The organism is Bradyrhizobium lablabi (assembly GCF_900141755.1).
Taxonomy (GTDB): Bacteria; Pseudomonadota; Alphaproteobacteria; order Rhizobiales; family Xanthobacteraceae; genus Bradyrhizobium; species Bradyrhizobium lablabi_A.
Map to the genome: position 1 here is coordinate 6,034,734 of NZ_LT670844.1, position 115,343 is coordinate 6,150,076.

At 62.4% G+C, this 115,343-nt stretch carries 78 protein-coding genes and 1 pseudogene (1 of these 79 only partly in view); 48 read left to right on the forward strand and 31 right to left on the reverse strand.

Annotated elements, in window-relative coordinates; genetic code table 11:
- A protein-coding gene (locus B5526_RS28060; RefSeq protein ID WP_154071500.1) for a hypothetical protein crosses the window boundary here: on the forward strand, positions 1 to 8,684 show its 3' portion. 5,842 nt of this gene lie to the left of the window's left edge; only the last 8,684 of its 14,526 coding nucleotides appear in the window; the start codon falls outside the window, past its left edge; its stop codon occupies positions 8,682 to 8,684.
- Between the two features lie 119 nt (positions 8,685 to 8,803).
- On the opposite strand, the gene B5526_RS28065 is transcribed toward B5526_RS28060, so the two are convergent.
- From B5526_RS28065 to B5526_RS28090, 6 genes are all read right to left on the reverse strand, one after another.
- On the reverse strand, positions 8,804 to 9,589 hold the full coding sequence (locus B5526_RS28065) for an ABC transporter permease (RefSeq protein ID WP_079543031.1): 786 nt from the start codon (positions 9,587 to 9,589) through the stop codon (positions 8,804 to 8,806).
- A complete protein-coding gene (locus B5526_RS28070; RefSeq protein ID WP_079545505.1) occupies positions 9,586 to 10,398 on the reverse strand; it encodes an ABC transporter permease in 813 nt (270 codons plus the stop codon). The genes B5526_RS28065 and B5526_RS28070 overlap by 4 nt, the downstream gene beginning before the upstream one ends.
- A 94-nt stretch (positions 10,399 to 10,492) precedes the next feature.
- Positions 10,493 to 11,560 (reverse strand): ABC transporter substrate-binding protein, encoded by a 1,068-nt coding sequence (locus tag B5526_RS28075; RefSeq protein WP_079543032.1) that lies wholly within the window; start codon positions 11,558 to 11,560, stop codon positions 10,493 to 10,495.
- A 38-nt stretch (positions 11,561 to 11,598) separates the two neighbouring features.
- Positions 11,599 to 12,906, reverse strand: coding sequence for an NAD(P)/FAD-dependent oxidoreductase (locus B5526_RS28080; protein WP_079543033.1), 1,308 nt, complete (start codon positions 12,904 to 12,906; stop codon positions 11,599 to 11,601).
- 16 nt (positions 12,907 to 12,922) lie between these two features.
- A complete protein-coding gene (locus B5526_RS28085) occupies positions 12,923 to 13,621 on the reverse strand; it encodes an HAD family hydrolase (RefSeq protein WP_079543034.1) in 699 nt (232 codons plus the stop codon).
- Positions 13,622 to 13,665: 44 nt separating this feature from the next.
- A complete protein-coding gene (locus B5526_RS28090; protein ID WP_079543035.1) occupies positions 13,666 to 14,745 on the reverse strand; it encodes an ABC transporter ATP-binding protein in 1,080 nt (359 codons plus the stop codon).
- Positions 14,746 to 15,003: 258 nt separating this feature from the next.
- Between B5526_RS28090 and B5526_RS28095 the strand changes: the two genes are divergently transcribed.
- From B5526_RS28095 to mmsB, 8 genes are all read left to right on the forward strand, one after another.
- On the forward strand, positions 15,004 to 15,951 hold the full coding sequence (locus B5526_RS28095) for a LysR family transcriptional regulator (RefSeq protein ID WP_079543036.1): 948 nt from the start codon (positions 15,004 to 15,006) through the stop codon (positions 15,949 to 15,951).
- 359 nt (positions 15,952 to 16,310) lie between these two features.
- Entirely contained in the window at positions 16,311 to 17,033 is a 723-nt protein-coding gene (locus B5526_RS28100) for a FadR/GntR family transcriptional regulator (protein ID WP_079543037.1), read from the forward strand.
- A gap of 53 nt (positions 17,034 to 17,086) precedes the next feature.
- Positions 17,087 to 18,019, forward strand: coding sequence for a dihydrodipicolinate synthase family protein (locus B5526_RS28105; RefSeq protein ID WP_079545508.1), 933 nt, complete (start codon positions 17,087 to 17,089; stop codon positions 18,017 to 18,019).
- 3 nt (positions 18,020 to 18,022) lie between these two features.
- Entirely contained in the window at positions 18,023 to 18,955 is a 933-nt protein-coding gene (locus B5526_RS28110) for a Gfo/Idh/MocA family protein (RefSeq protein WP_079543038.1), read from the forward strand.
- Positions 18,956 to 18,966: 11 nt separating this feature from the next.
- The gene (locus B5526_RS28115) at positions 18,967 to 20,205 is read left to right on the forward strand and encodes an aldose epimerase family protein (protein ID WP_079545510.1); all 1,239 of its coding nucleotides are present in this window, start codon (positions 18,967 to 18,969) and stop codon (positions 20,203 to 20,205) included.
- Positions 20,206 to 20,208: 3 nt separating this feature from the next.
- Positions 20,209 to 21,273: a multiple monosaccharide ABC transporter substrate-binding protein gene (gene chvE, locus B5526_RS28120; RefSeq protein WP_079543039.1), complete on the forward strand. Its 1,065-nt coding sequence runs from the start codon at positions 20,209 to 20,211 to the stop codon at positions 21,271 to 21,273.
- A gap of 85 nt (positions 21,274 to 21,358) precedes the next feature.
- Positions 21,359 to 22,948, forward strand: a complete 1,590-nt coding sequence (gene mmsA, locus B5526_RS28125; protein ID WP_079543040.1) for a multiple monosaccharide ABC transporter ATP-binding protein — start codon at positions 21,359 to 21,361, stop codon at positions 22,946 to 22,948.
- Entirely contained in the window at positions 22,945 to 24,135 is a 1,191-nt protein-coding gene (gene mmsB, locus B5526_RS28130) for a multiple monosaccharide ABC transporter permease (RefSeq protein WP_079543041.1), read from the forward strand. Before mmsA ends, mmsB begins: the two co-directional genes overlap by 4 nt.
- Before the next feature lie 84 nt (positions 24,136 to 24,219).
- Here the strand turns inward: mmsB and B5526_RS28135 are convergent, their stop codons facing one another.
- Complete coding sequence (locus tag B5526_RS28135; protein ID WP_079543042.1) at positions 24,220 to 25,392, reverse strand: fumarylacetoacetate hydrolase family protein; 1,173 nt, start codon at positions 25,390 to 25,392, stop codon at positions 24,220 to 24,222.
- A gap of 778 nt (positions 25,393 to 26,170) precedes the next feature.
- Here B5526_RS28135 and B5526_RS28145 point away from each other — a divergent pair.
- The 10 genes from B5526_RS28145 (at position 26,171) to B5526_RS28190 (ending at position 36,078) form a co-directional block, all read left to right on the forward strand.
- A complete protein-coding gene (locus B5526_RS28145; RefSeq protein ID WP_079543044.1) occupies positions 26,171 to 27,346 on the forward strand; it encodes an ABC transporter substrate-binding protein in 1,176 nt (391 codons plus the stop codon).
- A gap of 71 nt (positions 27,347 to 27,417) precedes the next feature.
- Complete coding sequence (locus B5526_RS28150) at positions 27,418 to 28,287, forward strand: branched-chain amino acid ABC transporter permease (protein ID WP_079543045.1); 870 nt, start codon at positions 27,418 to 27,420, stop codon at positions 28,285 to 28,287.
- Entirely contained in the window at positions 28,284 to 29,132 is an 849-nt protein-coding gene (locus B5526_RS28155; protein ID WP_079543046.1) for a branched-chain amino acid ABC transporter permease, read from the forward strand. The genes B5526_RS28150 and B5526_RS28155 overlap by 4 nt, the downstream gene beginning before the upstream one ends.
- Positions 29,129 to 29,896 carry an ABC transporter ATP-binding protein gene (locus B5526_RS28160; RefSeq protein WP_079543047.1) on the forward strand — a complete coding sequence of 256 codons (768 nt, stop codon included), beginning with the start codon at positions 29,129 to 29,131 and terminating at the stop codon, positions 29,894 to 29,896. The genes B5526_RS28155 and B5526_RS28160 overlap by 4 nt, the downstream gene beginning before the upstream one ends.
- The gene (locus B5526_RS28165) at positions 29,883 to 30,596 is read left to right on the forward strand and encodes an ABC transporter ATP-binding protein (protein WP_079543048.1); all 714 of its coding nucleotides are present in this window, start codon (positions 29,883 to 29,885) and stop codon (positions 30,594 to 30,596) included. Before B5526_RS28160 ends, B5526_RS28165 begins: the two co-directional genes overlap by 14 nt.
- A gap of 42 nt (positions 30,597 to 30,638) precedes the next feature.
- The gene (locus tag B5526_RS28170; RefSeq protein WP_079543049.1) at positions 30,639 to 31,706 is read left to right on the forward strand and encodes an S-methyl thiohydantoin desulfurase domain-containing protein; all 1,068 of its coding nucleotides are present in this window, start codon (positions 30,639 to 30,641) and stop codon (positions 31,704 to 31,706) included.
- Between the two features lie 19 nt (positions 31,707 to 31,725).
- Positions 31,726 to 32,331, forward strand: coding sequence for a glutathione S-transferase family protein (locus B5526_RS28175; RefSeq protein ID WP_079543050.1), 606 nt, complete (start codon positions 31,726 to 31,728; stop codon positions 32,329 to 32,331).
- A 3-nt stretch (positions 32,332 to 32,334) separates the two neighbouring features.
- Positions 32,335 to 33,993 (forward strand): urocanate hydratase, encoded by a 1,659-nt coding sequence (locus B5526_RS28180; RefSeq protein ID WP_079543051.1) that lies wholly within the window; start codon positions 32,335 to 32,337, stop codon positions 33,991 to 33,993.
- 258 nt (positions 33,994 to 34,251) lie between these two features.
- Positions 34,252 to 35,253, forward strand: coding sequence for an ornithine cyclodeaminase family protein (locus B5526_RS28185; protein ID WP_079543052.1), 1,002 nt, complete (start codon positions 34,252 to 34,254; stop codon positions 35,251 to 35,253).
- Between the two features lie 9 nt (positions 35,254 to 35,262).
- Complete coding sequence (locus B5526_RS28190) at positions 35,263 to 36,078, forward strand: phosphate/phosphite/phosphonate ABC transporter substrate-binding protein (RefSeq protein ID WP_079543053.1); 816 nt, start codon at positions 35,263 to 35,265, stop codon at positions 36,076 to 36,078.
- A 12-nt stretch (positions 36,079 to 36,090) separates the two neighbouring features.
- Here B5526_RS28190 and B5526_RS28195 read toward each other — a convergent pair whose 3' ends face one another.
- From B5526_RS28195 to hutI, 3 genes are read right to left on the reverse strand one after another with little or no spacing between them, the layout of a single operon-like run.
- Positions 36,091 to 36,675, reverse strand: a complete 585-nt coding sequence (locus B5526_RS28195; protein WP_079543054.1) for a HutD/Ves family protein — start codon at positions 36,673 to 36,675, stop codon at positions 36,091 to 36,093.
- 8 nt (positions 36,676 to 36,683) lie between these two features.
- Positions 36,684 to 38,348 (reverse strand): urocanate hydratase, encoded by a 1,665-nt coding sequence (gene hutU, locus B5526_RS28200; protein ID WP_079543055.1) that lies wholly within the window; start codon positions 38,346 to 38,348, stop codon positions 36,684 to 36,686.
- 39 nt (positions 38,349 to 38,387) lie between these two features.
- The gene (hutI, locus tag B5526_RS28205) at positions 38,388 to 39,623 is read right to left on the reverse strand and encodes an imidazolonepropionase (RefSeq protein WP_079543056.1); all 1,236 of its coding nucleotides are present in this window, start codon (positions 39,621 to 39,623) and stop codon (positions 38,388 to 38,390) included.
- Positions 39,624 to 39,751: 128 nt separating this feature from the next.
- Between hutI and B5526_RS28210 the strand changes: the two genes are divergently transcribed.
- Together B5526_RS28210 and hutC are read left to right on the forward strand one after the other, a co-directional pair.
- Complete coding sequence (locus B5526_RS28210) at positions 39,752 to 41,110, forward strand: formimidoylglutamate deiminase (protein ID WP_079543057.1); 1,359 nt, start codon at positions 39,752 to 39,754, stop codon at positions 41,108 to 41,110.
- Positions 41,107 to 41,841, forward strand: coding sequence for a histidine utilization repressor (gene hutC, locus B5526_RS28215; protein WP_079543058.1), 735 nt, complete (start codon positions 41,107 to 41,109; stop codon positions 41,839 to 41,841). Before B5526_RS28210 ends, hutC begins: the two co-directional genes overlap by 4 nt.
- A gap of 29 nt (positions 41,842 to 41,870) precedes the next feature.
- On the opposite strand, the gene B5526_RS28220 is transcribed toward hutC, so the two are convergent.
- From B5526_RS28220 to B5526_RS28230, 3 genes are read right to left on the reverse strand one after another with little or no spacing between them, the layout of a single operon-like run.
- On the reverse strand, positions 41,871 to 42,911 hold the full coding sequence (locus B5526_RS28220; RefSeq protein WP_079543059.1) for an ABC transporter substrate-binding protein: 1,041 nt from the start codon (positions 42,909 to 42,911) through the stop codon (positions 41,871 to 41,873).
- Between the two features lie 31 nt (positions 42,912 to 42,942).
- Positions 42,943 to 43,791: an ABC transporter permease gene (locus tag B5526_RS28225; protein WP_172842124.1), complete on the reverse strand. Its 849-nt coding sequence runs from the start codon at positions 43,789 to 43,791 to the stop codon at positions 42,943 to 42,945.
- A 16-nt stretch (positions 43,792 to 43,807) separates the two neighbouring features.
- Positions 43,808 to 44,602, reverse strand: a complete 795-nt coding sequence (locus tag B5526_RS28230) for an ABC transporter ATP-binding protein (RefSeq protein WP_079543061.1) — start codon at positions 44,600 to 44,602, stop codon at positions 43,808 to 43,810.
- Between the two features lie 254 nt (positions 44,603 to 44,856).
- On the opposite strand from B5526_RS28230, the gene B5526_RS28235 reads away from it, so the two are divergent.
- Entirely contained in the window at positions 44,857 to 46,566 is a 1,710-nt protein-coding gene (locus B5526_RS28235) for a tetratricopeptide repeat protein (RefSeq protein ID WP_079543062.1), read from the forward strand.
- A gap of 90 nt (positions 46,567 to 46,656) precedes the next feature.
- The gene (locus B5526_RS28240; RefSeq protein ID WP_079543063.1) at positions 46,657 to 47,826 is read left to right on the forward strand and encodes an amidohydrolase/deacetylase family metallohydrolase; all 1,170 of its coding nucleotides are present in this window, start codon (positions 46,657 to 46,659) and stop codon (positions 47,824 to 47,826) included.
- A gap of 33 nt (positions 47,827 to 47,859) precedes the next feature.
- Here B5526_RS28240 and hutH read toward each other — a convergent pair whose 3' ends face one another.
- From hutH to B5526_RS28255, 3 genes are all read right to left on the reverse strand, one after another.
- Complete coding sequence (gene hutH, locus B5526_RS28245) at positions 47,860 to 49,437, reverse strand: histidine ammonia-lyase (protein WP_079543064.1); 1,578 nt, start codon at positions 49,435 to 49,437, stop codon at positions 47,860 to 47,862.
- A gap of 233 nt (positions 49,438 to 49,670) precedes the next feature.
- On the reverse strand, positions 49,671 to 49,928 hold the full coding sequence (locus B5526_RS28250; RefSeq protein ID WP_154071501.1) for a hypothetical protein: 258 nt from the start codon (positions 49,926 to 49,928) through the stop codon (positions 49,671 to 49,673).
- A gap of 677 nt (positions 49,929 to 50,605) precedes the next feature.
- A complete protein-coding gene (locus B5526_RS28255; RefSeq protein WP_172842125.1) occupies positions 50,606 to 51,586 on the reverse strand; it encodes an AraC family transcriptional regulator in 981 nt (326 codons plus the stop codon).
- Between the two features lie 485 nt (positions 51,587 to 52,071).
- Between B5526_RS28255 and B5526_RS38005 the strand changes: the two genes are divergently transcribed.
- A complete protein-coding gene (locus tag B5526_RS38005) occupies positions 52,072 to 52,641 on the forward strand; it encodes a hypothetical protein (RefSeq protein WP_154071502.1) in 570 nt (189 codons plus the stop codon).
- A gap of 138 nt (positions 52,642 to 52,779) precedes the next feature.
- Here B5526_RS38005 and B5526_RS28260 read toward each other — a convergent pair whose 3' ends face one another.
- Positions 52,780 to 53,298, reverse strand: coding sequence for a hypothetical protein (locus B5526_RS28260; protein WP_079543067.1), 519 nt, complete (start codon positions 53,296 to 53,298; stop codon positions 52,780 to 52,782).
- A gap of 59 nt (positions 53,299 to 53,357) precedes the next feature.
- Between B5526_RS28260 and B5526_RS28265 the strand changes: the two genes are divergently transcribed.
- From B5526_RS28265 to B5526_RS28275, 3 genes are all read left to right on the forward strand, one after another.
- A complete protein-coding gene (locus B5526_RS28265; protein ID WP_079543068.1) occupies positions 53,358 to 56,669 on the forward strand; it encodes an autotransporter outer membrane beta-barrel domain-containing protein in 3,312 nt (1,103 codons plus the stop codon).
- Positions 56,670 to 56,791: 122 nt separating this feature from the next.
- Positions 56,792 to 57,214: a hypothetical protein gene (locus B5526_RS28270; protein WP_079543069.1), complete on the forward strand. Its 423-nt coding sequence runs from the start codon at positions 56,792 to 56,794 to the stop codon at positions 57,212 to 57,214.
- An 83-nt stretch (positions 57,215 to 57,297) separates the two neighbouring features.
- The gene (locus B5526_RS28275; RefSeq protein WP_079545513.1) at positions 57,298 to 58,155 is read left to right on the forward strand and encodes an HD domain-containing protein; all 858 of its coding nucleotides are present in this window, start codon (positions 57,298 to 57,300) and stop codon (positions 58,153 to 58,155) included.
- A 150-nt stretch (positions 58,156 to 58,305) separates the two neighbouring features.
- Here the strand turns inward: B5526_RS28275 and B5526_RS28280 are convergent, their stop codons facing one another.
- Positions 58,306 to 58,524, reverse strand: a complete 219-nt coding sequence (locus B5526_RS28280; RefSeq protein WP_079545515.1) for a helix-turn-helix domain-containing protein — start codon at positions 58,522 to 58,524, stop codon at positions 58,306 to 58,308.
- 67 nt (positions 58,525 to 58,591) lie between these two features.
- Between B5526_RS28280 and B5526_RS39495 the strand changes: the two genes are divergently transcribed.
- The 9 genes and pseudogenes from B5526_RS39495 to B5526_RS39160 all read left to right on the forward strand — a co-directional run.
- Positions 58,592 to 58,723, forward strand: a complete 132-nt coding sequence (locus tag B5526_RS39495) for a hypothetical protein (protein WP_283807571.1) — start codon at positions 58,592 to 58,594, stop codon at positions 58,721 to 58,723.
- A gap of 338 nt (positions 58,724 to 59,061) precedes the next feature.
- A complete protein-coding gene (locus tag B5526_RS28285) occupies positions 59,062 to 78,408 on the forward strand; it encodes an Ig-like domain-containing protein (protein ID WP_079543070.1) in 19,347 nt (6,448 codons plus the stop codon).
- Entirely contained in the window at positions 78,405 to 82,175 is a 3,771-nt protein-coding gene (locus B5526_RS28290; RefSeq protein ID WP_079543071.1) for a beta strand repeat-containing protein, read from the forward strand. Before B5526_RS28285 ends, B5526_RS28290 begins: the two co-directional genes overlap by 4 nt.
- A 35-nt stretch (positions 82,176 to 82,210) precedes the next feature.
- The gene (locus B5526_RS28295; RefSeq protein WP_079543072.1) at positions 82,211 to 83,134 is read left to right on the forward strand and encodes an efflux RND transporter periplasmic adaptor subunit; all 924 of its coding nucleotides are present in this window, start codon (positions 82,211 to 82,213) and stop codon (positions 83,132 to 83,134) included.
- The gene (locus tag B5526_RS28300; RefSeq protein WP_079543073.1) at positions 83,131 to 83,469 is read left to right on the forward strand and encodes a DUF3467 domain-containing protein; all 339 of its coding nucleotides are present in this window, start codon (positions 83,131 to 83,133) and stop codon (positions 83,467 to 83,469) included. Before B5526_RS28295 ends, B5526_RS28300 begins: the two co-directional genes overlap by 4 nt.
- A 37-nt stretch (positions 83,470 to 83,506) precedes the next feature.
- Entirely contained in the window at positions 83,507 to 85,438 is a 1,932-nt protein-coding gene (locus B5526_RS28305) for an HlyD family efflux transporter periplasmic adaptor subunit (RefSeq protein WP_079543074.1), read from the forward strand.
- A 9-nt stretch (positions 85,439 to 85,447) separates the two neighbouring features.
- Complete coding sequence (locus tag B5526_RS28310; RefSeq protein ID WP_079543075.1) at positions 85,448 to 87,598, forward strand: PqqD family peptide modification chaperone; 2,151 nt, start codon at positions 85,448 to 85,450, stop codon at positions 87,596 to 87,598.
- Between the two features lie 163 nt (positions 87,599 to 87,761).
- Positions 87,762 to 89,630, forward strand: a complete 1,869-nt coding sequence (locus B5526_RS39155) for a preprotein translocase subunit SecA (RefSeq protein ID WP_244562075.1) — start codon at positions 87,762 to 87,764, stop codon at positions 89,628 to 89,630.
- Positions 89,624 to 89,838, forward strand: a pseudogene (locus tag B5526_RS39160) (acyl-CoA dehydrogenase family protein); the annotation flags it as partial. The gene B5526_RS39155 and the pseudogene B5526_RS39160, both read left to right, overlap by 7 nt.
- A 14-nt stretch (positions 89,839 to 89,852) precedes the next feature.
- On the opposite strand, the gene B5526_RS28325 reads toward B5526_RS39160, so the two are convergent.
- Positions 89,853 to 90,710 (reverse strand): VOC family protein, encoded by an 858-nt coding sequence (locus B5526_RS28325; RefSeq protein ID WP_079543077.1) that lies wholly within the window; start codon positions 90,708 to 90,710, stop codon positions 89,853 to 89,855.
- A gap of 124 nt (positions 90,711 to 90,834) precedes the next feature.
- Between B5526_RS28325 and B5526_RS28330 the strand changes: the two genes are divergently transcribed.
- Entirely contained in the window at positions 90,835 to 92,139 is a 1,305-nt protein-coding gene (locus B5526_RS28330) for an NAD(P)/FAD-dependent oxidoreductase (protein WP_154071503.1), read from the forward strand.
- Positions 92,140 to 92,164: 25 nt separating this feature from the next.
- On the opposite strand, the gene B5526_RS28335 is transcribed toward B5526_RS28330, so the two are convergent.
- The 6 genes from B5526_RS28335 to B5526_RS28360 form a co-directional block, all read right to left on the reverse strand.
- Positions 92,165 to 93,802 carry an ABC transporter ATP-binding protein gene (locus B5526_RS28335; protein ID WP_079543079.1) on the reverse strand — a complete coding sequence of 546 codons (1,638 nt, stop codon included), beginning with the start codon at positions 93,800 to 93,802 and terminating at the stop codon, positions 92,165 to 92,167.
- Positions 93,799 to 94,629: an ABC transporter permease gene (locus B5526_RS28340; RefSeq protein WP_079543080.1), complete on the reverse strand. Its 831-nt coding sequence runs from the start codon at positions 94,627 to 94,629 to the stop codon at positions 93,799 to 93,801. Before B5526_RS28340 ends, B5526_RS28335 begins: the two co-directional genes overlap by 4 nt.
- A gap of 3 nt (positions 94,630 to 94,632) precedes the next feature.
- Entirely contained in the window at positions 94,633 to 95,610 is a 978-nt protein-coding gene (locus tag B5526_RS28345) for an ABC transporter permease (RefSeq protein ID WP_079543081.1), read from the reverse strand.
- Between the two features lie 24 nt (positions 95,611 to 95,634).
- On the reverse strand, positions 95,635 to 97,251 hold the full coding sequence (locus B5526_RS28350) for an ABC transporter substrate-binding protein (protein ID WP_079543082.1): 1,617 nt from the start codon (positions 97,249 to 97,251) through the stop codon (positions 95,635 to 95,637).
- Between the two features lie 410 nt (positions 97,252 to 97,661).
- Complete coding sequence (locus tag B5526_RS28355; protein ID WP_079543083.1) at positions 97,662 to 98,690, reverse strand: class I fructose-bisphosphate aldolase; 1,029 nt, start codon at positions 98,688 to 98,690, stop codon at positions 97,662 to 97,664.
- Between the two features lie 22 nt (positions 98,691 to 98,712).
- Entirely contained in the window at positions 98,713 to 98,910 is a 198-nt protein-coding gene (locus B5526_RS28360) for a hypothetical protein (RefSeq protein WP_079543084.1), read from the reverse strand.
- Between the two features lie 148 nt (positions 98,911 to 99,058).
- Between B5526_RS28360 and B5526_RS38010 the strand changes: the two genes are divergently transcribed.
- Together B5526_RS38010 and B5526_RS28370 are read left to right on the forward strand one after the other, a co-directional pair.
- Positions 99,059 to 99,286, forward strand: coding sequence for a hypothetical protein (locus tag B5526_RS38010; protein WP_154071504.1), 228 nt, complete (start codon positions 99,059 to 99,061; stop codon positions 99,284 to 99,286).
- 284 nt (positions 99,287 to 99,570) lie between these two features.
- Entirely contained in the window at positions 99,571 to 99,756 is a 186-nt protein-coding gene (locus B5526_RS28370) for a hypothetical protein (protein WP_079543086.1), read from the forward strand.
- A gap of 27 nt (positions 99,757 to 99,783) precedes the next feature.
- Here B5526_RS28370 and B5526_RS28375 read toward each other — a convergent pair whose 3' ends face one another.
- From B5526_RS28375 to B5526_RS28390, 4 genes are all read right to left on the reverse strand, one after another.
- Positions 99,784 to 101,121: an amidase gene (locus B5526_RS28375; RefSeq protein ID WP_079543087.1), complete on the reverse strand. Its 1,338-nt coding sequence runs from the start codon at positions 101,119 to 101,121 to the stop codon at positions 99,784 to 99,786.
- Between the two features lie 76 nt (positions 101,122 to 101,197).
- On the reverse strand, positions 101,198 to 102,166 hold the full coding sequence (locus B5526_RS28380; RefSeq protein WP_079543088.1) for an ABC transporter substrate-binding protein: 969 nt from the start codon (positions 102,164 to 102,166) through the stop codon (positions 101,198 to 101,200).
- 44 nt (positions 102,167 to 102,210) lie between these two features.
- Entirely contained in the window at positions 102,211 to 103,008 is a 798-nt protein-coding gene (locus B5526_RS28385) for an ABC transporter permease (protein WP_244562076.1), read from the reverse strand.
- A gap of 56 nt (positions 103,009 to 103,064) precedes the next feature.
- Positions 103,065 to 103,847 carry an ABC transporter ATP-binding protein gene (locus tag B5526_RS28390; protein ID WP_079543089.1) on the reverse strand — a complete coding sequence of 261 codons (783 nt, stop codon included), beginning with the start codon at positions 103,845 to 103,847 and terminating at the stop codon, positions 103,065 to 103,067.
- Positions 103,848 to 104,037: 190 nt separating this feature from the next.
- On the opposite strand from B5526_RS28390, the gene B5526_RS28395 reads away from it, so the two are divergent.
- The 8 genes from B5526_RS28395 to cnbZ all read left to right on the forward strand — a co-directional run bounded on the left by B5526_RS28395 (position 104,038) and on the right by cnbZ (position 111,628).
- Positions 104,038 to 105,297, forward strand: coding sequence for a Zn-dependent hydrolase (locus B5526_RS28395; RefSeq protein WP_079545520.1), 1,260 nt, complete (start codon positions 104,038 to 104,040; stop codon positions 105,295 to 105,297).
- Between the two features lie 45 nt (positions 105,298 to 105,342).
- Positions 105,343 to 106,173, forward strand: coding sequence for an aspartate dehydrogenase (locus B5526_RS28400; protein WP_079543090.1), 831 nt, complete (start codon positions 105,343 to 105,345; stop codon positions 106,171 to 106,173).
- A 133-nt stretch (positions 106,174 to 106,306) separates the two neighbouring features.
- Positions 106,307 to 107,527, forward strand: coding sequence for an amino acid ABC transporter substrate-binding protein (locus B5526_RS28405; RefSeq protein ID WP_079543091.1), 1,221 nt, complete (start codon positions 106,307 to 106,309; stop codon positions 107,525 to 107,527).
- Positions 107,528 to 107,562: 35 nt separating this feature from the next.
- Entirely contained in the window at positions 107,563 to 108,429 is an 867-nt protein-coding gene (locus B5526_RS28410) for a branched-chain amino acid ABC transporter permease (RefSeq protein WP_079543092.1), read from the forward strand.
- 121 nt (positions 108,430 to 108,550) lie between these two features.
- On the forward strand, positions 108,551 to 109,360 hold the full coding sequence (locus tag B5526_RS28415) for a branched-chain amino acid ABC transporter permease (RefSeq protein WP_244562078.1): 810 nt from the start codon (positions 108,551 to 108,553) through the stop codon (positions 109,358 to 109,360).
- The gene (locus B5526_RS28420; RefSeq protein WP_079543093.1) at positions 109,353 to 110,102 is read left to right on the forward strand and encodes an ABC transporter ATP-binding protein; all 750 of its coding nucleotides are present in this window, start codon (positions 109,353 to 109,355) and stop codon (positions 110,100 to 110,102) included. Before B5526_RS28415 ends, B5526_RS28420 begins: the two co-directional genes overlap by 8 nt.
- On the forward strand, positions 110,095 to 110,823 hold the full coding sequence (locus B5526_RS28425) for an ABC transporter ATP-binding protein (RefSeq protein ID WP_079543094.1): 729 nt from the start codon (positions 110,095 to 110,097) through the stop codon (positions 110,821 to 110,823). Before B5526_RS28420 ends, B5526_RS28425 begins: the two co-directional genes overlap by 8 nt.
- Before the next feature lie 49 nt (positions 110,824 to 110,872).
- Positions 110,873 to 111,628: a 2-amino-5-chloromuconate deaminase CnbZ gene (cnbZ, locus tag B5526_RS28430; RefSeq protein ID WP_079543095.1), complete on the forward strand. Its 756-nt coding sequence runs from the start codon at positions 110,873 to 110,875 to the stop codon at positions 111,626 to 111,628.
- A gap of 26 nt (positions 111,629 to 111,654) precedes the next feature.
- On the opposite strand, the gene B5526_RS28435 is transcribed toward cnbZ, so the two are convergent.
- The gene (locus tag B5526_RS28435; RefSeq protein WP_079543096.1) at positions 111,655 to 113,265 is read right to left on the reverse strand and encodes a DHA2 family efflux MFS transporter permease subunit; all 1,611 of its coding nucleotides are present in this window, start codon (positions 113,263 to 113,265) and stop codon (positions 111,655 to 111,657) included.
- Positions 113,266 to 113,269: 4 nt separating this feature from the next.
- Positions 113,270 to 114,493: an HlyD family secretion protein gene (locus B5526_RS28440; protein WP_079543097.1), complete on the reverse strand. Its 1,224-nt coding sequence runs from the start codon at positions 114,491 to 114,493 to the stop codon at positions 113,270 to 113,272.
- A gap of 113 nt (positions 114,494 to 114,606) precedes the next feature.
- On the opposite strand from B5526_RS28440, the gene B5526_RS28445 reads away from it, so the two are divergent.
- Entirely contained in the window at positions 114,607 to 115,284 is a 678-nt protein-coding gene (locus B5526_RS28445) for a TetR/AcrR family transcriptional regulator (RefSeq protein WP_079543098.1), read from the forward strand.
- Positions 115,285 to 115,343 lie beyond the last annotated feature (59 nt).

Here is a 115,343-nt window from a genome sequence, read left to right on the forward strand (position 1 = left end):
CCGACGGCAGCAAGAGCGAGACCGTCACCGACCTCAACGCCGACGGTTCGCTGCGAGCCAAGGTCACCACGACCACCAGCGCCGACCGGAACACCGTCACGGTGCAGCGCATTCTCAATGGCGCCACCAGCACCCTGGTGACGCAGACCAACGCCGACGGCAGCGTCGTCGCCACGGTGTCGGACTTCAACGCGGACGGCTCGCTGCGCGACCGTTCGGTGACCACCACCAGCGCCAATGGCCTGTCGGTCACGACGCAACGTGACACCAAGGGCGCCGGTACGTTCGATACGACGCGGACCGACGTCACGGTGCTCAACGCCGACGGCAGCCATACCGAGACGGTGACCGACTTTGCGTCCGGCGCCAAGTTGGATCAGATCGTCAGCACCACCAGCGCCAACGGGCTCGGCACGGCCACGCAATACGATCTCACCGGCGCCGGTACCTTCAGCGAGACCAAGACCGACGTGACCGTCCTCAACGCCGACGGCAGCAAGACCGAGACCGTAACCTACACGGGCGCGAGCGGTGCGCTAATTTCGCGCTATGTCGCGACCACCAACGCCAACGGCCTGTCGATCACCAAGCAATGGGACACTACCGGCAGCGGCAGCTTTGACCAAACCACCACCGACGTCACCGCGATCAATGCGGACGGCAGCAGAACTGAAACCGTGACGGCGCTGAGCGCCAGCGGAGGGTTAATCTCCAAATCGATCATCACCACCAGCGCCGACGGCCTGTCACAGACCAAGCAGTTCTCGACATCAGGCAATCAGCAGCTCAACCAGACCCAGACCGACGTCAAGCAGCACAACGCCGATGGCAGCACCACGGAGACGCTCTCGGATCTGAACGCCGATGGCAGCCTCAGGGATCGCGCGGTCACCGCCACCAGCGGCGACGCAATGACGGTCACGACGAGCCGCGACAGCAATGGCGACGGCGTCGTCGACCAGACCGATGTGATCCAGCGCCACGTCGACGGCAGCAGCGTCGAGACGGTGACGGATTTCGCCGCCGGCACGATCACGGGCCGCACCGTCCTGACCACCAGCGCCGACGGCCTGACCAAAACCACGCAGCAATATCTTGCCGCGACCGGTGCGATCACACGGACACGCAGCGACGTGACGGTCGTCAATCTCGACGGCAGCCGCACCGAAACCATCGTCGACACCAACGCCGATGGCAGCCTTCACCAGAAGGGCGTCATGACGACCAGCGCCGACGGGCGCACCAAGACCCTGCAGGAGGACACCACCGGGGCCGGGTTCTTCGACCATACCGAGCTCACCACCGTCGCAGCCGACGGCAGTTCGACCACGGTGGCGAAGGATTTCAATGCCGCCGGCACCATGGTCGACCAGACCGTTGCGTCGGTCAGCGCCGACGGCCGCTCGAAAACCGTGCAGACCGATTCCAAGGGGACAGGAGTCTTCGACCGCACCGAGATCACCCGAACCAATATCGACGGCACCACGGTCGCCACCGCGACCGATCACAACGCCGACGGCTCGGCCAAGGATCGTCAGCTCATCACCACCAGCGCCGACGGCCGGGTCAAGGTGATCCAGACCGATACCACCAATTCCGGGACCTTCGACCTGGTGCAGACCAGCACCACGAAAATCGACGGCAGCCGCAACGTGGTTGCCGCCAACGCCAACGGGACCTCCGACGAACGCGATTACGACGCCGTCGGCAATCTCGTGAGCGAGACGCTCAAATCCAGCGATGGCAGCACCCTCAAGACGACCTACGCGTTCGGCATCACGACGAGCACGGTGTTCACGGATGCGCGGGGCAGCACCGGCACGGTGGGTTCCGCCGGGATCGGCTCGTCCTATGGATCGTTCCTCGGCGGCAATTCGCTGGCCGCCAATCTCACCAAGTCGACGCTGATCGGCATGCTCGGCCAGGCCATCGCGCAATCGAGCGCCGTCCGCGACTTGAGCCAAGCACTCACGGACGCCACGGGAGGCACCGGCTCGGCGCTCGACGGCAGCCTCGGCAATGCCACCCAGGCCGCTGGGGGGCCGCCGGTCGCCACCGCAAACGCGATGATCGCGTCGCTGTTGATGACCGAGGCCGCCCAGGCTCTGGGACTGAAGGGTTTCGCCGGCACCGTGTTCACCATCACCGGAGCGGCAATCACCAAGCAGCTGATCACCAATATTGAGAATATCGTGGCCAGCGGCCAGGATCTGGCCACCGCGTCGGTGGATCAGCTATTTGCCGGCTTCAACGCCGGGTTCTTTGTCAATATCGGAGCGGCCGTCGGGGGAGCCTTCGGCAGCTCGCTCGGCTCGGAGCTCGTTCCCGCGACCAACCCGGAAGGCGCCATCGGAGGTCAGATCGGCAGCACGGTTGGCGGAGACATCGGAGCTACTCTCGGATTCGCGGCAGGAGGCCCCATCGGTATGATCGTCGGAGACTTCGTCGGCTCGTTCCTGGGCGACGTTCTCGGCACATTGTTCGGGGATCTGTTCGGTAACGACGGACCGCCGTCGGCATCGGTGACACTCGGGGTCAGCGGCGGCGCGATCAACATCGTGGGCTCGTATTCCGACCAAGGCGGCAGTCCGAGCGTGTTCATCCCGATCGCGACCGCGGTCGACAACACCCTCAATTCGCTCATCGGCATGACCGGTGCCACGATCACTTCGCTGGTTGGTCCAGCTGTGAGCGGCGCGGCGTCGTCGTTCCTGGGAAACCAGACCGGCGTGACGTTCTCGTTCCAGGGCAACCAGGCCGGCGTGTACATTCCCGGTGCGGGCTACGAGGCGCTGCCGACCAGCGGCGATACCAGCGCTGCCTGGACCAAGGCGGCCCAGGACAGCGTCATGGCGCTGCTCCAGGAGGCGCAGCTTGCGGGCGGCGACCCCATCGTGATGACCGCGCTCGTCGCGGCGATGCAACGGGACGCCAACATTGGAGCGATCAGTTCCGACCTGCAGGTCGCCAAGGATTATGAGACCTATCTGACCAACACCACGGCCATCAATCAGCTGATCGAGCTCAATCCGGACAGCGCCTTCGCGGCCGGCTGGGAGCTGACGCTGCTGCGCGCCGAAGAGCTCGGCATCACCCAAGTTCCGGACGAGCCCGGCTGGAAGGCAAATCTGGTCAACGGCACGGGTGCCACCGGGGACACGTCCCTGGCCCACGAGAGCGTCTACGAAAACAACGGCATCCTGGTCGAAGAGATTACCTTCAACAAGAACGGCAGCCGGACCTACAACCAATATTACAAGAACCTGACCGTCTCGCTCAGCAACGTCATCCTAGAAGTTCCCAATGCGTCGACTTGGACCATCACCGGCAACGGCGACACGGTCGACGCCGGCCGCGGATCGACCGTGAATCTTACGGGCAACAATAACAACGTCATCGTCAGCGGACCCAAGAGCTTGGTCCAACTGTCGGGCACCGGCAACTCCGTATCGATCAGTGCCGGTTCGGTTGTGGCCGCTGCCGGAAGCAGCCTATCGGTCCATGGCGACAGCGACGTCATCTCGGGCGGATCGAACGTTGCGCTCAGCGTCGCAGGGTCCGCAGACGCGGTCACGCTGAGCAACGGCACCATCGCGCTCGCCGCCAATTTCAATGGCGCAATCACCGGAGATAGCAACCAGATCAGCACCGGGACTTCGGTGGCGCTAACGCTCAAAGGCAATAGCGACGCGATCGCCGCCGGCAATGGATCGACGCTGACGATCGCCGGCACCGGGGACACGACCTCCGCCGGGAACGCCGCGACCGTGACGATCGACGGCTCCAGCGACATCGCGGCGGCGCTCGACCAGTCGACAATTGTCGTCAATGGCAATCAAGATACCACCACCGCCGGAAACGCGGCTAACGTCACGATCACCGGCACCGGCGACACCACCACCGCGCTCGACCATTCGACCATAACGATCCATGGCGATGGCGATAGCACCACTGGCGGAATTGCCGCCAATATCCAGGTTGTCGGCGCAAAGGATGCCGTGTCGGCGGGCTCCGGCTCGTCAGTGTCGGTCAACGGAGACGACGGACAGATCACCGCAGGCGATAATTCCATCGTCACCGCGACCGGCGCGCGGGAGACAGTCTCGGCGGGCAATGGCGTTCAGGTCACGCTGACCGGCTCGGGCGGCTCGGTTACCGCTGCCGCCAACGTCTCGCTCAACCTCAAGGGCGATACGACAGCCATCAAGGCGGGCAGCGGCGCTGCGATCGTGATCGCTGGCGCTTCCGACAAGGTTTCGGCAGGCGACGCGGCGAACCTCACCATCACCGGGAATAATGATACCGGCACGCTCGCCGACTACGCCACCGTGACGGTGAACGGCACTGGCGCCAGCATCATTACCGGAAGCAAAGCACATGTCGCGATCAGCGGCACCGGCAATGCGGTTGTCGCGGGCAGCGGCGCGGTCATCACCGTCAAGGGCGACCAGAACAGCGCCAGCGGCGGCGACGGCTCGTCGCTGACTGCGCAAGGATCGAGCGAAACGCTCGCGATCGGCAACAGCGCGACCGCGACGCTGACGGGCTCCGGCGGTTCGATCGCGGGCGGCAAGAGTGTCTCCGTCACCATCGCCGGCGACCATGACAGTGCCACACTCGGCAACAACGCGATCGCCACGGCGACCGGTACCGGTGAGACCGTTACCGGTGGCCTGCAATCCAATCTTGTGGTCAATGGCGACGGAGCCGCGATCGGCGCCGGCGACTACTCGACCGTGACGCTCACCGGATCGAGCGGCACGGTTACGGCAGGCGCGTTCGCGGCCGTCACCGTCACCGGCGCTTCCGATGCGGTCACGGTCGGATCGAGCGGCAAAGTCGTGCTGAATGGTGCGTCGGATTCGGTCACCTCGACAGGTTCTGGCGTGTCGCTCGATGTCGACGGCTCGAGTGCCAGTGCAACGCTGAGCGGAAGCACGCTGACCTTGGAGAATAATGCTTCCGCCGCCGTTACCGGCATCGGCGATATTTTCGCCCAAAAATCCAATACCGGTCTCGCCGTGACCGGTGCGGGCAGCGCCGTCGATGTCATCGGCGCCGGCAATTCTACCGCGATCAGCGCCGGCACCATCACCGTTGAATCGGGCGCCGGCACTACCGCGACCGGCGACAGCGACGCGGTGACGCTGCGCTCCAACGCCTCGGTGACGATGACGGGTGCCCATGACTCGGTCGACATCACCGGCACCGGCACCAGTGCCACAACCAGCAATGCCAATGTGCGGTTCGAGAACAACACCGGCGGCACACTAACCGGCTCGGCTGATACCGTGAACGTCGGCAGCAATGTGGCGATCAACCTGGTCGGCAACCAGTCCAGCCTGTCGGTCACCGGCAGCGGAACGTCGATCAACGTCACCACCGGCAGCGTCAATGACTCGATCGTCATGACCCAGGGGTCGCTGGCGCTTGGCGCCAACAGCACGGCTGCGATTGCCGGCGATGGCAACGCCATCAGCGAAAGCTCCGGCGATACCGTCGTTGCGTCCGGCAAGCAGGACGCCGTGACTATTAGCGGCACTGGCAATGTCATCGCCATCTCAAATGCCACCATCACGCTGGCAGACGGCGCCGGCGCGATCATCGTCGGATCGAATGATACCGTCATTTCAGGCGCCAACGCCAATATCACCCTGATCGGCAACAACAATGCCGCGACCGCCAACGGCTCCGGCACCACGCTCGACATCGCCGGCAACAATGATAGCGTGGCGATCAGCAACGGTTCGGTGATCCTGGAGCCCGGCAGCAATGACTCGATCACCGGCTCGAGCAACAATGTCAAGCAGGGCACGGGTCTTACCCAGGCAGACAATGCTGTTCTGACGGCTGCCGGCAATAACGGCATCCTGGTCGCCGGCAATAATGCGCTCGCCAACGTGACCGGCGACCATAATCTGGTCGCCGTCGGCAACAGCTCGGTGGTCAACGTCAGCGGCGCTTCCAACACGATCTCGGCAGGAGATCTTTCGACGGTCAACGCGACTGGCAACACCAATCTGGTGCAGGTAGGCGATTCATCGACCCTGCTGATTTCCGGCCAAACCAACACGGTGGTGGCCGGCGCGCAGGCGACGATCACCGAAGGCGGCTCCGGCAACATCGTCACCGCGACGACGGGGGCCAAGGGCGTGCTGAGCGGGACCAAGGACCATCTGACGCTTGGCGCGACCGCGACCGTGGACGTCACCGGTACCAACGATGTCCTGACGACGGGGGCTTCGGGCACCATCACCGTCGATGGTGGTTCGAACCAGGTCAGCGCCGGCACCGGTTCGAGCGTGACGGTCAACAGCAGCAGCAATACGGTCTCGGCCGGCGATAGCGCCGTGATCACGGCGAAGGGCTCGTCCAACACCCTCACGAGCGGCCTGGCATCGACATTGACATTGACCGGCGACTGGAATAGCGCCACCGCCGGGGCCAATTCGAACGTTGCGCTCAACGGCGCGCACGAGACGCTAGGCTCCAGCACATCCGCATCCGCGTGGCTTACCGTGATGGCGGCCGGAGCGTACGACGTGGCGACGGTCGGCGACAATGCGACCCTTACCACGACCGGCAGCAATGCGACGATCACCGCAGGTGCAAACGCAGGCGCGACCGTCGGCGGTAGCGCCAACAGCGTTACCACAGGCGACACTGCTCACGTTGGTTTGGCCGGCAGCGGCAACACCGTTGTCACCGGCAAATCCGCCAACGCGACCGTGACCGGATCGACCGACAGCATCACGGTCGGCACTGGCTCGACCCTGATCGTCTCCAGCAATACCAACACGGCCAAGGCCGGCGACGGCTCCAATGTCACCGTGAGCGGCGGCTCCAACACCGTCACCACCGGTGCGACCTCGACGCTGTCGGTGACCGGCTCCGGCAACCAGAGCACGGCCGGTTCCACATCGACCGTCTCGATCACCGGCAATACCGACACAACCGTGGCCGGACCTGGTTCCACCGTGACGATCGGCGGTACCTCGAATACCACGACAGCCGGCGATGGCTCGACCGTCACCGTGAACGGCTCGGGCGATGGCGTGACCACCGGCGCCAACTCGCAACTGACCGTGAACGGCAATTCCGACACCAGCACCGCAGGGTTTAAATCCACGGTGTGGGTGAACGGCGCGACCGACAAGACGACGACCGACTACTCGTCATGGCTGCAAGTGGCCGGGACGTCCGATACCAGCACGGTCGGAACAAACTCGACCGTGATTGTCAAAGGCGCTGGCAACTACACGACCGCTCTGGCGAACTCGACACTGACGGTTTCCGGTGACACCAATACGATCAACGCCGCGACCGGATCGTCTGTCACCATCGCCGGCAAGTCGGCCACTACGACACTCGGCGACAACGGGACTCTCGTCCTCAACGGCTCCAATGCCAATTCCACTGCGGGCGCCAATGTCACGCTTTCGGTCGGCGGAACCGGTAACACCACCAACACCGGCAACGGAGCGCATGCGACCATCACCGGACCCAGCAATTCCACGACCGTCGGGTCGTCTTCGTCGATGACGGTCTCGGGTGATACGAACACCGTCGTCGCCGGTGCCAGCTCGACGGTGACCGCGAGTGGCGCGTCCGACAACACGACGGTCGGAGATCATTCGAGCCTTACGATTTCGGGTGCGGCTGATACTTCCACGGCAACGAATTATGTAACACTGTGGGTCAATGGCACCAGCGACACTACAACGGCCGGCGTGGGCAGCAACATCACCGTGAACGGCAGCAAAGATTCGACCACGTCCGGAGCGTCCACAACGATGCTTGTGGCGGGCAATTCCAACACCGGCAATATCGGGGCGAGTTCGAACCTGACGGTGAACGGCGGCAGCAATAACGATTATCTCGGAGATAGCTCGGTCGCCCATATCAACGGATCTTCCAACCTGACCTCATATCTCTCCACCGGGAACTACGAGACACTGGTGATCGCCGGTAATTCGAACACCAGCTATGGAGGATATGGTTCAAGCGCCACCGTCAGCGGCGCGAGCAATTATACGGTACTCGGGAACGCGTCGTCTCTCACTGTGACAGGCAGTTCCAATACGAGCCAATCTGGAAACGGCACGTCGTTCAACATCAATGCGTCGTACAACAACACCACCCTCGGCAGTTCTTCGGGCGGCTATGTTTACGGGTCCGGCAACACTACCTCAACCGGCGCTTCCAGCACGATGTACATCATGGGAAGTTCGGAAGGCAGCACTATCGGTAACAGCTCCAACGTCTACGTGTACGGCTCAAGCAATTCGACCACGCTAGCGGCCTATGACGCCTTGTATCTGTATGGCAACTCCAACAACACCAGCGCTGGATCCGGGTTGTCAGCCACGGTCAACGGCAGCAGCAATTATACCAACGCAGGCGACTACGCGAGAATTACGATGAATGGCAATTCAAATACCTCAATTGCCCAAAATGCTTCCGATATGTGGTTCTATGGCTCGAACAATTCGGGCTATGCCCAGCTCAGCGCGTGGATGGATATGTATGGCTCGGGCAATTATGCAGCGGACAGCAACGGCTCGACGACGCGCTATGTCATGTACAGCAATGATCACGGCTGGGTCGGCCCTTCAGGATTGTTGATACCCACCTACGGTTCCTCAGGATATGAAATCTCTACGGGAAATGGCGTTTCGTTCTGACGTCGTGCTGGGGGCAGGGGACGCAGGCGCACTCAGTTTTGTTCGCCTTTCGAGCCTCAGACCGCCGCTTCAGCGAGCTGAATGTCGCGGCCAAGGTAGTGAGCATCTGGCACGCGGCATCAGGCGTTTTTCTTTTGCCGCGTGCTCGCGAGCAGTACCAGCAGGAACGAGGCGGCCGTCATCAGCGAACTGATCGCCGCGATCGTTGGATCGATCTCGTCGCGCAGCGCGGTGAACATCCGCTTTGTCAGTGGCTGATATTGACCGCCGGAAATGAACAGCGCCACGACAGTCTCGTCCATCGCCGAGATAAAGGCGAAGATGCCTCCCGTCAGCACGCTTGCCTTGATCTGCGGCAGCGTCACGACGAAGAAGCTGCGCAGGCGGTTCATGCCGAGACTGCGTGCCACCATCTCCTGTGCTCCATCAAAGCTCTGCAATCCCGCTACAACGGACGTGATCACATAGGGCAGGCCAAGCATGACATTGGCCAGCACGAGTCCCGACATCGTCGCCACCAGTCCGATCCTGGCATAGACGAAGAAGACGCCGACGGCGGTAATGATGATCGGTACCACCAGCGGCAGCATCAGCGTCATGTGGATTATTCGCATGACGCGCAGCTTCGAGTTGCTGATCGCGTAGGCGGCGGCGACGCCGAGCGGGGTCGCAATCAATACCGTGAGCACCGCAACCGTGAACGTTACGCGGGTAGCCTGCATCCAGGCCGCATTGTCGATATATTCCCGATACCAGCGCAGCGACAGCGACGGCGGCGGGAATGTCAGGAAGCGCGCGCTTGAGAACGACATCGGCACGATGATCAGCACCGGCAACATCAAATAGAGCAGTACCAGCGTGCAGAACAGAACGAAGGCGATGCGACCGGCTGACAAGGTCTTCATCTTTGCCCCAATATGCGGTCGAGCGGAATGAACCGGCTCACGATCAGGAAGATTGCGAAAACACTGATCAGGAGCACGACGCCCACGGCGCTTGCCGCGCCCCATTGGTTGTAAAGCTCGACATTGCGGCTCACCAACATCGATACCATCACAGTTCGGCCACCGCCGAGCAGTTCAGGTGTGATGTAGAAGCCAAGGCACAGCACGAACACCAACGTCGCGCCGGCCAATACGCCGGGCAGCGACAGCGGCAGGAAAATCCGCCAGAAGGTGTGCGAAGGACTGCCGCCGAGGCTCGCGCCGGCCTGCATCAGATCGCCTGGGATTTTCTGCATGGTGGCGTAGAGCGGCAGCACCATGAACGGCAGCAGAATGTGGACGGTCGCAACCACCGTGCCGAAGGTGTTGTGAACGAGGGCCAACGGCTGCTGGATGACGCCGAGATATTCCAGGAATTGGTTGATCACGCCGGTCCTTTGCAGCAGCGCCAGCCAGGCGTAGGCCCGTACCAATACGCTGGTCCAGAACGGCAGGATCACAAGAGCTAGAATGAAAACGCTCCATCCTTTGGGAACCGCGCTGGCGGCATAGGCAATGGGATATCCGAGCAGCAGCGCCAGCAGTGTCACCAGCAAGCTGATCTCGAAGGTCAGCAAGAAGCTGCGCCAGTAGATGTCTTCGTTGAGAATGCGCCGGTAGTTCTCGAGCGTAAAGCCGTCATGGTAGATCGATTGCCAGGCGAGCCAACCCACCGGAAGCACGATGAGCAGCAGGATCACCAGCAGCGCCGGCGATGCCAATGCCAACATCAGGCCCTGTTCGCGGCGCTGATGTCGCAAGGAGAGATCCTGGATTGAACCGCTCAATGCTGTTTTCCTGTGGTCCGTAGGGCTTGCATTCGGCCTATTTCTGCATGAAGGCGACCCAGCGTTTCTCGGCGGCTTCTCCTTCCGGCGACGACCACCAGGCATATGACATCAATGCCTGCTTGCTGGCGTTCTCCGGTGCGCTGGGCAGCTGAGCGGTCCGATCAGGCTTGACCACGCCCGTTTCGAACGCCTTCGGGTTCGCCGGGCCGTAGTCGATATGCAGCGGCAGGTTGGCCTGATTGACGGGATCGACGGCTTCGTTGAGGAAGCTGACTGCGGTTGCGAGATTGGGCGCATTCTTCAGGATGCAAAGCGAGGTGCTCTGCAGGATGCCCTGGTTATAGGTAAAGCCAACCTTGGCGCCTTCGCTGGCCAACGCGCTGACACGGCCGTTCCAGGCCATCACCATGTCGACCTCGCCATCGTTGAGAAGCTGGGCGGATTGCGCACCCGATGTCCACCAGACCGTGATATTGGGCTTGATCTCCTCGAGCTTCCTGAAGGCCCGATCGATGTCGAGCGGATAAAGTTTGTCCGGCGCGACGCCGTCGGCCATCAGCGCTGCCTCGAGCGTCGCGATCGGATGGTTGCGCAGCGCGCGCCGGCCCGGGAATTTCTTCACATCCCAGAAATCAGCCCAGCTATTTGGCGCAGCGCCTTCCGGATATTTCTTCTGGCTATAGGCAAGAACGCTCGAATAGAACTCGTAAGCGACCGAATATGCGTTTCGGTATGCCTCCGGCATGGCAGCAGCATTCGGGATCTTCGAGAAATCGAGCTTTTCGATCAGTCCCTGATCGCCGCCGCGCAGGCAATAGCCGGTCGGCACGTCCACCACATCCCAGATCGGCTTGCCGCTCGCGACCTGCGATTTGATCACTGGCCAGGCGTCGGGAATGCTGTCCTGATTGACGGTGATGCCAAGCTTCTTGGCGGCGGGATCGAGGATCGCGATGGTTTGGGCTTTCTGATAGGCGCCGCCCTGTGACACGAAGGTGATCTGATCGGCTACTGCCGCTGAAATATTTGTCAGCCCGAAAAGCCCAAGCGAGAGGCCGAACAATGCGCGCGGGGAAAACCTTGAATTCGATGCAACTGCCATGTCCTGTTTCCCTGTTGTTAAAACCAAGCTTTCGATCTCTATTGCCCAATCGCGTCGAGGAACTGGTACCAGCCGGCCACCATCCGGACGGCCGGTTCGCGCAGCGGATAAAACGGGATGATTTTGAGGCGGCTGGCGTCGAGCAGGCCGACATCGGGATTTTCGCCGCGCACGAAGGCCGCCAGATAGCGCCCCATCAGGCTGGACATCGCGACGCCGGCGCCGTTGTAGCCCATCGAGAACAGTGTCTGATCGTTGAGGCGGCCGATATGCGGCACTGAATCCAGCGTCATGCCGACAAGGCCCGACCATTTGAAGGAAAGCGGAACGTCGGTCAGTTCGGGAAAGATGCCGGTCATCGCCTTGCGCAGCGCGGCGAAAGCTGATTCCGAATCCTGCCTGCCGAAGGCACCGCGCCCGCCGAAAATGACGCGATCATCCACCATGCGGAACCAACGCATCATGCGCTTGGTCTCGGTATAGGTTCGACCAGTCGGCATCAGACGACCGGCAAGGTTGCGTGGCAATTTGTCGGTCGCGATGATGGCGCTGCGGAACGGCACCAGCGTGTGCTGCAGATGACGGGTCGCGTCGGTCAGATCGGAATAGCTGTTGGTGGCGAAGATCGCCTGCCGCGCCCGCACCGCGCCGTGCGGCGTTTCGGCGACGATCAGCCCGTTCTCGTGCCTCAACCGGAGGACGGGGCTCTCCTGGAAAATGGCGATGCCGCGTTTGGCAAGGCCTGCGGCGAGCCCGTGAAGATAGTTCAGTGGATGGATGCCACCCGAACCCGGATTGAGAACGCCGCCGACGAAGGCTTGCGAACCGGTTTCCTCGCGCACCTGATCGGCGTCGAGTATCCGGACATCCGCATCGCCCATCTCGCGCTTCATCCAATCGGCTTCGTCGATGGCGGCTTGAAGCGTCGCCTGATTGTGCGCCGCCTTGACCTGTCCATTTCGCGTCAAGTTTGCGCCGGCGATGTCGAGATCGGAAACCAGCTCCTCGACGATATCAACCGATTCATGCGCGATCTCGTACATGCGCCGGGCCATTGCACGGCCGTGGGTCGCGTCGATGCTGCGGAAGGAGAGCCGGAACTTTGCTGTGATGACGCCGCCGTTGCGGCCGCTTGCCCCCCACCCGGGACGATTGGCTTCGAGCACGACCGGCATCAAGCCGCTCTTCGCGATGTGATGTGCGGCGGAGAGCCCGGTATAGCCCGCGCCGATGATGACAACATCGGCCTGAACTTCGCGCGACAGGGACGGAAAGGCAGGTAAAGGCCTGGCCGTGCTCGCCCAGAGCGAGGCGGCCGGTGCCATTGGGGTCCAGACCTCCGTCATGGCCGCTTTACCCGGTTCAGTGACCAACTGCCGCGTCGGCGAAGGCCTTCATGGTCGCGAAATGAAAATCGGGTTTTGTCAGTGCCGCCACGTCAGGCGTTCCGCCGAATCCCGTCATCCCTTGGCGGCGCTCGATCCAGCACACCTTGTAGCCGAGCTTTCGAGCGATCCCGATGTCGTGATACTGGCTCTGGGCCACATGCAGGATGTCGGATTGCTTGTAGCCGAAGGCCGCCTGCCGGCCCTTGTTGTACGCGAAGAATTCGGGGTTCGGCTTGGCAACGCCGGTATCGTCGGCGCAGACGGTATCGTCGAACGGATCGCCGAGCGCATGGGCGTAGCACGACAGCGCGACGCGATCCGCGTTGGTCATCGCGACCAGGCGAAATTTCGTGCGCAAGCGCTTCAGCGCCTCGACGGAGTCGACGAACGGTTGCCAGCGCAGCACCGCGAGCTGGAAGGCGTCGCAGGCCTGGTCATCAGCCGGGAGGCCGAGGTCCTTAGCCAGGAAGCGGTATACGTGAAACATCACTTCGCTCGACCGCTCCGGATGAGCATCGCGGCCGCGCTTGTAGGAAGCGAAGATCCGGTCGTCGCTCAGTTCCGCCGTGCTTCGGCCGGAAATCTTGCGGACGGCGTTCAGAACGCCGGTTTCGAAGTCGATCAAGGTGCCGACGACGTCAAAGGTGAGAACCTTGAAATTGCTGAGTGACATGGGCGCTTCTTCTCTGGTGCTGGGACGGTGTTGGTGAGGTATGTTCATTCCGGTACTTTCGGCACGATGATCGTGTCCTCGGGGTGGAGCGTCACCGTGAGGCCGCTGCCAATTGGCGGAATGCGGCGATAGGCTTCGTGATGGCTCGGCTGGCGCAGGCTCAATGTCGTGCCATCCGGCAACACGAGAAAAATGCGCAGGCTTTCGCCCTGGTAGACGACATCCGTGACGGTACCGGTCAGGCGGTTGCGTGCCGTGTCACCGCTGTTGTCGATCAGAAGCTTTTCGCTGTGCACCGCCAGGATCAGGGCGTCGCCGTTCGGTATGGCCCGCGCGCTGCGCAGGACGACCGGGCCCAGTGCAACGCGGTTTCCGTCGATGCGGCGGACGGGCAGCAAGCTTGCCTCGCCGATGAAGCTCGCGACAAAGGAATCCGCGGGATGATCGTGCAGGCGTTCCGGCCGGTCGATCTGGATCAGGCGCCCATCTTTCAGAATGGCGACCCGGTCGCTCATCGTCAGCGCTTCGCGCTGGTCATGCGTCACATAAACGATCGTGGCGCCGATGCGCTTATGGAGTTCGCGCAATTCGATCTGCATCGATTCCCGCAACTGCTTGTCGAGCGCCGAAAGCGGCTCATCCATCAGAATAAGCCGCGGCTCGAAAATCATCGCCCGCGCGAGCGCGACGCGTTGGCGCTGGCCGCCGGACAGCTGGGCGACGCCGCGCGCCTCGTAGCCGGCGAGACCGACCATCGCGAGCGCCGCGCGGACCTTCTCCGGCCAACTCGCCTTGGGAAGCCGTCGCGCGCGCAGCGGGAAGGCGACGTTCTCGCCGACGCTCATATGCGGAAACAGCGCGTAGTTCTGAAACACGACTCCGATGTCGCGCTTGTGCGGGGGCAGGAAGGTGACGTCGCGGTCGCCGAAATGGATCGAGCCCGAAGAAGGCTGGATGAAGCCACCGAGCAAGCCGAGAAGCGTCGTCTTCCCCGATCCGGATGGCCCCAGCAGCGAGACGAATTCACGCGGTGCGACCTTGAGGGTGACCTTGTCGAGCGCGCGGACAGCGCCGTAGCTCTTGCTGGCAGACCTGATCTCGACGCTTTCGCCGCCGGTGTCCAATGATCGACCTTCCCTGTTGCTCCCAGCCGGCGACCCCACACGAAATTGGGTCCCCGACGCCTTGCCCGCAGGCAAAGGAGCGTTGAACTGGCATGATCTCACTTTATAGTCGGGCGCATCCCAAGCGACCGAGAGTGTCCCGTATCGCCGGTCGATCAGGGCGCTCCGCTACCCGGCAGGCAATCCCTTGATCCATGCAATCAAAATTCATGTTGCCGGGCAATTGCCAAATTATCACTCGCATCATAATCTGATGTTATGCCTGAACTCCGCCGGATGCTGCCTTCCAGCAATGCGCTGTTCGTCTTCGATGCGGCCGCGCGCAACGGCAGCTTCACTGCGGCTGCGGCAGAGCTGAACGTGACCCAGCCAGCGGTGAGCCGCATGTTGGGACGTTTCGAAGATTATCTCGGCGTACGCCTTTTTGACCGCACAGCCGGTGGTGCGATCCTGACCGAGGAGGGCGAGTTGCTCTATCGGCGGGTACTTGACGGATTTCGCAGCATTGAAAGCGGCCTGATCGAGATCGAGCGGCGCCGCAGGGGTACCGAAACAGTCACGCTCTCGCTCTCCTCGGCTTTCACCACCCACTGGCTGATGCCGCGCATGGACAAGCTGCAGCGAAGCTTTCCGAATGTTGATCTCAGGTTCCAGCTGATATCCGGGTCGCTGCGAGGCCCGGTCGAGAACGTGGATTTGGGCATGCGGTTTCGCGATCAGGACGACCCTCATTCCAACGGCGCGCTGGTGATGAAGGAAGTCATGCTTCCGATCTGCAGTCCCGCCTATCGCGATGCGGATGCTGTAACGAAAGCGGGCGAAGAAAGCACGATCATCAAACTGGCCGACACGCCCGAAGACTGGGTGGCGCAATATCCAGGCGTTCTCACGAGCCCGTCCGCTCCCGCCAAGGCGTTGAGCTTCTCGGATTATGCCGTTGTGGTGCAGGCGGCCTTGCTCGGCCAGGGGATCACCCTCGGCTGGCTCACCGTCGTATCGCATTGGCTTTTGACCGGCACACTGGTTCCCGCTTCCGAACAACTCGTCCGCACGAGACGGATCTGCGAACTCGTCCACCCGCGCAGCCGGCCGCTGCGGCCTGTCGCCATCGAGATCAGGGACTGGATCATCGAACAGATGCGCAACGATGTTTTCGCGATCGACCGGCTCTATCCGCGTCTCGGACTCACATCGGCTTGCTATTGACCGCAACTCGAGCGCCGGCAGTGGCCGAAACTGTAGTAAGTCATACTAATACGACAATCTACTATACAAGAACTCCGGGATATGGCATGGAAGTTTTGCCAGCCATGGATCCTGCCCGAAGAGGCGGGACGGCGGCCCACAACGATTAGGGAGCGAACCAGCCATGAGTCTCGAGAATCTTCTTCCCGCTGCGCTCATCGCGCTCACCTGATCCAGACCGCTTCACCTTCGACGGCAATCTTGTCGAGCTGGTGGACCGAGATCGTGACGGGCTTTTTGCTGTTCGCCTTCATCGCCTTCCAGCAAAGTCTGGTCCGCTTCGCGAAGCGGCCCGCCGCCTTGACCGCGGGAGGAGTGCCATGAGGTCCGATCTCGTCGTAATTCCGCCCGGCCGCGGCCATTCCAGCCAGGCCGAGGTAACGCGCACCATCGGCATCGACATCATCGTGGGCCGCTATCCCGAAGGCAGCGGTCTGCCGCGCGACGCAGAATTGACCGCCATGTTCGATGTGTCGCGGACCGTGCTCCGCGAAAGCGTCAAGACGTTGTCGGCCAAGGGACTGCTCAACTCGAAGGCGGGTGTCGGCACCCGGGTCAGGGAACGTTCGGCCTGGAACATGTTCGATCCCGATGTGCTCGGCTGGCACCTCGAGGCGGGAATCGACAAGCGGTTTCTTCGCGATCTCGCCGATATTCGCCTCGCCGTGGAGCCGCGTGCCGCGGCGCTCGCCGCCGAGCGGCGGGCGGACGACGCGATCGCGGTGCTGCGCGACAGCATCGTCAAGATGCGGAGCTTCGCCTCTGATTCCATCGAATTCGCCGATGCCGATCTTCGGCTGCATCTTGATGTCGCGACGTTCTCGGCTAATCCGTTCATGCGGTCGATTGGCGCCGTGATCGAGGCGGCCTTGCGCGCGTCGTTCCGGCTGAGCGCCCCCACAGAGGAGGCCGAACGCGAGATCACTATCGCCGCGCATGAGCGCATCGTCGACGCGATCGCCGAGCGCGATGCGGACGCAGCCGCCGCGGCGATGGCGAACGTTATCTTCAACGGCCTGCGCCGGCACGGCGCGGCCGGGTGAAGCGCCTGCGGCAGTTGCTCGGCTGAGAGTTGAACGAAAAAGAGAGGATGGTCATGGCAAACTCCAGCGTGCAGCCGCCCTACAAGGGCGTATTTCCGGTGGTGCCGACGGTGTTCGACGGGGACGGCCGGCTTGATCTCGATGGCCAAAAGCGCGCCGTCGACTGCATGATCGATGCAGGTTCGCACGGGCTCTGTATCCTCGCCAACTTCTCCGAACAGTTCGTGCTGACCGATGCCGAGCGCGACCTCGTACTCGATACCGTCTTGAACCATGTCGCCGGCCGCGTCCCGGTGATTGTCACCACGACGCATTTTGCCTCGCATGTCTGCGCCGAACGCTCGCGGCGGGCGCAGCAGGCGGGTGCTGCCATGGTGATGGTGATGCCGCCTTATCATGGCGCAACCATCCGGGTTGGCGAAAACGCCATCTACCAGTTCTACCGAACCGTCTCGGACGCGGTCTCGATTCCCATCATGGTCCAGGATGCGCCGGTCGCCGGCACGCCGCTGTCGGCCGGTTTTTTGGCGCGCATGGCGCGCGAACTCGAAAACATCGCCTACTTCAAGATCGAGACGCCGCAGGCCGCCGCCAAGCTGCGCGAGTTGATTGCGCTAGGGGGTGAGGCGATCGAAGGCCCGTGGGACGGCGAGGAGGCCATCACGTTGATAGCCGACCTCGATGCCGGTGCAACCGGCGCAATGACCGGCGGCGGTTATCCCGATGGTATTCGCCAGATCACCGATCCGTATTTCGCCGGCCGCCGCGACGAAGCAATCGCTGCCTATCAACGGTGGCTGCCGCTGATCAATTATGAAAATCGCCAATGCGGCCTGATCGCCTGCAAGGCGCTGATGAAGGAGGGCGGCGTCATCAAGCATGAAACCGTCCGCCATCCGCTGCAGCCGTTACATCCGGCTGTTCGAACGGGGTTGATCGAGATCGCGAACCATCTCGCCCCGCTCGTGCTGCGATGGGGCAGGTAAGCCGTGGCGACCGCCATCCGCCTCGCCATCGTCGGCCTCGGCAAGATCGCGAGGGACCAGCACATCCCCGCGATCGCCGGCACCGAGGGTATTGAGCTCGCGGCGATTGCGAGCCGCAATGCATCGATCGACGGCATCGCGCATTTCGCAACCCTCGACGAACTGCTCGCTGCCGCGCCCGGTATCGATGCTGTTGCGCTCTGTACACCGCCCCAGGTGCGCCATGCCCAGGCGGCGGCCGCGTTGAAGGCCGGCAAGCACGTGCTGCTCGAAAAACCTCCGGGCGCGACCGTGAGTGAACTGCCGCCGCTGATCGCCGCGGCACGGCAAACCGGGCGAACGCTGTTTGCGACCTGGCATTCCCGTTTTGCATCGGCCGTCGAGCCGGCGAGGACCTTCCTCGCCAGTCGCGAAATCAAATCGGTGGCCGTCGAGTGGAAAGAAGACGTGAGAGTTTGGCATCCCGGCCAAGCCTGGATATGGGAGCCCGGCGGGTTAGGGGTGTTCGATCCCGGTATCAACGCACTCTCGATCCTGACCCGCATTTTGCCGCGGCCATTTTTCCTCACGCAGGCCGAGCTATCCTTCCCGCGCAATCGCGCCGCGCCCATCGCGGCCGATCTCGCCTTCTCCGACGATACCGGTTTGCCGATCCGGGCCGAATTTGATTGGCGCCAGACCGGTCCGCAGACCTGGGACATCCGCGTCGAGACTGATACCGGGCGGTTGACGCTGTCTTCCGGCGGCAGCCGCCTCGAACATGATGACCGGAACCTGATCGACGAGAAGCAGGCCGAGTATCGCGGCATCTATCGGCGTTTCGTCGAATTGATCGCCAACGGCGTGTCCGATGTCGATCTGTCGCCGCTGGTCCATGTCGCGGATGCCTTCATGCTCGGCCGGCGCCGCGACGTCGAACCATTCATCGAGGATTGAACGTGGCGCCGTTGGACAGAACACAAACGCCCAAAGTCACGCGCACCATCTTCGGTCACTTGCCGGATGGTACCGCGATTGAAATGGTCCGGCTATGCGGCGACGGCGGCTTCGAGGTGCGCATCATCACCTACGGCGCGGTGATCCAGTCCATCTTCGCGCCGGATCGCGCTGGCCGCCTTGCCGATGTCGTGCTGGGCCGCGATGACCTTGCGGGCTATGCTGCGATCAGGCGCTTCCTCGGTGCGACGGTTGGGCGCTATGCCAATCGGATCGCGAACGGCACGTTCGAACTCGATGGCGATCGTTATCAACTACCCGCAAACGATGGCGCCAACGCGCTGCATGGCGGCCTCGCCGGCTTCGACCGCAAAGCCTGGTCTGTCACTGACATTGGTGAAAGCCCTGTGCCTTTCGTCACGCTCTCTTATGTCAGCCCGGACGGCGAAGAGGGCTATCCCGGCAGGCTGGCGACGCAGCTCAGCTACAGCATTTCAGGTGGGATCGGGCTTTCGGTCGCATTCTCCGCGGTGACCGACAAACCGACCATCGTCAATTTGACCAACCACAGCTTTTTCAATCTTTCAGGCGTCGAGGGCAGTGGCGATATTCTCGATCACCATCTCACCATCGCGGCGGATACTTATCTGCCGGTCAGCGCAGCCGGTATTCCCCTGGAGGCACCGAGCAAGGTCGACGCGACGCCGTTCGATTTCCGCAGTCCCCATCCCGTCGGCGCGCGCCTTCGCGACGCCAATGAACAGATCCAAATTCGCAAAGGATATGACCACAATTTCTGCCTTCGCGGCAGCGTGACGAACGCCCCGCGCCTTGCCGCCCGATTGGAAGACCCAAGCTCGGGCCGTGTCCTCGAACTCCTGACCGATCAGCCGGGCGTCCAGTTCTATTCGGGAAATTTCCTCGACGGCACCGTGACCGGCAAATATGGCCGCGTTCATCGCCAATATGATGCGCTCTGCCTGGAGCCGCAGCGATATCCCGACACACCAAATCGTCCGGCGTTTCCGTCCGCGCGGCTCGATCCCGGCCAGGCCTATCACCACACTTCGCTCTATCGATTTTCCGCGAGCCGACGGCATGGCAGAATTCAAGGGAAATCGCGTGGAACGTATGACATCATTCGTTCTCTTCTCGTCGGCCACGACCGTGTCCGACGGCGCGCCGAACAACAACGGCGCCAAAAGCAAACCGCGACAACGCGGCGATTGGGGTTAACACTGTGGGAGTGAAACATGAACTTGCTCAAATCTATCTTGTCGGTCATCGCGCTCGGTTCCATCGCACTTGCGGGGCCCGCGTTCGCGCAGGACAAGCCGACAGTCGGCATCGCCATGCCGACCAAATCCTCGGCGCGCTGGATCGATGATGGCAACAACATCGTCAAGGTGTTGAAGGAACGCGGTTACAACACCGATTTGCAATACGCCGAAGACGATATTCCGAACCAGCTCTCCCAGATCGAGAACATGGTGACCAAGGGCGCCAAGGTGCTGGTGATCGCCGCGATTGACGGCACCACACTCTCCAACGTGCTCAAGCAGGCCAAGGACAAGGGTATCACCGTGATCGCCTACGACCGGCTGATCCGCGACACGCCCAATGTCGATTACTATGCGACCTTCGACAATTTCCAGGTCGGCGTGCTGCAAGCGCAGTCGATCGAGCAGGGACTGAAGCTGAAGGAAGGCAAGGGCCCGTTCAACATCGAGCTGTTCGGCGGCTCACCCGACGACAACAACGCCTACTTCTTCTACAACGGCTCGATGTCCGTGCTGCAGCCCTATATTGATAACGGCAAGCTCGTGGTCGTCAGCCACCAGACCGGCATGGACAAGGTCTCGACGCTCCGCTGGGACGGCGCCACGGCGCAGGCCCGCATGGATAATCTGTTGAGCGCGTTCTACACCGCCAAGCGCGTTGATGCCGTGCTTTCGCCCTATGATGGGCTTTCGATCGGCATCCTGTCGTCGCTCAAGGGTGTCGGCTATGGCAGCGGCGACATGCCGATGCCGATCGTCAGCGGCCAGGATGCGGAAGTACCTTCGATCAAATCGATGCTTCGCGGCGAGCAGTACTCAACGATCTTCAAGGACACCCGTGACCTCGCCAAGGTCACCGCCGATATGGTGGACGCGGCGCTGAGCGGCAAGACCGTGACGGTCAACGACACCAAGACCTACAACAATGGGGTGAAGGTAGTGCCATCCTATCTGCTCAAGCCGGTGGTGGTCGACAAGAGCAATTGGGAGAAGGTCCTGGTCGATAGCGGCTACTACAAGAAGGCGCAGATCAACTGAGGCGCGCGGTGACTGAGCGCTATTCTCTCGCGATGGCGACGGTGGCTAATCTTAGCCATCGTCGCCATGTCTCCAGGGAGCCTGAATGACTACACTGCTTGAAATGCGCGGTATCGGCAAAGCCTTCGCCGGCGTGAAGGCGCTGAACGACGTCAGTTTCACCGTCACGCAGGGCGAAATCCACGCTTTGGTAGGCGAGAACGGCGCCGGCAAGTCCACCCTGATGAAGGTGCTGAGCGGCGTCTATCCCCACGGCAGCTACGATGGCAGCATCGTCTATGACGGCGAGGAGCGGCAGTTCCGCGACATCAATGATTCCGAGGCGCTCGGCATCATCACCATTCATCAGGAGCTCGCGCTGATCCCGCTGCTCTCGATCGCGGAGAATATTTTTATATCCAGCCCGCCGTCGCGGTTCGGCGTGATCGATCGCGACGCGGTTTTCGCGCGGTCGCGGCAGCTCCTGGCGAAAGTCGGGCTCAATGAGGCGCCGGACACGCTCGTCACCAATCTCGGGGTCGGCAAGCAGCAGCTGGTGGAGATCGCCAAGGCGCTGTCCAAGAAGGTGCGCTTGTTGATTCTCGACGAGCCGACCGCGAGCCTCAACGAAAGCGACAGCGCGGCGCTGCTCGATCTGTTGCTCGAGTTCCGCTCCCAGGGCATGTCCGCGATCCTGATCTCGCACAAGCTCAACGAGGTGGCGCGTGTCGCCGACCGCATCACCGTGCTGCGCGACGGTCGCACCGTCGATACGCTGGATTGCGAGGCCGGCGCGGTCGAGGAGGATCGCATCATCCGCAAGATGGTGGATCGTGACCTCGAGCATCGTTTTCCGAAGCGCGAGCCGAACATCGGCGAACCCGTGTTCAAGGTCGAGAACTGGTCGGTCTATCATCCCCTGCATGCGGACCGGCAAGTCATCCGGAATGTCGATTTTCAGGTCCGCCGCGGCGAGATCGTCGGCATTGCCGGCCTGATGGGCGCCGGGCGCACCGAATTCGCCATGAGCCTGTTCGGCCGCTCATGGGGCCGCAGGATTACCGGCCGCGCCACCCTGCATGGGCGCGAGATCGACCTCTCGACCGTCAGCCGCGCCATCGACGCCGGCCTCGCCTACGTCACCGAGGACCGCAAGCAGCTCGGCCTGCTGCTTACCGACGACGTGCGCAAGAACATCACGCTTGCCAATCTCGAAGGCGTCGCGTCCGGCAGCGTCATCGACGACATCCGGGAATTGCGGGTGGCGAGCGATTATCGCAACCGCATGCGCATCCGCTGTTCCGATGTCTATCAGACGTCCGGTCACCTGTCCGGAGGCAACCAGCAGAAGGTGGTGCTGTCGAAATGGCTGTTCACCGATCCGGAAATCCTGATCCTGGATGAGCCGACCCGCGGCATCGACATCGGCGCCAAATACGAGATCTATTGCATCATCAACGAACTGGCCGACGCCGGCAAGGCCGTCATCGTGATCTCGTCGGAAATGCCGGAGCTGCTCGGGATTTGCGACCGCATCTGCGTCATGAACGAAGGCGCGTTTGTCGGCGAGTTCGACCGCAGCGAGGCGACGCAGGAGAAAATCATGCGGGTCATCATGCGCAAGGGCGAACGGCTGGTTGTTAGAGACCTGGAGAGAGAATTGCAAGATAAGCAGTTGGGAGAGGCGCATCCATGAGCGACAAGACCGTCGCGCTACCCGAGGCGCATAAACATGCGGGCTTTCTCAAAGCCAATTTGCGTGAATACGGCATGCTGTTGTCGCTCTTCGCGATCATGCTGTTCTTCGAGTTCGTCACCGACGGCACCTTGCTGCGCCCGCTCAACCTCACCAATCTGGTGCTGCAGAACAGCTATATCGTGATCATGGCGCTCGGCATGCTGCTGGTTATCGTCACCGGGCATATCGATCTTTCGGTCGGCTCGGTCGCAGGTTTCATCGGCGCGATCGCCGCGGTGCTGATGGTGCGCTACGGCGTGCATTTCATTCCGGCCACCATCGCCTGCCTCGCGCTCGGTGCGTTGATCGGCGCGGCCCAGGGCTATTGGGTCGCCTATTTCAAGATTCCGTCGTTCATCGTCACGCTGGCCGGAATGCTGGTGTTCAAAGGGCTGGCGCTTGCGGTATTGCAAGGGCAGTCGGTCGGCCCGTTCTCGTCGACCTTCCAGAAACTCTCCTCCGGTTTCATTCCGGAACTGTTTCCGAGCGCCGGGGCGCTCTATCCCACCTCGCTCCTGATCGGCGCTGCGCTCGCGCTTGGGCTGGTCTATGTCAGCGTCAAGACCCGCGCCCGGCGCGCAAGCCACGGCGTCGAGGTCGAGCCGGCCGGCTTCTTTGCCCTCAAGAGCGCGATCCTGTTCGGCGTGGTGATCTATTTCACCTATCTGATCGCCTCGCATCGCGGCCTCCCCAACGTGCTGGTGATCATGATCGCGCTGATCGCGCTCTATGGCTTCGTCACCGCGCGCACCACCATTGGCCGGCAGATCTATGCGGTCGGCGGCAACGAGAAGGCGGCAAAACTCTCCGGCATCAAGACCGAGCGCCTGACCTTCCTCACCTTCATCAACATGGGCGTGCTGGCAGCGCTCGCCGGCCTCGTGTTCGCCGCACGGCTCAACACCGCGACACCGAAAGCCGGGGCCGGATTCGAACTCGACGTTATCGCCGCCTGCTTCATCGGCGGCGCCTCGGCTTATGGCGGCGTCGGACGGGTAGCCGGGGCCGTGATCGGCGCGCTGATCATGGGCGTGATGAATAACGGCATGTCGATCCTCGGCATCGGCATCGACTACCAGCAGGTGATCAAGGGGCTCGTGCTGCTCGGCGCGGTGTGTCTTGATGTCTACAACCAACGACGCTAAGGCGATCTCATTGGGGGAGAGCCGTAGCGCCGATACGGCAATCCCCTGCAAAAAAGCCTTCGAGAAACCCGGCGCCAAAACCTCTCAGAGATATTTTCTGCCGGAGAGATTCTTCATCATCGCGCCGAGACCGAACTGCCAATGTGCGCACTCGTCGCTCGGGAGCATGCGATTGGTCAGTTTGCCAAGCTTCGGCGTGCCGATCGTAACGATATCGCCGCGCTTGTGAGTGAATCCTTCTCCTGCCACGTCCCGATCCTTGATCGGGGCAAACATGGTGCCGAGAAAAAGCACAAACCCATCGGGATACTGGTGCGTCGGTCCAATCGTTTGCGAGACGAGGTCTTCCGGATCCCGGCTGATCTTGCTGATGGAGGAATGACCTTCAAGAACAAAGCCATCCTCGCCGACGACTGTCATCGCCACATCCATCCCGCGCACGTCATCGAGACCAAAGCTCCGGTCGAACAGACGCAGAAACGGCCCGATGGCGCAGGAAGCGTTGTTGTCTTTCGCCTTCGAAAGCAAAAGCGCGGATCGTCCTTCGAAATCGCGAAGGTTGACATCGTTTCCGAGCGTCGCGCCGACGATCCGGCCGCGGCTCGATACCACGAGCACGACTTCGGGTTCGGGGTTGTTCCAGCTTGATTTTGGATGAAGACCGGCATCCATCCCGGTCCCCACTGACGACAGAACCGGCGCCTTGGTGAAGACCTCCGCGTCCGGGCCAATCCCGACTTCGAGATACTGGCTCCATGCCAGCTGCGAAATCAGCACGTCCTTCAGCCGCTTCGCCTCGGCGGACCCCGGCTTCAGCTTCGATAGATCGTCACCGACAAGCCGCACCACTTCCGCCCGGATCGCGGCCGCCGATGCCGGATTGCCGCGGGCTCTTTCCTCGATAACTCTCTCAAGCATGGATATCGCGAAGGTGACTCCGGCGGCCTTGATCACCTGAAGGTCGATCGGCGCCAACAGCCAAGGCTTTCCGGAATCGCGGCGGTCCGGCGGCGTATTGGCGGCGATGCGATCGAGATCGCCGAGCAGGGTACCCTCGACGTTCCGCAGTGCACCGGCCGGATCGGTCTCGTCTGCAAGTATGCTCACCGTCGGAAAATGCGACGTCACATCGTAAAGGCCGCTGTCCCGGACCGCCACAACCGAGGGACCCGATGCGGAAGGGAGCCAAACGCGGCCAACTAGCGTGCCTGTGGTGCCGTCGTCTGGCAGTACGGTTGCTGCGTTCAAGGATATCATGGTGGCTCCTCCCGTCTTGTTATTATCGGTCTTCTGAACACTTGCAAATCGGGAGTCGAGGGAATCGTTTTCTGTGATCGGCGTGGGTCGACTGGAACAAGCCATGGTCGACTGGGATAGCGTTCGGCATGGGCTTAATTCCGCAATGACGACCAGGCCGAGCTTTTTCGCACTGCTCGAACAGGTCGGCGAGGCTTGCAATGGATCTTGGTGGAGTGCCAGTCGCCGACGCGCCACCTGGAAGCTCGTTGCCTGAATGACCCAATCCGCGCGGCTTACCGTTGGCGGCGCGATTACCATTGATGGTCGTAGCGAGAAGCGCAACGCTGGGTAGGGCCCTCCGGGGAGGTTGGCGTTCCAACCCTGCGGGGTATGCGCCGCATCGATTTACAAATAGCTCGTAAAGTATTGATCTTCTTGCGTCTCAAAGCTCCAAAGCTTACTTCTAAGCCTTTGATTTATTGTCAAAAATCACTGACTCTTGATAATCGGGTCCGAGGTTCGGGCCCTGGTGCGCCCACCAGTCAAGTCAAGAATCTGGCAGTTTAGCCGACGCGAACACCAGCCGCGTCTTCATTCCAATCGCAGGCAATCTGCCCGATTCGCTGCCACGTTTTGCCGTGGGGCTGGGCACCATGCTCGAAGACATCCAGACATTGCTTGTTGTTGCAATCGAGAAGCCCCGGCGCGTGGGCGTGGAGTATTGCGCGAAAATCAGCTTGCATAGACACTGCGAGACGACAGACGAGACAATCGCCCCTTTCCAACGGAGAAAGCCATGTTGAACAAGATCCACAAGCTGGCGTCGAATACGCAGCTAGGGTTCGCCGCTATGCTGATGTTCGGCATTGCCACGATGATGCCGGCGCACGCCGACATCAAAATCGGGTTTCAGGCGCCGTTGACGGGTCCCTCGGCGACCGACGGCAAGTCCGCGCAAATCGCAGCGACGATGGCGGTTGAGGATATCAACGCCGCCGGCGGCGTACTCGGGCAGAAAATCGAACTCGTCACCTATGACGACCAGGCCAAGTCCGATCAGGCAATCTTCACCGCCAACAAGTTGATCGGCGAAGACGGCGTCAAGCTGGTGGTGAACGGTAGTTATTCAGCGTCGGGCCGTGCCGCAGCGCCTGTGTTCCAGAAGGCGGGTGTCGTCATGATCTCGGCCTACGGAGTGCATCCCGACATCACCCGCGCCGGCGATTACATGTTCCGCCTGGTCCATCTCGGACCGCCCCAGGGCGCGGCCACTGCGCTCTATATCGGCAAGACGCTCGGAATCAAAAAAGTCTCCACCATCACCATGGACAATGATTACGGACAGGCGACGATGGACGGCTTCCTCGAAGCGTCCGGCAAATACGGCATCGAAGTTCTCAACAAATACAGCTATTCGCTGAAAGACCGCCAGTTCGGTTCGATCGTCGCCAGCGTCAAGCGCGACAACCCCGACGCGGTCTATGCCACCGGCTATTTCTTTACCGCTGGCCCTTTGGTCGCACAGCTTCGCGCCGCCGGCATCACCGTGCCGATCATCGGTTCGCAGGCGTTTGATTCGGAGAAGTTTGTCGAGATTGCCGGACCGGCTGCCGAAGGCACCTACATCATGGACAGTTTTGATCGCGACCGGAAGGACGAAACCCTTCAAAAATTCTTTGCCGAATTCAAGAACCGCGCCGGATATTCGCCGGAAGGCGTCGCCGCCGTCACCTATTCGGCGGTGAAGCTCTTGGTGGACGGCATCAAGCGCGCCAACAGCGCCGATCCGGAAAAGGTCAGGGATGCGCTTGCGGCCACCAAGGACTTTCCCATGCTCGAAGGCAATCTCAACGGCTTCAACAGCCTGCATGAGATCGAGATGCCGATCAGCGTGAACGTGATCAAGGACGGCAAATTCGCATCGGCCGGCGTGATCAACGATCTCGCCGCCTTCGCCCCGCCCGAGAAATAACCGGGGATGTGAGCGTGAGCGGAAGGCCGGGCACGGCTTCCGCTTCCTAACGCGAGGCAAAGGATTATCGGGTGTACTACATCGATCTGGCCGTAACCGGCATCAGCTTCGGCTGCATGTATGCGATGATGTCGGTCGGCCTGACGCTGGTCTATGGTCTCCTGCGCATCCTGCATGTGGCGCATGCCGCGGTGTTCGCATTGGGCGCCTATGTCACAGTCCTCGTCGCCAACGCGACCGGCAGCATCGCGCTCGGCTTTCTTGCCTCCATCATTGTCACGCCACTGTTTGGAATGGCGATCTATCGCTCGCTGTACGAGCCGCTGCTGAAATACCGGCCCGACGTGCCGATGATCGCCTCGGTTGGGTTATTGGTTCTGATGCAGGACGCCTTCCGCATCCTGTTCGGCGAGCAGGGTGTTACATTTCGCAGGAACGCCTTCGCGTTCACGACCTTCAATTTCGCCGGCGTTACCGTGAGCGCGGTCCAGATCGCAATCGTGATCACGGCCGCGGTGGTGTTTCTGGGCCTGCACCTCTTCACCACCCGGACCCGGATCGGCATCGGCTGGCGCGCCACCGTATCCAGGCCGCAAATCGCAGCGAGTTTCGGCATTGATCCGATCAAGGTGCGCTATCTCAATTTTGCAATAGGCTCGGCCCTTGCCGCGGTGGCCGGTGGATTGGTCGCGCTGATGAACAATCTGGTCGATCCCGGGATCGGTTTTGTCGTCAGTTACAAGGCGCTCGCCATCATCGTCCTCGGCGGGCTTGGCAGCGTGCGCGGCACGTTGATCGCAAGCCTTGTATTGGGACTGGTCGAAGCCTACGGCACGATTTTCATCGGGGCCTGGCTCGATCGCGACGCGATCGCCTTCCTGGCCCTCATTGTGCTGCTGATGCTACGCCCGCAAGGGTTCACCGGAGCGCGCACGGCATGAGCGCGTATGAGATCAGCATCGTTTCGATCATCGGCATCAACGTCATTCTGGCCGTCAGCCTGAATATGATCAGCGGTTTCTGCGGGCAGATCAGTCTTGGCCACGGCGCTTTCTTCGGCGCCGGCGCCTATGCGGCGGCATCCGTAATGGTCGGCACCGGCAGCGTCCCGCTCGCCATCCTCGTGGCCCTGATCACGGGCAGCCTGCTCGGCGTCGTCGTCGGCTTTGCCTCATTGCGCGTGCGGGCGGATTTTCTCGCCGTCACCACCATCGGTGTCAATTTCCTGTTCGTCGGTTTTGTCCGAAAGCAGGCGTGGCTCGGCGGCGAGATGGGAATCAGCGGCATCCCCGCGACAGGCCTCGGCGCCTACGGCAACATGATCATGATTCTGCTGTTCGCCGGCGCAACGATCGCCCTGAGCTTCTATGTCAGCCGCTCCTGGATGGGTTTTGCGTTCCGGGCCGTTGGCGAGGATGAAGGAGCCGCCGCCACCCTCGGCATCAACGCCAGCGCCTACAAGCTGGCGGCGTTCGGCATCGGGACCGCGCTTGCCGGCCTTGCCGGTGGTCTCTACACATTCTTTACCCAGTTCATTACCGCCGATGCGTTCGACTTCATCTTCTCGGTGATGTTGATGGCGATGGTCGTGATCGGGGGCATCGGGTCCACCTGGGGCGTCGTGATCGCCGCCGTCGGGCTGACGCTGTTGCCCGAGGCCATTCGCTTCGTGAACGATTATCGCTTGCTGGTATTCGGCGGGCTACTCGTGCTCGTGATCCGTCTGGCGCCGGGTGGCCTCGCGGCCATGATGCAAAATCTCTTCCTGCGGAAGAGGCAATCATGAGCGCGGCGCTGCAACTCGACGATGTGGCGATCCGCTTCGGTGGCGTGCAGGCCGTCGATGGGGTGTCGTTTGCCATTGAGCAGGGCGATTTCGTCGGGCTGATCGGGCCGAACGGCGCCGGCAAGACGACGCTGATAAAAATTATCGCGGGCATCCTGCGTCCCGATCGGGGACGGGTCCGGCTTTCGGGCATCGATGTCACCGCGTACGCGACCGCGGCACGGGTGCGCCGTGGCCTCGCACTGACGCACCAGATCGTGCGGCCGTTTCGCGAGATGACGGTTCTGGATAATGTTGTGTTGGGCGCGGGTTATCGCCGCACCTCCAATCCATTCGGCGCCATGCTCTCCACCGACAGGCGCCACGAAATCGAGCGTGCCGCGCACATTCTCGCGCAGGTCGGATTGGCCGGGACGGAAAACAAGCCTGCCGGCTCGTTGCCGCTCGGTCAGATGAAACGGCTCGAAGTCGCGCGCGCGCTCGCTGTCGATCCACAAGTGATCCTGCTTGACGAGCCGTTGGCCGGACTGAACCATGCCGAGGCGGCGAGGCAGGTCGAGACCATTGCCGAGGTTCAGGGACGGGGCATCACCGTGGTGCTGGTCGAGCACAATCTGGAAGAAGTGATGCGGATCTGCCGCCGCCTGATCGTGTTGAACAACGGCAAAGTCATTGGCGACGGCAAGCCGCGCGAGGTCATGGCCGATCCGGTCGTGCATGACGCCTATGTCGGAGGTGGGATGGTGGCGCATGCTGAAGGCTGACAATTTGAGTTGCGGTTATGGTTCGGTGGAAGCCGTGCACAACGTCTCCTTCGACGTCCCGGCTGGTTCGGTGTTCGCATTGCTCGGCCCCAATGGAGCGGGCAAGACCTCGACCATCATGGCGATCATGGGGCATGTCGACATTCACGGCGGCAGCATTGTCCTTGATGGCGATGACATCACCCGCCGTCGCGCCATCGACCGCGTCGGTCTCGGGATTTCGCTGGTGCCCGAAGGGCGTCAGCTATTTTCCGATCTCACGGTGGATGAGAATCTGACCGCAGGCGGTTACGCGCGTCCGATCAGCCGCGACGCCGCCAAGCGCGACCGCGTATTCGGCTATTTTCCGCGGCTCTATGAGCGACGTACCCAGCTGGCGGGCTCGCTGTCCGGTGGCGAGCAGCAGATGCTGGCGATCGGCCGCGCGCTGATGGCCGAGCCGCGCCTGTTGCTGGTCGATGAACTGTCGCTTGGTCTGATGCCGAAGATGGTCGATCTTTGCCTGGACGCGCTGCTTCAGCTGAAGCGCGAAGGCCTGACCATCGTGCTGGTCGAGCAAAACACCGCGCGTGCGCTCGATGTGGCGGATCAGGTCTGCGTGCTGTCGTCAGGTGTGCAGGTATACCGGGGCACGGCGGCGGAGGCCAAAGCCGCCGGCTCGATGTTCGCAACCTTCCTTGGCATGGACGAGCCGGTCTAGTCATTATTTGAATGTGCCGCGTGGCGGTCGAAAGGAAAAACAATGGCGCGAATGCTGACGGCGGAAGATGTGGAAGCAGGGCTTGTCGGCGGATTGTTCCTGTCGGCGGGGGGCAGCGGCAAGAATGCGGTCGAAAAGAACCGTGGCCTGGGGCGCATGGCGCTGGACTATGGTGGTGTCCGTCTGGTCGGGCTTGACGAGCTTGATCCCGACGCGACGATCATCACCGCGACCGCGGTGGGTGCACCGGGCTTCGCCAATTGGGCGATCAAGCCGCGAGACTCCATCAACGCGGCACAACGGCTCGTCGAAAAGCTCGACAAGCCGCCGGTCGGCGTTATCTGCGGCCATGTGCCGGGCTTCAATGCGTGGCTGGTCGCTGCCGCACTCGGGCTCGACTATGTCGACGCCGCATCGAACGGCCGCGGACATCCGACGGTGAAGATGGGCGGCATGGGGCTGGCGTCACGGCTCGATCTTTCGATTACCCAGATCGCGAGCAGCGGCAGCAAGGCCGAAAATTCGGAGTTCGCGATCTCAGCGGAAGGCGACATTGTCCGCACCTCGAACGTGATGCGGCAGGCGGCGGTGATCAATGGCGGGCTGATCTATGCCGCGCGCGGTCCGCTGACGGCAGGCTTTATCAGGGAGAACGGCGCCGCGGGCGCGATCACCTTCCAGCTCGATCTCGGCCGCGCCATGCTCGCGGCCAGCGGTGCCGATCACATCCGTGCGACAGTCGAATTCCTTGGCGGCGAGTTGCTGGTCGACGGCGAGGTCACGCAGAACACCGTGGCCTATGGCGGCGGCTTCGATCTCGGCCAGATGACCGTTCGGGGCAAAAACGGCGAGGCCGTGCTCGGCGTCTACAACGAGTTCATGACCGCGGATTTCGCAGGCAAGCGCGTGGCGACCTTCCCGGATATGATCGGAACGCTCGATCCGCAAACAGGAGAGGTGGTCTCGATTTCGGAGTCCAAGCCCGGCAGCCGCGTCGCCGTCATCATCGCCCATCGCTCGAAATTCCCGGTCGGCAAGGGCGCGCTCGATCCGGCGGTCTTTCCCGAGGTGGAAAAGGCCATGGGTGTCGATATGCAGTCGTATCTCTGACAAAAGGCAGGAAACAATCATGCTGCGTCTCTACGATAGCCGGTTGTCCGGCAATGCCTGGAAAGTGCGCATCCTGCTCACGCAACTCGGCATTCCCTTCGAACGGATCACGCTCGATCTGGCCAAGGGCGCGGCCGCTGAGCCTGCGTTTCGCGCCAAGAGCCGTTTCGCACGCGTTCCCGTGCTTGAGCTGGAGGATGGCCGCACCATCGTGGAGTCAGCGGCGATCATGCTTTATCTGGCGGAAGGCTCGCCGCTGCTGCCGGACGATCGCTATCTCCGTGCCGAAGTCACGAGCTGGCTGACGTTCGAGCAGGCGGACCTGCTGCGTGCGTTGGCGCTTCCGCGGTTCTACAACATGCGCGGCATCGCCGATCAGATGAAGGGTCGGATCGCCGATTTCCAGGAAGGTGCCTATGCAGCACTGGCCAAGCTCGACGACTGGCTTGCGACGCATGACTGGCTTGTCGATAACAGTTACACCATCGCCGACATCGGCATGTTTGGCTATGTATCGATGGCGCCGCAGGGCGGCTACGAGATGGAAAGATTTCCCGCGATCGGCGCGTGGCTTGCGCGGGTCAAGGCACAGCCCGGCTGGGTCCCTTTGGTCGAGGAGGCGTGAGCGATGGATATTCCCGTGCGTCGTGGCAAGGAAGTCAAGGCGGGGCGCGGCAATGTCCTGCGCTGCAAGGGCTGGCGGCAGGAGGCCATCCTGCGTCTACTGGAGAATAACCTCGAGAACGGTGAGGATCCCGACAATCTCGTGATCTACATGTCGATCGCGCGCGCGGCGCGCGACTGGAAGAGCTTTGATCGTATCGTCGCGACGCTATCGACGATGCGGGAAGATCAGACGCTGGTGATGCAGTCGGGCAAGCCGATCGGGGTGTTTCCCGGGCAGGCCACGACGCCGCTGGTCATCATGGCCAATGGCAATATCGTGGGCGAATGGAGCCAGGAAGAGAGCCGGCGCAAGCTCGACGACATGGGGCTCACCATCATGCCCGGCATGACGGCCGCGGCCTGGCAATATATCGGCAGCCAGGGAATCCTGCAGGGCACCTACGAGACCTTCATGGCGATCGCGCGCCAGCATTTCGGCGGCACGCTTGCCGGCCGGCTGCTGCTCACATCCGGTTGCGGCGGCATGAGCGGCGCGCAGCCGCTCGCCGGAAAACTCGCCGGCGCATCGACGCTGGTGATCGAGGTCGATCAGGCGCGCATCGATCGCCGCATCGCCAGCGGCTATTGCGACGCCACAACCGACAATCTCGATGACGCGATAGCGCAATGGCAATCCGCGCGTGACGAGCGGCGTCCGCTGGCGCTGGCATTGTGCGCAAATTCGGCCGTCGTACTGCCGGAACTGATAAAACGCGGCATTCTGCCCGATATCGTCACGGACCAGACCTTTCCCGATCCCTTGAAGGGCTACGTTCCGGCGGAGCTGTCACTCGACCAGGCGCGCGCGATGCGGACCAGCGATCCAAATGGGCTGATCGCGCTGGCGCGGAAATCCGTTGCCATCCACGTTCGCGCGATGCTGGGATTCATGGATCGCGGCGCGATCGTGTTTGAATACGGCAATAGTCTGCGGGCCGAGGCAAAGGCCGCCGGCGTCGAAGACGCGTTTCGGATGCGCAGCTTTGTCGACCTCTACATCCGTCCGCTATTCTGCGAAGGAATAGGGCCGTTCCGCTGGATCGCGGTCTCCGGCAATCCGCAGGACATCTATACCATCGATGACATGATCCTGGAGACATTTTCGTCCAACCATCCGATTTCATCTTGGATCGGAAAGGCTCGCGAGCATGTTCAGTTCACCGGCCTGCCGGCGCGGATCGGTTGGCTCGGCTATGGCGAGCGCAGCCGTTTGGCGCTGATGGTCAACGAAGCCGTGGCAAGCGGCAAGATTTCCGCGCCTGTTGCGTTTACCCGCGACCATCTCGATTCAGGTTCGGCGGCGCTGCCGCATCGCGAAACCGAAAACATGAAGGACGGCTCCGACGCCATCGCCGACTGGCCGATCCTCAACGCGCTGTTGAATTGCTCGTCCGGCGCCGATCTCGTCGCCATTCACGGCCTTGGCGGACGTGGCGTCAGTGCCGGCGTAACCATCGTCGCGGACGGCAAGCCTGAGACCGCCGAGCGGCTCAAGCGTGTGCTGGATGGCGATCCCGGCATCGGCGTGCTGCGTCACGCCGACGCCGGATACGACATCGCGATCGAGCAGGCCGAACGCACCGGCCTGTCCGCAACGGTGCCGCTGGGGTTGCCTTCTTAAGCCGCTTTCTAACCACGTCATGGCCGGGCTCGTCCCGGCCATCCACGTCTTTCTTGCTTTTCCGCCGGTAACACGTGGATGCCCGGGACGAGCCCGGGCATGACGAGTTTCACTAAACCACAGAATCCATTGGCCGCATTTTCAGTCACACTCGAAGGGCGCTGCCGGTTTGTTGACTTCCCCGGGCAGCGCAATAATGTATAGACATAATGCGCTTGCTAGCCGCGGGCCCGCGGGGCCTGGCGAGGAGGTCCACTGTTGCCGCCGATTTACATCGCCTATCTGAACCGCCTCGACATCGAGGAACTTAGGATCACCGACGACGAAATATTGTCGGCGATCGAGGCGAGCCTTGCCAGCCAGGGGCGGGGTGAGACGGTGATCGAACCTCGGATGCATCTCGAACCCGGGGTCGCCAACGGTCATTTCAACGTGCTGCGCGGCGCCATCCGGGAGCCGATCGATAGCGCGGGCGTCAAAGTGGTCGGCGACTTTGTCGATAATTACAAACTCGGCTTTCCCTCTGAACTGGCGATCCTGGCCCTGTTCGATCCGCGCACCGGCGCGCCCAAGGCGATTCTCGATGCCAGCGGTATCACCGACATGCGCACCGGCGCCGTCACTGCGATCGGCGCCAAGCATCTGGCGCGGAAGAACTCAAAGGTCCTCGGACATATCGGCGCGCGCGGCACCGCCTATTGGAACGTGCGCCTGCTCAATCATCTCTTTGATTTCGACGAGATCCGCGTTCACTCCCGACGCGAGGAAAGCCGCAACGCGTTCGCCGATGGGCTGAGCCGGGATCTCGGCAAGAAGGTAGTGGCGACCGCCGACTGGCGGAGCTGCGTCGAAGGCGCCGACATCGTGGTCGAGGCCTCGCGGCTTTCGGAGCCCACGCCACTCTTGAAGACCTCCTGGATCAAACCCGGCGCGTTTGTGGTTCCTTACGGCACCATGAGCGCCATCGAATTGTCGCTGACCGACATCATGGCAAAACTCGTCGTCGACGATTGGGGGCAGTGCAAGGGCGGCAAGTTCGGCAGCCTGCGGGCCCATGTCGAGGCCGGCAAGCTGTCGGAGGCGACCTTGCACGCCGAGCTCGGGCAGATCGTGGCCGGCCTGAAGCCGGGACGGCAAAATGATGCCGAGACCAACCTGCTCTGGCACCGCGGTCTCTCTTTGTCGGATATCGCCTTGGGCCACGCCATGCTGGAGAAATCGAAGCGGCTCGGCATCGGGCAGCAGCTTCGTTTCGCGTGAGCTGACGCCATGCCGTGTGTCGCCAATGCGCGGATGTATTCGGTCAATCCGCCGGCGGCAGCGGCCTGGAAGGAATTGTTCGAATGGGTCGCGCGCGAAAGTGGCGTCGATCTGCGCGCGATCGACCACGCGTTTCCCGCGCCGCTGGCCGAACTGTGGTCTCGCCCCGATCTCGGCTGCGCCTTCATGTGCGGCTTTCCTTATAAGCTCGCGAAATATCCGCCACGGCCGGTCGTAGCGCCCATCCCGCTCGGTGGGCCGGTGCCCGGAAGGGCGGTCTATGCGACGCGTCTCGTTGTGAAGGCAGATTCTCAATTTTGGTCGCTGCAAGACACCTTTGGTGGCCGGCTCGGCTATACCGCCGAGGACTCGCATTCCGGCTACAACGCGTTGCGGCATCATCTGTTGCCGTATTGGCAGCAAAACGGCGGCAAGCTCCTCTATCGCGAGAGCATCGGTCCGCTCACCACGCCGCGGCGTGTGATCGAAGCTATTCTCGCCGGCAGTATCGATATCGGACCGCTCGACTCTTATGCGCTGGACCTGATGCAGCGTCACGATCCTGATCTCGCCGCGCAGATCAGGGTGGTCGCGACGACGGATAGCGCGCCGATTCCATTTTTGGTCGCGAGCCGTGAATGTCCCGAAGAGGTGGTGGAATCGCTGCGGACGGCGCTGCTGAAGTTTGGCGAGGTTGCGGCTTGCGGCGGTCTCAGGGAACGGCTCCGCCTGCAAGGTTTTGCGCCGGTCGCCATTGCGGATTACGATTTGATGCTGCGTTGGGACGCCGACGCGCGCGCCGCGGGGTACGCGCATCCCGGCTGACGGCGGCGCCTTCTATTTTGATGCGCGCTGTTCCCTCAGCCAAACCAGATAGCAGTGCTTTGTTGCCGGCAAGATCCGAAAGCCAGTCGTCGTTCGGCTGAGAACGGCCGCATCGCCATGATCCAGCGTTGTGCTGTCCTGTCCAAAATTTATCGTCGTCGCACCGTCGAGCGACAGCACAACGGCGATGTCATTGTCGCCGAACTCACACGGCGTTGATTTATCGATGCGTACTAGCCGGTGGCGGAAGCGGCCGCGTCTCGTCATCACATTGAGGTCGGTGATCTCGCCCGCCGTCAGTCGCGCGGACGTCGGCGTGTCGCCGGGAAAACTGACCGGGTCCGATCCGCTCGAGAGCATCACAGGCGCATCTTTGCCTGTTATCAGCACCAAACCGTTTCCCTTGACGACGGCGAGGGTGCGATCGATGCCGATAAAATCGGAAAATGGTCCGTCAGAGGCGACCCGCGCCATGCTGACACGCCAGTCGAAAGCTTCCAGCGAGGCGCCGGTCGGGCCGATCGCGATCTCCGTGGTCGAGCCGCCGCCGTTCTTCCACGGTGTCGTCTTGCAGTCGCCGGCGCGAATGATCCGCATCGCGGTGGTCAGGCGAGAGCAGGCAGGTCGAGACCAAATTGCCGCGCGCAGTCGATCGCGATGTCGTAGCCGGCATCGGCATGACGCATCACGCCGCTCGCGGGGTCGTTCCACAAGACGCGAGCGATCCGCGCGCTGGCCTCCGGCGTGCCGTCACAGACGATCACCATGCCGGCGTGCTGGGAAAAGCCCATGCCGACGCCGCCGCCATGATGCAGCGACACCCAGGTGGCGCCGCTGGCGCAATTGAGCAGCGCGTTGAGCAGCGGCCAGTCGGAGACGGCGTCGGAGCCATCGCGCATCGATTCGGTCTCGCGGTTGGGCGAGGCGACCGAGCCGGAATCGAGATGGTCACGGCCGATGACGACGGGCGCCTTCAACTCGCCTTTGGCCACCATTTCGTTGAAGGCGAGGCCGAGGCGATGGCGATCGCCGAGCCCGACCCAGCAGATGCGCGCCGGCAGGCCCTGGAATGCGATACGTTCGCGCGCCATGTCGAGCCAGTGATGCAGCGCCGCGTTGTCCGGCAGCAATTCCTTGACCTTGGCGTCGGTGCGATAAATATCCTCGGGATCGCCCGACAGCGCCGCCCAGCGGAACGGGCCGACGCCACGGCAAAACAGCGGCCTGATATAGGCCGGCACGAAACCCGGAAAATCAAAGGCGTCCTTGACGCCTTCCTCGAACGCCATCTGGCGAATGTTGTTGCCGTAATCCACCACCGGAATGCCCATGCGATGAAAATCCAGCATGGCGCGGACGTGTTCCGCCATCGAGGCCCGCGCGGCACGGGCGACGCCCTTCGGATCGGTCTCGCGGCGCGCTTCCCATTCGCCTGACGTCCAGCCCTTCGGAAGATAGCCGTTGACGGGATCGTGCGCCGAGGTCTGGTCGGTCACAGCATCAGGGCGCACGCCACGCCGCACCAGCTCGGGAAAAATGTCGGCGGCGTTGCCAAGGAGGCCGACCGAAACCGGCTTGCGGTCGCGGCCCGCTTGCTCCATGAGCGCGAGAGCTTCATCGAGGCTTGCGGCTTGCCGGTCCAGATACCGCGTTCGCAGCCGCATCTCGATCCGCGACGGCTGGCATTCGACGGCAAGACATGACGCGCCAGCCATGACGGCGGCGAGCGGCTGGGCACCACCCATGCCGCCAAGCCCGGCGGTGAGAATCCATTTTCCGCTGAGATCGCCGCCATAATGCTGGCGGCCCAGTTCGACGAAGGTCTCGTAGGTGCCCTGAATGATTCCCTGGCTGCCGATGTAGATCCAGGAGCCGGCGGTCATCTGGCCGTACATCATGAGACCTTTGCGGTCGAGCTCACTGAAGTGTTCCCAGTTGGCCCAATGCGGCACCAGGTTGGAATTGGCGATCAGGACCCGCGGCGCATCGGCATGGGTGCGAAATACGCCGACCGGTTTGCCCGACTGCACCAGCAGCGTCTGATCGCCTTCCAGCCGCTTCAGCGTCGCGACAATGCGATCGAAGCTTTCCCAATCGCGTGCCGCCCGCCCGATGCCGCCATAAACCACAAGCTCGCTCGGCTTTTCCGCAACGTCGGGATCGAGATTGTTCATCAGCATCCGCATCGGCGCTTCGGTGAGCCACGACTTGGCCGATAGGTTGCTGCCGTGCGCGGCGCGGATAACGCGGGCATTGTCGATGCGGGTCATGGCTGAATTCCTTATTGAATTCTTTGGGCGGCAATCATGTCAGGTGCGGGACGAAGCAGGGTGGGACGTGCCCCGCCACACCCGGGCGTGAAGCGGATTGAATCCCATTCGGTAGACGAGCTCGGCCGGCCGCTCGATATCCCAGATCGCAAGATCGCAGGACTTGCCGGCGTCCAGGCTTCCGGTTTGTTCGAACAGCCCGAGCGCCCGCGCCGCCTCACGCGTTACCGCGGCAATACATTCGTCGACGGTGAGGCGGAACAAGGTCGCGCCCATGTTCATCGTCAGCAGCAGCGAGGTGAGTGGCGACGTGCCCGGGTTGCTATCGGTCGCCAGCGCGATCGGCACGCCATGGCGGCGCATCGCCTCGATCGGCGGTATCTGATGCTCGCGGATGAAATAGAACGCACCTGGGAGGACGACGGCGACGGTGCCGGCCCGCGCCATCGCCGCCACGCCATCTTCATCGGCATATTCGAGATGATCCGCCGAAAGCGCGCCGAACCGCGCGGCGAGCGCCGCGCCGTGCAGGTTCGATAATTGATCGGCATGCAGCCGAAGGGGAAGGCCGAGCGCTTTCGCTTTGGAAAATACCTGCGCGGTCTGTTCCACCGAGAAGGCAATGCCCTCACAGAACGCATCGACCGCGTCCGCAAGACCTTCGGCGGCTATCGGCGGTAGCATCTCATTGCAGACCTTATCGATATAGCCTTGCTTGTTTCCCGCCATCTCGGAGGGAACGGTGTGCGCGCCAAGAAATGTCGTTCGTACCGATATCGGGCGTTCACCGGCAAGACGACGCGCGGCTTGCAGCTGGCGGCGCTCGGTAGCGAGTTCGAGGCCGTAACCCGACTTGATCTCGATGGCGGTCACGCCTTCCGCGATCAGGGCGTCGAGCCGCGGCAATGCCGTTGCCACGAGTTCGTCGGTGCTTGCCTGCCGCGTTGCCTTCACCGTCGAGACGATGCCGCCGCCGGCGCGCGCGATCTCTTCGTAACTCGCTCCCGCCAGACGTTCCTCGAACTCGTGGGCGCGATTGCCGCCGTAGACTAAGTGAGTATGGCAGTCGATCAGGCCGGGCGAGATCCAGCGGCCGTCGCAATCGGTCCGCTGTTTTGCGTCAAGCGCGGATGGCGCGTCCGCCGCAGTGCCCGCATACACGATGCGGCCATCCCTGGCGGCGATCAGGCCATCATCGATCAGCCCGAGGCCCTGGCGCGAAGGCGACAGCGTCGCAAGACGGCAGCGCTGCCAGATGTGATCGACGAGGGTCATGAGAGCTGGCGGCCCATTTCCTGTGGCGAGGCTCGTACAGTGGCTTGGCAAGCCCGTTTATTTGTCTATACATATTATAGCGATCCAAAACTGTCCAGAGTTTCGCAGCTGATGATCGGGAGAAGGGTGTGAGCGGACTGTTCTTTGAGCAAGCGCTGCTGCCGCAAGGCTGGGCCCGCGCGGTCCGGATTGTGCTCGATCAGGGCCGGCTCTTAAGCGTCGAGGCGAATTCTTCAGCACGACCCGGCGACGAGCGCCACCGGATCGGACTTCCCGGCATGCCCAATCTGCACAGCCATGCGTTTCAGCGCGGCATGGCAGGCCTGACTGAAATCAGAGGCGCGACGGCTGACAGTTTCTGGACCTGGCGCGAACTGATGTACCGCTTCGTCGGCCGCATGACCGCCGACGACATCGAGGCGGTGGCGGCGCAGGCCTATGTCGAGATGCTGGAAGCGGGCTTCACCCGGGTCGGGGAATTTCACTACATCCATCATGACGTGTCGGGCGCGCCCTATGGCAATATCGCCGAACTGGCCGAGCGCATCGCGGCTTCGGCGCAGTCGAGCGGCATCGGCCTGACCCTGCTGCCGGTATTTTATGCCCACGCAGGTTTCGGCGGTCGTGCTCCCGACCCGGGCCAGATGCGTTTCATCAACAGCATCGATGGATTTTCGCGGCTGCTGGATGCCAGCCGTCGTGCCGTGGCCGGACAGCAGGGCGCGGTAGTCGGGCTCGCGCCGCACTCGTTGCGCGCGGTGACGCCGGAGGAGCTCAATACAATTCTGAAGCTCAACGGGAATTGTCCCGTTCACATGCACATTGCCGAACAAATCCGCGAAGTCGACGAATGCGTCGCATGGAGCGGCCAGCGGCCGCTGCAATGGCTGTTCGATCATGTCGCGGTCGATTCCCGCTGGTGCCTGATCCATGCGACGCATGCGACCGCCGACGAGATCGGCCGGCTGGCGAAAAGCGGCGCGGTGGCCGGATTGTGCCCGATCACCGAGGCCAACCTCGGCGATGGCACCTTCAACGCCCCGGAGTTTCGCGATCGCGGCGGCAGATTCGGCATAGGTTCGGATTCCAACGTGCTGATTGGCGTCACCGACGAACTACGGCAGCTCGAATATTCGCAGCGCCTGGCGCATCAGGCTCGCAATGTCGTGGCGGGGACTTTGGCGTCTACCGGCCGCACGCTGTTCGAAAGTGCGCTCAACGGCGGCTCTCAGGCTCTCGGTGTGGCGACCTCTGGCCTGACCGCGGGCGGCTTCGCCGACATCGTCAGCCTTGACGCGCACGACGTCGCATTGGCTGGCCGATCCGGCGACGCCATTCTCGACAGCTGGATTTTTGGCGCCGGCCGCTCGCTGGTCGATTGCGTCTGGGCGCGCGGCCGCAAGATCGTAAAGGACGGTCGGCATCATGCCCGGGAGACGATCGCGCTTCGTTTTCGTCAGACGCTGGAAGGACTGCTGGCCGCATGAGATTGGAACCGAAGCCGGGCGTGCAGGGTGCGGCGCTCTATCAGCGCATCCGCAACGACCTGGAGGGCAGGATCATGTCCGGCGCCTGGCCGCCCGGGCATCGCGTGCCGTTCGAGCACGAATTGATGGCAACCTATTCGTGCTCCCGCATGACGGTCAACAAGGTGCTGTCGGCACTCGCCGACGCCGGCCTGTTGGTGCGCCGGCGCAGGGCAGGGAGCTTCGTGTCGCGCCCGCGCGTGCAATCCGCTATCCTGCAAATTCCCGATTTGAAGGCGGAAGTCGAGAAACGCGGCGAACGCTACGGCTATCGCCTGCTCGAACTGCGCAAGCGGCCGGCCTCCGTGCACGACAAAGCGCGCCTCGGCGTCGGCGGTCGCGCGACAATATTGGCGCTGCGCTGCCGCCATGAAGCCGAAGGCCAGCCTTTCGCGATCGAGGATCGGCTGATCAACGCGCAGGCGGTGCCGGAGGCGCTCAAGCAGGATTTTTCGATCACGCCGCCGAACACCTGGCTTGTCGGCCACGTGCCCTGGACCGAGGCCGAGCATCGCATCACCGCGTGCAACGCCGACAAGGCCGTCGCGGCGGATCTCGGGATCGAGCAGGGCGCCGCTTGCCTTGTGCTTGAGCGCCGGACCTGGCGCAATGGCGAGCCGATCACCGCGGTGCGGATTACCCATCCTGGACAGCTCTACGATTTGATCGCCCGGTTCACGCCGACCGGCTGAACCGCGGGGGATCGTTCTTTTCGGCCGAGCTATTTTTTTCCGGCGCGCTCGACGAAATCGTTGGTCCACAGATCGTTCTGCGACGCGGCGGAATCGAAATCCTTGCCGAAATTGGTGCCGACCTCTCTGGAAAACACCAGCTGGTTCTGGAATGCTTGCACATCGAGCTTGCCGCCGCCTGCAACGCCGCTGTCGAGCGCCTTGATAGCGGCGACGATCGCCGCCGGATCGGCTTTGGCGAAGAATTGCTTTTGGATCGCCAAGGCGGCCGGCTCCGGATCGGCCACCAGCGCGGCGCTCGCCGCCTGCATCGCCCGCACGGTCTTGACGATCAGCTCGGAGGCCTTGTCGTCGATCGGCTTTTTGGCGACCAACACCAGATAGGGTTGATTGGCAAGCAGCGGAAACTCGTCGCCAAGCGAAATCAGGATCGTCCCGGCGCCCGACTTGTTGGCCAGATAACCTTCGGGCGGCGACAGCACGAAGGCGTCGATGCGCTTGTTCTCGAGCGCCGCCTGGAGCGCGGGCGGGCTGCCGACCTGCGCGATCTTGATGTCACCCTTCGGATCGAGGCCGCCTTTGGCCGCCAACCAGCGCGCCGCGGTTTCTTGGGTGCCGCCGACCGCGGCGACGCCGATGGTCGCGCCCTTCAGTGCCGCGATGCGCTGTTGCAGTGGATCGCCCGGCTTGACGCCGGATTTCTCCAGGAAGGATGGCGCGACCACGACTTCGAGCGTCACTTTCGACATCAGGCTGTAGACGATTTCAAACGGCTGGCCCTTGGCCACGGCGCGCAGCGCCGATTCCGTGCCGACGGCGGCGAGGTCGACGTCACCGGCGTCGAGGGCGGCGAGCGCGGCCGGGTCGCCGCCGGGCGACACGATCGCGGTAGCGCTCAGGCCTTCAGCGGCGAACGTATTCAGGGCGCGTGCGGCCCAGACCGGTAGGAAGCTCAACGACGCAAAACCCTGGGCGATGCGCACGCTCTGCTCGGCGGATGCCAGCGCCGGAAGCAACGACAATAGCGCCGCAAGCGCCGCCGCGCGGGTCAGCCTGTGGATTGAACGCATGCTGTGCTCCTGCTTTAAGGATCGTTCGATTCTAGATGTCGCTGGGTGCGAAAGCCGTTGGAGTTTTCCAGCGAAGCAATCGTCGTTCCAGCCGGCCGGCAAGGAAATTGGCAGCGACTACAAAAGCCAGCAGGATGACTATTCCGGCGAACACGCCCGCCGGATCGTAGGTCGAGGATGCTTCATGGATGAAAAGGCCAAGTCCCTGAACCGACGAGGTGAATTCGCCGACGATCACGCCGATCACGCTATAGGGCACTGCCATGCGCATGCCGAGCAGGACATAAGGCGCCGCCGCGGGAAAATACACATGATAAGTAAGCTGACGCTGGTTGGCGCCCATCACCAGCGTGAGATTGACCAATTCGCGGTCGACGCTGCGGACCCCGGTATAGACGTTATAGAACACGAGGAAGAACACCATGATCGAGGCCAGCGCCACCTTCGATCCGATGCCGATGCCGAACCAGATGATGAAAAGCGGCGCCAGCGCGATCTTCGGGATGCCGTAAAACGCCATGACGTAGGGTTCGAAGATATTGGCGAGACGCGGCGAGCGGCCGAGCGCATAACCGCCGAGGATTCCGCCGGCGACGCCGATCACATAACCCAGCACCAGTTCCTCACCCGTGGTCCACAGATGCGGATAGATCTCGCCGGATGCGAACAGTTCGTAGAGCCGTACCGCCACCGCGGTCGGCTTGCTGACGTAAATCTCCTTGATCAGGCGGCCCGATGCAAACTGCCAGAACGCCAGTATCGCAAGGCCCGGCAGCAGCCTCGCCAGAGCCCGCCCCGCTTTGCCTGCCAGCGATCGCCGCCTCGTGGCTGACGTTCCGGCGCCGCTTGGCTGGTCGGCCGTGGTGGCGAGGTCGTTCATGGGCCGATCCCTCGTCTCAATGCGTGCGTTGCCGGATGCCGATCTGCGAGCGGAATACGCTCCAGACCGCGTCATAGGCAGCATCGAAGCCCAAGTTCTTGAACGGCTCGAAGACATTGCGCGGTCGCGGCAAATCGATCGCGATATTGGCCAACAGCGTCGATGGCCGCTGGCTCATGATCGCGACATTGTCGGCGAGCAGCACCGCTTCGGTAATATCGTGGGTGACGAATAGGATGGTCGCGCCGGCGTCGCGTGACTGCCGCTGCAAATCGTCCTGCATCACCATCCTGGTCTGCGCGTCCAGCGCCCCGAACGGCTCGTCCATCAGGATCACGTCGGGCCGGTACACCAGGGTGCGGGCGATCGATCCGCGCTTCTGCATGCCGCCGGAGAGCTGGTTGGGAAAATATTGTTCGAACCCGGCAAGCCCGACGGCATCGAGCGCCGAGGCGACCCGCTCACGACGCTCGGCCGCGGCGATGCCGCGCAGCAGCAGCGGAAGCTCGACGTTTTCCGCCAGCGTCTTCCAGGGAAACAATTGCGCCTGCTGCGGCACGAAGCCGACTTCGCGGTTGACCGCATCGATGACAGTGCCGCGATGGCGCACGATGCCGCGCGTCGGCGCCAGCAATCCGGCCGCCATTTGCAACAGCGTACTCTTGCCGCAGCCGCTCGGCCCGATCACCGCGACGAATTTTCCGCCTCCGACGTCAAGGTCGATGCCGTCGATCACCCGGACGCGAGGGCCTCCGCTAGGTGCGGGAAACTCCTGCCGGATGTCGTTGAACGAGAGCACTGCATCAGTCATGTCGAGCCCGCCTCACGGGAGCATCATGTCTAGACATAAACCATTTGTCTAGACATAATGAAAAGGGGACGCCGCTTCGCAAGTGGAGATGATAGGCATCGGTTGTCTAATTGCGAGGCATATGCGAGCCCGCCCTTGATTCAGGGTACAAGATCAGATTCCACGAGCCCGACCTGTCAAAAGCTAACCGGAGCGATGGATGTCTTGCACGCTTACGCGGCGGTGTTACCGGTATGGAAGCCGGAGTTAGCAGGATGGATCGTTTCAACCTTGGCAGCCATACCAGGATTATTTCTACAGGCTCGCCGGAAGCGCAGCGCTGGTTCAACCTGGGTTTGAACTGGTGCTTTGCCTTCAACAAGTCGGAGGGGGTCAAGTGCTTTCAAAAGGCGCTTGAATTCGATCCCGAATGCGTCATGGCCTATTGGGGAATCGCCTACGGTTCCGGACCTTTTTACAACATGACGTGGCGCGACTACAGTGAGGAAGAGGCCAATAACGCGACCAGAACAGCCTACCAGCATATCCAGATCGCGCGCGGCCTGACGCACCGGGCGACGGAGCTGGAAAATTGGCTGGTCGAGACGCTGGCCCGCCGCGTTCAGAAGCCGCATTTTGTTGCGCCGGTAGAGTTTGATCGCTGGGACGATGACTACGCCGCGGAACTGCGCAGGGTCTATCATCAACATCGCGACGATCACGATGTGGTGGCGCTGTTTGTCGAGGCTTTGATCATTCGAACGCCACGACGCTTGTGGGATGTCAAAACCGGATTGCCCGCGAAGAATTCAGACGTGATCGAAGCGCTCGAAGTGTGCGAACGCGCGATCGAGGCGACCGACCGAAACGGGCTAAACAAGCATCCGGCGCTGGTGCATTTGCATATCCATATTCTTGAAACGTCAAATGAACCGGAACGCGCGGCGAGCTCGGCGGTCGCCCTCGCCACGATGTGCCCGGACGCGGGGCATATGAACCATATGCCAGGGCATGTCTACGTGCTGTGCGGCGAATACCAGAAGGCAAAAATCGCCAGCACGAGGGCGATAGCGGGAAACGACATCTATCTCGCTTACGCCGGAGCGCTTACGCCCTACACCACGGCATGCGCGCACGACCTTCTGTTGATGATGCATGCCTGCATGTTCATGGGCAGATATGAGGACTCGATCGCGGCGGCGAATAAATTGCGCGGCATGCTCACGAAAGAGGTTCTCAGCGTCAAAGGCCGCCCCAAATTTTCCACGAGCCTCGAAGGTTATTATTCGATGACCGTGCACGTGATGGTGCGTTTCGGACGCTGGCAGGAGATTATCGACGCGCCACTGCCTGACGATCCGGAGCTGTATCTGGTTTCCACCACGATGCACCACTACGCGAAGGGCGTCGCGCACGCGGCGCTGAAGCGGTTCGACGACGCCGACCGGGAGCGCCAACTCTTTCACGACAGCGTCAGGCGCATCCCACCGGAACGAAAAGTCTTCAATAATACCGCCCGCAGCATATTGGCGGTCGGCGAGAAGATGCTGGACGGCGAGCTCGAATACCACAAAGGCAATCATGAACTGGCCTACGCCCATTTGCGGGAAGCCGTCGATAGAGACGACAATCTCGAATACATCGAGCCGTGGGCCTGGATGCATCCGCCGCGGCATGCGCTTGCGGCTCTATTGGCTGAGCAGGGCCATTACAGCGAGGCTGAAGAGGTCTGCCGCGACGATTTGGGCCTGAGCGGCCGAATTCAACGGTGCGCACAGCATCCGGATAATGTTTGGGCGCTCCGCGGTCTGGCGGAATGTCTGCAGCAGCGTGGCGAGGTCGAAGAATTGGCGGTCGTGCAACGAAGGTTGGCGTCCGCGATGGCCCTTTCGGATGTGCCGATCATGTCTTCCTGCATGTGCCGGACGACGGTTCGGACCGAAAAGCCGGACGGCTGTTGCGCGCAAGCGGATGGACGCAATTGACTGCCGGTGGCTTGAAACTTGCTAACGTTTGACTTTTGACGTTTGACGTCTTCGTGCTCGCGCGAGTGTCGTTCATATCAGGAGATAGAAATGCCTTTCGATTTGGTGCTGCGCGGCGGCCGGGTGATTGATCCCTCTCAGAAGCTCGATGCCGTGACCGATGTCGCCTTCGCCGCCGGCAAGGTGGTTGCGGTCGGAAACGAGCTCAAGGCCGATCCCGGAACCGATGTGCGCGACGTGTCCGGTTACATCGTCACCCCCGGCCTTATCGATCTGCACACCCACGTCTATTGGGGCGGCACTTCGCTCGGCATCGACGCCGAGGAGTTCTGCCGCACTTCGGGCGTCACCACGGCGGTCGACACCGGCAGCGCCGGCCCGGGTAATTTCGCGGGTTTTCGGAAGCACGTGATCGAGCCGAGCCAGGTTCGCATTCTCGCCTATCTGCACGTCTCGCACGCCGGTATCTTCGGCTTCTCGCATCGGGTCATGGTCGGCGAGAGCGAGGAGCTTCGGCTGATGAATCCGGTCGATGCCGTCAAGGTGGCGGACAACAACCGCGACCTCATCGTCGGCATCAAGGTGCGGGTAGGCCTTCACGCCTCGGGCACTTCCGGGATCGTGCCACTCGAAATCGCGCTTGAGGTCGCAGACGAAGTCGGTATGCCGCTGATGGCGCATATCGACCATCCGCCGCCGAGCTACGAGGACGTGGTCGCCCGGCTCCGTCCAGGCGATGTTCTCACCCACGCATTCCGGCCGTTTCCCAATTCGCCTGCCACCGCCCAGGGCACTGTGAAGAAGGTGGTGCGAGAGGCGCGCGAACGCGGCGTGTTGTTCGACATCGGCCACGGCAAGGGCTCGTTCGCCTTCAAGACCGCGCGGGCGATGCTCGCCAACGGCTTCTCACCGGACACCATCTCTTCCGACGTCCACCTCCTATGCATCGACGGCCCGGCCTTCGATCAGGTGACGACCATGTCCAAGTTTTTGTGCATGGGCATGCCGCTCGGCGATGTGGTCGCGGCTTCGACGGTCAATGCGGCGATGGCGCTGCGGCGTCCCGAACTCGGCAGCCTCAAGCCGGGCAGCGTCGGCGACGCCACCGTCGTCTCGATCAAGCAAGGCCAGTTCGACTACGTCGACGTCGTCGGCGAGCACCTGACCGGTGACCGCAAGATCGTGTCCGAAGGCGTCGTCATTGGCGGCCGTTGGTGGCACCCGAAGGAATCGTCGAAATTCAGGGAGCTCGCAGGTTAGGCTGGGGCTCCAAGCGATTGTTAGCGATTGCGATCATGAGAATGTCCCGAGTTGACTAGGCAGTATGGCGGTGAGCAACGCTGGAGACGTACGACCGTCCGCGTGCAAGGCCCAAAGCCTCATGGCCTCGATATCAGGCGCGAGGTAGCGGTCGCGTTCGAGGAAGGCAACTCTTGAGCGGATGGCATCGAACTCCGCCTCGAGGAGCGGTGAACTCTTCAGGGGGCGCTTTAACTCGATGCCCTGTGCGGCAGCCATCGCTTCGATCCCGACCACGACGGCTGTGTTGTTCACCATGTCGCCGAGCCGGCGCGCCGCGTAAGTTGCCATCGATACGTGATCCTCTTGATTGGCCGAAGTCGGGAGACTGTCGACACTCGCGGGATGGGCAAGCGACTTGTTTTCGGATGCGAGTGCGGCGGCCGTAACCTGCGCGATCATGAATCCGGAATTGAGACCTCCATCACGAACCAGGAATGGCGGCAGGCCCGATAATGTGCTGTCGACGAGCAGCGCGATCCGCCGCTCCGCCATCGCGCCAATCTCGGATATCGCGACCGCAAGAATATCCGCGGCAAAGGCAACGGGCTCAGCGTGAAAATTGCCGCCGGAGATCACCTCAAAGGTCTCGGCAAAGACCAGCGGATTGTCTGACGCTGCATTGGCCTCGATCGCCAGCACGCGCGCCGCGTGCGTCAGGCTGTCGAGACATGCGCCCATCACCTGCGGGATGCAGCGAACCGAGTATGGATCCTGCACCCGTCCGCAGTTGGCGTGAGACGGCACGATCTCGCTGCCTTCGAGAAGCGCAAGCATCGCGGCCGCAACGGCTATCTGCCCAGCCTGGCCGCGCGCCTGATGGATTCGCGGGTCGAAAGGTTTGATGGAACCCTGGATGGCTTCGAGCGAAAGCGCCCCCGAAATCAACGCCGACGCCAAGACATCTTCCGCGCCGAACAGGCCGGCGAGGGCGAGAGCCGTCGATACCTGCGTGCCATTGAGCAGAGCCAGGCCCTCCTTGGCGCCCAGCACAAAGGGCTCCAGCCCGACCAGTGCCATGGCGTCGGTCCCGCTCACGCGTTTTCCGTCGGCGGTGAGGGCTTCGCCTTCACCGATGAGCACACACGCCAGATGCGCAAGGGGGGCCAAGTCCCCGGATGCTCCGACCGATCCCTTTGCCGGGATGCGAGGCGTGATGCCCGCGTTGAGAAGCGCGAGCAGCGCATCGACCAGTGCCGGCCGTACGCCAGAGTGCCCGCGCGCCAAACTCACGACCTTGGTCGCGAGCACCAATCGGACGACGGCAGGCGGGAGCGGCTCCCCCGTGCCGACGCTGTGCGAAAGCACAAGATTGCGTTGCAGTTGCGCCAAATGGTCGTTGCTGATGCGCGTGCTCGCCAGCTTGCCGAAGCCGGTGTTGATCCCATAGACGACCTTGTCTTTGTCGACGATGTCCTGGACGGTTGCCTCCGCGGCCTGCATGGCCGGGGCGACCGAAGGGTCCAGCGAGAGCGCAACGCCACCGGCATGGATGCGTCTGAGAAGCGGTAGGTCAACAGCACCTGGCTTCAGTACGGCGGTGTTCCGGAAGGCGGGGTTGATTGAGGTCATAGCATCGTTGTCTATGCAGGGTGAAACGTAGGAAACCGAGAGTTCAGGGCTCTGCGGCTACCGGAACTGCGCCCTGGAGCGCATCATCAATTCGCCCCGCAAATCGCCATGAGAACTATAGCAGACGGATCGTTTTCATGCATGCCGCGAAACCTGAGAATGTCTGTTCCGCTGGGGAAGACAGGACGTTATCGGCCAACGGTCAAAACGGTGCCTTGACCCCCTGGCTTGTCTCAAAGGTGCCGCGAAGCGGGCATCAGCGCTTCGCGTCCGAACTGGCGCACGATGCACTTGCCCGCCAACGGGACGCACAAGATGAGATCATCGCTGTCGATCTGGGCGGCCCTGCGCTCGACGTGAATGCCTGAGCAAGCCGTCAATGCGAGCCCAAGCCCCGGCAACCTTCGCAGCAGGCTCCGGCAATGGAACGGACTACCGGGATGCGGCTCGAGGTCGTGCTTGACGATCACGCGCCCGTAGACCTCGCGCATGAATGCGAGCCGATCGCGCTCCGCCACTTCATCGCTGGAAAACCAATGAGCGTGAAAATCACCCCGCGGCCGACGTCATTGAGTGCCCCTCTCGAACTTCATTGAGTGCCCGTTTCGCCATCTGTGTCGCCCACCGGCCACAGCAGGTTCAAAACAGCCGGAAGAGCGTCATCGCCGTGACCACCGTGAAGCCGGCGAGCACGAGCATGGCAGTGGCACCAAGTAACAGCCTTTTCATTAGGAATCTCCGACGGGATCGGAGGCAACCTAGCTCCGCCAATGGTGGCTGGCTTGGACCATGCGGAAACGACTCCAGGACGCAGCGGAAGTTCTGTCTGTTTTGAACCTGCTGTGGCCGGCGGGCGACACGGGTGGCGAAATGGCACTCAATGAAGCTCGCGAGGGACGCTCAGTGACGCCCTGGCGGCGTTTGCTTGACTGAAGCCAGCAGCGGTCGTCAAAGGCGGGATTGCTACTTGCAGGTCAGTCTTCACCTCGCCCACCGCCGATCCGAACGGCGTTGACGGTTTTCCTTACAGCGGGCGCGCCACAGGGCGGCGGCAATTCCGGCTTTGTCCGCTGATCCTCATGGACGCCGGCCGCTGGGCGGTCGCTGAGTGCCCCTCTCGAACTTCATTAGAGTTTCGGCGACATCGGACATCGCCGCCTTCGCCTGCTCAGTTCCTTCCGCGCTTCGCCGCCTCCCGCGCCTCGGAGGGTGAGGCAGCGTAGCGGCGACGGAAAGTTCGATTGAAATAGGACAGGTCCCCGAAGCCGTTCGCGAAGGCGATGTTGCTGATCGGAAGGTTGGCAACGCGCGGATCGATCAGCGCGGTGTGGGCACGAGCGAGGCGCTCGCGGAGCACGAATTCCGAGAACGTCAGGTTTTCTTTTTCGAACAGCATGCGCACGTAACGCGGCGTGACATGATGACGCCCTGCAATGACGTCGATCGTCAGATCGCTGCGTCCGAGATTCTCGGTGATATCGGCCATGATCGCGCTCAGCCGCGCAGCCGGGACGCCGCGGCCTTTCGCGACATGCGCCGCGTCGCGCGTCACCCCGAGCGTAAGCGCCACCAGATCGTATACATGCGCGACGATGAGATGCCGCGTGTCCGGCAGTTGCAATGCATCCGTCGTCTGAAGAAACTCGGCGTACTTCAAGAGCAATCGCAACGGTTCGGTATCGGCTGGAATGACGCGAACGAGCGCCGCATCAAGATCGACGATCATTGGCGCGAGCGCGCTGACCGGAACGCGGATGTGGAGCAGGCGCGAACCGGGATCGTAATCGCACGAGGCGGCGTCGGAGCTTCTGGTCACCGCGAGCTCGCCCGCGCCGGCCACCGCTTCGCGTCCGAACTGGCGCACGATACTCTTTCCCGCCGATCTGACGTGCAACACGAGATCATCGCTGTCGATCTGGGCGCGCGAGCGCTCGGTGTGAACGCCTGAGCAATCGATCGATGCGAGCCCGAGGCCCGGCAACCTTCGCAGCACGGTTCGGCAACGGAATGGACTGTCGGCGTGCGGCTCGATGTCGAGCTTGACGATCACGCGCCCGTAGACCTCGCGCACGAATGCGAGCCGATCGCGCTCCGCCACGTCATCGCTGGAAAACCGATGAACGTGAAAATCACCCGCGGCCGATGTCACTGAGTGTCCCTCTCGAACTTCATCGAGTGCCCATTCGCCATCTGTGTCGCCCGCCGGCCACAGCAGGTTCAAAACAGCCAGAACTTCCGCTGGGTCCTGGGGTCGTTTCCGCATGGTCCAAGCGGGGCACCATTGGCGGAGTTAGGTTGCCTCCCATCAGTGGGAGATTCTGGATGAAAAACCTGATACTTGGCGCCACCGCGATGCTCGCGTTAGCAGCCCCCCGCGCCACGAATAAGGTGTGGCCCGGCAGGGTCGCTGGACGCCGTGCGCGTTGGTGCGCTCTGATATTTTCCGCGGCAGTTGCGGTGGCCCTGCTGGGGCCTAGCGGCTCCGAGGTTTCTGTTGCTCGATGGCAACGCTCGATCCGGAAACGGCATTCAGTTCGTCCAGGTCCAAGCGCCGTTTCGCCCGCGGCAAAGCGGCCGATGACGGGTGCATGCAAGAATGCAGCTTGGACTCTCCGCAGGATAGGAGTTGCATTCATGAGTGGGCTTGGTTGGCTTTCAGCAAAGCGTGCATTGAAAAAACCATTGCTCGCCGGTGGGGCGCTGCTCGCCCTTGTCACGACCGGTGGAAGCCAGGCACTCGCCTCCGCCGGCTGCGATGCGGTGAACGCGGGTGCATTCAACGTTCATTTCACGCAGCCCAACAGCCCCAGCATGAATATAGCCGGTTTCGCCATAGGGGATAAAATCACATTCAATCTAACCGGGGCCGAGCCTTCCGGCGGGGCTAATGCGTTTGTCGTGGCAGAACCCAATAACACTGTTCTTCTAAATGTCAGCGACATCATGAGTCCTCGGTCCTTTTCAATACCTGTAAGTGCTGTCACTGGAACGACCTTGCAAGCTTTGCCACAAACTCAAGGCAAGGCGACGCTCGGCGTTACGGCCGCCTGCACCCCGGCGGGCTCCGGCGGCGCTGGCAATACCGACGGCAGCAGCTGCACGCTGTGCAAGTCACAAAGACAGTCGCAGCGAATTTGGGGGCGGCGATCTCGGTCGCCATCGACGCGATCAGCGATGCTTTCACCTCAGCCGGCGGCACGCTGATCGCAATTGTTCCCGACGGCTTCACCATGACTTCGCCGCCGCATCGCAGTCGGGGTGGCGCGCCGGACCGATGAAGCGTTCTTGTCCGCTCGGCTATTCAGGCAACGTCATCACCAAGACGCGCTGGGCGGTGCCCGATCACGATTTGAGGTGGAGCAGGCGCGAACCGGGATCGTAATCGCACGAGGCGGCGTCGGAGCTTCTGGTCACCGCGAGCTCGCCCGCGCCGGCCACCGCTTCGCGTCCGAACTGGCGCACGATGCCCTTTCCCGCCGATCTGACGTGCAACACGAGATCATCGCTGTCGATCTGGGCGGGCGTGCGCTCGGTGTGAATGCCTGAGCAATCGATCGATGCGAGCCCGAGGCCCGGCAACCTTCGCAGCACGGTTCGGCAACGGAACGGACTGTCGGCGTGCGGCTCGATGTAGTGCTTGACGATCACGCGTCCGTAGACCTCGCGCACGAATGCGAGCCGATCGCGCTCCGCCACGTCATCGCTGGAAAACCGATGAACGTGAAAATCACCCGCGGCCGATGTCACTGAGTGTCCCTCTCGAACTTCATTGAGTGCCCATTCGCCATCTGTGTCGCCCGCCGGCCACAGCAGGTTCAAAACAGCCAGGACTTCCGCCGGGTCCTGGCGTCGTTTCCGCATGGTCCAAGCCAGGCACCATTGGCGGAGCTAGGTTGCCTCCCATCCGGCGGAGATTCCTAATGAAAAAGCTGTTACTCGGTGCCACCGTCATGTTCGCGGTGGTAGCGGCGATGACGCTGCCGGCCGCCGCGCAGGATGCGACCTGGCTCGCCAGTCCCGTCTCAAACGACTTCGATGCCGCGGCCAACTGGAACCCGGCCACGGTGCCGACCGGCACTGCCTTTTTCGGCGTGTCGACTAAGACCGCCCTGGCATTCACAGCCGCCACCACCGTCGGCGGATGGACGTTCAATGCCGGGGCGTCCGCCTACACCTTCAACAGTGCCCTGGATCTGAATTTCACCGGCGCCGGGATCGTCGTCAACGGCGGCAGCGCCGCCATCACCCACGTCGGCAACACCCTGTCTTTTGCAAACAGCAGCACAGCTGGCAGCGCCACCGTCACCAACAGCGGCGCCGGCAAACTGTCTTTCACAAACAACAGCACGGCCGGCCGCGCCACCATCACCAACACCGCCATCAACGGCAACCTGTCTTTCGCAGACAACAGCACGGCCGGCACCGCCACCATCACCAACGACAACACCGGCAACCTGTCTTTCGCAGGCAACAGCACGGCCGGCAGCGCCACCATCATCAACATCAACACCAGCAACCTGTCTTTCGCAAACAGCAGCACGGCCGGCAGCGCCACCATCACCAACAACAACAGCGGCCGATTGACTTTCAAGGACAGCAGCACGGCTAGCAGCGCCACCATCACCAACGACGGCATCGTGCAATTCTTCAACACCAGCACGGCCGGCAGCGCCACCATCGCCAACAACCACAACGGCCAATTACTTTTTCAGAACAGCAGCACGGCCGGCACCGCCACCATCACCAACAACAACACCCTGACTTTCATCAACAGCAGCACGGCTGGTAGCGCCACCATCACCAACACCAACAATAACTTACTGCTATTCGCAAACAATAGCACGGCCGGCAACGCCACCATCGCCAACAACAACGGCAGCCAATTGATTTTCCAGAACAGCAGCACGGCCGGCAGCGCCACCATCACCAACAACGCATCCAGCACCCTGATTTTCTTCGATACCAGCACGGCCGGCAGCGCCACTATCACCAACAACAACGCCCTGACTTTCGACAACAACAGCACGGCCGGCAGCGCCACCATCACCAACAACAACACTTTGATCTTCAACAACAGCAGCACGGCCGGCAGCGCCGCCATCGCCAACAGCGGCAGCGTGCAATTCTTCAACACCAGCACGGCTGGCGGCGCCACCATCACCAACGGCAGCGGCCTGTTTTTCCACGACACCAGCACAGCCGGCAGCGCTACCATCACCACCGGCGGCGCTACAGCGTTTTTCAACAGCAGCAGCGGCGGCTCGGCGCGGTTCATCACCGAGGCGGGCGGTTTCTTCGATATTTCGGGGCTCGTTACGGGGGGCACCACCGCGGGGTCGATCGAGGGCGCCGGCCACTACGATCTCGGCGGCAACAGCCTGGCGGTCGGCTCCAACAATCTCTCCACCGAAGTGAGCGGGGTGATCTCCGACGCCGGGGATTCCGGCGGCAGCGGCGGCTCGCTCGTCAAGGTGGGCACCGGCACGCTGACGCTGTCGGGTCTCAACGCCTATACCGGTGCGACCACGGTTAACGGCGGCACGCTGGAGGTGGACGGCTCGATTGCGACGTCAAGCCTCGCCAGCGTGAATGCCGGCGGCACACTCTCCGGCACCGGCTCGGTCGGCGCGACGCAGATCAATGCCGGCGGCACGCTCGCGCCCGGCAGCACCGCCAATCCGACCGGCACGTTCGCGATCGCCGGCAATCTCGCGTTTCAATCCGGCTCGCTCTATCTGGTGCATCTCAACCCGGCGGCCGCGGCGCGCACCAATGTGTCCGGCACCGCGACGCTGACGGGCGCCAGCGTGCAGACGGTATTCGCACCCGGCAGCTATCTGACAAAAAGCTTCGACATTCTGCATGCGACCGGCGGCCTCGGCGGCACCACGTTCGCTGGCGTGAGCGGCAATGTTCCGGCCGGCATCGCCGAAAGCCTGAGTTACACCGCAACCGACGTGTTCTTGAATCTCTCCTTGACGAATCTAGGCGCGGGCGGCGGGCTCAATCAGAACCAGCAGAACGTCGCCAACGCGATCAACACCTTCTTCAACAAGGGCGGCGCGCTGCCGCCGGGTTTTGTCAGCCTCTTTGGTCTTAGCGGCGGCAATCTCAATAACGCACTGACGCAGGTCTCCGGCGAAACCGCGACCGGTTCGCAACAGGCCACCTTCGATGCCATGGGCATGTTCATCGGCGTGATGACCGATCCGTTCATGGCCGGCCGCGGCGATGCCGTCTCGTCGCCGAGCGGCGCATCGGGATTTGCCGAAGAAAACGACAGCGCCGGCGCTGACGGTTCCAGCGACAAGTCGCTCTCAAAGAACGAACGCGACGCTTACGGCATGATGCTCACCAAGGCGCCGCTGGCCCAAAGCTACGATCCGCGCTGGAGCGTGTGGGGGGCCGGCTTCGGCGGCTCGCAAACCACTGACGGCAACGCGGCGATCGGATCGAACAGCGCCACCAGCCGCATTGCCGGCACCGCGGTCGGCGCGGATTATCGCTTCTCGCCGTTTACGATTGCCGGTTTCGCGCTCGCCGGCGGCGGCACGAACTTCAGCGTCGCCAATGGCGGCACCGGGCGTTCCGATTTGTTTCAGGCCGGCGCCTTTGTGAAGCACACGGTCGGACAAGCCTATATCAGTGGCGCGCTGGCCTATGGCTGGCAGGACATCACCACCAACCGCACGGTGACGGTCGCCGGTCTCGATCAGTTGCAGGCCCGCTTCAATGCCAATGCCTATTCCGGACGCCTCGAGGGCGGCTATCGTTTTGTCTCGCCCTGGATCGGCGGCGTCGGGCTTACGCCTTACGCGGCCGGACAGTTCACGACCTTTGATCTGCCAGCCTATGCCGAGCATGCCATCATGGGGTCGAACCAATTTGGGTTGGCCTATGGTTCGAAAAGCGTGACGGATTCTCGCAGCGAGCTCGGCCTGCGTTCCGACAAATCCTTCGCCATGCCGAACGCGATCCTCACGTTGCGGGGCCGCTTTGCCTGGGCCCACGATTTCAATCCCGACCGTGCGATCGCCGCCACCTTCCAGGCGCTGCCGGGGGCTTCCTTCGTCGTGAACGGCGCCGCGCAGGCGCACGATTCCGCGCTCACCACGGCGTCCGCCGAAATAAAATGGCTGAACGGCTGGTCGGCGGCTGCCACCTTCGAAGGTGAATTCTCCGACGTGACGCGGTCCTATGCCGGCAAGGGCGTGGTTCGCTACGCCTGGTGACCGGCGCAACCAACGGGCGGGCTTGCGGTGGGCGAGGTGAAGACTGACCTGCAAGTAGCAATCCCGCCTTTGACGACCGCTGCTGGCTTCAGCCAAACAAACGTCCGGTGGGCGCTTGCTGAGTGTCCCTCGCGAGCTTCATTGAGTGTCATTTCGCCATCCGTGTCGCCCGCCGGCCACAGCAGGTTCAAAACAGCCAGAACTTCCGCTGGGTCCTGGGATCGCTTCCGCATGGTCCAAGCCAGGCACGATTGGTCGAGTTAGGTTCCCTCTCCAATCAACAGGGATTCTCGATGAAAAGCCTGGTACTTGGCGCCATCGCCATGCTCGCGCTAGCAGCCTCCCCTGCTGCGGATGCCGCCGACATTCCCGCCCCCGTGTACACAAAAGCTCCGATCGTCGGTAGCCTGTCGGAGACTTTCCGGTCACCGGGCCCGCTCACGCCAAGGAATACCACATCGCCGGCGAGCGCCGTGCGTGACCAAACCTTCCGGATCGGGCTGAACTACCGGTTCGGAGCGGTTTCCTCCGTCACCCAAAACTGAGGAGCGCGAACCGTGACGGGGCATCGACAGCCTGACTGTTTCTCGGCATCTCAGATTCCGAGATGCAAAGATCGCCAATGTCGATGAAAACCATTACGGCTTCGGCGGCTCACAAGCTCGGAAAATTTCTCGCCAACGACTTCCGTGAAATCTTTGGTTCAAGGCACGACGAATTGGCGGCGCGCCTCGGTTCACTTGCTCAGATCACCATCGAATGCATTGGTAGAAGCGACGCGCTGTATCACAATTACGAGCATACCTGGCTGGTCACCATGGTCGGCCGCGACATCTTGCAGGGTCTGACGATGTCGCGTCGGATCGAACCTTCCGACTACCTTCATCTCATCCTCGCCTGCCTGTTTCATGACATCGGCTATGTTCGCGGCGCGTTGAGCGGCGATACGGAAGACGAGTTTGTCGTAAGTGAATCAGGACGCAAGATTACGTTGCCTCGGGGTGCGTCAGATGCTTCGCTTACGGCTTACCACGTCGACCGGTCGAAGCTGTTTGCGATCGAGCGGCTTGGAAATTCCCCCGGCATTGACGTGGAACGAATTGCGGAAGCGATTGAATATACTCGCTTCCCACCTTCGCCTGAGAGAAAGACGACGGACGCAGATTTGCTGCCCCGTCTGGTTCAGGCAGCCGACTTGATCGGACAGCTCGGCGATCCAATGTACGCCAAGAAGGTAAACGCGCTTTTCTATGAATTCGAGGAAATCGGCATGAACCGACAACTCGGATATTTGTCCCCCGCCGATCTCGTCGATATATATCCGGAATTCTTTTGGAATAGTGTCTCGATGCACCTCGACGCGGGCATCAAATACCTTAGCCTGACCGTTTCTGGCCGCCAGTGGATTGCCAACCTCCATCACCACGTGATGTGTGCTGAAACGGCCCAGCGTCTGATGGGCCCGATGTTCGAGATGGGTCCATGAACTGTGTGCGGTACGGGCGCGTTGATGGGACTTTTAAGGTGCCAATTTCCGCAAGCCGCTGGTGCGGGTCGGCCCGGACAGAGCGCAAGCCGCCGCAGCTTGGTCGATATCGCGCGCAAGGGCGGCAGCGAAGTAAGCGGTCTTCGCCGCTCAGTGCTCTCCGCGCTTTGCCGCCTCCCGCACCTCGGAGGGTGAGGCAGCGTAGCGGCGACGGAAAGTTCGATTGAAATAGGACAGGTCCCCGAAGCCGTTCGCGAAGGCGATGTTGCTGATTGGACGGTTGGCAACGCGCGGATCGGTCAGCGCGGTGTGGGCACGAGCGAGGCGCTCGCGGAGCGGGGGAGCGCTCGGTGTGAATGCCTGAGCAATCGATCGATGCGAGCCCGAGGCCCGGCAACTTTCGCAGCACGCACCGGCAACGGAACGGACTGCCGGCGTGCTGCTCGATGTCGTGCTTAGCGATCACGCGCTCGTAGACGTCGCGTACGAATGCGAGCCGATCGCGTTCCGCCACATCGTCGCTGGAAAACCGATGAACGTGAAAATCACCCGCGCCCGACGTCATTGAGTGCCCCATATCGAAATTGAGTGCCCATATCGGATTTTTGTCGCCCGCGGGCTACACCAAGTTCGAAAGGAGTTGAAACTTCCGCCGAGTCCTGGGGACGTTTCCGCATAGTCCGAGCCCGGCGCCATTGGCCGCGTTAAGTTTGCTCGACGCTACATCTGCCACGCAATTTGTTGGGCATCATATGATGAGCGTCATAAAAAATCAGCAAACAAAATATAGCTAACGAGTGGTTAAACCACAGCGTGAAGCGCTGCACACTTCACCGTGGTCAGATCCATAGAAACAAGCATTCCGAAGAAACCAACAACCATTCTGACTGCGGGAGTTCAAAAGACATGCCGATTCTGGTGCGCACGGTCGAGCAAGCCGATTCATCCAAGCACAAGGCCGACGCGCCGGTAATGTTCGAGACGCTCGAGCCGCGCATCCTGATGAGTGCGACGCCGACGATACATCCGGCCGCCCCCGTCATCATCGCGAGCAGTTCACATCCGGTGATCGTCCAAGAGGCCAACGGCGCGGAGCTTTCGGTCTCGCTGGTCGGTCAAGGCAGCTGGCAGATCACCCAAGATTCCAGCGGGAACCTGCAGCTGAACGTTGCCCAGACCAACGCCTCTTCCACGCTGACATTGACGACGACCAATAACCGTGACGCGGAGGGCGGGGATCACGCCGAACATTCGACGAATGCCCCTGGCGGCGCTCACTTCCTGCTGAACGGGATCGATCTGCAAGGGCCGATCGGCCTCGTCAGCGGCTTGGGCGTCGATATCCAAGGCAAAGTCACGGCCGAAGGAGCAATCGCGCACCTGGCGCTCGGCAATGTCCTGTCAAATTCATCGATCACCCTGTCGAGCGCGTCGCCGATTTCCGAGATCGATCTCGGCAATGTCACCGATCTCAGCCTGACCGCGAAAGGGTCGATCGGGGTCCTGTCGGTCGGCAACTGGATTGCGGATGGAATCGCACCAAGCCAGGTCACCGCGATTGCGATCGGAGACCTCCAGAGCGACGGCAATTTTGGTGCGTCTCTGGCGCTGTCGGGCACGGGTGTGCTGCCAAGTGGGGGATTTACCCTCGGTTCTGTATCAGTCGAGGGCCAGGCCAGCGGCCTTTGGTACGTGGTCGGCAATACCAACGTTATTTCCGCCGGTACGTTCACTCAGCAATGGGACGGCGATTTCACCAAGTCCGTACAGACGATCATAACGGGCGGGGATTTCGACGGTCAGCTCGCGACACCGCTCCTCAACTTCATGATTGTCGGAGGTAATGTTTCACACGCGCTCCTGCTGATCGGTGCCGATCTCGGCGCCGACGGCCAAATCGGCGGCAGCGGCGCCAACGCAGATACCTTCGGTCCGGGCGAGCTCAACGGGCTGGTGGTTGGCGGTTCGGTCACCTCGACGCGGATTCGCATCGGCGTGGATCCCGTCGATGGCGTGCTCGATGACGGGACGAACACACTGCTCGGCGGCAGCTTCAATAACGTCTTCGTAGTCGGGGAGTCGATCGACACCGCAAGCAGTTTCGTCGCCGGTGCGTTTCCGATCGCCGTCATCGTGGATGGTCAGTTGATCAATACGGCGGCCAACAGCGATTTCCACACCACGCCGATCAACCTCGTCCCGCTGAGCCTCACGGCAGGCCTCGCTCATGACAGCGGTTCCAGCGCGACCGATGGATTGACCAATGACGATACCATCACCGGCCGGGCGACCGGTGGGGTGGTGACGCTGCTCGGCAGCATGGACAGTAAACCTGTTGCCAGTGGCTTCAACCTATTGACAGCTGTCAATCCCGGGGGAGCCAAGGCGGTCGCCGCCGACGGCACATTCACGTTGACGCCGGCGCTGCTGGCGACCATTGCCGGCGGGACACTCGCTGACGGCAGCCACACGCTGCACCTGTTGGCTACCGACAAGTTCGGTAATACGAAGACCCTTAACATTACTTTTACGCTCGACACGGCGGTACCGGTCTTGACCGCTTCGCTGGCGAGCGATACCGGGGTGAGCGCCACCGATGGCATAACCAATAACGATACGATCACCGGCAAGGTGACCGATGGTGACGGCATTGCCACGCTGAGCGCCGGCTTCGATGGCGCGGCGGCCGCGAGCTTCACCAACATCACCAATCAGATCACGGCCGGCGGCGCATTCACGCTGACGCCGGCGCTGCTGGCGAGCATCGCCGGCGGCACGCTGGCCGATGGCGCGCATGTCCTGCACCTGACCGCGACCGATCAGGCCGGCAATGTCACCAGCCTTGCGGTGTCGTTCACCGTGGCGACCGCGGCGCCGGCCCTGACCGCCGCGCTGAAGAACGACACCGGCGTGAGCGCCAGCGACGGCATCACCAGCGACGACACCATCACCGGCAAGGCGACGGCGGTCACCGATGCGCTGGCGACGCTGAGCGCCGGCTTCGATGGCGCCTCGGCGTCGAGCTTCGTCAATCTGACGAGTTCGATCAATCCCGACGGCACCTTCACGCTGACGCCGGCGCAGCTCGCCACCATCGCCGGCGGGACGCTGGCGGACGGGACCCACACGCTGCACCTGACCGCGACGGACCAGGCCGGCAACACCACCAGCTTCGCCGTCACCTTCACGCTCGACACGGCGGCGCCGGTCTTGAGCGCTTCGCTGAAGAACGACACCGGGGTGAGTGCCACTGACGGCATCACCAGCAACGACACCATCACCGGCAAGGTGACCGCTGGCACCAGCATCGCCAAGCTGAGCGCCGGCTTCGATGGCGCGGCGGCCGCGAGCTTCACCAACATCACCAATCAGATCACGGCCGGCGGTACATTCACGCTGACGCCGGCGCTGCTGGCGAGCATCGCCGGCGGCACGCTGGCCGATGGCGCGCATGTCCTGCATCTGACCGCGACCGACACGGCTGGCAATGTCACCAGCCTTGCGGTGTCATTCACCCTGGCGACGACGGCGCCGGCCCTGACCGCTGCGCTGAAGAACGACACCGGGGTGAGCGCGACCGACGGCATCACCAGCGACGACACCATCGCGGGCAAAGTGACGGCGATCACCGATGCGTTGACGACGCTGAGCGCCGGCTTCGATGGCGCGGCGGCCGCGAGCTTCACCAACATCACCAATCAGATCACGGCCGGCGGCGCATTCACGCTGACGCCGGCGCTGCTGGCGAGCATCGCCGGCGGCACGCTGGCCGACGGCGCGCATGTCCTGCATCTGACCGCGACCGATCAGGCCGGCAATGTCACCAGCGTCGCGGTGTCGTTCACCGTGGCGACCGCGGCGCCGGCCCTGACGGCCGCACTGAAGAACGACACCGGTGTGAGCGCCAGCGACGGCATCACCAGCGACGACACCATCACCGGCAAGGCGACGGCGGTCACCGATGCGCTGGCGACGCTGAGCGCCGGCTTCGACAATGCCTCGGCGACGAGCTTCGTCAATCTGGCGAGTTCGCTCAATCCCGACGGCACCTTCACGCTGACGCCGGCGCAGCTCGCGACCATCGCCGGCGGCACGCTCGCGGACGGGACCCACACGCTGCACCTGACCGCGACGGACCAGGCCGGCAACGCCACCAGTTTTGCCGTCACCTTCACGCTCGACACGGCGGCGCCGGTCTTGACCGCTTCGCTGAAGAACGACACCGGGGTGAGTGCCACTGACGGCATCACCAGCAACGACACCATCACCGGCAAGGTGACGGCTGGCACCAGCATCGCCAAGCTGAGCGCCGGCTTCGACGGCGCGGCCCCATCTTCGTTCACCAACATCACCAATCAGATCACGGCCGGCGGCGCATTCACGCTGACGCCGGCGCTGCTGGCGAGCATCGCCGGCGGCACGCTGGCCGACGGCGCGCATGTCCTGCACCTGACCGCGACCGATCAGGCCGGCAATGTCACCAGCCTTGCGGTGTCATTCACCGTGGCGACCGTGGCGCCGAGCCTGACCGCTGCGCTGAAGAACGACACCGGGGTGAGCGCGACCGACGGCATCACCAGCGACGACACCATCGCGGGCAAGGCGACGGCGATCACCGATGCGCTGGCGACGCTGAGCGCCGGCTTCGACAATGCCTCGGCGACGAGCTTCGTCAATCTGACGAGTTCGCTTAATCCCGACGGCACCTTCACGCTGACACCGGCGCAGCTCGCGAGCATCGCCGGCGGCACGCTCGCGGACGGCGCGCATGTTCTGCATCTGACCGCGACCGATCAGGCCGGCAATGTCACCAGCCTTGCGGTGTCATTCACCGTGGCGACCGTGGCGCCGAGCCTGACCGCTGCGCTGAAGAACGACACCGGGGTGAGCGCGACCGACGGCATCACCAGCGACGACACCATCGCGGGCAAAGTGACGGCGATCACCGATGCGCTGGCGACGCTGAGCGCCGGCTTCGACAATGCCTCGGCGACGAGCTTCGTCAATCTGGCGAGTTCGCTCAATCCCGACGGCACCTTCACGCTGACGCCGGCGCAGCTCGCGACCATCGCCGGCGGCACGCTCGCGGACGGGACCCACACGCTGCACCTGACCGCGACGGACCAGGCCGGCAACGCCACCAGTTTTGCCGTCACCTTCACGCTCGACACGGCGGCGCCGGTCTTGACCGCTTCGCTGAAGAACGACACCGGGGTGAGTGCCACTGACGGCATCACCAGCAACGACACCATCACCGGCAAGGTGACGGCTGGCACCAGCATCGCCAAGCTGAGCGCCGGCTTCGACGGCGCGGCCCCATCTTCGTTCACCAACATCACCAATCAGATCACGGCCGGCGGCGCATTCACGCTGACGCCGGCGCTGCTCGCGACCATCGCCGGCGGCACGCTCGCGGACGGCGCGCATGTTCTGCATCTGACCGCGACCGATCAGGCCGGCAATGTCACCAGCCTTGCGGTGTCATTCACCGTGGCGACCGTGGCGCCGAGCCTGACCGCTGCGCTGAAGAACGACACCGGGGTGAGCGCGACCGACGGCATCACCAGCGACGACACCATCGCGGGCAAAGTGACGGCGATCACCGATGCGCTGGCGACGCTGAGCGCCGGCTTCGACAATGCCTCGGCGACGAGCTTCGTCAATCTGACGAGTTCGCTTAATCCCGACGGCACCTTCACGCTGACACCGGCGCAGCTCGCGAGCATCGCCGGCGGCACGCTCGCGGACGGCGCGCATGTTCTGCATCTGACCGCGACCGATCAGGCCGGCAATGTCACCAGCCTTGCGGTGTCATTCACCGTGGCGACCGTGGCGCCGAGCCTGACCGCTGCGCTGAAGAACGACACCGGGGTGAGCGCGACCGACGGCATCACCAGCGACGACACCATCGCGGGCAAAGTGACGGCGATCACCGATGCGCTGGCGACGCTGAGCGCCGGCTTCGACAATGCCTCGGCGACGAGCTTCGTCAATCTGGCGAGTTCGCTCAATCCCGACGGCACCTTCACGCTGACGCCGGCGCAGCTCGCGACCATCGCCGGCGGCACGCTCGCGGACGGGACCCACACGCTGCACCTGACCGCGACGGACCAGGCCGGCAACGCCACCAGTTTTGCCGTCACCTTCACGCTCGACACGGCGGCGCCGGTCTTGACCGCTTCGCTGAAGAACGACACCGGGGTGAGTGCCACTGACGGCATCACCAGCAACGACACCATCACCGGCAAGGTGACGGCTGGCACCAGCATCGCCAAGCTGAGCGCCGGCTTCGACGGCGCGGCCCCATCTTCGTTCACCAACATCACCAATCAGATCACGGCCGGCGGCGCATTCACGCTGACGCCGGCGCTGCTCGCGACCATCGCCGGCGGCACGCTCGCGGACGGCGCGCATGTTCTGCATCTGACCGCGACCGATCAGGCCGGCAATGTCACCAGCCTTGCGGTGTCATTCACCGTGGCGACCGTGGCGCCGAGCCTGACCGCTGCGCTGAAGAACGACACCGGAGTGAGCGCCAGCGACGGCATCACCAGCGACGACACCATCACCGGCAAGGCGACGGCGGTCACCGATGCGCTGGCGACGCTGAGCGCCGGCTTCGATGGCGCCTCGGCGTCGAGCTTCGTCAATCTGACGAGTTCGATTAATCCCGATGGCAGCTTCACGCTGACACCGGCGCAGCTCGCGACCATCGCCGGCGGCACGCTCGCCGACGGGAGCCACACACTGCACCTGACCGCGACCGATCAGGCCGGCAACACCACCAGCTTCGCCGTCACCTTCACGCTCGACACGGCGGTACCGGTCTTGACCGCTTCGCTGAAGAACGACACCGGGGTGAGTGCCACTGACGGCATCACCAGCGACGACACCATCGCCGGCAAGGTGACTGATGCCGCCGGTGTGACTGCGTTCTCGGCAGGACTCGACGGCGTTTCAGCAGCCCACGGAACAAGCTTGCTCTCGATGGTGAACCCCGACGGGACCTTCACGCTGACACCTGCGCTGCTGGCGACGATCGCCGGCGGGACGCTCGCCGACGGCCCGCACACCCTGCATCTGACCGCGACCGATACGGTCGGCAACGTGACCACGCTTGATGTCCATTTCGTTCTTGCGACCGCGGCGCCGGCCCTTACGGCCGCGCTGAAGAACGACACCGGAGCGAGCGCCAGCGATGGCATCACCAAGGACGATACCATCACCGGCACAGCGACGGCTCCGGCCGATACGATCGCGACGCTGAGCGGCGGCTTCGGCGCAACTCCCGTTGCAAGCTTTGTCGACCTTACCTCGTCGCTCCAATCCGGCGGGACGTTCGTCCTCGATCCGACGCTGCTCGCGAAGGTTGCCGGCGGCACGCTGGCCGACGGCGCCCATACGCTCCATCTGTTCGCAACCGATCGGGCCGGCAACACCAGCTCCTTCGATTTGAGTTTCACGCTCGATACGGCGGTGCCGACGACGCCGACCTTCGCTCTCGCCGCGAGCGATCAGGACGCCGCGCTCGGTAGCAATGTCACCGGCGCGTCTACGGTCACTATCACCGGCCAGACCAACGCCAATATCGCGGTGAGACTCACCGCGCCCGGCGGGGTCTCATTCTCGACGATTTCCGACAGCCACGGCAACTTCCAGTTCGACAATATAGGTCTCGCGCTGGGGGCGAATATTTTGACGGCCCAGGCGATCGACATTGCCGGCAACACGCAGAATTTCGCGCTGACTGTCGAGCGCGTAACGCAGCCGCCCTCAGGCAACGCGGTTCTGCAATGGAATGCGGCCGCGCTCAATGCCATTCAACTGAGCGCACTTGATCCGGTGACGGCGGCCCGCGCCCTGGCGATGGAAAGCGTCGCCGTGCTCGACAGCATCAACGCGATCGACAGCACGCCATCCTTCCTGGTGCATCAGAACGCGCCGGCAGATGCCTCCGCCAACGCCGCCGTTGCGGCCGCCGCGCATGAAATTCTCGACACGCTGTTTCCCCAGCTGAAGACGCCGCTCGATGCCCTGTATCAGACGGGCCTCGATGCCATCGCCAATGGCCAGGGCAAGACCGACGGCATCGCGCTTGGAACGGCGATCGCGGAACAGGTGCTGTTGCTGCGCGCCAATGACGGCTCGCAGATCATGGGCCGGACCCTGGATGGGACGTCGCCTGGACAATGGCGCTCGACCGGTCCGACCTTCGGCCTGGCGGTGAGTTCGCAATACGCCAATGTGACACCTTTCGTCCTGTCGAGCCCCAGTGAGCTCCTGTCCATCGTGCCGCCGCCGCCCGATCTGGCCAGCGCCGCCTATGCGACGGATGTGAACCAGGTTCAAGCGCTTGGCGCGGCCAACAGCACGACGCGCACGGCCGATCAGACCGCAATCGCCACGTTCTGGGCCGGTCAAGCCGGCACCGTGACCGCTGCCGGACAGTGGAACCAGGTCGCCGCCGAAGTCGCGCAGCGGCAGGGGAACAGCTTGAGCGACGATGCCAAGCTGCTCGGAGAGCTCAATGTCGGCCTCGCCGATGCCGGGATCGCCGGTTGGAATGCGAAGTACAGTTTCGATCTCTGGAGCCCGGTCACGGCCATTCAGAACGCCGATCCGGCCAATCCGTTGCTGACGCGGAATGCGAATTTCACGCCGCTCGTCACCACGCCCGAGGTCCCGGAATACGTCGAGACTCAATCCGCCTTTAGCGCCGCCGCGTCGACGATCCTCGACAATATCTTCGGCCAGAACACCTCGTTCAGCCTCACTTCAGGCAGTGCCACACGCAGCTTCACCAGCTTCGATCAGGCCGCCCAGGAAGCCGGCGTGAGCGGCATCTATGCCGGCACGGATTTCCAATTCTCCAATGCCGCCGGTCAAAATCTCGGGCAGAAGGTCGGTGGCCTGGTCCTGCAAGCCTTCGACATCACCAAGGATGTTCAGCCGCCGAAGATCGTTCTCGACCGGACGAGCACGACCATCGTCACCAATACGAGCCCGGTCATCACTGGATCGGTGATCGACAATCTGTCGGGCGTCCAATCGCTGCAGGCCAGCATCGATGGCGGCGCGCTGCAGAACGTCAGCTTCGATCAGACCGGAAAATTCGCCATTCCGCTCAACCTTGCCCTCGACGGCTCGGCCGATGGCCAGCACACGGTGTCGCTGGTCGCCACCGACGCGGTTGGCAATGCGACCACGCCGCTCACGATCAACGTGACCCTAGCGACAAAGTCGCCGGTGATCGCCCCGTCCACAATTACGGACGGCATGACCCTGACGCCGGACACCGTCCTCCAGGGCTTCGTGATCGCCAAAGGCGGTACCACGATCAGCGGGCTTTCCTACACCTTCGATAGCGGCACGACGAACGCTGTTGCGGTGCCGGTGTCGTACGACTCGACGACGGGGTTATTCAACGACCATCTCAACCAGTCGACATTGAGCGTCGGCACGCACACGCTGACCCTGACGGCTACCGACAACGCCGGCAATGTGGCGACAAAGGTTCTGAACGTCACGCTGCCGGCACTCGTCCCGCTCAAAGTCGTCAGCCTCACCCCGGCGAACGGCGCCAGCGATGTCGGCGTCTCCGTGCGTCCGATGATCCAGTTCTCGCGGCCGATCGATATGTCGACGCTGACCGGCAACGACTTCTTCCTGACGGATGCGAGCGGCGCCAAGATTCCGACGATCATCGTGCCGTGGAACGACAACATGCATGCCTGGCTGTTCCCCAGCGACCGCGGAATGCCGGGCGGCCAGGCCGTGACGATGACGGTCGACGGCAGCCAGATCAAGGGTCTGGACGGAACCGCCCTCGATGCCGCCGGCACCGGACAGCCGGGCAGTGTCCTGACCGAGACCTTCACGACGGTCAGCACCGCGCCGGTCGCCGGAACGAGCATCACAGGCCAGATCCTCGATCCCGGCCCCGCTCTCTTGCCGGGCACCTCGGCGACCCCGCTGCCGATCGCCGGCGTCCACGTCTACATCCTCGGTCTCGAAGGCAATCCCGCCTTCGACACGATCACCGGCGCCGACGGCTCGTTCTCGTTCAGCAACGCGCCCACCGGCGACGTCAAGGTCGTGATCGACGGGCGAACCGTGACCCATGGGCCGACCGGCGTCCAGTTCCCGGTGCTCGTCGTCGACCTCAACGTCAAGGCGGGTCAAGACAACACCATCGCAGGCAGCAGAGGCTCGATCGAGTCCCAGCTCGCTAACGCAACCAACCAAGAGCTGTTCCTGCCGCGCATCCAGACCGATGTGATGCACGATTTGAGTCAGACCGCGCCGACCGTGCTGCGGACGACCGCCGATTCATCGCCGATGCTGACCCCCGAGCAACTCCAGCAGATGACGCTCACGGTCAATCCGGGCACGTTGGTCGACGAGAAGGGGCAGCCGCTGAACGCCCAGGTCGGGTTCAGCGTCGTGCCGAGCGACACCATCAAGGACATGCTGCCGATTGGCCTTGCGCAACATTCCTTCGACATCACCATTCAGACCAACGTGCCGCAGCTCGCGTCCTTCACAACGCCGGCGGCGCTGACCCTGCCCAACGTCTTCAACCTGCCGCCGGGCTCGAAGACCTATTTGCTGACCTTCGACTACACCACCGGACGGTTGGAAATCGACGGGACCTGCACGGTCTCGGCCGACGGCAAGACGGTGTCGACCGACCCCGGCGCCGGCGTGACCAAGATCGGCTGGCACTCCATGACGCCGCCGGGCGACCCGACGAAAAACCAACCCAACCCGCCGCCGAAGTGCCACCTTGGGGATGTATTTACCGATAGTGCCGACGCGCTCTACAAAGACCTCATCAAGGCGATCAGTGGGTTCGGCGGCAAAATCCCCGAAATGATCAAGGCTGCGAATGATTTCAACAAACTTGTTACAACATCGATTAAAATATTCAGTGACTGGGGGGTGGTCAATCAGCAGATCGAGGATGGTACGGTCGATCCCAAAGCCGTAGCAAAGGTGATCAAGGATGTAGCGGGGCTCATCGGCACTACCGCATCGAAAATAGTAGAGACCGGAGTCCAACTCAACGCGTTCTTTTCAGCTGTCAAGACAGCCGTGGGGGTGGCCGCGCCCATTTTTGACGCTATATTGACCCTGTTTTCGAATGCAAAAGCCGCTCATTGTATTCCTACCAATTTTACGACGCTTTTTATCGAGAATTTTCTCACTATCGCAACGGAAGTTCTTGGGTTTGCAAACGACGCCATCACGTTCCTTGAAAATGGTTTTGTCGCAGGGTTTGCCAGCATTGTCGGCGATGTCATCGGAGTCGTGCTCGACCAGATAAAAGCGCGCAGCGCGCTGGCCGGCCTGCCTGCTCCGACGAACTTTCCGACGCTGCCGATCGTTCCGAACATCGCCCCGATGATGGCCGCTCCGATACAGCGGGCTGCCAGTCTGACCGCTGCACCGCTGACCGCCGCACCGCTGACCACTCCGACCGATCCGACGGCGCCCGGCGGTCCGGAAGACACTGCTGCGCTCGACCGGCTGCTCGGCGAAATCCCGGGCGCGATATCCGACACTCAGGCGGCGATGACGGCGTTCACGGACCAGGCGAACCAGCTGTTTGACTTGACGGGTATTCCGCAAGTTGATCCCGCCAATCCCGACACGTCAAACCCGAACCCCACCCCGACCAAGCTTAGCGCAATCGCCGATCAGTCCAACGAGCTCTTCCGTGGAAGTGCGCCGAACGCCCCCTTTGCATTTTTCTTGGACAATGGCACGATTATTCGCGGGAGGTCCGGTGCCGACGGGTCGATCAGCGCCTTCCTGCCGCCGAACATGGGCTACCGGTTCGCCATTCTCGATACCCGGATCAATCAGGTCGGCACCCTTTCCGGCACGACCCCGGCGTCTGGCACGTCGCTTACGCTGGACAGCCCGCACTACGTCGCCTTCGCCGACGTGTTGGGACCGGACGGTAACCCCGACAAAGTCGACGCCGATGGCTTGCCCGATCTGGTGGTCCAGATCCTGGGCTTTGATCCCACCAAAGTGGACAACATCATCCCCGGCGTGTCCGATCTGGCGGCATTGAGCCAAGGCTTCGATCAAGCCACTGCAGCCAGTGCCACGACGACCGGCGTGGTCGCCAACGTGCCCTTGCAGGGATCGGCACAGGCGGTCGTCGTCGCGGAAATGCCCAACGGCAAGCAGCAGAGAGCCTATATCGCGGCCGGCAGCGGCGGCCTTGCGATCAGCGACGTGACCGACCCCAAGCATCCGGTCCTGCTCAGCCAGATCGCCCTTGCGGGCAACGCGACCGACGTCGCCGTGGACGCCAATTTGCAGCTCGCTGCCGTGGCGACGGGGTCAGGCGGCTTGCAAATCCTGGACGTCGAGTCCGGCATGAGCCCGGTGCTCCTGCGGACGATCCCGATAAACGCGACGCATGTCAAAGTGGTTGACGGCATCGCCTACGCTACCGATCAGTCTAATCTCTACTCAATTGATCTTGTATCGGGCAAAATTATATCGACTATAAATGGTGTCGCGCCAAAACTGTCCGGTGATATCGCCGTCGATGGCTCAACATTATATACATTTGCCAGTCAATTTGGCGGCGGGATTCTGTATGCGATAGACATCAGCAAAAATGATGGCACGATGACGCTGCAAAGCAAGACGGCCCTACAAGTCGACGGCGCCAATATACCCAGCGGAAAGCTTTCCGTTGCTAACGGCGTAGCCTATATAGCTTCGGATCCGTTTGGTTTTCCCCAGACTGTTGATGGCTTTGACATTGTCGATGTGAGCGATCCGAAGGCGCCTAAACTTATTCAGATAAATGCTTTCAACGGGGGCGTTGTCGGCGTGGGTATCGCGCTCAACGGGTCCGGACAGGGCCTGGCGATCGGCGAAGGGGCAGTCAATTCGCTCGATCTGATCGATACCTCGAACCCGAACAATATCCCCCAACGCCTCAACCGGTTCCCCTTGCCATCAGAGGCGTTCGGCGTCGCGGTCGCCGGCAATGTTGCCTTTGTCGCCGACGGCAGCGGCGGCTTGCAAATCGTGACTTATCTTCCGCCCGACACCAAGGGTGTCGCGCCGACCCTAAGGGTTCTGTCCGGGCCGACGCCCGGCACTGATCCGTCGACACTCGATCCGGCAAAGCCGCTCACGCTTACCGAAGGCTCGACGGTCTCGTTCAAGGTCAAGGTCGGCTCGAGCGGGCCAATAGCCAGCGTGGCGCTCATTGCCACGACGGCGGACGGTCAAACCATCGTGCTGGCGGACAACGTGTCGCTCCCCTTCGATCTGACCGCGGCGCTGCCAAACCTCAGCCGCCTGCAGAGCAGCGGCTCAGACCTGATCACCTTGCAGGTCCGCGCCACCGACACCGGCGGCAATGTGGCGCTGTCGGCGCCAATCAGCGTCAATCTGGTGGCCGACACGACGCCGCCGGTGATCGTCGACCAGACGATAGCCGATCAGTCCACGATCGGTCAGGGAGGGGCGACCTTCACCTTCGACTTCTCCAAACCGCTCGATTCCAACATCGAGCAAAATGTCAACTTCGCCCTGATCGCGCCGGATGGGACGACGGTCGCGCCGATAGCTTTCGCCTTGCGCAAGGACGGCACTGAGGTCGCGGTTTCCTTCGGGACGCTGAAGCCGGGGCAGTACCAGCTCCGGATCGATGCGCCGTCGGTGAAGGATCGTGCCGGCAATCCGCTTGGTGCCGCGCCGCTGACGACGCATGTGACGGTCGCGCCGTCGCCGCAGATCGCCGATCAAAGCGTCCATGACGGCGACACCGTCACGGCGACGCAGAGCCCGCAATTCAGCTTCGACTTCACCAATCCGATCGATCAGACAACGTTGACGTCCTCGTCAATCTTCCTGCAAGCAGCCGATGGGACCACCATTGCGCCTATCGGTTTCTCGCTCAGCAACGGCAATAAATCGGTTCAGGTTGCCTTCCCGTCGCTCGGCGGGGGTCTGTATAAACTGCAAGTTGATACAACAAAAATTGTGGACGCGTTCGGCGATCGGCTCGGCACCGGCGTGTTGTCGACCAGCTTCACCGTCCCCGGGCTGCAGCTCGTCAGTCAGTCCGTCCACGGTGGCGACACTATCTCGGCGCAGACCCCGCAATTCACGTTCAACTTCAACAAGCCGCTCGATGGCACCACGCTGAATGCCTCGACGATCTTCCTGCTGGCGGCCGATGGAACGGTGATCGCACCGACCGCAGTGACGCTCAACAATGCCAATAATTCGGTTCAAGCTACATTTCCGCCTCTGGCAGCCGGGTCATACACGCTTCAGCTCGATGCGACCAAGATCGCCGCCTTTATCGGCGATCGGCTCGGCACCAGCGTGCTGTCCACGACATTCAGCGTTACCGGCGTGCAGATCTCCCATCAGAGCGTCCATAGCGGCGACGTCGTCACGGCGCAGATCCCGCAATTCAGCTTCGACTTCACGAGCCCGATCGATCCCAAGACGGTGACCGCGTCGACGGCCTTCCTGCTGGCCCCCGACGGGGTGACCAAGATCGCGCCGACCATCGCGTTCAGCAACAACAACCAATCGGTGCAGCTCACCTTCCCGGCGCTGGCCGCCGGGCAGTACACACTTCAACTGGACGCCGGCAAGATCACCGATCCGGCCGGCAACCCGCTCGGCACCGGCTTGCTGTCGACGCCATTCACCGTCGCCGGGCTGCAGCTTGCCAGCCAGAGCATCCTGGCGGGGAGCACGATCGCCGCGGCGATCCCGTCCTCGGTCACCTTCACCTTCACGCGACCGCTCGATCCGGCAACGGTGACCGCGTCATCGGTCTTCGTGACGGCGGCGGGTGGGGGCGTCATCGCACCCTCCAGCATCACATTCAGCAACAATAACCAAACGATGCAAGCGACCTTCCCCCCGCTTGGCGCCGGCCAATTCACGCTTCAGCTCGACGCGAGCAAGATCGCCGACACCACAGGCGACAAGCTCGGCACCGGCTTGCTGTCGACGCCGGTCACGGCGGTCGTCGCCAGCCAGGAGACTTGGGTCAATCCCAACGTTGGCGGCGACTGGAACAACGCCGCCAATTGGAGCACGGGGACGGTCCCGGCGCCGGGCGATGACGTGACGATCAATCTGGCGGCCGGCCAGATCATCACGATCGGCAGCAATGTAACGCTCGGCTCGCTCCACGAGTCGGGCGGCGGCACACTGCTGGTCACCGGCAGCGTGGCGGTCGCCAATATCACCAACATCCAGGGCAGCGTCGTCCTCGACGGCGGCAGCGTCACCACGACCGGTGCGGCGACGGTGACCAACCTCGAGATCGGCTCCCTCGAATCTGGCACCTTCGGCGGAGTCGGCGGCGGCAACGGCGGTGGCGGCAGCTTCACTGCGAACGGCTCGGTCGCGATCACCAATCTCCGGATGGCCACGGAGGATCTTGTTGACCCCAGCCCGGGCAGCATCCACCGGGTCACCTTCACCGCGAACGGTGCGGCGACGGTGGCGAACCTCAGGCAGTTCGGCGGCGCCATCAATGCGCCGGGAACGCTGACCCTGACCGGGACATCGGTGTTCAACGTCGACATTTCGATAGGGGCGGGCGGGTCCCCGTCCGCGATCGCCTCGGGAACGGTGATCAACCAGGGCACGCTGTTCGTCCAGCGGCTCAAGATCGATGGCGGCGCCCTGGACAACCAGGGTCAGATGATCATGGTCGTCAACTCCACGCTCGATTTCGGCAAGAGCGGCGCCTTCACCAACGCGGCATCGGGGACGCTCACCCTCGGCCTCGTGACCGCGCCGGCGTTGAATAACGGCAGCCCCACCGACGGCGGGTTCATCGCCGGGGGGCTGGACGGCATCGTCACGTCGCCGAGCGGGACACACCTCGGGCCATTCGGCAATGTCGACTTCAATGGCGTGGCCCCCGCCGATGGCGGCACGGGGTTGTTCAACAATCAAGGCAATGTCGTGGTCGCGCCAGGCGGCATTCAACCCATTAGCATCTTTAGCCCCGTGGACAGCATCACCGACACGACCTTCAGCTGCAACGTCGCCGTGAACATGAACAACGGCAGCACGATCCAGACCAATGCCAATACAACCCTGGCCTTCGGAGCCGGCGGCACGCTGTCTGGTACGATCACGGGCGGCGGCATCGTCGGCTTCTTCGGCAATAGCGTGCAAGCCTTATCGGTCGCCGGCGGGCCTACATTAAACCCCAACTTTACAGGGATTCCCTTTCCCTACAACAAATACGCCTATAATTTCACGGCAACGTCTGTGCTCAACGTGGCGACCGCGAGCATTGCGGCGTCCGCGACCATCGCCGGCAGCATCACGGTGCCGAATCTCACGCTGGGGCAGGTGGTCTTCACCGACAAGGCGGGTCCGTTCGGCGCAATCGAGCTGCTGGCCGGAAGCAAGCTGGTCAGCACCAACGTGTTGATGAGCTTCACCGACCTCTCGGTCGACCCCGCGACGGCCGCCGTCCCCGGCGGGCTGTTCCAGGTCGGCACGTTGCAGATCCGAGATGAAACGGTCAACACCGGCTTCAATGGCGGTGCTGTCAGCACGCTGAGGGGGGCGGTGCAGATCGCCAATTTGATCGTCAATAGCGGAAAAATTTTCACCGACCCAGGCGATCAAATCGGCTCGCTGACGGTCAAGGGATGGAGTGACATCATCCCTAACTTTAACCCTAGCGGCGGCAGCACCGGATCCCCCTTCGTATTGCTCGCGGGCGTCCTGAACCTTGTCGGAAATCTGACCGTCGGTGCCTTGTCGCTCGACGGCAGAGCCGACGGGTCATTTGGGCCGAACGACCTCGACGTCGGCGGAAACACGGCGGGGCGGGTGGATTTGTCGCTGGGCTCGCTCGCCGTTACCGGCAACGCATCGATCTACAATGGATACTTCCTGGGGGCCGGCACGGCCGTCATTCGCGGGAACCTCACCATCGACGGCAGCGGGACGGTTACAACTGCTCGACTCGGCTCTGACATAACGACGCCAGGATTGGGCCTGGATGCCGGCGCCGTGCTCGAGCTGCAAGGCAAGACCACCTGGCGCGGCGGCGACATCAATCTGAATTATCTCGGCAACGCTACCGCCGGCATTCTGCGCGTCGACGCCGGTGGCGAGTTCGACGTGGCGTTCGACAGCAAAACCTCGGCAACTGCCTTTGGGAACGACGGCGGGGTCGGTCGAATCCTGGCGGGAGCGGCCACGTTTGCCAACTTTGTTCCCAGCGCCAACAGGACGGCGTTGTTCGACAACAAAGGCATCTTCCGCAAGGTTGCCGGCAGTCAGACCACCGTCATCGCGGCGCCGTTCAACAATTCAGGAACGGTCGAGGCGGATCTAGGCACGCTGACCTTCGAGTCGGCGGCCAAAGAGGCCGGGGGCCAGGATACGGGAGTCCTCATCAACACCGGGGCGGTTCTGCTGGCCACTGCCGGTTCCATCGTCGAAAACGTTCCCGAAGGCTCGAACGAATTCACGTTCCAAGCGGCGTCACCGTTCACGCAAACTACCGTTACCTTCTCTGCGGCTGTTGATCCCTCCTCAGTGAGGGCCAATTTGTTCACGTTTGTGGCAGCCGACGGGACGGTCACCACGGCCACCGCCATCGCGATCAACTTTAATCAGGCTCTGCTTACAGTCCCAACGCTTGCGGCCGGGCGATACACGCTTCGCGTCGACGCAACCAGCATCCGGGACAGCAACTTCAACACGTTCGGCCAGCCCAGCAGTGCGTTCGGTCCGAGCGTGCTGTCGACGGGGGCCAGCCTGAACCAATTGGTCTTCCAGGCTACGTCGGCGTTCACGCAATTGACCGTCGACTTCACCGCGCCGGTCAATCCGTCCTCATTGACAGCCACGGCGTTCTCGGTGCTGACCGCCAACGGGACGGCCATCACACCCACCGGTCTCGTGCTCAGCAGTGACGGGCGGTCGGCTCAGCTTACATTCCCGACTTTGGCGCCCGGGCCATTCACGCTTGAGCTCGTTACGATCGGGATCACCGACCAGTCCGGGAAAAAATTGGGGCAGAGCGGCAATGCGTTCGGCACGACCGTGCTGGCGGCGCCGCTCAGCCTGAACCACTTGACCTTCCAGGTTACCTCGGGGCTCCCGTCGCAGCCCAACGCCCCGATCCTCGAGGGCTCGGCGGTGAGTTTCGGCGTCAATGTCACCAATACCGGCACGAACGTCACCGAGGCCCAGTTGGTGGCTATCGCGCCGAACGGCACGACGACGGTGTTGGCGACCAATACCGCCTCACCCTTTGCCTCGCCCTTCACCTTGTCGGGCAATCTTCCGACGATTGCCGCCAATGGCGGGTCCAGTCAGCTCACGCTGCAGATCCGCCTGACCGATGCCTTCGGCATCACGCGGCTGTCCGATCCGATCAATCTGCTTCTCGTGCCGACGCTCCAGGTCGCCAGCCAGAGCCTGCACAGCGGCGACATCATCAGCGCCACTAATCCGCAAGTCACGTTCACCTTCACCGCGCCGGTCGATCCCACCACGGTGACCGCTAATTCGTTCTTCCTGCTGGCGGCCGACGGGGTGACGAAGATCGCGCCCACCGCCATCCAGTTCGGCAACAATAACCAGTCGGTTCAGCTCATATTCCCGACGCCGGCCGCCGGGCAGTACAACCTTGAGGTCGATGCGACCCGGGTCAAAGACCAGTTCGGCAATGCGCTCGGCACCAGCGTGCTATCGACGCCGTTCACCGTGCCAGGGTCAGCCATCGACACCTTCATCGGGGCGAGTGGCGGCGAATGGAACAACGCCGCCAACTGGAGCACGGGACAAGTTCCCGGCGCCACCAACGACGTGGTGCTCAACAGCACGGTCAATTTCGACGGCGCAACGGCGACGATCCACTCGCTGACCATATCCAACGGCAGCTCATTCAACCTCAATAGCGGATCGCTCACCGTTCTCGGGGCGACCACCGCCACGGGTGCGGCCATCATCAACAACGGTGCCACCGTGGCGTTCCAGGGCGTTGCTGCGGTCGGAACGCTGACGCAAACCGCCGGCACAACGTCCTTTGCGCAGCCCAGCCCGCTCGGCGTGGTCACGCAGACCGGCGGCACGCTCGAAGTCGACGGCAATCCTGCTTTCGGTAGCACGACCATCACGACGCTGACTCAAAGCGGCGGCATATTCACCGGCGCCGGCACCGTCTCGGTCACCGGGGTTACCACCCTGATCGGCGGCGCGATGAGCGGCTCGGGCACGACGATCGCGAAGGCCGGCTTGACCATCAACTCCCAGGTCGGCGGCATTCTCTTCGGCGTCGTCAAGGGATCGTACAATCTGCAGCGCATCCTGGAGAACCAGGGTGCTGCGACCTGGTTCGGCGGCAACATTGATTTCGGCGGCAGCGGGAGCAACCCGCCGCTTGGAACCTTGCGCAACGACGCCGGCGCCACGTTCACGATCGGGTCCACTGTCGGCGCCATCTCGGCGTCCAACGCCTCGGCTGCCGCCCTGGCCACACCGTTGATCAGCAACCAGGGCACCATCACGACCGGGTTCGCAGGCGCAACCAGCATCGCGGTCGGCATCGCCAATACCGGCACCCTGCAGATCAACAACACATTGGCGCTGCGCGGCCCGGCCCCGGTTCTCGGCGGCACCGTGTCGTTGAGCGCGGCGGCAACCTTGAACACCGGCGGCAATCTGACGTTCGACCCCAGCACCGTGCTTAAGCTCGGCCTGGACGTCGCGGGGGGCGGCGGCGCGATCAACGAGGTCGGTCAAATCGTGATCGGTGGCACGCTGACGGTGGCCGGCACCCTGGTGACGGTGCCGGCGGCCAACTTCGTGCCGGCGACCGGGGACAGCTTTGCCTTCGCCAGCTTCGGTGCGCTGAGCGGCAGCTTCCAGTCGGTGCAGGCGGCGGGCGTGCTGGCGCCGAGCTTCGCGCTTGTCCTCGACACCAAGGATGCCACTGACCTGAAACTCGACGTCCACGGCCCCCTGACGATCGTCAGTCAGAGCGTTCACAACGGCGACGACCGGGTCGCGCCCGACCCGATATTCAGCTTCACTTTCAACAGTGCGATCGATCGGACGAATGCGAAATCGATCTACGCGCTGGCCGCCGACGGGACCAAGATTCCCGCGGCCGGCTTCAACGATGGTGACAATTCGTTTGGTGCCCGCAAAATACTTACCGCCAGTTTCCTCCTGCTTCCCCCGGCCAGTACCAGCTCGTGATCGATGCCAGCACAATCAAAGACCAGTTCGGCGATGTGCTGGGTACCGGCTTAATCTCGACAACATTCACCGTGCCGGCGTCGTTCACGACCACCTTCATCGGGCCGAACGGCGGCGAATGGAATACGGCGGCCAACTGGAGCACCGGAGAAGTCCCGGGCATCACCGACGACGTGGTGATCAACAACAATGTCAATTTCGACGGCGCAACGGGGTCGGTCAACGCGGTGGGGATCCACTCGCTGACCGTCAATTCCGGGAGCACGCTGAACCTCAACAGCGGGACGCTTGTCGTGAACGCCTCGACTAACGCCCCCGGTGCCATCGTCAACAACGGCGCCACCGTATCGTTCAAACAACCCGCAACGATCGGAACCTTGACGCAAATTGCGGGGGACATGTTCGTCGACACGCTCGTCAACACGCTCGTCAACCAGACCGTCAACCTGCCCGGCCAGCTCTGCGCGGTCACGCTGACCGGCGGCACACTTCAAATCGATGGCGGCAGCACCATCGTGGGAATCGCCCAGCCGAGCTTCATCGCAACGCTGACCCAGAGCGGCGGCACGCTGCTAGGTGCTGCCACCGTCACGGTCACCGGGGCGACCGTCCTGACCGGCGGCTTTATGTTCGGGAATGGCACCACCGTCGCGCAAGGCGGCTTGACCATCAACGCCGGCGGCGCGGACGGCACCGGGACGTTCCACCTGGAGCGCGTGCTGGAGAACAAGGGCGTGGCGACCTGGTCCAGCGGCAACATCGATCTCGGCGGGAGCGGGACCAACCCGCTCATCGGAGTCCTGGTCAACGACAGCACCGGTACGTTCACGATCGGGTTCACCGGCGGCACCATCTCGGCGTCGAACGTTTCGAAGGCCGCCAGCCAGTTGACAAGGCCGATCGTCAACCAGGGCACCATCGTCCAGAACGCCGGCCTCCACACCACGATCGCGGTCGGCATCAACAACTCGGGTACCCTCCAGATCAACGGCACCCTCGATCTGAGCGATCCGACAACCCAGAACGGCGCGGTCTTTATCGGAGGAACCGTGTCGGTAGGCACACTCGGGGTCTTGCGCTCCGGCACCAGCATGAGTTTCGATGCAACCACCGTGCTCACGAACAATGGGACGATCGAGGTCGACCAAGGCCCGCTCGCTTTCGCCGGACCGTTTACCGATAACGGGAACATCGTGCTCGGCGCGCAAGCCACGGTGCTTGTCAATGCCATCCCCGCCCCGCTGGGTAATTTGAATTTCACCATCACCTCAGGGCCGACACCCCAGTCGACCCCGACTCCGGTCTTCGAGGGCTCCCCGGTGAATTTCGGGATCGCTGTCACCGATCTCGGCTCCACCGTCGTCAACGCCCAGCTGGTGGCCATCGCCCCCAATGGCACGACGACGGTGCTGGCAACCAACACCGCATCGCCGTTCGGCTTGTCCGGCACTCTGCCGACGATTGCCGCCAATGGCGGGTCCAGTCAGCTCACGCTCGAGATCCGAGTGACCGATGCCCGCGGCGTGACGCGGCTGTCCGACCCGATCAATCTGATTTTTGCGACGTCACTGCCCGACACCTGGATCGGCGCGGCCAGCGGCGACAACAATTGGAACGATCCGGCCAATTGGAGCACCGGGCAGGTTCCAGGGGCGCTCAACGATGTGGTGATGAATCTGCTGCCGGGACAGACCGTCACGATGGGCAGCGGCAACGAAACGATCAACTCCCTGACGGAGAAGGGAGGTGGAACGTTGGTCGTCAACGGCGCGCTCACGGTCACCGGTGCTGTAAACATCGCGGATACGCTCAAGGTCGTGGGCGGCAGCGTCACCGCGAATGGGGCGGCGACCGTGGCAAACCTCGATGTTGGCAACGGCATCGCCGGCATCGCTTCCGGCAACTTCATCGCAAACGGCGCGGTGACGCTCGGGGGCGTGGATCTGACAGGCGGTGTTCTCAGCGTTCCCGGTTCAGTGACGATCACCGGACAAGCCGCCTTCAATAGCGGAGCGGAAATCGACGGACCCGGAACGGTGGTCTATCAGGGGACACAGCTTGCTCTCACGAACGGCACGATCCTCCACACCGTTCTGGAAAATCACGGACAGGCGGTCGTCTCCGGCTCTGTCGATCTCGGCCAGAGCGGTGTCTTGCGCAATATGAGCACCGGAACGCTCACGCTGAATGGCTCTATCACCGGCATAGCTCCAAGCGTCGGGTCGCCGTCGGCAGCATTGTTCGACAATCAGGGCAGTGTCGTCGCCAGCGCTGGTGGTGCCATCAATATCGGCGCCGCCATGAGCGATAGCGGTCAAATCCAAATACCCACCGGCGCAGTGCTCACCTTCACGGGAGGCGGCACGATTTCGGGCCAAATCAGGGGAGCCGGGACGCTGGCGTTGCTCGGGAATTCGGCCGCGAATACTTATGAGTTCAAGCCGACAGCGACATTGAGCGTCAGCACGCTGACCGTCGGTAGCGTGGTGACATTCGATCCCAGCGCAATCTTCACGACTCATAACGTGCTGCTCCAGGGCGGCACTCTGACCGGGCTGGCGTCAGGCACCACGCTTGCATCGCTGACGGTGGGCACCGGGGCCTCGGAGATCGACGGCAACCTGACGATCGGGACGCTCTCGCTCAACGGCACGACTGGGTCGGCGATCTTTACCTCGGCGGGCACGCTGACCGTCACTGGCAGCGCCTCGGTCTTCGATGGAATTTTCCTCGGCGCCGGCACGACCCTCATCAGCGGTAATCTCAGCATCACCGGAAGCGCACCCGGCTCCACCCCTGCTCTGCACGGGCTGGGAATCGATGGCGGTCATGTGCTGGAGCTGTTGCAGGGCACGACCACCTGGAGCAGCGGCGACATCAATCTCAATCCTCTCGCAGACCAGATTGCGGGCACGTTACGGATCGATCGTAACGATGCCTTCAATGTCATGCTCGACAGCAGCGCCGCTGGTAACGGCGGCCGGATCCTGGAAGGGTCAATCGTCGGAGGGGCCTTTGTCGCCACCCAGAACTCAACCGCACTTCTCGACGTCCAAGGTGTGTTCCAGAAACTTGGGAGTACTGGCACGACGATCCTATCGGGCATGAACATCAATGTCTCGGGGTTCATGGGGGCGGTCGAGGGCTCGCTGGAGTTCGATCAAACCACCGTCACCAATAGCGGATTTATCCAAGCGGTTCAGGGCTCGCTCACCTTCAACCTCGCGACATCCAGCGGGACACCGGGCTCGCTGACCAACACAACCGGCGGGACGATCGAGGTCGATCAAGGCCAGCTCTCCGTCTCGGGGGCATTCACTGATAACGGGTCGGTCGTGCTCGGGCCACAAGCCACGACACTGGTCAACGGCGATACGACACTGGGAGCGCTGAATTTCACCATCACCTCGGGGCCGACACCCCAGCCGACCCCGACCCAGATCATCGTAGGATCCACGGTGACATTCACGTTGAACGTCACCGATGCTGCCCCGGCGACGGTGACACAATCCGAGCTCGTGGCGCTGGCGCCCGATGGCTCGATAATTGCCGTCTTGGCCAGCAACACCAGCTCGCCCTTCAGCTTGACGAGTGCAGCTTTGAACCCGTTCGTTGCCTCTAGTGGGGATGCATCGGGCAATCTCTTCGCCACGCTGCAGATCCGCGTGACCGACTCGCGCGGCGTGACGCGGCGGTCCGCGTTGATCAATGTGGAGCTCCTGGGCGGCTCGGGCGGCCACGGGAAACCTCCTCCAGGTGGTGGTTGATCGATGATCCGTACCTCTCCCTTGGCCAGCATCCGATGAAGCTTGTTCCACCCGTGCAGCGCAGAGGCCTGGGGCTGTTTTCAGCCCTGGGCGCCGCGTTGATGATGACGGCTTCCGCCAGCGCGGCGGAGCTGCCGGTGGGAGGTGCAAGCGACGCCTTCGATTGCATCATTGAGCCGTGGCAGACGGTGAAGCTGTCGAGCGCGGTTGCGGGCGTCATCCGTGAGGTGACCGTCGATCGCGGCGATTTCGTCACGAAGGGGCAGGTCGTCGCCCGACTCGAAGCCGGGGTCGAGGAGGCCGCTCTGGCGCTCGCCAAGGCCAAAGCGACGAGCGATCAACCGATCAAGTCGGCGCTGGCTAAGCTCGGTTACTTGCGGAACAAATATGATCGATCCGCGGCGTTGATCGACCGCAAGATCGTCTCCGGCAACCAGTACGACGAAGATCTGGCGAATGCCAAAGTCGGCGAGCAGGATGTTTTTACTGCCGAGCTCAATCAGAAGATCGCCGCGCTGGAAGTCGACCACGCCGAGGCGGTCGTCGAGCAGCGCATCCTGCGCAGCCCGGTCGACGGCGTCGTCGCCGAGATTCTCCTGCATCCCGGTGAGTACCGGAACGATCAGTCACCGATTCTGACCGTGACGCAGATCGATCCGTTGCGCGTCGAGGCCTATGTGCCGACCACCTATTACAGACAGGTCGAGAATGCCGCGGTAGCCAGCGTCGAGCCTGAAGAGCCGTTCGGCGGCACCTATCGAGCGAAAGTCAGGATTGTCGACCGTGTCATGGATGCGGCAAGCGGCACGTTCGGCGTCCGCTTGGAATTGCCCAGCCCCGATCACCGGCTTCCCGCCGGATTGAAATGCAAAATTCGATTCCCGAACGTGACGAGGCCCATCGATCAGGCCGCGGAACGGTCATGGGCCAACCCCTATCTTGCAGGAGCAGAACAATGACGAACCAGGCGGCGGAAATTACGGTTGCGGCGGAAGTCCATGATGTCAGTCCTGTAGCGGCGAGCCCGCAGCGAACGGCCGAGGGCGCCAAGCTTCACCTGGACACGAGCGACCTCAAAAGCTCCTATTGCAACGTTTGCAACGCGAGCAGTACGCGCGAAGAGGTCGTGCTCAGCCTCGGCGTCAACCACAATTGGGAGCTCGACCGCTCGGGCGATGTGGATGTGAAGCTGTTGCACCGTGTGATCCTGAGCCCCTTCGCCGCCAAGCGGCTCAGCCAGATGCTGAGCAAATTGATGACGGATTACGAAACGCGCCACGGCGAATTGAACTAGACGCCAAGCCGGGAAATAGCCGCGCAGATGCGAGTCCATGATTAATCTTCAGCGAGCCCGAGAGCAGGCGAGCAACCGGGAGCTCGGGGCGAACCCGGACGTGATTGCACGCGGGCCGGCGGCGCCGTCCGGCCTGTGGAAGATTGTCCTGGGCGGCACCGCCGATGCCGGCGATTTCTATCAAGCCTGGCTGGCACTGCAGTGCGGGATGGTCGGCGGTGTCACGGCGGGGCTGCTGCTGCTGCGCAATGCGTCGAAGCCTGACGCGCCGCCCTATCTGCCGGCTGCCGCGTGGCCCGATGCGCAGGGCGACCTGAACAAGCTCGCGCAGGTGGCCCAACAGGCGGCAACCGAGCGACGCAGCGTCGTCGCGCGCTCTGGTCCAGGGGCTTCAACACCAGGTCAGTCAAACTGCATCCTGGTGGCGCAACCAATCGGGTCGGGCACCGAGCTGCCGATCGCCATCGTTGTGGTTGCGGTCGATTCGCAACCGGATCTCAATGTCCAAACGGTCGCGCAGCAGCTCGCTTGGGGCGCGGGCTGGCTCGAAACGCTGTTGATGCGACAGAGGGCCGAAGAGAACGCGCGGCGCGTGAAACAGGCTGCCGCCGGACTCGATCTGCTGGCTGTCGCCGGCGAGCATCGCCAGCTGCGCGCGTCCGCAATGGCGCTCGCCAATGAGCTCGCGGGCCGCCTGCAATGCGATCGCGTATCGATTGGCGTGGTCAACCGTCGGCGCAACGGGGTGCGGCTCAAGGCGATGTCGCACACGGCATTGTTTCGGCGCGAGAGCCAGGCCGCTGATGTGGTCGAAAATGCAATGGAGGAAGCGCTCGATCAGAGCGCCTCGGTAAGCTTCCCGCCGACTGAGTCCACACAAAAGCGAATCGCGGTCGCCCACCGCGCTTTAGCCAATTGGCTGGGCGGCCGCGCCGCGGTCGCTTCCGTGATGCTGTCGAGCCGCGGCCGATCGGTTGGAGTGGTCACGTTAGAACGCCATCGCGATGAGCCGTTCGATGAGGATTCGATCAGCCTGTGCGAGATGGTTGCGAGCCTAGTCGGACCGATGATCGATCTGCAGCACGATAGCGACCGCATCGTTTCGGGCCGTGTCGTTGCGTCGATCGCCAAAGGGACCCGTGCCCTCGTCGGTCCGCGCCGCCCGGCGCTGAAGCTTGCCGCGATAGCAGCGGTTCTATTCGTGGCATTCCTGGCGCTCGCTACCGGCGAGCACACAGTGTCTGCCAAATCCGTCACCGAAGGCTTGGTGCAACGCGCCGCGGTCGCGCCGTTCGACGGCTTTATCCAGAGCGCGCCGATGCGCGCCGGCGACCAGGTGCGCGAAGGGGAGGTGCTGGCCAGCCTGAACGACAAGGATCTCATGCTTGATCGGCTCAAGTCATTGAGCGAGCGCGACAAGCTTGTCCAGAAGCATCGCGACGCCCTCGCCAAGCATGATCGCGCCGAGACCGCGGCGCTGTCGGCCCAGATCAAGCAAGTCGAGGCGCAGCTCGCCCTTGCGGAGGACAAGCTCGCACGAACCCGGATTGTCGCGCCGTTCGACGGCACGGTCGTGTCGGGAGACCTCAGTCAGATGCTGGGAACTCCGGTCGAACGCGGCAAGGTCCTGTTCGAGATCGCGCCACTTGACGGCTATCGGGTGATCCTTGAGGTCGACGAGCGCGACATCGGCTACATCGGGATCGGCCAAAGAGGCAGGCTCGCGCTCGCCGGTGTGCCCGCAAACCTGGTTGGCTTCATCGTCACAAAGGTCACGCCGATCGCGACCGCGGAGGAGGGGCGGAATTTCTTCCGCATTGAAGCGCATCTGGACGATGGCAGCATCCAATTGCGCCCCGGCATGGAGGGAGTCGGCAAAATCGAAGTCGGTCGAGCCTCGCTGTTCTGGATCTGGACCCACACGTTGGTTGAGTGGGTACGGCTGAGCGCCTGGAAATGGCTTCCGTGAGCACGAGCGATGAGCGCTGAACCGTTTCTCAGCCCGTCATGGTATCGCGTCGGGTCGCTACGGCCGAAGCTGCGCGAGAACGCGCAAATCCGGCGCCACAGATATCGTGACGAAGTTTGGTATGTACTGACCGATCGATTGTCGCCGCGCGTTCATCGGCTCTCGCCATCGGCCCATCTGTTCGTGGCGCTGATGGACGGCCTGCGCACCGTCGATGACATTTGGTCCGAGGTGCTGCGGCGCGTCGGTGACAGCGCGCCAACGCAGAATGAAATCGTCAATTTACTGGCGCAGCTCCATGCGTCCGATCTCCTGCACGGCGATACATCGCCGGATTCGCTCGAGCTGTTCGATCGCCAGGCGCGCGATAGTCGGTCGCGCCTCAAGCGGTTGCTGCTCAATCCGATGGCGATCACGATTCCGCTTTGGGACCCGGACGCCTTCTTGGAGCGGAGTGTTGTACTCGTCCGCCCATTGTTCGGCTGGTTCGGGGCTTTGCTCTGGCTGGTGATCGTCATCCCGGCGACCGTAATGGCGGGGCAGCATTGGGCCGAGCTCACCGAGAACGTCACCGACCGGTTGCTCGCTACCGAGAATCTGCTTCTGCTGTCGCTGGTGTTGCCGATTGTGAAGATCCTGCACGAGCTTGGACATGGCTATGCGACCAAGATTTACGGCGGCGAGGTCCACGTGCTTGGCGTCATGTTCCTGATGGGAATGCCGACGCCGTATGTCGACGCCTCGGCCTCGTCCGGCTTCCGCATGAAGTATCGGCGTGCGCTGGTTGGCGCCGCCGGCATGATCGTCGAGCTTTTTCTCGCAGCACTGGCGTTCTACGCTTGGCTTCTTATCGAGCCGGGTCTTGTCCGGGCGGTATGCTTCAACGTCATGGCAATCGCGGGAATTTCGACAATCATCTTCAACGGCAATCCGCTGATGCGTTATGATGGCTACTATATCCTCGCCGATCTGATCGAGATACCGAATCTGGGGCAACGCTCCACAAAGTTCTGGGGCGCTCTCGTCGACAAATACGCCTTCAAGAGCGACAGCGTACGGCTGCCGGTGCGCGCTTCGGGCGAACTCAAATGGCTGCTCTTCTATGCGCCGATCGCGTTTACCTATCGCATGATCGTCCAATTCGGGGTCGCGCTGTTTCTCGCCGGTCATTACTTTGTCGTTGGGATTCTACTCGCGCTATGGAGCGTGACGTCGAGTGTCGTTATTCCGCTCTATAGAGCGTTCAAACATGTGTTCACCGATCCAAGTCTGCAAAAGCAGCGTCCGCGGGCAGTAGGGCTCGTCGTGGGGCTCATGGGGATTGCCGCAATCTTGCTCGGCTTTGTCCCGGTTCCCATGCACACTTTGAGCGAAGGCGTGATCTGGTTGCCGGACAGTGCCTTCGTGCGTGCCGGCACAGATGGGTTTGTTCGGCGCTTGTTGGTGGCACCTGGTTCGTTCGTGCGGACCGGCGACGCGCTGTTTGAAACCGAGGACCCGCAGCTTCGGGAAAGCGTTGAGGAGTTGCGTTGGCGCGTCGAGGAGTTGCAGGGAAAACTCGACGCTCAGCGATTCACGGATCGCATTAATGCTGAAATCACCGGTATCGAGCTTGCTGCCGCACGATCGATGTTCGCCCGCGAGCGCGAACAGGCAAGCCGTTTGGTGGCGAGAAGCGGCGCCGAGGGAATTTCTCTCGTCGCCAAGTCGGAAGATTTGCCTGGTCGCTTCTTCCATAAAGGCGATGTGCTTGGGTATGTTGCACCGGCAGCGTTCAATTTGGTGCGGGTAACGGTTCCGCAGGATGACATCGAACTCGTTCGCGACCATTTGCGCGGCGTCATGGTGAAAATGGCCGAACGCATCGACGAGACCTATCCCGCGAGTATCGTCCGTGAGGTCCCCGCCGCGCGCAACGAGCTACCGAGCAAGGCGCTCGGTACTGCCGGGGGCGGCATTTTCGCAGTCGATCCTTCCGACCGTCAGGGGCAAAAAACGCTGCAACGTCTGTTTCAGTTCGATCTCGAATTGCCACCGGGAACGCCGACCTTGGCGTTCGGCTCCCGCGTCTATGTGCGGTTCGAGCATGATTGGGAGCCACTCGGCTTTCAGCTGTTCCGTCGGCTTCGTCAGCTATTGCTGGCCCGACTGAATGTTTGAGGCGATGCGACCATCGCGCCGGTTATGGTCGGGCGAAGAATCCATCACGCCTTATCCTGAACGCAACCAGCCCGAACCGTCCAAGATCGATCGATTCATCGCCGAAACTTCGGCGGCGCTCATATTTCGTTTTCGCCGGAAGGGTGGCAGCGGGCTAGCTCGTATGGCTGACGCGGTCGACGCGCTCGCTGCGCAATTTGCCGGGCTCGACGATGCGGCACTGCGCGCAACCGCGGCGACATTGCGAGCTGAGCTGACGCGACATGGGTTTCGGCCCGATATCGTAGCCCGGACCTTTGCGCTGGTGCGCGAGACCTCGGCGCGCTTGCTCGGCCTGAGACACCACCGCAGCCAAATCATGGGCGGTTGGGCGATGCTTAACGGCGGACTCGCCGAAATGGAAACCGGCGAAGGCAAGACGATTACGGCTTTGCTGCCGGCTGTGACCGCAGCGCTGGCCAGTCACAGCGTCCACATCATTACCGTCAACGAATACCTCGCCGAGCGGGATAGCGAGCAAACCCGCCCGATCTATGAGGCGCTCGGGCTGACGGTCGGCGTGGTTCGGCGCGAACAACCGAACGCCGACCGCAAAGCGGCCTATGATTGCGATGTCACCTTCTGCACCAACAGCGATCTTGTCTTTGACTATTTGCGCGACCGCATGGCGCTCGGGCGCTATCGCGCGCGGCCTCGACTGCTTGTCAATGAGTTGCTTCTCGGGCAGAGAAGGGCCGCGGGCTCGTCGCTGTTGTTGCGCGGGCTCCATTTCGTGATCATCGACGAGGCCGACAGCGTGCTCATCGACGAGGCCCGTACCCCGCTGATCCTCTCGGCGGGTGACGACGAGCCCGATGCTCCGCTTTACTATCGGGCGCTCGCCCTTGCCCGACTATTGCAGCGCAACGTCGACTTCAAGATCGACGAGACGCGACACTCCGTGCATTTGACATTGCAGGGACGCAAGCAACTCAGCCATCTCGTTGCGCGCGAAGGCGGGTCGGCTGAAAACTTTCTCTGGCAATCGCGGCGCGCCTGCGACGAACTCCTGGAACAGGCCCTCACCGCGCTCCATCTCTTCCGGCTCGACAAGCATTACATCGTTGCCGAGGGCAAAGTGCAGATCGTCGACGAATACACCGGCCGGGTGATGCCCGATCGTTCGTGGGAGCGCGGCCTTCATCAAATGATCGAAGCCAAGGAAGGCTGCGAGATATCCGGGCAACGCATGACGCAGGCCCGGATCACCTACCAGCGGTTTTTCCGGCGTTATCTCAAACTTTCCGGAATGTCGGGAACGATCGGTGAGGCCGCCGGCGAGCTATGGGCAGTTTATGGTCTTAAGGTAATCCGCATTCCGACCCATCGTCCATTGCGCCGTCGCAATCTCGGCACCCGCCTGTTCGCGAATAACGCGGATAAATGGCGGACAGTCGTCGAACGGGCTCGGCACATGCGCAGTATCGGGCGTCCTGTACTGGTTGGAACGCGGTCGGTCGCTGCGTCCGAGCAGGTTAGCCGCGCGCTCGCCGAGGCCGGCCGGATCGAGCATGAGGTGCTCAATGCACGCCAGGACAAGCAAGAGGCCGATATTGTGGCCGCGGCGGGGCAACCCGGCCGCATTACAGTTGCAACCAACATGGCCGGTCGAGGCACGGACATAAAGCTCACTGCCGATGTAGTCGAGGCCGGTGGGCTTCACGTGATCATCACGGAATTCCACGAATCCGCGCGCATCGATCGTCAGCTGTTCGGCCGTTGCGCGCGCCAGGGCAATCCCGGAACTTTCGAAGCCATCGTCTCGCTGGAGGATGAGTTGTTCCATCGTTTTGTTGGATCACAGCTATGGGCCATCGCCCGGACGCTGGTCCAGGCTACGCGCAGCGAATTTGTGTCGCGACTGGTCGGCGGGTTATTGCGCCTCATCGCTCAGCGCAATGCCGAACGCACTCACGCAAAAACCCGCCGCGAGACGGTCGAGCAGGACAAGCGACTGGATCAGAGCCTTGCGTTTGCCGGCAAATCGGAATGAGGGTCGCCAAGGCGTCGATGGCGAAATGCTTCGCCAGCGACATAGCCATGAAGGTGACGACGGACGCCGTGCAGGTCTTCGGCGGCGCGGGCTACATCAAGGATTTCCTGTCGAGCGTTGAATGCGCGACGCCACGATCAACCAGATTTTCGAGGGTACCAATCAGATCCACCGGTTGATCGTGGCGCGACAATTGCTGGCCCGGTAGGCTTAGCTACTTTGCTAAGCCCCAACGAAAACCAGCAGCGTGCCGTTGGCGGCGGCGGGCGCGACGCAAACGGCGCCGGCGCTGCGGACGGCCGAACCAGCGACCGCCCTCTCCACGGCGGCAAGATCGGATGTCTCGAGCACGAGGCCCGCGCCGCCGCGCTCCGGCAATCCCTTAAGCGAGATTTCAGGATATCGCCGGCCCAACTGGTCCCTGGTGAGAAAGACAAAATCGGCGCGATCCGAACCGGACGGTACCGCGACCGCGCCGTCCGACTCAGCCCTGGCCTCCCGAGCGATCATGCGGGCCAGATGCGCGGCATCCTCGGCGGGTTCCGGTGAGACGACCAGTGTCTGCCGGAGACGCCTCGCGCCATTGGCGTGCTTCATCAATTCCGGAATCCACACGGTCTCGCGGGTCTTGTGCTCACAGGCGAAGATACGCAAGCCCGCTGGTGCCTCGGCGATCGGCCATTGAAACACCCTGAATTTGGCCGCCGACAGGCTGCCATCGGGCATCGTCACCGGCCGCTCGAAATCGATCGGGCCAACCGCGTCATAGCCGTGCGCGCGAATTTCCTCGGCGCCGGCGGCCGAATCGACCGCCGTGAAGGCGATGCGTTCGACGCCTTCGCCGCGCTTTTCGAGAAATGCCCGCGTCGGCGCATTGTGGTCGGTTGCAACGAGAACGCCGAGCAATTCGATGTAATCGGCGTCGAGCATGATGGTGTAATTGCCCGATCCCATCTTGGCGCTGTGCGTGCCGCGCGGCGACACCGTAAAACCCAGCCGCTTCCAGTTTTCGGCGGCTTGGTCGAGATCGCGGACCACGACAACGGCGTGATCGATTCCGATGACATTCTTGAGTGCCACTCTTTTGTTTCCCCGGCATGAATTGGCGTACTAAGCTAACCAGATCGATCCGGCGTCCGCAAGCCGAGCCATCCTGGGTAATTCCCCGACATCGCGAACGCCGATCGACCAGGGAAGAATGATGATGAATAGCGCAAATGTCCGTTGGCCGGACTCGTTGTGGGCGGCAATGACGCCCAGAGGTCCCGATCTGCCCGAACTCACCGGGACGGCGGAGGCCGATGTCATCGTCATCGGTGGCGGCTTCACCGGCTTGTCGACGGCGCTGCATTTGCGCGAGAAAGGCGTAGACGTCGCCATCGTCGAGGCCATGGAACCCGGCTGGGGCGCCTCCGGGCGCAACAACGGGCAGGTGATCCCGACATTGTCGCGGCCCGACCCGGATGACATCGTGGCGAAGCACGGCCCAGCCGGCGAACGTTTTGTCAATCTGTTGCGTGACAGCGCGTCGACCTTGTTCGATGTCGCGCGGCGCTATCAAATTCAGGCCGAGCAGGAACAGTCAGGCTGGGTTCAGCCGGTGCATTCGCCGGGCCGCATCAAGATCGCGGAACGGCGGGTGCGGCAATGGTCCAAATACGGCGCGCAGGTCGAGCTGCTTTCACGTGACCAGACCCGCCAAATGTTGGGATCGGATGCGTGGTTTGGTGGCTTCTGGAACAAGACCGGTGGGCACATCAATCCGTTGGCCCTGTCGCGGGGGCTTGCGCAGGTCGTGCTGGAGCGCGGCGGCCGAATTTACGCGCGCTCGCCCGCGACGAGTTTTGAACGGCTGAACGATCGCTGGATCGTCAAGACAGCGAAAGGCGAGATCAGCGGCCGGGCCTTGATTGTGGCGAGCAATGCCTATACCGGCGAATTCTCGAAGTCGCTGATGCCTGCGATCGCGCATGAAGTCATGCCGGTGCTGTCGTGGCAGATGGCGACGCAGCCGCTGACCGACAATGTCCGCAAGACCATCATCCCGGGCCGCCAGGCGATGTCCGATACCCATGGCGAGCTCTATTTCGCGCGTTACGATGCGCGAAACCGTCTCGTCACCGGCGGCGCCGTGATCGGGCCGGGCAACAAGGCCGAAAGAATCAAGACCAGGGTCGCGGAGCGATTGCAAAGGCTGTGGCCGCAGATCGGGCCGGTCAGCTTCGACTATATCTGGAACGGCTATGTCGGAATGACCACCGATTTCCTGCCCCGCATTCATCGTCTCGGGCCCAACGCCTATGGCTGGACCGGCTGCAACGGCCGCGCGGTGGCGCTGTCGATCGCGCTCGGCGACGAACTCTCCAAGGCCGTACGCGGACTTCCGGAGAAGGATCTCGCGCTGCCGTTCACGGATCCGGCGCCGATCGTCGGCCATGGATTGCTGCGCCGGCTCGCGCCGCTGATGTTGATGGTCTATCGCCGCCGCGACGCGCGGGAGATAGCCTGAAACTTGCGCGCGGAAGATGTGATGCTCACGCGAGCAACCGGGCCTCGCGTCGCCTGGCAAAATCGCCGCCGGGGATCGAATCCAAAAGTGCCCGCGTGTAGGGGTGGTGCGGACGGCCAAAGACGTCACCAGCAAAACCCTGCTCCACCACTTCACCGTCTTTCATGACCGCCACGAGGTCGCAAATCTGCGCGGCAACCCTGAGATCGTGGGTGATGAAGATGATGGAAAGCCCAAGTCGCTCTCGCAATCCGGCGAGCAGTTTTAATACCTGCGCCTGCACGGAGACGTCGAGGGCGGAAACAGCCTCGTCCGCAACGAGAACACTTGGACGCAGCGCGAGCGCGCGGGCAAGACCGATGCGCTGGCGCTGACCGCCGGAAAATTCGTGCGGAAAGCGGTCGATGGCGGATGGATCGAGCCCAACAAGGGCAAACAGCTCCTTCGCCTCAGCGATGGCTTTTGCCCGCTTCGTGCCGTGGACGATCGGGCCCTGGGCGACCAGGTCTCCGGCCTTGCGGCGCGGGTTGAGCGAGGCGAACGGATCCTGAAACACCATCTGGATATGACGGGTTTCGCGCCGGACATCCTCCCGCGTCATTTTTGCCCAGTCCTTGCCCTCGAGCACAATCGATCCGGCGTCGGGATCGATCAGCCGGACGATGCAGCGGGCGAGCGTCGACTTTCCGGATCCCGATTCGCCGACAATGCCGAGCGTCGCGCCGCGCGGCAGTTTTAGCGAAACGTCTCTCACCGCCTGTGTCACCCGCGCGCCGCGTCCGAGAAACCCGCCGGTCCGGTAGGTCTTCGAGACGTTGTCGATGGTCAGGATGGTCTCGTCCGAGAGCGCGCGGGGCGGCGGCGAGGTGAGCGGCGGGACCGCTGCAATCAGTTGCTTGGTATAGGGATGCTGCGGGTCGCCAAGCACCGAGGTGGCGTCGCCCTGTTCCACAATCGCGCCTTGCTGCATGACGGCGACGCGGTCCGCGATCTCGGCGACGACGCCGAAATCATGCGTGATGAACAAAACCGCCGTTTTCTTGCGCTTCTGCAGATCGCGGATCAGCGCCAGAATCTGGGCCTGCGTGGTGACGTCGAGCGCGGTCGTCGGTTCGTCCGCGATCAGGACTTTTGGGTCGAGCGCGAGCGCCATGGCGATCATGGCGCGCTGGCGCTGGCCGCCCGACAATTCGTGCGGATAGGCGCGCGCGGCGGCTTTTGCATCGGGGATGCGCACGTCTTCGAGCAGCGCCAGCATTTTGGCGCGGATCTCAGCACTGGACAGCTCGGTATGGATCGAAAACATCTCGCCGATCTGATCGCCGATGGTACGCAAGGGATTGAGCGCGGTCACCGGCTCCTGGAAGATCATCGCGATGCCGGCGCCGCGCACCCCGCGCATTTCGGCCGCGCTCGCGGTCGCGAGATCGCGGTCTTCGAACATCACCCGGCCGCCATCGATGCTCACTTCATTCGGCAGCAGGCGCATGATGGCGTTGGCCATGATCGATTTGCCGGAGCCGGATTCGCCGACAACGCAGAGAATTTCGTTCGCGGCAACCGCTAGTGAAACGCCGGATAGCGCATGCGGCCGGTCGGCGCCGGCAGGCAATCGCACGCTGAGCCCCTCGAGGGTCAAGATGGCGCGCGACACGTCGCTCATCGCCCCTTGAGCCTTGGATTAAGCGCGTCGTTCAATCCCTGGCCAACCAGGGACACGGCGAGAACCGTCACCAGGATGGCGATCCCCGGAATCGCCGAGACATACCACTGGACCCGCAGCACATCGCGGCCGAGGCCGATCAGATTGCCCCAGGACGCCACGTTCGGATCGGAGAGGTGAAGAAAGGCGAGCGCGCTCTCGAGCAGGATCGCGACCGCCATCACCACGCTGGCGTAGACAATGACCGGCGGCAGCGCGTTGGGTAAGATCTCGCCGAGGATCAGTTGAATATCCCGCATTCCGAGCGTCCGTCCGGCCTGGACGAATTCCCGATTGCGGAGTGATAGAAATTCGGCACGCGTCAATCGGGCAGGTGCCGGCCACGATACAACGCCGACAGCGATGGTGACGGTGGTCAGCGTCGAACCGAATACCGCAACCAGCACCAGAAGTAAGACAAAATTGGGCAGGGTCTGAAACGCTTCGGTGATGCGCATCAGGACGTTGTCGACAAAGCCGCCATAGTAGCCGGCGAAAGCGCCGATCAGAATGCCGATGGCGATTGCGATGGCGGTCGCGACGCCGCCGATCAGCAGCGAAATACGCGCGCCATAAAATATCTGCGCGGCGATATCGCGGCCGGAATTGTCGGTGCCCAGCAGAAAACGCGGATTTGAAAACGGCCAGATCAATGGCCGTCCGGCAAGCGCAAGCGGCTCGCGCGGATAGAGCCAGCCGGCGCTGGTTGCCATCGCCACCACGATCAGCAGCAGCACGAGCCCCATGACGGCGGCGGGACTGCGGAAATATCGTTTGACCGCGTCCATGCCTCAGCCCTCGGCGACGATGCGCGGATCAAGCCGCGCATAGATGAGGTCGACGACGAAATTGACTGTTATCACCAGCAGGGCGGAGACGAAAACGATTCCGAGTAGCGTGTTGAGGTCGCGCTGGACCACGGATTCATAGGCGAGGCGGCCGAGGCCGGGGAGCGAAAACACGCTCTCGACCACGACTGAGCCGCCCAGCATGGTTCCGGCCTGCAGTCCGATCAACGTTACCATCGGCAGAAGGGCATTGCGCAGCACGTGGCGGGTCACCACACGGGTCTCATCGAGTCCCTTGGCGCGCGCGGTTCGGACGTAATCCAGATTGAGCACCTCCAGCATCGATGCGCGCATGATGCGCAGATAGATGGCGAGAAAAATCAGGCCTAGCGTCAGGGTGGGCAGAACGAGATGGCGCGCGATATCGAGGGTGCGCCAGATCCCGGTCTGGACCGTCCCGATGTCCTCAAAACCGCCCGCCGGCAGCCACTGCAGGTAGATGGAAAACACCACGATCGCCATCAGCCCGAACCAGAACGACGGTGTCGCGTAAAAGATCAGGCCCACTGTCGAAATCAGCGTATCAGGCCATTTGTTGACGCCGCGCGATGCGATCACGCCGAACACGAGGCCAAAGAAGAACGCAAACGACAGCGATGCCGTCATCAGCAGAATGGTCGGGGGCAGGCGCTCCAGAATGACGGATGCCACCGGCTTGCCATAGATCGAGGAGAAGCCGAGATCGAGGCGGACGAGGCGCCAGAGATAGTTGCCGAGCTGCACCGGGACAGAAAGATCGAGCCCGTAGAATTGGCGCAGCGCCCGCGCAGTGGCCGCATCCCCGCCGCCCATCTGCGCCATCATGGCGTCGACGGTATCGCCCGGCGCGAATTGCAGCAGCAGGAATACGCCGATCAGAATCAGGATCAATGTCGGGATCGAGGCGGCAAGACGCCTTCCCGCAAGTCTCAAGATGCGCATCGGGACATCTTGTCGGATATTAGGTCAGGCGGAAAGCCAAAGATCGTGCCAGCTGGTCGACCCCCAGCGCGGCGTGTTGGAATGATTGCGCGCCTTGGCGCTGATCACGGTAACGAAAATCTGCTCGATCGGCATCCAGACCGGAAGCTCGGTATTTACCTCCTTGACAAACTCAGTGTAGAGCGCCTTGCGCTTGGCAAGGTCGATTTCGGTCGCCGCATCATCGATCGTCTTGTCGACCACCGCGTCCTCCCATCCCCATTGGTTGGTCCAGGGCGCGCCCTTGGGCTGGCCGGAGCGATACCACACCGTGGTCGAGACCGCGGGATCGTTGCGATATTGATGCCAGCCGGTGGCGAGATCGAAGGCGTGTTCGTCATAAACCTGCTTGAGGAAACCGCCGCCATCGTTACGCACAATCTCGATGGGGATGCCGACTTCGGACAAAGATTGCTGGATGAAGGTCGACCATAGCGAAATATCCTCGCCCCATGGCGCCGGCAGCAGCCGCAGCGAAAAGCGGGTGCCTCCCGCGCCGGGCTTGAAACCGGCTTCATTGAGAAGCGCTGCCGCCCTGGCCTTGTCATAGGGATATTGCGGCGTATTCGGCCCCGGATAAAAATCCGTCGAGGTTGACGGAATAGGCCCGGTGCCGAGTTTCGCAAAATCGCCGAGAAAATTGTCGATGAAGAACGGCACGTTGATGGCGTGGGCAATCGCGCGGCGAACCCGGACGTCGGAGAGCTCCTTACGGCGGAAATTGAATTCGATGGTGTTGGTCCGGGCGTTGCCTTCATTGCCCTTGGTGGTGACGATGAAGCGCTTGTCTTTGCCAAGCCGCGCCATGTCGGAAATGGTCAGGCCCGAGAACGGACTGTAGTGCAGTTCGCCGGCCTCCATCTGCGCCGCCGCCGCTGCGCGATCGGTGATCACGCGCCAGACGATCCGGTCGAGATAGGGCGCGTTCGGCCGCCAATAATCGGGGTTGCGGTCGGCGATGATATATTGACCGCGCTCGTATTTGACGAATTTGAAGGGACCGGTGCCGATGGGGGCGAGATTGGTCGGGTTCTGCCTGATATCGCCGGATTCATAGAGATGTTTTGCCGAGACATAGCCGAGGTCCGGCAACGCCCGCAGCAACAGATTGAGCGGCATCGGCCGCTCGTAGCGAAAGATCGCCGTCTGCGGATCAGGGGTATCGACGGCGTCAAGAAATAGCTGCAGCGTCGAGCCGTAATTCAAAATCTTCTTCCACATCTGCATGGCGGTGAATTCGACGTCCGCGGAGGTGAAGGGCTTGCCGTCGTGCCAGGTGACGCCTTTGCGAAGCTTGAAGGTGACGGTCTTGCCGTCGGGCGAGGCCTCCCAGCTTTCCGCGAGCACGCCGACGGGTTGACCGTTGCTGTCGAGATCGACCAGATTTTCCTGGATCTTGCCACCGATAATGTAGACGCCGGTGGACGCCTGAATGCTCGGATTAAGCTGCCGCTGCTCGGCGCCGTAATGGACGTTGAACACCCCGCCCTTGCGCGGCGTCTCCTGTGCGAAGGCACGCATGGGATCGAGCACGTTGGCAGCAATGGCCGCTGACGTCATCAGCGCGGTGCGGCGATTAATCTCCAAACGTGTAACGTCCATCGAATTCTCCTCAGCGCAACATTGACTATCCGCACCCCGTTTAGGGGCCCCCGGGGACATTGCCGAACGGTACGACACAATCGCGGACGGAGTCATTCCAAAATATTCCGATTGATGGCGGCGCGTTTCCCGGCACGTTCTGGGACCAGAACGAAATATGCCGCCGGGAGGAAGTGCTATGAAAGCCTTTGAGCCGACCATCACGGATTCCAGGGCGGCACGATCGAAGGTCTGACGCATTTCAGCCAGTTCGCGCCGCTCTGCGTGTGTCCGACCTCATCCTAAGGAGCGCGCTCTTGCGCGCGTCTCGAAGGATGGCCGCGAATTCCGTGGCCTCATGGTTCGAGACGCACGGCGTCGCCGCGCTCCTCACCATGAGGGTGTAGCAAGATCTCACCCGAAGGAGGCTGCTAGGCCGCCTTCTTCGTTTCCAGATCGGATTTCCATTCGCCCTTGCTCGCTAGCGAATTCATTCGCGCGCGATGGGTGAAGGCCTGCTGGCCGGCCGCGATATTTTTGCTCCGGCCCGACCACGCTTTCTGCGGCGCGGACTGCAATGCGCGGCCGTAGGAGAAGGTCAGCTTCCACGGCAATCCACCGATCCGGTTCATGGCGTCGAGATGGGCGGTGGCTTCTTCGTCGGACTGTCCCCCGGAGAGGAAGGCGATTCCCGGCACCGCCGACGGGACGCAGTTCTTCAACAGCCGCACGGTTTTCTCGGCAACTTCCTCGACGCCGGCCTGCTTGGCGGATTTCTTGCCTGATACGGCCATGTTCGGCTTCAGGATCATGCCTTCGAGCGCGACCTTTTGATAATAAAGCTCCTGAAACGTCTCCTTGAGCACAAACTCGGTCACTTCATAGCAACGGTCGATATCGTGATCGCCGTCCATCAACACCTCGGGTTCGACGATCGGGACGATCTGCGCGGCCTGGCACAGCGCGGCGTAGCGCGCGAGTGCATGGGCGTTGGTCCGAACCGCGGTATAGCTCGGAATGCCCGGGCCGATATCGATCACGGCGCGCCATTTCGCAAACCGCGCGCCTCGCTCGTAATATTTCTTCAGCCGCTCGGCGAGCTTGTCGAGGCCGACGGTAATCAGTTCGCCGGGGCAATTGGGGAGCGCCTGCGTGCCTTCGTCGACCTTGATCCCGGGGATGGCGCCGGCCTGTTCGATCAGCTTGACCAGCGGCGTGCCGTCCTTGGCCTCCTGCCAGATCGTCTCGTCATACAGGATGACGCCGGAGATGTATTTCGACATCGCGTCCTTGGAGCGGAACAGCATCTCGCGATAGTCGCGGCGCGAATCCGGGTTGGAATCGACGCCGATGGCGTCAAACCGCTTCTTGATGGTGCCGGAGGATTCGTCGGCGGCGAGGATGCCCTTGCCGGGCGCGACCATGGCTTGAGCAACCTTGTTGAGATCGGCGAGGTTCATCGGGGTCTCCTGGCAGGTTGGGTCAACGGCGGTTGGGCAGGCCCATCCCGGCCGTTGGATGGATGCGTCCCTTACCTTCCAACACCGTTAAGCGCTTATCAATATTGCGAACGACCTCAACAAGCTCAGAAAGCGCAAATGTGGCTTTTGGCGGCAGTTCCCCAGCTTCCCTGAGGCTCTCAATCGCTTGTTCCGCGCGTTTCAACTGATTGGCCGGCATCGAAATTTCCTCCGTTTGACCGGTCAAAGCGTGGGCCTGCGCAAAGTTCCGTGTACCAGCATTGGAACCTGGGCAGTCCGCTAGACGTTTTTGGGAACGCAGCGTTGAAGCGGAAGCGGATCGCGAAATCGGAGGGCCGATCGACGGAATGGCCGAGCGGCTGCCGCAGACTCGCGCGGTCATCGAAGAGGCCATTCGCCTCTATCCGCCGATCGCGGCGATCAGCCGGGTTGCGGTCGACCGTGACAATTTGAATGAAGAGACAGTCAAGCCGGGATCGTTGATCGTGTGCTATTCGCGCGCGCTGATATCGGTGCGGGTTCCGTTCGCCACTCGGACCGGCGCGATCTCTCCGTCAAGCCAATCCTGCTCATGAGCCAGGGAGCGCCAGGCGGCTTCCATTCTCTTATAGCGGCGATACGACGGATGATTGGCTGCGCCTTCAGCGAGATGCGCGCAATGCTCGGCATTTTCGCGGAAGATTTCAGATTGTTTCATATACCCTCCATTTACCAGCACATAGGCGGCATCTGCGCGCTTTCAATGGAATATTTTTACGGTTCCCTCAGATGAAGGATTGTTTAGTCGCCATGACCGTCGATCGGCCTGTAAGGTCCGGCAGGCGAGCCAGGATGCTTCCCGCAAAGGCGAGGGCGGTGCATGGAACTGACCGACCAATTCAAGCGCGTGGCATCCGCTGACGTCCGCTGCGGGCGATGCTCCAGGCCGATGGCCATTCAGCGCTTCACCTACGCTGACCTTGCAACCGAATTTACCTCGATTGATTACAAGTGCCTTTCTTGCGGGCACGAGGAAATGCGGCAGTATTCGGACGAAAGCTTTTGAGCGATAATTCCTAAACCCGATCTCAAGTTAGATCCCGGGAATACCCGGATTGAACTTCAGCGCGCTCTCGACCCATTTCGCCACCCGAAGGATCTTGTAGTCTTCCCGGTAAGCGCCGACCACCTGCAAGCCCAATGGCAGGCCATTTTTGCCGAAGCCAGCCGGAAGCGAGATGGCGGGAACGCCGAGCAGGGTCCAGGGCGCGCAATATTCGGCATCGCCCGTGTAGCTGAGGCCCTTCGGCGCCTCGCCGAAGGCGGGAAGCGTCAGCACTGCGTCGAAGCCCCAAATGCTCTTGGCAAATTCGAAACGCAGTCTTTCCTGCGTGGCCTTGGCCCCGAGGTACTCGGTGGCGCTATGGGCTTTTCCGGTTTGAACCAGCGATTTCAGGGGATCGCTGGTGCGATCCGGATAGCGTTCCACGAGTCCATCAAAGATGAAGGCGCCCTCGCTGGTGAGGATGGTATTGACCGCGCTCCAGTTGGCCTGATCGAGGCTTTCAAGTTCGAGCTCTTCCAGCACGCCGCCGGCATCGCGCAGTTTTGCGATGGCCGCGTCGAACACCTGCTGCTGCTCGGGCTCCGCCCGTGACCATTTTGCAAAACGCACGATGGCCAGCCGCGGCTTCTCGATCGGCGCGACTCCGCCTTCGATCGAAACCTCAAACGCCGGCACCGGCCGGCCATGCCGGTCGCTGTCGCTGCTGCCGCCGAGCAATGACAGCGCCAAGGCCACGTCGTCGACACGCCGGGCGAAGAAGCCGACATGATCGAGCGAGGGGCTGAGCGGGTGAACACCGGTGCGGGGGATCGCACCAAAGCTCGGCTTGAAACCGACGACGCCGTTGAAGGCGGCGGGTCTGACGACCGATCCCAGCGTTTGCGTGCCCAATGCCAACGGCACGAGGCCAGCGGCAACCGCCGCCGCCGATCCTGACGAGGAGCCGCCCGGCGTGTGATCGTGATTCCAGGGATTGACCGTTGGCCCCGGATGCCGCCAGGCAAATTCGGTCGATACCGTCTTGCCGAAGATCGTGGCGCCGAGGTTGCGCAGCCGCTCCACGATCCAGGCGTCGGCCGTGGGTACGACGCCTTTATACACCGGCGAGCCGTTGGTGGTCGGCATGTCGGCGGTCGCGATGATATCCTTGATGGCAACGGGAATGCCCGACAGCGGACCCGGCCGCCGCGATGTGTCGCGCGGCAGATATTCGAAGGCTTTCAGTACAGGCTCGGCGGCTTTTGTCTTGTCGAGACAAGCCGCCGCATAGCGATCAGCGGCGACATCGTCGTTCTTGAACAGGCGTAGTAATTCCAAAACCCCCGCGCCGCGCGCAGCGGCTGAGGACCGATTTGCTTCGCTCATGTGGCAAAATCCCGGCCGTGTGGCTTGACGTGAAATCCTGGATCGCTGCGCGGCGGCAACGCCGCGCGCGGCCAGTCTATTTCATCGCGAGCGCCGGCTCGATGAATTTCTTCACCACAAAAGCCTTGTAGTCCGGCTGTGCGGCGAGATTGCCGAGCGCGATCTGGGTGTCCATGGACACTTTAAGGGCATCGGCGGTGATGTCGACGCTCGGCGGATAGACGCCGTCGGCCAGCATACGCTTGACGGCTGCTTCCACCACCACGGGATCAAGCGTCGGAAATTCCTTCTTGGCGATCTCGATGGTCTTGGCTTCGTTCTTGGGCATGAAGCGCATCGCCATTTCCATGGCGTTGACCACCCGTTGCGCGGTGTCGGGGTCGACATCGTTGCGCGCCGTCACCGCCGAGAAGGCATAGGGTCCGTAGGATTTCGGAAATCCAAGCACGACCTTCATGCCCTTGGCGACGGCCTGGTCGAGCCCGGGCTCATACATCACGGCGATGTCGGCCTGTTTGGCGATGAACGGTCCAGGTTCCGAGCCGATCGCAACCTGGATCATGTCGACATCGGTCTTGGCGTCCATGCCGTTTTCCTTCAGCAGTTTTATGAATAGCGACGTGCTCGTCGTCGGCATCAACCCGGTCACCACCTTCTGGCCCTTGACGTCCTTGATGCCCGTAAACTTGAAGTCGGGCGAGGTTGCGATCCACACCGCCGCGCCGTTCACGACATTGGCGATGATGTCGACCGGCGCGCCCTTGGAAGCGGCGATCGCGGTCCACTCGGGCCCGTGGATCGAAAACTGCGCGCTGCCCGAAATCACCGCTGACAGTGCAACGCTCGGCGCGCCGGCGGTTTCCTTGGTCAGGTCGACACCCTGCTGGGTGAAAAAGCCCTCGTCGATGGCGACATAGAGTGGAAGATACAGCATCGACTGGAACGCCTGTGACAGCGTGACCTTCTTGTTTTCGGCCAGCGCCGGTGTAGCCAGAAGGATTGCCGCGAGGGCTGTGGCCTGAACGATACGCTTAAACAACGACATGAGACGTCTCCGAGTGTCCGATATTGAGTGTCCGATATTAAAATTCAAACCTGAACCTGATGCGCCGTGTTCGACTGTTTCCACGGCAGGCTGACCCGCTCGACCATGTCGATCACGTGATAGAGGAAGAAGCCCACGATCATCAGCGTGAACAGACCGACCCAGACCGAGTTGAGGTCGTAGAGGCTTGACGCGTTGTAGATCATGTGGCCGAGGCCGCGCTGCGAGGAGATGAATTCGCCGACCACCGCGCCGACCAGGCCGAAGCCGACATTGATGCGGAAGGTCGCGATGATCGCCGGTAACGTCGAAGGCACCACCGCCTTGTAAAATACCTGGTGCTTGTTCGCCCCCATCGAGATCAGGAGCGATTGCAAATCGGGATCGGCGTCCTTTGCCGCCTGGTAGGCGGCGATCAGCGCCACGATGGCGGTGAGTGATACCGAAAGTGCTACTTTTGAAACCAGGCCAGTCCCGAACCAGAGGATGATGATTGGCGCCAGCGCGATCTTTGGGACGCTGTTGATGGCAACGATAAAAGGTTCGACCAGGCGCGCGACGAACACCGAATACCACAGCGCCAGTCCCAACAGCGATCCGAAGATGGTGCCGATGACAAAGCCAAGGATCGCCTCGAACAGAGTGTACCAGGTGTCCGACAGCAATTCGCCGCTCAGGATCATCTTGTACGCGAGGCTAAAGATTCCGCTCGGCGATCCCACCAGGAACGCCGAGATCCACCCCGCGCGGACCCCGATTTCCCACAGCGCGAAGAAAGCGACCACCGCGGCCGCCTGCAGCAGCGCGCGGCCGAGCGTGGTGTCGAAGGTCGCGCGGCGCATTCTGCGCTTTTGAAGAGCGCGCTTCTGGAGGGCGGCAGCCTCGGGCATGGTAATGGTCAAGCGGTCTTCTCGGTCTGGATGTCGAGTTCGGCGCACAGCGCATGGAAATAGCCCGAAAACTGGCTGTCGCTGCGCGCGGCGATCGGGGATGTTGCGGCGATGTCGATGTCGTGGACGATTTTTACCCGCGCAGGACGCCCGCTGAGAACGACCACGCGTTTCGACAAGGCAACCGCCTCGTCGATATCATGCGTCACCAGGATGACGGTCTTGTTATAGGTCTGCACGGCGTCCTTCAGCACGCCCTCCAGATAAAGCCGGGTCTGGTAGTCGAGCGCGGAGAACGGCTCATCAAGCAGCAGGATGTCCGGATCCATGATCAAAGTGCGGATCAGCGCCACGCGTTGCCGCATGCCGCCCGACAATGTCTTGGGGTAGGCGTTCTCGAAGCCGGACAGCCCAAAATCCCTGAGATAGTCGCGGGCCTTGCTCTCGGCTTCGGCCTGATCGACGCCGCGGGTTTCGAGGCCAAGCAGGACGTTGCCGAGCACCGTCCGCCACGGAAACAGCAGGTCCTTTTGCATCATGTAGCCGACGCGGCCGCGCAGGCTTTCGATTTCTTCGCCGCGATAGTGCATCGAGCCGGAATCGGGATCGAGCAGGCCGGCGATGATATTGAAGATCGTCGTCTTGCCGCAGCCGCTCGGCCCAATGATACTGACGAAGTCGCGCTCGTTGATGGCAAAAGACAGGTCGTCGAGAACGGGGACCTCGCCGGCCTTGCCGTGGAAGGTCTTGCGGAGGTTTCGGACGCTCAATTGGACGGATGTTGCTTGCATTCTGGTATAATAGGCAACTTGTATGCCAGAAGCTGGAATGGAAAAGCGATGATTTTTCATACTTTTGGGCAGGAAGCGGAGCGGGGTGGAAGCGGCAACAAAGTGCTTTGATGCAATGCCGGGCAAGTTGCCGCGAAATTATGCAATCGTGTTCGGCCGTCCGGCCCGGGCTCTCCAAACTGTGGATCAAATGACAAAAACAAACCTGCCGCTGAACGCGGACCGCCTCTGGGCCGATGTGATGGCGCTCGCCGACATCACCGACCCGGCGCGGCCTTATACGCGACGTTCCTTCACCGCGCTGTTTCTCGAAGGCCGCGCCTTTCTCGCCAAAGCCTTTGCCGACGCCGGGCTCGCTGCCCGGATCGATACATCCGGCAATCTGATCGGCCGCATCGAGGGGACTGAGCCCGCGCTTGGCGTGATCGCGATCGGATCGCACAGCGATACCGTGCCGGCCGGCGGCCGCTTCGACGGTATCGCCGGCGTCGCAACCGGGCTCGAAATCGTCCGCGCGCTACGCGATGCGGGGTTGCGGCCCCGGCACACCATCGAGGTCATCGATTTCCTGGCCGAGGAGCCGAGCGAATATGGCTTGTCATGCGTCGGCAGCCGCGGCATGACCGGCTCGCTCGACGACAAGATGCTCGATCTCAGGGAGCCGGGGGGCGAGAAGCTGCGCGATGCCTTGCGGAGGGTCGGCGGCGATCCCGACCGGCTCGATCTCGCCAAGCGCGGCGATATCCGCGCCTTTCTGGAGCTGCATATCGAGCAGGGCATCGTGCTGGAATCGCGCTTCCTCGATGTCGGCGTCGTCACCTCGATTGTCGGGATCCGCCGCATCGAAATCATATTCCAGGGCGAGGCCGATCATGCCGGCACCACGCCGATGGCGCTGCGTCACGACGCGCTGGTGGCGGCCGCAAACACGGTTGCGTCGGTGCGCCTTGCGGCCGAACAATTGGCCGCCGAAGGAGCGGATTACTTCGTCGCCACGGTCGGCATCCTCAACGTCGATCCCTCGGCGTCGAACATCGTGCCCGGGCGCTGCCGGCTCATCGTCGACGCGCGCGCAACCAATCCAGAGTTGACCAAACGTTTCACGGAGATCGTCGATCGCGAGAGCATGGCGCATGGCGCAGCGGCCCGAGTTGCGCGCGCCTCCTTTGCGATCCTGTCCAATGGGCCGCCGATGTCATGCGACGAAAGCCTGCGCTCGGCCTTGCGTCAGGGCGCGCGTGATCTGGGCCTTGCCGAGACCGATCTTCCGAGTGGGGCAGGTCACGACGCCGCCTTCATGAGCCGCATCGCGCCGTCCGCGATGGTTTTCGTCCCGTGCCGGGCCGGCAAGAGCCACGCACCGGAGGAATGGGCGGATCGCGACGCGATCGCGGCGGGCGCCGCCGTCATCTATCAGGCGGTCAGGGCGATCGATCAGTCGCCGAGGTGACGCCTTACCGCTAACGTTTGATTATAAAGGACGCAAAGCTATCCAATGACAAATCCGACAAAAGCCACACGAACTGACTTGCGGGTTGCGATCGCAGGCCTCGGGCCGATCGGCACGAAAGTCGCGCAAGCGCTGGACCGGGGAATAGACGGGCTGGTTCTCGCCGCCGTGTCGGCGCAAAACCCCGAAAAACACCGAAGCTGGCTGGGTGATCTGGCGACAGCGCCTGCCGTCCTGGGAATCGAAAAGCTTGCCGATGTCGCCGACATCGTCATCGAATGCGCGCCGGCGAAGCTCATCAGGTCAATCGTCGCGCCTTTCGTAGGAAGCGGGAAAACTGCTGTTGTCCTCAGCGCCGGCGCACTGCTCGAAAACGAGGACCTGATCGAACTCGCAAAGCAAAGCGGCGGTCAGATCGTGGTGCCGACCGGCGCGTTGATCGGCCTCGACGCCGTGACCGCCGCCGCAGTGGGCAAGATCCATTCGGTGCGGATGGTGACGCGAAAGCCGGTGCAGGGGCTCGCGGGCGCGCCCTATATTGTCGAAAACAACATCGACATCGAGCGCATTACCGAGCCGCTCCGGATATTCGAGGGCACCGCGCGGGAGGCGGCCAAGGGATTCCCGGCCAATCTGAATGTCGCTGTCGCGCTGTCGCTGGCCGGCATTGGTCCGGATCGAACAAGGCTGGAGATCTGGGCCGATCCGACCGTGACGCGCAACATCCATCGTGTTGAGGTTGAATCCGACGCCGCCCGCTTTTCGATGTCGATCGAGAACATCCCGTCGGAAAATCCAAAGACCGGGCGCATCACCGCGCTCTCGGTCATCGCCTATCTTCGCAAGCTGCACGCGCCGCTTCGCGTCGGGACCTGAACAAGGACGCGTGAAATTTGGCGAGCTGCTCATCCATAAAGCAGCAGCCAGCTGATTTCGGTGCTTTTATTCGCGCCCCGGATTTGCCATGCTTGGAGACGCCGCGGTCAAATTTCAAGTTGGGGGTTTAAGAATGTACCGTCAAAAGCTAGCGCGCTTCTCGATGATCGCCGGAACGGCTGTTGTCGCGGCGCTCGGTTGGAGTGCGCTTGCATCGTCGGCCGTGGCCGACGACGTCATTCGCTTCGGCGCGCCGCTGCCATTGACGGGTCCGCTAGCGCCCGAGGGCCTCAAGCAGCAGCAGGGCTATGACATCTGGGCCGAACAGGCCAACAAGGCCGGCGGTATTTCGGTCGGCGGCAAGAAGTACAAGGTCGAGATCGTCTACGCCGATTATCAATCCAACACGCCGCGCGCGGTGCAGACATCGGAGCAGATGATCACCCAGGACAATATCAACTTCCTGTTCGGGCCGTTCGGCTCCGGCGCCGCCAAGGCCGCCAGTACGGTCTCGGAAAAATACAAGGTGCCAACCATCGCCGCCACGGCATCCTCATCGCAGGTCTATGACCAGGGCTACAAATATTTGTTCGGCACCTTCACGCCGAATGACACGTTGACGACGCCGTTGACGCAGATCATCAAGGCCCAGGCGCCTGACGTAAAGAAGGTCGCAATTCTCGCGCGCAACGATCTGTTTCCGTTGGCAATCGCGCAGGAAATGGAAAAGTCGGCCAAGGCCAACGGCTTTGAGGTGGTCTATTTCGAGAAATACGCGATCGGCACGCTCGATCACTCCGCGACCCTGTCGCAAATGAAGTCGCTGGGACCGCAATGGATCTTCATCACCGGCTATATCAACGACCTCCTTCTGGTCCGCAAGCAGATGGTCGATCAGCAGATGAAGGCGCCCGTGATGACCATGATCGCCGGACCGGCCTATCAGGAGTTCATTGATGCGGCGGGCCAGAGCGCGGAGAATGTCACCAGCGCCTCCTGGTGGCACCCTGCCGAACAATATGACGGCAAGGACATTTTCGGTTCGACCAGCAATTTCGTGAAGCTGTTCAAGGAAAAATACAAGAGCGAGCCGGACTACGGCCAGGCATCGGCAGCGGTTAGCGGTGCGCTGTTCCAGATCGCGATCGAGCGCGCCGGCTCGCTGGACCGCGAAAAAGTGCGCGACGAATTGGCGAAACTCGACATCGTCACCTTCTTCGGCCCGGTAAAATTCGGATCGAACGGCCAGATCAATTCGCTGGAGCCTCCGGTTTTCCAGATCCAGGGCGCAAAGCCCGTCGTGCTGTTCCCGCAAGCCATCAAGCAGGGCGACCTCAAGCTTGGGGTAAACTGACGAAGATTATCGCGGCCACAAGCGAGTATTGAAGCGTGCTGGTAGCCCAGGTCCTGATCAATGCCCTGGTGCTGGGCTGCCTCTATGCCTGCATTGCCATCGGCTTCTCGCTGGTGTGGGGCGTTCTGAACGTCATCAACCTGATCCATGGATCGTTCATCGTTCTCGGCGCCTATCTGGCGTGGGGACTCTACCAATCGCTTAAGATTCCACCGTGGTACGTGCTGGTCATCGCGGCGCCGTTGTTTTTTGTCCTCGGCTATCTGCTGCAGCGGTTGCTGCTCAATCGCGTCATCTCGGCGCCGGTGCTGGTGACGCTGACATTGACCTTCGGGCTCGATTTGATCCTGAACAATGCGATGATCTATTTCTTCAAGGCCGATTATCGGAAATTGACCTTGAGCCCGCCGATCGGCTCGGTCTCGCTATTCGACGTGGTGGTGCCTGTCGACCGCTTGATCGCCACGGCTTCCGCGCTGGCGCTGACGTTTGTCCTCTATCTCGTGCTGCGGCGCTTGCGGGTTGGCCGCGCCATCGTCGCGGTCAGGCTTGATCGCGATGCCGCGGTGTTGATGGGGGTCGATGTCAAATCGATCTATGCCATCGCGTTCGGCATCGGTGCGGCGCTCGCCGGATGCGCCGGCGTGCTGATGGCCTTGATTTTCCCGATATCACCGCTGACGTCGTCGACCTTTCTCGGCAAGGCGTTCGTGGTCTGTGTGCTCGGCGGTCTCGGCAGCGTGTCGGGCGCGCTGGCCGGCGGCCTGCTGCTGGCGCTGGTCGAAGGCGTAGGCTCAGCCACGCTCGGCCCGGCGCATGCGACGACGCTTTCCTTTGCGCTCTTGATCGCCTTTCTGATCGTGAGACCGCAAGGGCTGCTCGGCCGGAAGGGTTTTGAATGACGCGGCTCAATCTGGCGCTGTTGGTGCTGATCGGCTGCATCGCGGCGCTGCCTCTGTTCGGCGGACCTTACGCCCTGCGGCTCGGCACCATCGCCTGCATGTATGCGATCCTCGCATTGTCGTGGAACGTGGTCGGCGGGTTTGCGGATACCCGTCGTTTGCAACCGCGGCATTCTTCGGCTTCGGCGCCTATGCGACCGGCGTGCTGCTTGGCGATGGCCTGCCGCTGTCGCTGTCGATCCTCTTGACGATCGCCGCGTCGTTCCTGTTGGCGGGCGTGCTCGGGGTAGTGCTGTTGCGCCTGCGCGGCCATTATTTTGCAATCGCCAGTCTCTCGCTGGTCGAGGTTTTGCGCGAGCTCGTCAACAACGCCACCGACCTGACCGGCGGCGGCATGGGCCTGAACATCCCGCTGGCCGCGGGTTCCGGCGTTCTGGCGGATGCCACCTTCTTCTTCTATGCGATGTGGGGGTTGCTATTGGCGACCGCGCTGATGGTGATCGCCGTCTCGGTTTCAAAACTCGGGTTCGGGCTTGCCTGCATCCGGCAGAACGAGACCGCCTCCGACATGGTCGGCCTGAACTCTACGCTCTACAAAAGCATCGCATTCGCGTTGTCGGCCTGTTTTGTCAGTGCCGCCGGCGGAATCTATGCCGCGTGGGTGCATTACATCGACCCGTCCGATGTCTTCGATATTTTATACTCCGTGAAGCCTATCGTGATGGCGCTGATGGGCGGCCTCGGATCGCCGCTCGGCGTGGTCAGCGGCGCGTTTCTTTATCTCGCGCTCGAGGAAGTGGTCTGGCGCAACTACATCCAGATCCACAGCGGCGTGCTCGGTGTCTTGATCGTCATGCTGCTGTTGTTCCTGCCGCATGGCCTGATCTCGCTGCGCTGGCGCATGATGTGGCGGAAACCAAGACATGTCTGAGATCCTCCGCCTCGACGCCGTATCCAGGCATTTCAGCGGCCTCAAGGCGCTGTCCGGGGTCACGCTTCGTATCGACAAAGGCGAAGTGCTGGGGTTGATCGGCCCGAACGGCGCCGGCAAGACCACCCTCGTCAATGCGGTCAGCGGTGTAACGCCGGCGAGTTCCGGCAAGATCACCTTCATGGGACGCGACATCACGGGCATCAAAACCTATCAGGCGGCGCGGCTCGGATTGGCGCGCACATTCCAGATCGTGCAGCCGTTTGCCGAATTCACCGCGCTCGACAACGTCGCAGCCGCAGCGTTGTTCTCGCAACCCGGCGAAAGCCTGAAATCGGCGCGCGAAGAAGCCCGCGCGCATCTCGCCTTTGTCGGGCTCGAGGCACAGGCCGGGCAATCGGCCGCGACGCTGACGCTCGCGATGCGCAAGCGGCTCGAACTGGCAAAGGCGCTGGCAATGAAGCCGAAGCTATTGTTCCTCGACGAGGTCAATGCCGGGCTGAACAGCGCCGAGGTCGAACGGGCGACGCAGCTCATTCATCAACTGGCGGCAAGTGGCATCACCATTGTGATGATCGAGCATCTGATGAAGGTCGTGCTCAACGTCTGCACGCGGATCGCGGTGCTGCACAATGGCGTGCTGATCGCCGATGGGCCGCCGCGCGAAATCATCAAGAACCCCGCCGTCGTCGATGCCTATCTCGGACATCAATATGCGCAACGGAATGCTGCCCATGGCTAGCCTGATCCTCGAATTGCAGGGGCTATCCGCCGGCTACGGCGAAATCCAGGTGCTGTGGGGCATCGACATGTCCGTGCGGCGCGGCGAGATCACCGCGCTGATCGGCTCCAACGGCGCGGGAAAAACCACCCTGATGCGCGCGCTGTCCGGCCTCATTCCGACGCAAGGCGGTTATTATTTCTCGGAAGGAAGAGATCTGACGGGGGATACATCGGCGGAAATTCTCGCCCATGGCATCGTTCATGTCCCGGAGGGCCGGCGATTGTTCGGCGCGATGAGCGTCGAAGACAATCTCCTGATGGGGGCCTATTCGAGAAAAATCGGCCGCGGCGAACTCGTGCGCGATCTTGACCGGGTGTACGCGACATTCCCGAAATTGCGCGAGCGTCGCAACCAGGCCGCCGCCACGCTGTCCGGTGGCGAGCAGCAGATGTGCGCGATCGGCCGCGGGTTGATGAGCGCGCCGCGGCTTCTCATGATCGACGAGTTGTCGCTCGGCCTGTCGCCGCTGTTGGTCGAGCAATTGGTCGCGGCGTTGCGCGCGTTGAACGGCGAGGGCATGTCGATCCTCCTGGTCGAGCAGGACGTCACCACCGCGCTCGACATCTGTCATTCCGCCTATGTGATGGACATGGGCCGCATCGTCCGCACCGGCTTAGGAACTGAATTGCTGGCCGATCCGATCATCCGCGAGGCCTATCTCGGCGTGCTCGAGGACTGAGGCCCGGCAAACCGCCAAATGATTCAACGCAACTTCCACGGAGATACCCATGATCGAGACCATCGAGGCAGCCAACGGCGGCTACAGGTTCATGCCGGGCGTGAGCCAGTATTCCTGCGGAATCGGCGCAGTCCCCGGTTTTGCCATCGAGCGCGTGCGTTTTTCGCGCGTGGTGCCGCTCGCCCAAGGTTTTGCGAAGATCGCAGACATCATCAAGGCCACCGGCCGCCCGCTGACGGCGTTCGGCGCCTGCGAGCTCCGCTCGCCCGCGCCGTTCACCGAAGACGGTTTTAGGGCCTTCAACGAAATCTATATCAAGACGCTGATCGAATGGGGGGTGATGAAGGACGGCGTCAATCCGGTGGCGCGCAGCAATGTCTGCCCAAAACTCGATCCGCCCGCGGAGCCGGGCTTTCATGCGTTCTCGTTCACGACCACAGCGCCGGACGCGCCGGCCTCGTTCGTCGTTTCCGGCAGCGGCGAGTCGATCGAGGGCAAAGCGAATTATCGCGACTCCGCGGTTCGCCTCGGTGACATCAGCCCGGAGGGGATGCTGGAAAAAGCAAAATGGGTGCTGAATGAAATGGAGCGGCGCATGAGTGCGTTTTCCGGTGCCTGGCAAAGCACCACCGCGGTGCAGCTCTACACCATTCGCGATGTGTTTCCGTTCCTGGAGAGCGAACTTGGCAGGCGCGGCGTGCTGCGGCCGGGCCTGACCTGGCAGTTTTGCCGCCCGCCCGTGGTCGACCTGGAATATGAGATGGATTGCCGCCGCGTTCACATCGAGCGCGTGATCGAGGTATGAGGCGCGGCGTTCCCTACCCGGCGCTTTTAATGCGCGCCGGCTGCGCTTCCCGTCACCTTGCGCGTGAAGGCGACCGCGATCGCGGCAAACACCAGCACCACGCCAATCACCGCAAAAGTGTCGCTAAAGCCCATCACCAGCGCCTGCTGCCTGACCGCCTTGCCGAGCGCGATGATGGCCTGCTGATGGGCTGCAGCCGGATCCGGCACACCGTGGCTGATGAAGAAGTCCGTCATTTGCGCGATACGGGCGCGTACTTCCTCGCGGCCGAGCGTGACCGACTGGCCGATGATGTTGGAGTGGAATTGCTCGCGCTTGGTGATCACGGTGGCGAGTATCGCGGTGCCGATTGCGCCACCGAGATTACGGAGCATGTTGCTGATACCTGATGCGGCGGCGGCATCTTGCGGGGCGATATTGCCCGTCGCCACCGAGGTCAGCGGGGTGAGCACCATGGCCTGACCGATGGCGCGCACGATGTTCGGGATCCAGAGCTGGTCGCCGGCATAGTCGAGCGACATTTCGGTGTTCATGAAGCAGCTATAGGCGAAGATCAGCAGCCCGACGATGGCGATAAAACGCGTGTCGAAGCGCTGCATCAGCTTGGGCACCAGCGGAATCAGCACAAGCTGCGGCAGGCCAGTCCACGCCAGTACCGCGCCGATCTGCTCGGAATTGTAGCCCTGCGCCTGGCCGAGATAGGCGGGGAGGATATAAACCGATCCAAATAGCGCGAACCCTAACAACGTCGTTGCGATGGTGCCGAAGCCGAAATTGCGCTGCTTCAGCAACCGCAGCCGGATCAGCGGCTTCTCGACCGAAAGCTCAATCCAGACGAACAGCGACAGGCTCACCACCGCGACAATCGCAAGACGCAGGATGAAGGGCGAAGAGAACCAGTCGTCCTTGTTGCCTTCTTCGAGCACGGTTTGCAGGGCCGCCAGCCCGATCGCCATGGTGAAGATGCCGGCCCAGTCACCTTCTTTCAGCAGCTTGAACTGCATCGGCTGGCGTTCCAGCGTCAGATAGAGCGCGCTCACCATCACGATGGTCGGCACCACGTTGACATAGAAAATGGTCTGCCAGCCGTAATTTTCAGTGAGATAGCCGCCGATGGTGGGGCCGATCGCGGGCGCAAAGGTCACCGACAGTGCAAAGGCGGCGAGACCGATCGGCTGTTGTGGCTTCGGCAGTTTTGTCAGCACCAGCGTGAACGCCATCGGGATCAGGACGCCGCCGGCAAAGCCCTGCAGGCCGCGCATTGCGATCATCGAGGGCAAATCATGGGTGAAGGCGCAGGCGACCGAAAAAACCGCGAACAGCGCCGCGCTCGCGAGCATATAGCGGCGGAACGAAAATACCCTAGAGAGATAATCGGTGAGCGGGATCACCACGATCTCGCCGATCAAATACGAGGTCGAGATCCACGATCCGTTGTCGACGCCGGTGCCGATGCCGCCTTCGATGTTGAGCAACGAGGCGTTGGTGATCTGGATGTTGAGGATTGCCATGAACGAACCGATCATGGCCGCGAGCACGGCGATCCAGACCATCACGCTGGCGCGGTTCGGATCGACCGCGCGCGCTGGCTGAGGGGATACCGGCACAGACATTGCTGACATGGCGGTATTAGACATGACGTTAACCTCCGAAAGACGCTTTCGACACTTTGGAGATGGCTACCGTCTCGGGGCCGCGGGCTTGCGACTGAGCTTGGGATTTGGTCTCGATCGTCGGAATCACCGACATGCCCGGACGCAGTTCGATCGGCACGCTGTTGTCGCGGTTGAGCGCGATCCTCACCGGGATGCGCTGCACCACCTTGGTAAAATTACCAGTGGCGTTATCCGGCGGCAGTAGCGCGAATTCCTGGCCGCTGGCCGGCGCGATGCTGTCGACGCGGCCGTGCACGAGTTGTCCCGGGAACATGTCGACGGCGATATCGACCGCCTGGCCCTCGCGCACATCGGTCAATTGCGTTTCCTTGAAGTTCGCCACGACATACGCGCCGGTAACCGGCACCAGCGACATCAATTGCGTTCCGGCCTGCACGAACTGGCCGATGCGCAGCGTGCGATTGCCGACGACGCCGTCGATCGCCGCGACGATGGAGGTGTAACCGAGATTGAGTTCGGCCTGGCTTTGCAGCGCTTCCGCGCGGGCAAGCGTTGCGTTTGCTTGAACGATCTCGGCCTTGAGCAGGTCAACCTGCTTTAGCGCGGAGGCGAGGTTGGCGGTATCGCGCGCGATCGCGGCCTGGGCGCCGGCGTTGCGCGACTGCGCCTGCTGGGCGTTCTGCACGCTGCCAAAGCCGGTCGCCGCGAGATCAGTGTAACGCTTGTTCTCTTGAGCCGCGAAAGTCACCGTCGCCTTGTCGACGTCGATCGTTGCCTTGGCGGCGTCGATCACCGCCTGCTGGACGCCGAGCTGGGCCTGCTTGCTGGCGATCGCGGCGCCCGCTGCGGCGACATCGGCCTTAGCCTGGTCGAGCGCCACCTTGAAATCGCGTTGGTCGATCCGCGCCAGGATCTGTCCGGCCTTGACGCGCTCGTTGTCGCCGACCAGCACCTCATCGAGGTAGCCGGAGACCTTGGGCGCGATCGTGGTGTTGTCGGCCTTCACATAAGCGTCATCGGTTGAGACCAGATATTGGCCGACCGTCAAGTAGTCCCAGCCATACCAGGCCGCGCCGGTGAGCACCGCCACCGCCGCACCAGCCATTAACAGCTTGCGAAAATTGAATTTTTTGATGACCGCGGGGGCAGGGACCGGCTGCTTTGTGCCGGCGTCCGGCAACAGGTCCTTGACGGCATCGCCGGCGGGAACCGGACGTTCGGGTTCGAATGCGGTGGTATGACGGGTCATGACACTTGCTCCAGGTGGCCTTCGCCGGGCGTCGGCAATTAGGAAACTTGATATTTTCCAAAATAGCGCCTATGTTCGGACTGTCAATGGAATGACAGGCATCATGTAAAAGCATGGCTGAGATCGACACCCCCCAGGACCCGACACAAGACCGGCGCTGTCGCGGCCGCCCGCAGGTGCGGCCCGACGACGAGACCCGCCAGATCATCTACGAGGCGGCGCGCCACGAATTCGCAGGCGCCGGCTATGCCGCGACCAGCATCGAGACGGTGGCACGCCGCGCCGGGGTTTCCACCAAGACGCTGTATCGCCTGATCCCGAACAAGGCCGCCTTGTTCGAAGGGATGGTGGCCGACCGGCTCGACCGTTTCGTCTCCGAGGTCAAGCTGCAGAGCGGGGATCACACTGATCTCGAAACGGCACTCTGCGCCGCGCTGATGGTCTGCGCGGACCTCGCGCTTGACGAAGAAGTGATCGCGCTCCAACGCATCATCCTGCAGGAGACCGGCAAGTTTTCCGATCTCGCCGGAGTGTTCTATCGTAATGCCATTGTGCGCACCGGAGCGGCGCTGGCGGATTGGCTGCGGGTGCAAGAGAGCCGCGGCTTGATCGTGCTCGAGGACGTCGACGACGCCGCCGGAATGCTGCTCGGCATGGTCACATCGGCGCCGCGCCGCGCCGCGCTGTTCGGTCACGTGCCGCTGCCGTCGCGTCCGCAGATCGAGGCACGGGCGCGCCGCTGTGCGGCACTATTCCTGCGCGGCTGCGAGACCGGCACTCGCGGCCGGTGATCGCGATATCTCCGCCACACACAGAGTCGTCATCACCCGCGAATGCGGGTGATCCAGCA

Bases quoted from the DNA above. Each gene is read 5' to 3' on its own strand.
- chvE (WP_079543039.1), top strand. From the start codon at position 20,209: ATGAACTTGCTCAAATCTATCTTGTCGGTCATCGCGCTCGGTTCCATC.
- B5526_RS28170 (WP_079543049.1), top strand. From the start codon at position 30,639: ATGGCGCGAATGCTGACGGCGGAAGATGTGGAAGCAGGGCTTGTCGGC.
- hutI (WP_079543056.1), bottom strand. From the start codon at position 39,623: ATGACCCTCGTCGATCACATCTGGCAGCGCTGCCGTCTTGCGACGCTG.
- B5526_RS28445 (WP_079543098.1), top strand. From the start codon at position 114,607: ATGGCTGAGATCGACACCCCCCAGGACCCGACACAAGACCGGCGCTGT.
- B5526_RS28065 (WP_079543031.1), bottom strand. From the start codon at position 9,589: ATGAAGACCTTGTCAGCCGGTCGCATCGCCTTCGTTCTGTTCTGCACG.
- B5526_RS38010 (WP_154071504.1), top strand. From the start codon at position 99,059: ATGGCCGAGCGGCTGCCGCAGACTCGCGCGGTCATCGAAGAGGCCATT.
- B5526_RS28160 (WP_079543047.1), top strand. From the start codon at position 29,129: ATGAGCGCGGCGCTGCAACTCGACGATGTGGCGATCCGCTTCGGTGGC.
- B5526_RS28420 (WP_079543093.1), top strand. From the start codon at position 109,353: ATGTCTGAGATCCTCCGCCTCGACGCCGTATCCAGGCATTTCAGCGGC.
- B5526_RS28340 (WP_079543080.1), bottom strand. From the start codon at position 94,629: ATGGACGCGGTCAAACGATATTTCCGCAGTCCCGCCGCCGTCATGGGG.
- B5526_RS28305 (WP_079543074.1), top strand. From the start codon at position 83,507: ATGATTAATCTTCAGCGAGCCCGAGAGCAGGCGAGCAACCGGGAGCTC.
- hutU (WP_079543055.1), bottom strand. From the start codon at position 38,348: ATGACCCGCATCGACAATGCCCGCGTTATCCGCGCCGCGCACGGCAGC.
- cnbZ (WP_079543095.1), top strand. From the start codon at position 110,873: ATGATCGAGACCATCGAGGCAGCCAACGGCGGCTACAGGTTCATGCCG.
- mmsB (WP_079543041.1), top strand. From the start codon at position 22,945: ATGAGCGACAAGACCGTCGCGCTACCCGAGGCGCATAAACATGCGGGC.
- B5526_RS39155 (WP_244562075.1), top strand. From the start codon at position 87,762: ATGGCTGACGCGGTCGACGCGCTCGCTGCGCAATTTGCCGGGCTCGAC.
- B5526_RS28240 (WP_079543063.1), top strand. From the start codon at position 46,657: ATGCCTTTCGATTTGGTGCTGCGCGGCGGCCGGGTGATTGATCCCTCT.
- B5526_RS28425 (WP_079543094.1), top strand. From the start codon at position 110,095: ATGGCTAGCCTGATCCTCGAATTGCAGGGGCTATCCGCCGGCTACGGC.
- B5526_RS28380 (WP_079543088.1), bottom strand. From the start codon at position 102,166: ATGTCGTTGTTTAAGCGTATCGTTCAGGCCACAGCCCTCGCGGCAATC.
- B5526_RS28440 (WP_079543097.1), bottom strand. From the start codon at position 114,493: ATGACCCGTCATACCACCGCATTCGAACCCGAACGTCCGGTTCCCGCC.
- B5526_RS28250 (WP_154071501.1), bottom strand. From the start codon at position 49,928: ATGCGCGAGGTCTACGGGCGCGTGATCGTCAAGCACGACCTCGAGCCG.
- B5526_RS28095 (WP_079543036.1), top strand. From the start codon at position 15,004: ATGCCTGAACTCCGCCGGATGCTGCCTTCCAGCAATGCGCTGTTCGTC.
- B5526_RS28085 (WP_079543034.1), bottom strand. From the start codon at position 13,621: ATGTCACTCAGCAATTTCAAGGTTCTCACCTTTGACGTCGTCGGCACC.
- B5526_RS28165 (WP_079543048.1), top strand. From the start codon at position 29,883: ATGCTGAAGGCTGACAATTTGAGTTGCGGTTATGGTTCGGTGGAAGCC.
- B5526_RS28180 (WP_079543051.1), top strand. From the start codon at position 32,335: ATGGATATTCCCGTGCGTCGTGGCAAGGAAGTCAAGGCGGGGCGCGGC.
- B5526_RS28295 (WP_079543072.1), top strand. From the start codon at position 82,211: ATGAAGCTTGTTCCACCCGTGCAGCGCAGAGGCCTGGGGCTGTTTTCA.
- B5526_RS28175 (WP_079543050.1), top strand. From the start codon at position 31,726: ATGCTGCGTCTCTACGATAGCCGGTTGTCCGGCAATGCCTGGAAAGTG.
- B5526_RS28275 (WP_079545513.1), top strand. From the start codon at position 57,298: ATGAAAACCATTACGGCTTCGGCGGCTCACAAGCTCGGAAAATTTCTC.
- B5526_RS28405 (WP_079543091.1), top strand. From the start codon at position 106,307: ATGTACCGTCAAAAGCTAGCGCGCTTCTCGATGATCGCCGGAACGGCT.
- B5526_RS28390 (WP_079543089.1), bottom strand. From the start codon at position 103,847: ATGCAAGCAACATCCGTCCAATTGAGCGTCCGAAACCTCCGCAAGACC.
- B5526_RS28385 (WP_244562076.1), bottom strand. From the start codon at position 103,008: ATGCGCCGCGCGACCTTCGACACCACGCTCGGCCGCGCGCTGCTGCAG.
- B5526_RS28070 (WP_079545505.1), bottom strand. From the start codon at position 10,398: ATGTTGGCATTGGCATCGCCGGCGCTGCTGGTGATCCTGCTGCTCATC.
- B5526_RS28100 (WP_079543037.1), top strand. From the start codon at position 16,311: ATGAGGTCCGATCTCGTCGTAATTCCGCCCGGCCGCGGCCATTCCAGC.
- B5526_RS28310 (WP_079543075.1), top strand. From the start codon at position 85,448: ATGAGCGCTGAACCGTTTCTCAGCCCGTCATGGTATCGCGTCGGGTCG.
- B5526_RS28435 (WP_079543096.1), bottom strand. From the start codon at position 113,265: ATGTCTAATACCGCCATGTCAGCAATGTCTGTGCCGGTATCCCCTCAG.
- B5526_RS28105 (WP_079545508.1), top strand. From the start codon at position 17,087: ATGGCAAACTCCAGCGTGCAGCCGCCCTACAAGGGCGTATTTCCGGTG.
- B5526_RS28195 (WP_079543054.1), bottom strand. From the start codon at position 36,675: ATGCGGATCATTCGCGCCGGCGACTGCAAGACGACACCGTGGAAGAAC.
- B5526_RS28230 (WP_079543061.1), bottom strand. From the start codon at position 44,602: ATGACTGATGCAGTGCTCTCGTTCAACGACATCCGGCAGGAGTTTCCC.
- B5526_RS28080 (WP_079543033.1), bottom strand. From the start codon at position 12,906: ATGACGGAGGTCTGGACCCCAATGGCACCGGCCGCCTCGCTCTGGGCG.
- B5526_RS28075 (WP_079543032.1), bottom strand. From the start codon at position 11,560: ATGGCAGTTGCATCGAATTCAAGGTTTTCCCCGCGCGCATTGTTCGGC.
- B5526_RS28335 (WP_079543079.1), bottom strand. From the start codon at position 93,802: ATGAGCGACGTGTCGCGCGCCATCTTGACCCTCGAGGGGCTCAGCGTG.
- B5526_RS28220 (WP_079543059.1), bottom strand. From the start codon at position 42,911: ATGCGTTCAATCCACAGGCTGACCCGCGCGGCGGCGCTTGCGGCGCTA.
- B5526_RS28265 (WP_079543068.1), top strand. From the start codon at position 53,358: ATGAAAAAGCTGTTACTCGGTGCCACCGTCATGTTCGCGGTGGTAGCG.
- B5526_RS28350 (WP_079543082.1), bottom strand. From the start codon at position 97,251: ATGGACGTTACACGTTTGGAGATTAATCGCCGCACCGCGCTGATGACG.
- B5526_RS28135 (WP_079543042.1), bottom strand. From the start codon at position 25,392: ATGATATCCTTGAACGCAGCAACCGTACTGCCAGACGACGGCACCACA.
- B5526_RS28225 (WP_172842124.1), bottom strand. From the start codon at position 43,791: ATGAACGACCTCGCCACCACGGCCGACCAGCCAAGCGGCGCCGGAACG.
- B5526_RS28235 (WP_079543062.1), top strand. From the start codon at position 44,857: ATGGATCGTTTCAACCTTGGCAGCCATACCAGGATTATTTCTACAGGC.
- B5526_RS28260 (WP_079543067.1), bottom strand. From the start codon at position 53,298: ATGCGGAAACGACGCCAGGACCCGGCGGAAGTCCTGGCTGTTTTGAAC.
- B5526_RS28285 (WP_079543070.1), top strand. From the start codon at position 59,062: ATGCCGATTCTGGTGCGCACGGTCGAGCAAGCCGATTCATCCAAGCAC.
- mmsA (WP_079543040.1), top strand. From the start codon at position 21,359: ATGACTACACTGCTTGAAATGCGCGGTATCGGCAAAGCCTTCGCCGGC.
- B5526_RS28395 (WP_079545520.1), top strand. From the start codon at position 104,038: ATGACAAAAACAAACCTGCCGCTGAACGCGGACCGCCTCTGGGCCGAT.
- B5526_RS28300 (WP_079543073.1), top strand. From the start codon at position 83,131: ATGACGAACCAGGCGGCGGAAATTACGGTTGCGGCGGAAGTCCATGAT.
- B5526_RS28355 (WP_079543083.1), bottom strand. From the start codon at position 98,690: ATGAACCTCGCCGATCTCAACAAGGTTGCTCAAGCCATGGTCGCGCCC.
- B5526_RS28145 (WP_079543044.1), top strand. From the start codon at position 26,171: ATGTTGAACAAGATCCACAAGCTGGCGTCGAATACGCAGCTAGGGTTC.
- B5526_RS28375 (WP_079543087.1), bottom strand. From the start codon at position 101,121: ATGAGCGAAGCAAATCGGTCCTCAGCCGCTGCGCGCGGCGCGGGGGTT.
- B5526_RS28330 (WP_154071503.1), top strand. From the start codon at position 90,835: ATGAATAGCGCAAATGTCCGTTGGCCGGACTCGTTGTGGGCGGCAATG.
- B5526_RS28345 (WP_079543081.1), bottom strand. From the start codon at position 95,610: ATGCGCATCTTGAGACTTGCGGGAAGGCGTCTTGCCGCCTCGATCCCG.
- B5526_RS28360 (WP_079543084.1), bottom strand. From the start codon at position 98,910: ATGCCGGCCAATCAGTTGAAACGCGCGGAACAAGCGATTGAGAGCCTC.
- hutC (WP_079543058.1), top strand. From the start codon at position 41,107: ATGAGATTGGAACCGAAGCCGGGCGTGCAGGGTGCGGCGCTCTATCAG.
- B5526_RS38005 (WP_154071502.1), top strand. From the start codon at position 52,072: ATGAGTGGGCTTGGTTGGCTTTCAGCAAAGCGTGCATTGAAAAAACCA.
- B5526_RS28370 (WP_079543086.1), top strand. From the start codon at position 99,571: ATGGAACTGACCGACCAATTCAAGCGCGTGGCATCCGCTGACGTCCGC.
- B5526_RS28155 (WP_079543046.1), top strand. From the start codon at position 28,284: ATGAGCGCGTATGAGATCAGCATCGTTTCGATCATCGGCATCAACGTC.
- B5526_RS28400 (WP_079543090.1), top strand. From the start codon at position 105,343: ATGACAAATCCGACAAAAGCCACACGAACTGACTTGCGGGTTGCGATC.
- B5526_RS28190 (WP_079543053.1), top strand. From the start codon at position 35,263: ATGCCGTGTGTCGCCAATGCGCGGATGTATTCGGTCAATCCGCCGGCG.
- hutH (WP_079543064.1), bottom strand. From the start codon at position 49,437: ATGACCTCAATCAACCCCGCCTTCCGGAACACCGCCGTACTGAAGCCA.